The sequence below is a fragment of the Deltaproteobacteria bacterium genome (assembly GCA_016874735.1).
Lineage (GTDB): Bacteria > Bdellovibrionota_B > Oligoflexia > Oligoflexales > CAIYRB01 > CAIYRB01.
The window spans coordinates 1-84,156 of sequence record VGTI01000011.1 but is presented as its reverse complement, the minus strand read 5'-3'; the positions used below and the strand labels follow the sequence as shown (position 1 = coordinate 84,156).

Genomic DNA, 84,156 nt, shown 5'->3' with positions numbered 1-84,156 from the left:
AAATTACATTGGTTTTATCAGCCAATTTGACCTGACCGGGGTATTCCAATTGGCATCAAAAGGCAGCAAAAACCGGTAACCTGTTTGCTGCCCATCCATCCACACAGACCTGATTTCTTGAAAAGCCGTGCCAATGTGCACAAATTCACGACCATACCGGTACTCAATCTTGTCATTCACAATGACTGGGTATTCAATCTTGATGCGATCGCCGTCAGCGATCACGACTTCTTCTACCTTCGGCATCCCGTCGCCATCAGTGTTTCCGCTACTGCGAAAAAATGAGACCTTTGGCAGCCAACCGATGCCATCATCCACTTTAACTACCTCTTCCAAAACTTCAATATCAACAGACTGATCGTTAACGGTACCTTTGGCCTTACCACGGAGTGGCTTAATACTCTCAAGATAGACTGGTAACTCGACGCAGTCAGCCGTGTCCCAGTTGCAGAGATTGTAACGATACGCAGTTGGCTTTCCGTTATTATCAAACCAGCTAAACGCATAATCCGGTAATATAAAGCGATCTGTGATCGGAAGATACGGAGCCCGCTCGATGGTCACGGCAATATCAGCCCCGTCTATCTGGACTACCGTATAGGCATTAACTTGTGTGATCACTCCGTTGTCCGTAATTTTGGTACAAATGCCTTGGCGGTAGTCAGGGCTGGGCGTTTGACACTTACCAGGATCCTCGCTCACAAGAACTGGCGGGACGTTATCCTGGGATGAGTCTTTGAGACGACTACCAAGATTGGACCAGCCACTGGCAAGCGCCGAATCAGCCTCATCGTATTTGAACCAATCCCTTATGTTAGTTGGATCCTTGATCGATAAGCCGTAAGCAGTCGGCAACCGTCCGTCGTCCATACGCCAGACTACAGCTCTACCGATAGCATCCTTGAGCTTTATGGACTTAGCGCCTAAGTCAGCATTGGGACTGAGGTCCCATTTATCGAGTAGATCCCTGAGATCAAAAGAGTTGTAGATCTGCTGCCCCCTAATCAGTCCAGGCTCCTCGCCGAACCGCAGCACTTTGTTTGCACTGGCGAGCATCAACTGCAGCTGCCCGGATTCATTGGCTGCTGATTTAAATAAATCAGCAGCAGCGGCTGCAAGCTCCGCGATATGGCCTAACTCTACGACAGATACCGTTTTTCTGCCGTCGTTCTTTTTGTGTTCGAAGTCCCTGATCTTGGTAAAGTCCTTACTGCTGAACATCACAGATTTGCCGTTCAAATAAGCCTCACCAAACTTTGCGGCGAGATCTTTCACAGGTGCCGTAGGGTTTTGGATGATGCTGCTAATAAAGCTTCGGTAGTCAAAACCCATACCGGGTACTTTTTCCTCTGATGCCAAGAGATAATTACCTGCATCACGAAGGTTATAAGCAACCTCGACCGAGGCCATCAGGCATGCATCGAACGTAATAAGATCCACATGTAGATCTGCTTCGATAAAGGCGTCACGTATTTCTCGCGATTTCAGCAAGGTCCTGCCGTCGGCGCCTGGTCCGTGCGCTTGACCAAATCCTCCATAGCCAGCCCCGTGGTCCCAAAAATTGACGATCGTTCTCTTGTAGCCAACCGATCGTTCCTTAACTTTTTTGAGAAACTGTACCAAGGTCTCTTTTTTCGACATCGACGCTGAGGGCGAGGCATCAACAGCGCAAATGTCGTTACCGAACACTCCGTCCTGGGAGTCTTTAATCAGGCACGGTGCGTCGAGATATTTGATACCCGCCCAAGTGCTCTTTTTAGCTCCGCCCATTGCCATGAGTAGTCCTAGCGACGCCTCTTGCCCACGCGCCATGGCCTCGGATATTTCGAGTAGATCGGCGGTCGCCAGGCCCACATGATCGGGATTAGGTTTATCAGCTTTGCCATCTTCGAGATCGCTCCCGACGAAGTAATTGGCAAAGAAATATCCGAACGGATCAAGTGGCACTGTCGTACCTTGGCCCTGGGGATCACTCTGACCGCCCTTGCCACGCCACCTACCGCAAGCACTTGCCGCTGTGAAGACGACGACCGCCACCACTACCATAGCGCTTCGTTTTAATTGTGCTAGCCGATTGGGATGCATCGCAGCCAAATCCTCCCACCCTACGTCGCACCTGGCTTAGCGGCACGAAGGGGAGAAAAGTTTAGCCGTTTTTAAGAAGTGCCCAAATTGACAAAATTAACTTAACTATATTGGCAAGTAAGCTATGCGGTCTCAGCGCAAAAGCACCCCGACTTTAGGGCGTCCTGAGGTAAAAGCCGCTGCAGCCGAAGGCAGCCTTAAGGGCCAGAGTATCTCCCGCGGCCTCACCATCACGCGGCTTAGTAGCAAAATTGCAAGTTAGTGTGCCGGCTAAAAACATCTTATACAATTGCGCCGCGGTCTTCGTGTCTGGATCCGTTCCCGAGAGACCACTATCGACCGATTCACTTTTGGCAAAGCTGAGCGAACACGTAGACGACGTGACCGTCGTCAAAAACTCATGGCTCTGGCCGTTGATCGACGTCGCATATGATACCCACTGACTTGAGGCACCTTCATGGGAGCGATCATCGATCGTGATCGTTGTTCCCTCCCGTGGAGGCGTATCGTCGGCAATCAAGACGGCGAGACTTCCTGTATTTGCGTCTCGTGGTGATTTACTGTCGAAACTCAAATAGAGGTGTTTACCCTTCAGTTTGGCAGCCTCCTCCGGACTGAGGATCGCCCCAGCTGGAAATCCACCAGCCCTATCGACAAATGCGCAACTCTGGATGGCTAGTTCCTCCAAGTTCAGGCGCTCGATACCTGTAGGATTTTGTAGGTTGGCCTCTGTAAATTTTGCACCTGATTGGAACCAATCAGGTTCTTTGATCACGGGGGGCTTATTAAACCAATCAGGCTCCTTCCCGGCATCATCAGGGCGCGCTTGCCCTGTGGTGGACTCACTTTTTGCTGTAGGACGTGCGTCAAGAAGGCCTGACTTGCAATGCAGTAACAAGACGGAGCCCAGCGCTAGCATCGCATGTTTATAAATGGACACGACTATCCCCCCCCTCAAAGTAGAAAACCACCAACGGCCTGCTTCTTGGTCTGTAGCGTAATGGGTAGCTGCGCTTCTAAAGCAGCTAATGTTTGCACGACGATATTCTCATGCTTACTCAGGAGACCAGAGAGCTTTGGCGGGATCAGAGCCTCACCAACTTGGTAATAGATCTCTATTTCGCGCAGCATCTCCGCCGCTTTGTCGTAGTGTTGATTCTTGATCAGCGTGGTAGCGCTCTGAACCAAGACTTGACGATAAAGTAGATGCTCACCGCGCCCCCTTAGATCAGCGAGCGCCGCATGCAACTGGGCAAAATCATCCTTAGTGTATTTGTCGCCAGAGGAAATTTGCACCAATTGCCGGGCAAGCTCATGCAAATCGGCGCGATCAACCTGACGCGCCAAGTAACTGCTGCGCTGCAAGAACTTGTGACGGCTACCGATATCGCTTGCCTCTATGAGTGCTGCAAAGACCTGCCATTCGAGTCTGTAGAAGTTTGCCGCTGCCCCCAAATTATTTGCTTCGAGCCACGCTATAAAGTCCTCGTAATACGCCTTGGCATCACCAAATGAGGCGTCGGGAATTAAAGCAGAAATCTGCAAGTAGCGCGCCTCAAGCGCCACATCTGACGAAAGATCGGGTATGGCCAGCACCTCTTTGATCGGCCCAGATGCTAACGACTGATAGCCAAGAATCAGGAGAATCCGTGCCTTTAGCAAGAGAAAGGTTTGCCGGAGATGTGGCTTTGCGATTTTGTCGAGCGGGATTTTTTCCGCATGTTCTAGGGCTTGATAGAAGCGTTTTGTACGCAGATAGGTACGCGCTATATTTAGGAGACATAAAGCTTTGCGATCAGGATTGTTTTCATGCAGTAATGCCTCCTGATAGCGTTCAATAGCGTCATCAAATTGCAGATTATCGTGACAAAAATTACCCCAAAGGATGGCGACATCCTTTTTCAAAAAGCTTAGCAAACGATTGGCGCTGCTAAGCCTAGCAAAGATCTCGTAGGCAGGCTTAAGCTTACCTAAGCCGTCGCGGTAGTCTGTATGGAAGCGTTGGCGCACCCAGAGCACTTGGGCGAATGCTAGTTTAAGTTGTTCTGGTGATTCTCTACTCTGTGCCAGAATCACCATTTGGTCTGCAAGCCACTGGCGCTGATCATCACGTGCTAGGCTTTTCAGCTCTGAGATCATGTCATCGCGTAGCTTGACGACCTCGCTGACTTTGCTCATCGGCACGTGTTCCTTGATTAACGGCGGACGTTTTTTTAATGGTTGGGCGGCAATATCCTGAATTCATTGTACAAACAATCCGCGTCTTAAGCCAATAAGCGCCTCCGGCGGGGCGCCTCACATGACGGTCCTGGACGGCAACTAATAGCAATAACTAGACAAACTAAAAGACGTGCAGGGCTTAGCTCCGGCATTCATCGTCCACGACCCTAGATAGCATGACATTACCGCGGGTTAGCCGTGCCAGCGGTCCAAACTGACCCAATCTCTAGACAGCCTGAAAAGTCCCCCAACGAGGCCAGTATCGGGCAGGTCTGGAGTAAATAGTTCCCTGGAGTTGACGCCTTAGCCGCCCCCACTCACGGATCGAGCACGCAGCGGCATGCCGGTTGCAATGGTTAAAGTCAAACAGGCAGTAAGGTACAAAACATAAACCAGATGGCAAACAGGAGTCGTTTATGAAACACAAACTCACCAAAGCGAACATCAACACGAACATCAACCTATCAGCAACAATCCTCATCGCCTTGGTAGCAAGCTTCAGTGTTGGCTGCGACCATAAAGATCCAGCCGCAAATGCGCCAAAGGATCAATCGGAGCAACCACAAGAAGAGATTACACCTATCGCACCTAGCACCCAACCGGCAGTTTCCCACCCCGTCAATGCCACGCCGCCCGTCAACACGACAGGTACTGCAAACGCCACTGGCACCACAAACGCCAGCGGCACCCCCGCCGCACCCAAGATAGTTGCACTTGTAGATGACGGTGGGTTCTTGAAACTTAGCGATCTCGAAGCTCCGGCTGGACATGGCGTGAATATCCTCAGTGACGTCGATCTCGTCGAATCGCTACGGCGGAACACTGGCCTCTACAATGTCTTTCCCTCGATGAATGCCGTACCTGCTGGCGACGTACCTGCTGATCGTGAGTCGGTTACCAACGATTCTTCAGAAGATTGTTTAAAGCCTCAACACTCTGCTAAATGGGTTGCGAATAAGTTATCGGCAAAACTGGCTTACGCTATCGACACCTCTGAGTGTGAAAAGAAGAAAAACACTGACCTCACGTACAACAAGTATACCTCCGTGGTAAGAGCGTACATGTACCTCACCTGCGAAGGTGGTGACCTCTCGGCCATGAACGGGAAGACGCAGGCAGAAATTGCAGATTCCCCGCTCTGTCCGCAGTTACAAAGAAGATTTGAATTCCGCAGTGATGTCGAATCTGATGGGGTTAATGCTGAGGGAATCCAAATCAAAACCAAAGTAAGTAACATTGTGTTTATGGGTAGCAAGGATCTAGGCGGTTGTAAGATTAAGCACGTCGACAACAAGCAAATTTTGAGCGACGACTGTATAGACGTGACAATGACTGCTTTCTCCACGAGCGCTGAGTATGAAGGTGTCGAGGTTTTTAATAGTAAAACATACGATCTTGAAAAACTGTCCTACAAAGGTGTAGTCGACGACATGTCATCACAAGACAACATCTGGCATGAATCGGGCAGTATCGACATCGAAAAAAATAACTGGGCTGGGACGATCACCTACGCTGGTAGTAAAGTGAACCCAACATACGACGCCTGGGCGAACCTGGAAATGATATCTGGCGTCCTGGCCCCTGCTGACGGCGAATAAGAAACAGGCAAAGGCGGATGCTAGGTAGGTTAAAAACGCAACGAGTTTAGCACTCGTTGCGTTTTTGTTGCGATACCACGACTTTTAGCCAACCGACCAACTTTTAGTCACCCACCGCCAGCCCCTGCTTGGCCCATTTCCCCGGCGCTTATTGGCACTTACCGGTCCCCCACCCCCCTGGCAATGCACTTGCTAGATGGAGCTTGACCCGTTTCACGGGCCGTGGCCAAATATTGATAATGACCTGATCACACATGAGTTGCCCTATGTTGCGCTGCACACGACCAATGATTTCAGCCCTAATAACCCTGCATCTGTACGGATGTGTCACGAGCACGCCCGAGGTCGCGACAGGCGATGACGAAACGGCCATCGAAGCGACCGGCAGCGATGGCAAGGCCACCAAAAAAGGCGGCAAGAAAAAGCAACCCGCCGTCACTGATGAATTCCGGATCGACCCGCTCCCAGCTCTGGGCGACGGGGCTGATGATTTCCAAGATCTAGATAAAAGAGCCGAGGCCTACGAGAAAGAGGCTAAGGTCGAAAGTGAAGATGCCCGTATTGAGCGCGAGCTGAGAGAGATCCGCGAGGCCGAAGCAAAATCCAAGATCGTCGAGGAGCAGCTGGAGGCCCAACGACAGGCTGAAGCGCGCCGCAAAGCACGTGAGGAATACGATGCCAGCCTCGAGCACAATCGCAAGGTGCAGCGTGCTGCTGAACAGAAGGCCAAAGCCCTCAAAGGCATCGACAAAGATGAACTCGAGTGGAACGGCCTAAACTAAAAGACCGCACCTCAAACGCCACGACAAGCGCAGCTAGGCTACCAAGACTCTAGCTGCCCGATTGTAATGCCAACGGTCTCAAACAGTGCCACGGAACTCGTATTCCGGTAGTGATGACCAAAGTAGACCTGCTTGACGTTACCAAGGTTGATCAGACGTTTGGCGCAGGCCGGACAGGGCATGTGAGTCACAAAGGCAATCTTCTCGGTCACCCTCGGACTATCGCAGTTGATGACGGCGTTCTCTTCTGAGTGGAGGCAGCCACAGTTGCCCGGCTCGTCACGGTCGCAGCAGTTAGGCAGGCCCGTGGCATTGCCGTTGTAGCCGACGGCTAGGACCTTGCGGAAGTCGAGGCTGGTGATGACCGTCCCGACTTTGAGCCGCTTACAGGTCGATCTTTCCGCCAAGCCAAAAGCGAGCCGCATATAAATCTGCTCAAAACTCGGTCGCGTCGCTTCGGTCATACCTGTACAAGTCCCCTGATCTACGTCCCTAGTCTAAGTCCCCTAAATGTCTAGCTTCCGGGACATACCACCACACTCAACCTTTGGAAAGCGGAGATCACCGGATCCGCACCGCAAGTCAGGTCCAGACTACCGAGATTCTGATGACAGGCCTCTTACCCTGGTGTAACCTACGGCGTCATAGGGGCCCCTTAGCTCAACTGGATAGAGCACCGGATTTCTAATCCGGCGGTTAGACGTTCGAGCCGTCTAGGGGTCGCCATTTCCCCTTCGCCCTTGCCTACATCACCCTAAAGTTTTTGCCCACTAAGCCGATCCCTTCAACAGCCAAGCACATCCCCCAGATTACTTTGCGCGAGAAGGTATAAGTCATGGCCAACGCCGGATGGAGTCACTGCCACATCACGCCTCTTTTACTCACGGTATTTTTGGTCCTTTTCGGCCAAGCGTGCCGCACGACCAAAGGATCTAAACTGGACTCTTGGGCCCTCGATGGTAGCGAGGACAAAGCCGAGCAATTCATCGTCGCCACGGTCTACAACCACTTCCCCAACCTTCCCGAGGACCGCACCGTAGCCAAGAGGTTTGCTCGGGGCCTCATGGATAAACGCGAAGTCCATGCCGAAGAGTCGGAATACGTCCTCTCCGTCAAATCAGCTCAGGGCGCCGAAGCCCTTGAGAGTTACGTCGTCCTCGAGTTCGCTAGCTCCACCAATGTTTTGGAGCTAGCAGGTGTTCCCTCGGACCTAAAGTACTTAGGGCCAGCCCCTGACCAAAGCGATGTGGAGTAAACATTTTTTAACGATCATTGGCGCCATTTGTGATGACTAGTGGAGACTTGTGACATGGCACAAACCTTGAGCTTGCCCCAAAAAGATGCCCATCTTAGCCACCGCACGGAACAGCTGCTTGCGCGCCAAGCTGAGTACCGGCTGGTAGTGCGCCGCGGCCTACCTGTGGGTGAGGCCTTTCATCCGCGCGACAAGCCGGGACCATCCTGGGCCCTCAAGCTACTGGTTGCTTGTTACAAAAACCGCGCCAATACCGAAGAGTATTTGAAGATCTGCGGACGCAAGTTTACTAACGACATACCTAACAAAGCCCCCAAAGAGCTCGCCAAGATGCTCCTCAGCAAAGATTTCTCGGAAATTCTTGGGTACTATATCCCCCGCATGGGTCTTGTCACATCGGGAAGCCCGCGGCCAAACGGACTCGACGATTATCGTAAAGTCTTTCAAAAAGAACCACTCCCGAAGATCGCCGAACACTTTCTCGAAGACTGGGTATTCGCCCGTGGCTTTGTCGCTGGGCCCAACCCCATGGTGCTACGCCGCTTAGATGCTCCAATGGCTAAACTACGGATCACCAATGAAGTCTTCGCAAGGGGACCAGATTTCAGTAACGACTCACTTACTACCGCCATCAGCGACGGCAGAGTTTACATTGCCGACTACGCTATCGCCGCCGGCTTACAGAACGGCGTGCATCCCCAACAACCTAAATTTCTGACCGCCCCGATCGTCATGCTAGCAGTGCCGCGCGGCGGCCGCTCCTTAGTACCCATTGCCATTCAAACCGGACAAGCGGCCGAGGCGCCTATCGTCACCCCCTTTGATGGATGGACCTGGCAGATGGCTAAACACGCCGTGCATGCCGTGGACGGCACCTATCAAGAAGTGGTCAGCCATCTCGGCCTCACGCATTTGATCCTTGAACCTTTTGTGGTCGCGACGCGACGTCATCTGGCGGAGCAGCATCCGCTTTACGCATTACTCTCGCCTCATTTTGAAGGGACGATGCCCATCAATGCTCTGGCGTTTGGCCGTCTCATCAACGAGGGCCAGGACGTCGATACGTTGGTCGGTTGCACGATGCCTAGTGCCTATAAGTTACTGGGCGAATCACGACTTAATTTCAGCTTTAGTGACGGCTACGCTCCACTCGACATCGCCAGCCGTGGCCTCGATGATGTGTCACGTCTGCCGGATCACCCCTACCGCGACGATGCTCTTCTTGTTTGGCAGGCCATCAGGGGATGGGTCAATGACTACATCGAGCACTTCTACAAAACCGACGACGACATCGTACGTGATCATGAGCTTGGCAACTGGACCGCCGAACTCGCCGATCCCGCGAGCGGTGCCATTAAGAATCTGGGCCAAGGTGGCAGGATCAGGACGCGTGAGACGCTCAAAGACGTCGTCACCATGGTGATCTTCACGGCTTCGGCTCAGCATGCTGCGGTCAACTTTGCGCAGAAGACCGATATGGCCTTTCATCCCGGATATCCGCTAGCGAGTTACAAACTCATACCAGACAGCAAGGAGGCATCTGAGCAAGACTACTTAGATATCCTGGCACCAATCGATGTGGCGTTTAGATCACAGCAGTCGCTGATCTTTCTCGGCAGCCTTAGATACGGACGCCTCGGTCACTACGGCAAAAAATACTTTGCCGATCCGGCGCTCAAGGGTCTTATGCTCAAGTTTCAGGCGAAACTAGGCGAAATCGAATCGTCTATCTCAGCTAGAAATGCGCAGATGGCTCTACCATATATCCACCTCTTGCCGTCGCAGGTGCCGCAGAGCACCAACATTTAGTCGTTTACCCGAGCAGTGATTCCGCCTCAGTCACGTCGGGAAGGTCGCCCTCGGTTGGATAACCGGTCCACACGAGCTCCGTGGCACTGCCGTCGTGGTACTCAAGAATATTGGTGCTGACGGCGAACTCTTGCACAAGATAGCGCGCGAGATCGTCCTCGGACGGATTACCCTGACTCCAGAGTGCTTTGATATACTGGGCCGACTCTGTCTGCAAATACCGATCGTCCTGAATCCGCGCGACGAATAACGCAACGGTTCTGCGCGCCGCGTCGGGTAGCTGATAGTTTTCGACTAACTGCTCGATCATCCACGTGGCGCAGTCAGGCGAACGGAAAAAATCCCAGGTGAAAACAACGCCCGGTGCGATGGTAGCGGCTGCAATCCCAGACCTGAGAAATCCTCGTCTCGTTACGCCGTCGGTCATCGTCGTCACCTATCTGCGCATTGTTGCATGATTAGCTGTCTAGTATAGTCATGAGATACTAGTCAGTAGAGTATAGTTGATAGCATACCTAGATGATACTTCAGCAAAGGGTTTGATTTGAAGTCTAAAACAATATTATTTTGTGTTGCTACGCTTACCTTGGCTCCGCTCAGCTGTAAACGGCCGGGGACGAGTTCATCATCAGCACTGCTGACAACTAAATCTCAGCCGGCTGTTGAGGAAGTGCTGCTGACCGAAGGCAGTAATCCCGAGGTCAAAAATCCGCCCAATCAGGCGGCAGAAGATTTAGACCCGAGCCGCCACACGCTTGGAGACACCTTTCCAAGGGCGGAGGTCGGTTCTTTCCAGAAAGCTGGCAGCAATCTCACTGGCACACCTTCTGAGCTGCAAGGCATCTGGTGGATGGACGGCAATCCACTGTCAGACGAAACAGTAAGCTTTGCCACGGTTGATTTCGGCCAGGAGCGCCCCCTGCTCCCCGTGTTCGGTCTCAATGCATTTACATTTCACGCCGGTGACAATGCCGACGCCAGTGAAACTAAGCGTGGCAACATGGCCTTCTCCCTTGCGAGGAAGTTTTCGTTGATCTACGAATTTCAATTTGATGGGACCGCTGCTAAATACGAGAGCGCCAAGATCGTCCCGACCATCGTCATGAAGGTCGGTCCTTTCGCCAAAAGGTTGCGCGTATCCGATAAAATACTTGGCTTCACCATGAGACGTACTGGCCCACATCTATACTCTCGTGACAATACCGTGCGCGGCGAGCCAATTGATAGCTACCTCTTAAAACGCATTCTTGTGCCCAGTGCAGCCGATCCGAATATTCTAGAAAAGACCGAGTGGTGGGACCCCTACGTCAATCAAAAAACGCCGACTCATCTGCGCCTCACCAAACGCGGATGATTACCGCATTGGTCTGAGTCCGAGAGATCAGACGGCCAGAATCAGCGTCACCGGTACAACTTTAACGACGTTTCCTAGCTGCACAGCCCTGAGGTTGACGACGGCGAGCGAGGCCAAGAAGAGATCGTAGGCCTCGTTGAATAACATCCGTCTTGGCGCAAAGATTTGGATCTTAGTGTTGAGACTTGGCTCCATCACAAAGTTGTAGCCCGACCACTTAGACACGTCGCGCAGGACGACGCTCAGAAGCGTGGGGTCAGGGTAGTTCATCTCGATGATGGGGACAGGCGCTGGGCGCAGCGGTACGGCCGAAGTCGCCACCTGCGTCCCAGTCGGTGAGCTACTTGGTTCACCGGCGGGTAGATCATCAAGATTGTCTGTCGATCGTCCAGCCACCCTTTGACCTTTCTCCCCACCCCACGCGAGCTACCGTTTAAGGCATCGCAACAGTCGGGGTCTCGTCTGGTCTTCGGCCGATCTTTGGAAATCTTGAGAAGATTTTTGCTATATTCAATAAATTAGCGTCGTTACGCCCGTATGGGGCGCGGCCAAGCGCTTACCGGTAGCTGCCGCGGCTCGAAGCCACGCCCGGGAACGAATGACCTATTGGAACTCATGCTGCGCCCATAGATGTGCAGCGAGATAGCGCAGTCGCCACCAGCGTGCTCGATCTTATGGACGTCGCGTGCCGGCGGTAGGTTGTGCATGACGGCACCGGGACCGATAATAGCCGAATCCAACGGTTCTGGATTGACCTCACAGTCGGTGTAGTTGGTGACTTTTAGCTGATTTTGCAGCACCAACTCAACACCCCACGTCCCATGGTCGTGGATGGGCGTTGCGTCACCGGGCCCCCACACCAGAGCCATGATGACGAAATCAAAGTCCGGATCTTGGTAGCAAAGGTACCTGCCCGGACGCGGGTTCGGCTTGAAGAGGAGCTCTTCGCTGAGACGAGGGAATGCGGCGCCCACTAGGAGCTCTATCGATTTGATGGTCGGTGCGTCGACCTCGCCAGCCCCTACGACCTTGCGTAGCTGTTGGACCAAATTATGCACAAAAACCTCGCTCAAGTGTCTTTTCGGCAAAATCCAAGATTTGCTTGAGAACGCTACCTGTATGTCGGTTGATTACGGCTATCATAGCAAAAAGATTTGCCTTCATTTAAGGTATTTCGAGGTCGCTGGCTAGCAAAAACGGCATTTGCTGTTTCGCCGCCTGGGCCACCAGTAGTATCTAAGGATAGCAACGGCGGCGGGCCCACTGGCCAGCACAAATTCCACCTGAAGTTGACGAGAAGCGAGCGCAGACGATGGCAGCAAAAACCGCAATCACTCCGACCCGTAGCGATGATTATCCCGAATGGTACCAGCAGGTGATCAAGGCCGCTGACCTGGCTGAGAACAGCCCCGTGCGTGGCTGTATGGTCATCAAGCCTTGGGGCTATGCCGTATGGGAAAACATGCAGCGCGTCCTAGACAAGATGTTTAAAGATACGGGCCACGTGAATGCCTACTTCCCCCTACTCATTCCGCTCAGCTTTTTGGAGAAGGAGGCCGAGCACGTCGAGGGCTTCGCCAAAGAATGCGCCGTCGTGACGCACCACCGCCTGGAAGCTAAGCCGGGAGGGGGCCTCAAACCCGCAGGCGAGCTCGAGGAGCCTCTCATCATCCGCCCCACATCGGAGACTATTATTGGCGCATCCTACGCCAAGTGGGTGCAGTCCTACCGTGACCTACCGATCCTGGTGAACCAATGGGCCAACGTCATGCGCTGGGAGATGCGCACACGGATGTTCCTACGGACGTCGGAGTTTCTCTGGCAGGAGGGCCACACGGTCCATGCCACTGCGCAAGAGGCGATGGAAGAAACCATGCGCATGCTCGACGTCTACGCTGACTTTGCCGAGAATTTCATGGCGATGCCAGTGATCAAGGGCGAGAAGACGCCGGAAGAGCGGTTCCCCGGTGCCGTCAATACGTACACGATTGAGGCGATGATGCAGGACCGTAAGGCGCTGCAGTCCGGGACCTCGCACTTCCTTGGGCAAAATTTCGCCAAGGCCTCTGGTATCAAGTTCCTCAACCAAGAGAGTCGCGAGGAGATCGCTTGGACCACGTCGTGGGGCGTCTCGACCCGGTTAGTCGGTGGGCTACTGATGACGCACTCTGACGACGACGGTCTGATTCTACCGCCGCGCCTGGCACCGCATCACGTGGTGATCATGCCTATCTACCGTAACGACGAGGAGAAGGCGTCGGTGCTTGAGTTCTGCAACGGTCTGAAGGCCGAGCTGCAAGCACAGACTTTTGGTGGCAGCCCCGTCGAGGTCAACCTGGACCTCCGCGATCTCCGCGGTGGCGAAAAATCTTGGCAGCACGTCAAACGTGGCGTGCCGCTTCGGGTTGAAGTGGGACCGCGCGACGTTGCATCGGGCTCTGTTGCAGTGGCGCGCCGCGACCAAGAACCAAAAGCTAAGATGTTTATACCGCGTGCTGAGTTTGTCGCGACCGTCGGCCAGATCCTGACCGATATGCAAGCTAATCTTCTAAACAAAGCTCGCAAATACCGCGACGAGCACACGCGCAATATCGACTCTTGGGATGATTTTGTCTCCTACTTCACACCGAAGAACGAGGACAAACCAGAAATTCACGGGGGCTTTGCCATGTGCCACTGGTCGCCAGGTCCTGAGGCGCAGGACAAGTTAAAAGATCTCAAAGTGACAGCACGCTGTATCCCACTCACGGGCGAAAAGGAGAGCGGCAAGTGTCTCTTTTCCGGTCGTCCGAGTCAGCAACGCGTGGTCTTTGCCAAGAGCTACTGAAACCATCTGAGTACCGATCTTTAGGCTGACTTTAGGGTCTGTCGATCGCTGGGAGCTAGCGGTGCCGTCGCGGCATCGTAGGCTCGCTGGCAGCGATAAAACGGGATCCGTGGGTTTAAATGGTGCACTCCGTGCACGTTGTGGCCCACGAGTATCACGCTTAAAAACCGACTGGGAAAGTTGCGCGTGTTGCTAACCGGACTCGTCTCCTGGTGCGGATGATGGGGAAGCCAATCGAGAAAGAAGGCAGTAAACCCCATACCCAAGAACGACGGCATCATAAAGCCATATAGGGAAACATCAGCCCAGGGCGTGGAGAGTGCCGCCACCGCAGTTATCCAGAGTCCAAGGAGGATTACAATTTCCTTCATAAGCTCGGTGCGCGGACGGTCGATCTTGACCAGGTAACAGTACAGATAGCGAGGGTAAATCGTCGCGCAACGCAGAAGCAGCATAACTGGATTTTTGGTGGCCACCCAGTGATCCGGATCGTTCGCGGGATCATTCGTGTGCTGGTGATGGGTCAAGTGTATGCGGCGCACGGCGGCAAATGGAGCCATAAACATGACGCCCGCAACTGCACCGATAGCCGCGGTTAACCAACCGCCGCGCCCTTTGCCCTCGATATTTTCGTGCGCTGCTTCGTGAAAGACGGTGAAGCTATAAAGGTTACAAACCGTCGCCACCAGAAGTAGCGCCAGAGGCGGCAGTACTCCGACCAAGGTAGCGTAACAGGCGGCACCAAAGACACTCCATGTGCCAACGGCTAGCGCCAAGGTCGGCCAGGCAAAGCCACCAACGTAGCTACGTAGTACGCGGATATTCATCTGGTTCGTCATGTCACCCTCCCTGTTGCCCCGCCCGCCGATGGTCCCAAGGTCTTGAGGCAAAGATTCCCTAAATCCTCATCGGAATCCCTGGGTTAAACTTTAGCCCGGGACTGACCTAGCAAGCCGCGGGCCAACTTGATAAGGTGCGGAGACTTTTGCATTTACCGGAGTCCGGCAGTGAACTTAGAGCCGCCACCCCCCAACCCAGTTACCAACGAGCCAGTGCTCAAACGCCGCCTGGTTCTTTTTCTTGCGACGAGCGTTGGCATCATTGTCGCCAATGCCTATTACGTGCAGCCCATTCTTGCTGAGCTGGGGCGTGAATTTGCGTTATCGCCAGAGAGGGCAGGCCAAATCGTTATGACAACGCAGCTCGGCACCGCTTTGGGTATGCTCACCGTAGTGCCTTTAGGCGATACGCGTGAGCTGCGCTCACTGATCACGGCCTTACTTGGGCTCGCTGCCTGCGCCCTTATTGCCATGGCGACGGCATCCTCAGCGCAGACTTTATTTTTCGCGAGCTTCGCCGTGGGCATGTCGACCTCCATTGTGCATCTGATTGTGCCGTATGCCGCACACCTGGCGCCTGAGAGCATCCGGGGACGGGTGGTAGGTACGGTCCTGAGTGGCCTACTTATGGGCATCCTGTTAGCACGCACGTTCAGTGGACTAACGGCAGGAGTCTTTGGCTGGCGTGGTGTTTACTGGGTCGCTGCAACAATGATGGTGACACTGGCCGTCCTGGTTTATCGCTGGTTACCGCGGCGCCCACCTGTGGTGCATCTCAAGTATTTTGTGCTGCTACGTTCTGTGCTTGATCTAGCCAGGCAACATGCAGCGCTGCGCGAATCTGCCGTGACTAGCGCCCTGCTGTTTGCCGCCTTCAGCGCTCTTTGGACGACGCTTGCCTTTTTACTGGAGGCGCCACCTTTCGGTTACGGACCTGAGGTGGCCGGACTTTTTGGTTTAGTAGGTGCCATCGGTGCAGCAGGTGCTCCCATCTTCGGGCGCCTCACGGATAGTATCGGCGCGAGGGCTGCCTTAGTTTGGGCGCTATTCCTTACTCTCGTTGGCTTTATCATCCTCGGTTTATTTGGGCGAACGATTAGTGGACTCATCATCGGCATCTTGGTGATGGATCTCGGCGTGCAGTCCGGACACGTGGCTAATCAAACACGTATTTATGGTATCGATCCGCAAGCACGTGGACGCCTGAATACAGCCTACATGGTGACATACTTTACCGGTGGAGCAACGGGCTCAGCACTTGGGGCTTTCTTTTGGCAACATGCAGGGTGGCTAGGTGTTAGTACCTTTGCCATTTCTGTGGTGGCGCTCGGGCTCGCGATCATGAAGCGCAACACTACCGTCAGCGTGACGGCTTGACTGCTTGAATGACAAACTCGACACGGCGATTGCGGCCACGGCCGAGATCGGTCTCGTTGCTGCTGACGGGATCATCAGGGCCAAATCCCTTGGCCGTTAGACGCCGCGGGTTAACGCCCTTGGTAATGAGATAGGCCTGCACGGCGTTAGCCCTGGCGAGAGACAGTTTGATGTTCCGATCGCGGGCACCTACGTTATCGGTGTGGCCCTCGATGGCGAGTAATTGTATCGACTCAGTGTCACTCAAGATTTTTGCCAGGCGATCAAGATCTGCATAGGACTGAGTCTTGATCACCGCTTTCTTAGTCTCAAATTGAATCGGCGGCACCTCGAGGCGTACGATGATCGATAGCTCGCCGCGTGACCTGGGTGTCACCTCCACGAGGCTGGTGACGCCCGGGGACACCACGAGTTGCTCACTACGTTTAGAATAACCGCTGGCCTTCACATCGAGCGTATAGATCCCCGGACTCATCGCCTGAAAAAATGGACCGCCCCCCATCACCGTTCCGGACAGAACGGCCCCTGATTTTGTCGTTAGGGCACTGCCACCACGTAAACTAAAGGCCACGTCTTTGCGCTTCGAGTCACGCAGATTAAGACGTAGCGAACCGGGATCGTTGCTGCTCACTTCTGGCGGCGGGATTTCCGATTCGACAAAAGGCTTAGCCGGTGGCGTAACCTTGCTGACAGTGAACTCAATCCCGGCAAACAACCGCGCTACCGGCGCACCATAGCCGTCTCCCAGGCCCCGACCTGCACCAAGAAAAATTCCCATCCGGTCGCCCAGCGGCTTAGCGCTGATGCCGACCTGAGATTCTATCGATGTGCTGAGCGCCGCCCCTGCCTGCCAAGTAACGGAGCGCCGCCCCTGCCACGAGGCGAAGGCGCTGAGTCCCGATAAGGGCTCGATCATGTACGAATAGCCAAGACCAAAGCGCCATTCGGCACCAAGTTTCTGACCGTAAAGTGATTGATCGCTGCGATGCGCATAGTCAAAATTTGCCGCAATATAATTATTGGGTGTTAGATACTGATCATAGAGTAACTTTAAGCCCCCACTAACAGCCCCGTCACTACCCGCGGTGAGCGACGTCCCATCAGTCGGCACGGTGGTTGAGCGCCCTAATTTCATGACGGGTGCCAAGGCGACGCTGCGACCCGTAAATGGCACAGCGCGCGGGATCAAGGTCCAGCGCAGTGCCACTTGCGCATCACCGACCTGCCCCTTGGTCGCGGCATTATTGGTTGCGGTATTCATGCTACCATCGGCACGCTGCGCCGTGACCCAGTTGACCGGAGCCGACGCCAAGATGCCTAAATTTGCTGTAAGACCGCACGACGGGGCGATAGTCAGTGCACTAAGCGCCTTCAGTTTAGCGCCTGCCACCGCTTGATCCTCCTGCTGCAGCGGCTCGCGCGCATGATTAGCATAAATGCCGGCCCAGCATTCCCCCGGTTCTAGTGCTGCTGCACCAAGGACGGACACTAGCGGATTGTTGTCGGCGAATGGTGCGAACGTTTGCAAATCGATGCCGTAGGCCGCGGTCCCTGAGCACGCCCACGTGAGTCCCAACGCCCACAGATAGGCCAAAAGGCCATATTGCAGCGTCAGTAAACTGTTGGCTCGGCGCCCCTGCATCTTGCTCAGTCCTCTTTTAGTGGTAGCAACGGTATCGTCGCATTGAGGACTAAACTTGAGGACTAATACCGGTGACTAGGCCCCTCTAGGGTCTCAAGGAGCGCGACGCGGATCGGATCAGGAAGTGACCACAAAAGATCGCGCAGCCATGGCAGCTGCTCTCTTGGCAGGGTCGCCGCTGGCATACCCACTGTCACAGGCGACCAACCTTGCGGTGCATACGATCTTAACTCCAGTCCTTTATCTTCGGTCCAAGTGTAGATTTGATGGCTATGCTGCAGGATCCACTTGTCTAAACGCTTTGTTGTTGGGCTTTGCCAGGTCCAGAGGTTTAAGTCCTGTTGTCCATGAAACCACCTTTTACCAGCCTCAGATCCAAGGGTGGCTGACGCTTCTACTGGCTCTAGTGATCTCCCCAGAGCCAAGGGCTCAGTTAAAGCACGGATACGCAGCAGAGATTCACCCGTAGTATCGGTAAACACCAGACCGGCCAGGTCACCAAGTTGCCACACCAACTTAGCTTCGGTGCGGAGCAACACTTGTCCCCACTTGAGGTTCATCGTGAGAGGGAACGTGGGCACCTCGATATCGCTGCCGATTTTGACACGCAGCCCGGTCAGACTGATATCGACGACGGGCCAGATGGCATTACCGAGTACCACCATCCTGCCTTGAGGAACCTCGTAGCGCTCGGTGCGTCTACGACTCAGTCGCGGTGACCTTAGACTCGGCCTGCCGCCCCCTGATCGTCGTGTCCCTACTAGTCGTTGCAATAATCCCGATAGCTGCAATGCTCGTCCCCCTTGTCAGCTTCGGGTTCTGCTATTAAAAAAGCTTAATACCTTCAATGAAAAAAGTTTATTCTACAATAAAATCGGACATTTGAGCTTGCAATCCTAAGTAAATCCGGCGACACTCTAAGACACCGCAATCACTAGTGAGGGATCCCAGTCATGGAAACGACGGAACTTTCGGGCGACGCCACCGAGCTCGCTCCCGCGCCTACCGAGGCCCCAGTCAAATCCAATAAGTTACCGGAAATTCCCATCGCACATGTGGCTGTCGTGACTTGCCTCGACGATTTGCAAAAGGTACTCGCCGCTCATCAAAAATGGGCGGAGGCGGTGCTCGACCCCAATACTGAAGTCGCAAGCGGTCGCGCCAACCTTACTAATGCTGACTTGCGCGGCTACGAACTAGCCGGCGTCAATCTAAGCGGCGCTAACCTGAGTGGTGCCAATTTAGCTGGCTGTGATCTTGAAGGTGCCAATCTCAGTGTCGCCAATCTGCAAGGAGCCGTACTGGCCTGCGCCAATCTCCGCGGCGCTAAACTACGGCGCGCGCGACTCGAAGGCGCTGATCTGCGCGGTGCCGACTTGACCAACGCTAACCTTACTGGTGTTGATCTCAGCAAGACTCTGATGAAGACACCAGAGAAGCCCGTAGACAACACGCTAGCCGCTGCGCCGGCCCCGGCCGAGTCTTTAGTTGCTGAGTCAGATGTTGGCGCGTCATTAGTTACTGAGCCATTAACTGATGAGTCAGTAGCTAATGAAGCTCAGGCAGCATCTGAGGACGAAGCTGACACGACTCAGCCTCTTCCCGACGAGCCCTTGGTTTCAGGTAACGTAGTGCTCTGATGCGTATATGGCTTGATAACGACGGCTGCCCTCAAATTGTCCGCGACATTGTCTTTAAGGCATCGCAAAAGCGTAGGATAGCCGTAGCTGTTGTGGCCAATAGGTATATGCACGTTCCGGCCGGCGGCATAATCCAAATGATCGCCGTATCCGGCGCCTTTGACGCGGCGGATAACTATATCGCGGAGAACGCCGTTGCTGATGATTTAGTGATTACGGCCGATATTCCGCTCGCCAGTCGTATCGTCGAAAAAGGCTGCATGGGACTAAACCCCCGCGGCGAAATTTACACCGAGGCCAACATCAGAGAGCGCCTCGCCATGCGCAACCTCATGCAGGAACTGCGCAGCGGCGGCGAGATACAAGGTGGCCCCGCACCTCTCGGCGACCTCGACAAGAAGCGCTTTGCCGATGCCTTTGATCGCGTCGTGACGAGTTTAATCAGCAAAGGAGGTTGACGGTGAGGCCTCTGCTCCCTTTGATCTTAAGTAGTCTGCTGGCCGCTCTTGCCGCATTTGGCTCCGGCAATGAGACGGCGCAAGCCTGCTTCCCGCTTGCCGCAGTCGGCGCTGCTGTGATTTCGCTTATGGCATTTTTTAGCGCGCAAATTCAGGACTCAGCCCTAGGCGGCGGCCTCGCGACGCGCCTAAAGGCGGGGGGGCGTCGTTGGACGCTGCCTGTCGCGTGGTCAACTCTACTGGTGACTTTAAGTTATCTCGCGGTCGGAGGAGAGGTCCGCGTCCTTACGGACGAGAGCACCCTACTCAGCACGGCGCTCCACATTTACCTCACAGGCAAAGCCCAGTTGATCAATATCGGCCTCTACTTTAACGACCAATTTCTGCCCGTTGGACTGCAGACACCACTACGCCCCGTGCTTTATCCCTTGCTGGTGGCACTTGTGCATATGGTCACGGGCTACCGCTTGGCAAATGGCTTTGTGATCAGCTTTCTCGGCATGGTGGTTGGCCTCACAGCTGTGATTGGTTTAACGAGGACGTTAGGCCGCTCCATAGTGGGCTACCTTGCTGCTGCACTCATCGCCACTTTCCCTTTGGTAGCTTTGGCTACCACATCGTGTGGGCTAGAATCACTCAATCTAGGATTAGTGCTGCTCACCCTATATTTCTTGCTTCATTTTGTGCTGACGCCGTCCTGGCAGCGGTTTGAAGCCGCTCTCTATGCCAGTATTTTAGCCGCACAGTGCCGCTACGAGACGGCTTTACTTGTGCCCGTAGTTGTCAGTGCAGCTGTCATGTATCGCGGCACACTGAGGTACGTGCGGCCGTCCTATCGTCTCCTCGTGGCTCCGTGGCTGCTCGTGCCTTCGGTTTGGCAGCGTCTCATCTCAAGCTCAATCAACGGGGGAGACAAGGTCGATGCCCCGTTTGGACTTCAGTACCTTTGGCCTAATCTTCGTCACGCAGTGGAATTCTTCACGCCGTCGTGGCCATCTCTCTATCCCATAAGTAGTACCGTAGTCGTCAGCGGCCTGGTCGGTATCGGCCTGGCTATCGCGCGGATAGAGGCAGGAGAACATGCAGTAAGATGCAAGTACCGTCGTTACTTCACTCTCACCGGGGCCTACATCTGCGCGACGCTGGTCATTCACTGCCTCTATTACGTCGGTGATCTGCGTGAGCCTCAACTGATGCGCATCGGGGTCATTTATGCGGCCATGTTTGCCCTGTTTGCAGCCTATTTACTAGTCATGATTGCCAGACGCCCGGTCCAACAACTGTTGATGGTCGTACTCACGACGGTCATTTGCTCGCGCGGTCTCGCTATAGCCGCCGTTAATGCGCACGGCAAAACGCACGCCGGTTATCTGGAATATAAACGCAATCTCGCCCTCATCGAGAGCTATCCACGTGACGGCACGCTGGTGATCGACCACCATCCTGTCATGTACGTCCCGAGTCGCTACGGAACTGTAAACTTCGAGTATGCCAATTCAGCTACTGCACAGATTCTGAGTCAGCTAAACGCCAAGATTTTACAGCATGTGCTGGTCATCCAGCGGATAAATAATCAAGAGCCATCGGCAGTTACCCGCCTTACCGATGCGTTCCAACTCACTCCGCTTGTCGAATACCGGACGACGGCAGATTACACGGTGCGTATCTCACGCGCGGAGCCGCGGCATTAGCAACCTTCTGAAGTCCGATTTTCCCCTACAGTTTTGGGGGGCTAAGAAAAAATATAAAAAAGGACTCAAGTTTATCCAGTCGCTATCCGATCTTGCACATATCAGTTCGGGAAGGCAATCGATAGATGAGCCCAGATCATAGTGTGAACAAGCCCCGGTCGCAACGTCACTGGTAACAACGTGATGTGACGCTAACCGCCTGGGGATCTCATCTGGGAGGACTATTGGTGACTGACTCTATCATGACCTCTGGTAACTGGAAGACAGTGACTACGGTAACCGAAGCCACAGATTGCATCGACCGCGGGGTATTAATCAACTCGCAGGAAGTCTGCACACTAAGGACTCATCTCAACACAAAATCCGAAACTGAGATCATCCGTCATTATGCTCGCCGTTTGGCCGCACAGGGCGGAGACATCCATCATGCCAAAATCATCGTTGAAAGCGTCATCGTATGGCTTACAGGGGCAGGGACCGAAAAGCTCATGCACACCTTTCTCGAAGAGTTCTGCGCCCAGCGTGGCTCGGACGAGGCAAGTTGGCTACTCGTAGACCTGGCTCTGGGTCATGCACAAGTCGACTCGGATGAAGCAGACGCACTGTTGGAAACCGCGGTGGCAATCATATGCGAACTCGGACTCACGTTCCGCGATTATAACCGTGCTTACCCAGGAGAGTTGCACGAAGTAGACGACTTCTTGGAGCATGTCGCCAACGCCTTGATTACGATTCAGGACACGCAGAACATGAGCATTAAGTTGTGCCTGTTTCATTTTTTTGCGCTTTATGAGCATGGGCATGACCACCACGCGTTTATCAGCCGCTTCATGAGCCGTTTTGGCCGCAGCGTACTTGATCATTTGTTGAATCTTGTTTTTGAACACGAAGACGATACGACAGCGCGCCAGTTTCTGATTGAGAACCTTACCTATGTGCTAGGGTCTGATGCCGCAAGCCAACGTATCGTTGCAGCTAGCTTCGACCATTTCATGATGAAAAATCCGGAGCTATGCGCAGAATTCATGCGTCAACTAGGAGACGCTCTCTCGTCTCTCGACGACCCGAACTTTAACCATGCGGCGCAGTCATTCACCCGACACCTTACGGCGTTGCTCGCTACGATACCCGACGAGGATCAACCACAATCTGCGCGCGATCTGATCAGTACGATTCTGATGTTCCAGCATTGGTCATGTTTTCAAGATTGTGTCGCATCGATGCGCCAAGATAAGTCAATCCCAAGACATTTTGTCATTTTCCTGGAACGGGCATTAATTGAAATGGATAAGACGCAGCAATCCGCGAACGACAAGGTCATACCACTACATCTATCCAAGCGACGCCGCCGTCAATTACTCAATGCACGCTCCACCTGGAGCCAGCACACAGACGAACGCTGCGTCAGGTGTATGCGCTGCTGTGGGTGATTATTAACGAGATCGGAAACCATGTGACGCCTGAGCTTAAACTCAGGCCTAATTCCCCTTGGGACCATCGGCGAACCACCATCACCGGCACCTGGCATTCTATCTGAGAAATATTTTCTGATTTGCGCTTAAAATATGGGCGCTAACCATCACATCTAAACAACTAAAGAGGAATTAAATGGAGCGATTCTTGGTATCTCGTCCGTGATTCAGGTTCGTTTATCCATGATTAGTTCATATGCAGTGCTACGTCCACCGGCAGGCTTTTTTCTAACCAACCCAAATGCAATGAGTTCCGTCACATCGCGCAAGGCCGTGTCAGTCGAACACTTAACAAGTTTGGAATACTTCAATGTAGTAAGATTGCCGTCAAAACCATCCAAAAGTCGGTTTACCACAAGAATCTGCCTAGCATTTAGCGGCACATTACGGAATCGGTGCCAAAATTCACCTTTCAGGAGTACGTGGCTTAATTTAGCTTCCGCACCGGTTATTGCTGTCGCCAGCATCTCAAGAAACCACTCGAGCCAACGAGAAATATCCAGTGTCCCTTTTTGTGCATGCTCGAGCTCGTTGTAGTAATCGTTGCGGAAATTGAGAAATTGATTGGATAGACTATAAAATCGCCGCGAACATTGCTCTGACTGCGCCAAACACATATCTGTGATGGCACGTGCAATGCGCCCGTTGCCATCATCAAAGGGATGAATCGTGACAAACCACAGGTGAGCCATACCTGCCTTAATCACAGGTTCCAAATTGCCACTAGCGTTAAACCAAGCCAAAAACCTTTGCATTTCACTGTCGACACATTTCGCCGGTGGTGCTTCAAAATGCACTTGCTCCTTGCCCACAACACCAGAAATTACCTGCATCGGTCCATTTTTGTCTTCGCGCCAGGCTGCCACTTTGATGCGTCGGGTGCTGGAATAAGGGGCAGGAAAAAGCGCAGCATGCCAGCCGAACAGGCGATCTTGCGTGAGCGGTTTATCATACATCTGCGTGGCATCGAGCGTCATCGCAACCACGCCGTCAACGTACCGACCGGATTCTTTTAATCCTGCAACTTCAACGCCGAGCTGGCGTGCTACCGAAGAACGTACCTGGCTCAAGTCCAAGTGTTCACCTTCGATGGCGCTACTCTTAACAATATTGTCTGACACCATATCTAAGGAAGCTTCGTCCGCGTAGGGGAAACCCAAGGCAAGCATCCGCCCCACAAGCCGCCCCTGTTGTAGGCGGATGGTTGAGACCTTAGTAATTATGCCCTCAATATTCCAAGTGAATTTTGGCCAACCTTGACGCTGATAAATGTACCGTACCGACATGTTAAGACCTTTTTGCGGTGAATAAGATCTATATTTACCGCAAATAACGCGGTGAATAAAGCAGTTATTTACCGCAAAACTATTCTCGTGGCGCACCCATCTCAGCTTAATTGGGCCTAAACAACTAACCATGTGACGCCTGAGTCTAAACTCAGGCGTCCTTCGCCTCAGGGTCTTGTAAATACACGCGTGCTCAAGTACAGCGGACGCGTCACGGGAGTGTTGCCATCATGCATATCCGTGAAGCGTCCAAAGCGAAGCTTATTTCCTTCGACACGAATAATCTGGTAGGTATTGTCATAGTCACAAGCAGATGTGCCGGTTAGCACATAGTCACCGCCGCGACAATAATCGTATACGCGTTTGCTCGGATCCATCAGAGTGAATGTATCCCTCACGTTTACCATATCGAAGGCAAAGACGTTATCTAGACTGGTAATGGCCTCGCCGATGACGAATTTACCCTCAATAATCTGATTCATCAGCGGTACTTTACACGCCGCATCACTAAACTCCTCTTCTAGCCACTTAAACTCATCCCCAACAAAGGTATAAGTCCATTTAGCACTACGAGACTCATCTGGTGGCCACGACGTGCTTGGTTCATAGGACTGACAGCCCAAAATCCAAGTGCCTTGTAAGTCAGTTGTTACTGAATCAGCGTCGGGAGATGCGGCCAAAACAGCACTCGTGGTTAGCGATAATATGATGGCAGTTCCCAGTGAAAATAACGACAACATAGTCACCAAATCGCGTGTAACACTGGCGATGGTTTATGCAAACGAAAATGTTATTAGTGTGCAAAATGAGTCAGATGCTTGAGTGAAAAGAAACACCTGTGTCCCGCAAGGTGGCTAAGTTAGTGCCCATAGCCTGCGTCAAAGTCTAGTAGTCAAACTCACAGATTGTTTTAGGAATATCTCGCCGGTTGCTTAGTCACCAAAATCTATCCGCTCAGATCTCATCTTTTTCGTCCGATCTCCAAGATGATGGGAAACACAAATTTAGTTGCCATCGTTGCTACGGAGTTTTGCCAGTCATGCAGTCCAATTCAATATTGAGGATCACCGCCTGGATTGTGACTGCTCTAGCTCTGCTATCGTGTAACCGTAGCAATCTCGGCAACGGTCTGACAGGCAGTAAACCCTCGGAGCCCTCACCTGCCCCGACACCCGGACCGCCCCCAGCCATTGAGCCCATACCGGTAACTGGTTCCTATCTCACATGCGGCTGGAATGATTACGCGCGAGAGGGCAGTCAGGTCAGTATACTCTGCCAACTTCAGACCCATGACGGTAACATTCTATCCACCGACGACTTCAATAAATCAGGGGTCAAGTGGGACGTCACCGACGAGACTGGCGCAGCAGCACAGGGCACCACGGTCGAAACTTTGGACAGTAAAGCCGAGGTCAAAATCTCGACCGACTATCCACAGACTATGCGCTTAAACGTAGGTTTGGTGCGGACCGCGACGGGAGACGCCGTACCCCCGCCCAAATTATCCATCGTTAGAGGCGTCGATGGCGCCGCTCCCAACAGTGCTTTGGGACGATGCATAGCCAGAGATGGCGTAGCGTCATGCTTCCAATCTCTGAGAATCCCGCTATTCACTCCCGGCCAGCCTATCGTTGAAATCCCACGCCACCGGCAAGTATTTACCCAGAATCTTCTGGATGTTGCTAATAACAACCTCACTTCTACAACCTACACCAACGTATCTAGTGGCTTCACTTACCCCAAGACTTCTGCAACCTCGAAGCTCTTGATAACGGTCAGCTTCGCGAGTTTTAAACTAACAAACTCGGGTGGCATACAGTTCGGCGCAAAGTTCGGGATTAGTGTTAATGGCACTGATTATGAAATGTGTAGCTCTCAGCACGCAAACGTAACCCCCGAGTATCAATTTGCGCCATATTGCCGCATTTTAATCTCTGAGCTCGGGGCTGGAAACTGGGCCATCCAACCACGCGTTGCAAGTGTCGGAACAGCAGCTATGTTTTCCTGGACCGGTGGCCTCGCCACGATTGAAGAGATTTATTAGTCACCGACTCTCTATAAATTTGCCGGCACTACCTTTTTGCCACCATGCGCGCCAAGAAGTTACCCGTATAGCTCTTCTTCACCTTAGCGACATCCTCAGGTGTACCTTGAGCAATAATTTGGCCACCGCGGAAACCACCCTCCGGTCCCATATCGATGATCCAATCAGCCGTCTTGATGACGTCGAGATTGTGCTCAATGACCACGACCGTGTTACCTGCCGCGACTAAACGCTCGAGGACAACAAGTAGTTTACGGATGTCATCAAAGTGGAGTCCGGTGGTCGGTTCATCGAGGATGTAAAGAGTGTGTCCGGTATCAGCGCGGGCTAATTCTTTGGCCAGCTTGATACGCTGTGCCTCGCCACCGGATAGGGTCGTCGCTGGCTGACCTAGCTTGATATAGGAAAGACCGACGTCTATCAGCGTCTTCAGCACCTTGGCAATTTTGGGATGATGCTCGAATAAGCGCTCGGCCTCGGCCACCGACATATCGAGAACATCGGCAATCGAATAGTCCTTGTACTTGATTTGCAGCGTGGATTCGTTGAAGCGTCGGCCCTTACACGTCTCGCAAGGGACTAGGATGTCAGCCAGAAAGTGCATCTCGACCGTCAGATAACCATCACCCTGACAGGCCTCGCAGCGGCCACCTTTGACGTTAAAGGAAAATCGCCCCTTCTGATAGCCGCGGGCTCTGGCTTCTGGCAATAATGCATAAAAGTCGCGGACTAAATCAAATAATTTTGTATAAGTCGCTGGATTGCTGCGCGGCGTCCGCCCAATGGGGCGCTGATCGATATTGATCACCTTATCCAGTTGATCAAGTCCCGTGATGGATTTGTGCGCACCCACCTCAATATCGGCGTCGTGAAGCTGGCGCGACAGCGCGGGATAGAGAATTTGGTTGATCAAACTGGACTTGCCAGCGCCGGAGACTCCGGTGACACAGGTCATCAGCCCTAGTGGAAAGCGTGCCGTCACATCGCGCAGATTGTTCTCCGTAGCACCGACGACCGTCACCCAGCCCTCGTCTTTCCGCCCTGACGGTGGCACACGCCGTTTCGTGGGTACAGCTATCGTCTCTTTGCCACTTAGGTACCGACCAGTCAGCGAGTGGGGATTGCGCCTAATCTCTGCCGGGGTGCCCTGCGCCACGATACGCCCGCCGAGATGACCGGCACCTGGTCCGATGTCGAGGACCCAGTCGGCAGCTTCGATGGTTTCTTGGTCGTGCTCGACGACGATCAGCGTGTTGCCGATATCGCGCAGGTGACAGAGTGTCGCCAGTAGCTTCTGATTATCGCGCTGATGGAGACCGATCGAAGGCTCGTCCAGGATATAGAGAACGCCCGTGAGCTCGGAGCCAATTTGTGACGCGAGGCGGATGCGCTGTGCCTCGCCTCCGGAAAGTGTAGGCCCTTTGCGGTCAAGGGTCAGGTAATCGAGGCCGACGTTGACGAGAAAGCCAAGCCGACTGCGCACTTCCTTAAGTAACTCTTTGGCAATCAGGAGCTGATTGCCTTTTAGCTCCAACTTGGCGAAAAAAGCCGCTGCATCGGCTGTCGTCATAGAGCAAACGTCCATGATGGATTTGCCGCTAATCCTGACAGCCAAGACCTCGGGCTTAAGACGCGCCCCGTCGCAAGTTTCGCAGCGTCTAGTCGACATAAACTTGCCGTACCACTGTTTCATCTCGTCAGACTGAGTCTCTTCAAAGCGCCGCATGAGTCGCGGCAGCAGCCCCTCGAACGTTGTGGAGAACGAGCCTTGGCTACGCTCACCACGCCACTTGACCGTCACCCGCTCCTCGCCCGATCCACGCAGCAAGATATCGCGATGCTTCTTACTTAACTTTTTCCACGGAGTATTTAGATCAATGCCAAACTGTTTAGAGATGGCCTTGAGCTTCTCAGCCCCCCAACCATCACCGGTCTCTCCGTCCTTAAAGTAACCGCGCCAAGGGATGATCGCCCCATCTTTGATGCTAAGGCTGGGGTCTGGGATGATTTTCTGCTCATCCATAATCAGGAGCGAACCAAGCCCACTGCAGGTGGGACACATACCCAGGGGAGCGTTGAACGAAAATAGCGGTGGCGCGAGCTCCGGAAAGGCGAACCCACAGCAACTACGCGCCTCACTCATGCGGATATCTTCGCGGTCTTGGACATGCACAATGATCGCTGATTGACCGCGCTTCAGCGCCGTTTCGACTGAGTCCGTCAACCGCTGCTTAAATTCGCCACTGCGCTTAATAACCAGCCGGTCGATCACGACCTCGATCGTATGCTTTTTGTGCTTGGCCAGTGCTTGCACGTCACTAAGCTCTCGGACAACTCCGTCAATACGGACCCGACTGAAGCCACTTTGCGCTAGTTCACCAAAAAGCTCGCGGTGCTCACCCTTGCGGTTTTCAATGATCGGTGCGAGCAGCAGGATGCGCGTGCCCTCAGGCAGCTCCATAATCTGCTCGACCATGCTGGCGGCATCACCGCGCCCCACCCGCTTGCCACAGATGTGGCAAAACTGCTCACCGATCCTCGCGTAAAGCACCCGCAGGTAGTCGTAGACCTCGGTGATCGTCCCCACGGTAGAGCGCGGGTTCTTACTGGCGGCCTTTTGTTCTATGGCGATAGTTGGGGACAGGCCGCGGATGGTCTCGAATTTGGGCTTTTCCAGCTGGCCTAGAAACTGCCGGGCATAGGCCGACAGTGACTCAACGTAACGCCTTTGTCCCTCAGCAAAAATGGTGTCGAACGCCAAACTCGACTTACCCGATCCCGATACGCCGGTGAAGATCACCAGCTTTTTTTTCGGAATCTCAACGTCGACATTCTTTAAATTATGCTCGCATGCGCCACTTACAAGAATGGCGTCGAGCTCCTGAGTTTTGGCCATGCGAGGTCTCCTGGGCGGTAGTCTAGTACACTATCGCTCGAGGACCTTGAGAGGTATGTGGTTGATCCAGCAAATTACCTTTTGTCCTGGACCAAAGTCATCATCCGAGCGATATGCAGTCGTGAGCGTTTGATCCTTGGCAAAGAGAAGCCACGGTGATGACGCCTGTCCAAAGTCGTAAACTTTTTGGGGCTGCTGCACCCCGCCTGCGGCACCACCCCCTGTTGCTGCCTCCAGCACGAAGGGACGGTCACACTCAAGCTGCCAGCCGACGATATCGTGGCCGGTGGAATTGTGCAATTCGATAGTCCCGTGATGCCCATCGATGCGGGCAAACGTGATCTCAGCCGCCTTTGAGCGGTCGAAGAATGGGACAATAAACTCATGCTCTCCGGGACCTAGCAGCGGCGCCTTGATGTGCACAATAAGCCCCGACTCCGGGCCTTCATGTTCGTGGCCAATGATAGTCAGGCCGTAGTCTAAAACCTCACAACCATGGCTAGGCGGCAACTGCGTATTGTCCCTCGGCGGCACTGGATGTGCGGTCAACCTGTGAGGGATATTGCCACCGTAACGATAGAGTCTATTGCCGAATCGCACCATGATCGATTCGTCGTCGATGGTGAGCAAGGGCTCGGGATTTCGCCCTAAGTCGGTATTGCAAGTTAATTGGGCGCGGACGCTGCTTTGCGTGTTTGATTTATAGAAGGACCCAGACACTGCATCCTTGACCAGTAGCTGTTGCCGCTCAAGATGGTCCGTGGTCAAAGCATTGTGATAGAGGTAGAACGTATGACCGCTGGCAGTAGTCCAAGTACAAGTTGGTGCATCATGGGGAGCCGGGCGCTCATCGGTGGGACTAAATGCATCTATGCTGTTTAGATTTCCATTCAAAGACAATTGATGATCGTTCTGCCAATCGACCGTTTTTTGCTGCAGTTCATCGCGGCAATGGCGCATCACCTCACGCGCCATAACGGCACCCGAGTCCAAAATTTCACGCTCAGTTGGACCTCTCATAGCCGCATCGAGCCAGCTCCGGTAGGCACTAACCTTAGTATAGGTGCCAGGCTGATCGGCCTCGGAACAATCGTGCCCCCAGCTCACCACACCCAAGAGATGCGGCTTGCCGTCAGCGCTTGTGACGTAAAGCGGGCCACCGGAATCCCCATGGCAAGTGTCTGCTTGACCAACGCCGAGATGACCGGCGCATATCATCGTGTCATCTAGGCGATCGTACTCAGCACCAAATGCCTTGCACTTGCTATTGTCAATGATCGGGAATTGCGCACTTTGGAGTTGGTCACTGGGAAGATCCCCGTAATTACTGCGCACACCCCAACCAAGCACAGTGGCTACGTTGGTTGTGTTGTCTAGAAGATCGAGCGAAATAGGCTGCCAAGCGTCAGGCGCAACGTGTTTAGTGTCAAATGTAAGCACGGCGATATCGGCACGACGCGTATCAAAATCATAATCTGGATGTACATCGACCGTTTGCACGCGATGCCGCGTGCTGGCCGTGACGCCGCGGCTGAGATCGTCCGCCGCTACGACCCAGAGAGCTTTACTCCGGTTCTTAACGCAGTGCGCAGAGGTGAGGGCCACCCCTGAGGCTACCAAGCTTGCCCCACACAACGGACGATTACTGCTACCCTCGGTGATCCCTAGCATAAAAGTTACCGGTGCCGCTGGCTCGCCGCCTATTACCTTAGCTGTCGACTGGGTGCTATTCGTCCATGAAACACCGCAGCCAACTAACAGTCCAATTAACTGGCCACACGCCATCCTTAGCATTAGGTGCATTTGCTTACATCCTTTGTGACCTTCACAGGATTTGGACCCGAGCTAGTGGTAACACCCAATGATTAAGAAAAGATTAACATTCCGTGTATTTAGGATGAGTTTCGCGTTTTTCGACTTTAAAAACAGGGTCTTGGAATATTTCACAATAGTTACAAATAGTTATGGATGGCAGACCACTCATTCTCATGATTGACAGCTTTAAAGCCCCTTTGCTAAACAAATGGTCTTTAGTTTGGGTAGAGGCGCCATCAGACCGCAGCCACCCTAAAAGTTCCACTCCACCGAGATTGCATTCATGACACTCAGATGCTTCATTTTAACGCTTGTTTGCTCCTCATCGCTCGCTAGCGCAGAGCCCTTTGCCAGCACCTGCGACGGACCCCACTGCAAGACTCTTGAGTCCATTGCTATCGTCGCCAATACCGCGTATTCCGTGGGCACCGACAACAATCAAATTTGGACATCCTACGCTGATGGCGAGACTCTCAAGGAGTTCTCACCACAATTGATCGGTCCGCGACCTCAAACGCGCTTGCGTGAACTGGACACGAATAATCCGTTTGCTACCGAGGTGAAGGAATGTCTGTTCCCACGTGAAGGTGCCTACGGTGAACATTTGCCTACGTATTCCGCCACACTTGTCCGTTATCCCGACCGACCCAGTGAGACTATCGATCTCCAAAAAATTGGATATCAGGCATTTTGGAGAACTCTTTTCCAGGTCGAGGAGCAGCTAGAAGCGGCGAGCCCAGGCGCAGTGATCGAGTATTCTCTGATCAATGACATCCCGGAATTCTCGCCAATTCCTGCGGGAGACGAAGCAATGGCCTTCAATTGTGCAGTTCTAGTCCGTGTCACGACCAAAACAGCTGGGCAGGAGAGTAAATACTTGGTTCTTCGACCTTGGATGACAGACTGACACTCGATTGGCTCTTGGCAGTGGCTTTACTGTGATTTACGAAACAAAGTATTTCGGTCCCGATGATGAAAAATATCGGGCCGGCCCTTCATAAGTAGCTGCGTATCCTCCTCGTAGGACCACGATTCTGGCGACTCGATCGAGACCTTGAGTTCGTAGCGCACGGTGCGGAATTCCCGGTCGAGGAAGGGATTGGAGCAGATGCCAAACGTCGCAGATCCTAAATCGGCTGCAAGCTGAAACGCCTTGGCACCATCAGCGACCGAGCCACCGGCTAGTACGGTCACCCCGCGCGGTACGATAAAGCAGCGCATGACTTGCTTTGCGGCAGCGTCCCAGAGCCAGTACCCGACTTCCTCGTGAAAAGGGGCGTCTTCACCGAGACGATGGGCGACCGTGCTGTAGCGCAGTCCAGCCAGACTTTGCTCGTGGTTGTTGATCATGCCTATGGGCGTAAAAGTGATACGTTCACGAAACTGATTGATCTCCGTACCACGGTCATCGGCCGGAGCCGTGTCGTGACCTTTGATGCCTTCCCAAACACCGATCAGTGCGGCAAGAGGGCCGTACATGTGAAACTCATTGTGGGCCATGTCTCAATCTCCTTGGCGACTACGCGGCCCAATACATCAAACTGCCTCTCAATAAGCAAGCAAAGACCTAGGCTCGGCGCGCCCGTCGTGCATCTCACTGAAGTGGCTCACCATCGCACCGTCTCATCACTCGCACTGGGCGACTGTGACCGCGGCGTTCTCCGTTTTCGTCACATCAGCCTCTAAGGGCCTGGCGGCGAAATTCATCGTAGCCCCACCGTCGATGGCACGCTGCAGGAATTCTTTAGCGAAGGTAGACTGTAGAGAGACATAGGCAGAAAAACTCTCAGCATTGTTGATGTAAGGCTTAAATTCTGGAGGCGCAATGCCACCGGCTGAAGCCACCGCAGCCACCAACTGCTTGAGCAGCAAGGGGCCACCAGAATCGCCATAACCCACGACTGCCTTTCCATTATTAGTTTCACCGTTAGAGCTGGCGTCCCCAACCACGAAGTAAAAGTCGGGATGAAACTCGGCGCGCATCTCTCTAGCCATTTTGGCTAAGCGGTTGGTTCCCGACCTTTTAACTTCAAGAGGGGACGGTGCTGGCGGGGCTGGCGGCGCTGACGGCCCAGGACTGTAATTAGGGGCGACGGTATCACCGTAGCCGACCAAAGTTAAATCCTGATCTTCGGTAAGCGGCGTTGATAAAATCGAGGCAAATGATTTGAAAGTCCCCGAGGGAAATACCAAAACGGCAATATCCCGCTCGTGATCGTCCAATCCCTTAACTTTTGGTTTATCTTTCGTGAGACTAGGTGCTCCAATAAAAGCTTTTACGGCTGGCACCCCACGACCCAAGGAGGCCTCGATGTTCGCTTGCCCAAGGTCGATTGCATCTCCTGGTATGTAGAGCATCCCACCGTCTGGACTATCGGTCAGACAATGACTGGCTGTGAGCATGGTGGTATCGCTGAGGAACGTACCTGTGCAACCGCTCCTAAAGCGTTTGTCTGTTTGAAATATAAAGCCGACCTGAGGGTGTTCCACCGTCGGGGCGCCGCCGACAACGCCTAAACACTTTTTCTTTTCTGGTTGTTGCTGCTTGTTATTAACACTGGCAACCTTGCTGCCGCTACGGAGGTTCTCTTCGCGGGTATTCGGTACACAAGCTAGAGCACCGCTCATCATGAGAGCCGGTAAAATCCGTGACCCTAACGTTAGCTTCCACTTTGCCGGCACACTACTCATCCGCGGTACCTTCAGCCTGCCATTGGCGACAGCTGCCATAAGTTCCTCGACTTTCAGACCGCCCTTCTTATCGGTCATTGGCAAAAAAACTTTAGCTTCTCAATTAAATCTCGAGGTTATATCCGACGCGGTGGCTACTAAGGACGTTTTGATACCCGGATGAGGCTCTCCTGGGCCGTCGAAGCCACCAAAGTGCCGTCGGCATCGTAAATCTGGCCGTGGTTCATGCCGCGCCCTCCAGCTGCAATAGGGCTGTCGCGCGCGTACAGGCGCCACCCTGTCCAGGGCCGATGATGGTGGAACCACATGGCGTGATCGACACTTGCCAACTTAAGCCCAGGGGTCAGTAGGGTCGCTCCATGCGGCAGTAGCGATACGGTGAGTAGCCCGAAATCCGAAGCGTAGGCCAAAGCACCTTGATGCAGTATCGGATCATCGGGCAGCTGTTCGTGCACACGTTGCCAGGAATGCATATATGGTGGTCTTTTGCTTGGGTTCGCCAGATCAATTTTTTCTACCGACCGGATTTCGACCGGGTAGTCCGCAAGTAGACGGTCACGATCCTTCACCGGCAAAAGATGGGCCACCTTACGTACGATCTCTTTATCGTTAATCAGTGAGTCAGGCCCAATGACCGATGGCATCGACGGACCATGTTCGAAGCCCTCCTCTTGCCTTTGGTAGGAGGCGATCATGCAGAATATGGTCCCGCTACTTTGTACGGCAACCACACGCCGCGTCGCGAAACTGGTGCCATCACGAATCACCTCGACCTCGTAGCGCACCTCCTCCTCTTGGGATCCAGGGCGGAGGAAATAAGCATGCAATGAGTGTATGGGGCGGTCCAAGGATACTGTGCGCGACGAGGCCACGACGGCTTGTCCAAGTACCTGCCCACCAAATAAGGACTGAAAGCCCAAGTGCTCACTCTGGCCGACGTAGACTCGGGGCGCCACCGGCTGCACATCGAGCAAACGGGCCAAGCGTCCAGGCTGCTGCAGTGCGCTCATGAGCCTATCCTCCGTCGGTTAAGGAGTGAACATTTTAACATTAAATACTATGATTGCCTGGAAATTGCTCCTTACTCGCAACCAGGTGGACGCATGACGAGCGACACTGAAATCTCTCGACGCGTTTCGCGTCGTGCCGCATGTATGGCGGTAGTACTGACTTACTTGGGTCTCTTTACCTGGTCGGGATGTGTCACCAAGCCTGACCTTCGTGCCGCTGCAAAAGTTAAAACTGTGGCGATTATTGGGTTCTCGATCGTGCAACCCAAGGGCGGCCCGCAGCTTCGACTCGATCATACTTTCAAATCTGCCGCCAAGTTTTATCGCCAAGTGGCAGGAGACCTGGCTGCTGCTCGTGGCTGGCAAGTCTTGCCGTTAGAGCGCGTGAGCGGACAGAGTATGTACAGCCTACTGGCCGCTAAATTCTCCAATCACCTCCTCAGTAGCGACATTCGCCCTACGGGCATTCTGTCGCAGGAGGAACAAGTCAATCTATCCCCCAAATACCGTGATCAACTCCGCCGAGCATTGGGCGTGGATGGCCTCGTGAGTATCGGCTTTGCACTGTCCCGCAGAAAACCGGAGGGCGCCAAGGCCGACAACACCGCAACCGTTACGGCCAAGGTGAGTTTCGATCTCTATGCTGGCAAGGGAGCTAAAAGTATTTGGCAAGTGTCGTCACTACCGAGTAAACCTTTCGCTACCCCCGATATCCCCCAGGACCTTGGCATCGCCCCAGGCGACGAGACTGTCATGGCGCAGGCCGTTGCCACGAGCGTCAAAACGATGCTCGAGCTGCGACAGCAAGAAGAGGCCCTTGCCAAGAAGAAGTAAGCAATCAGAAGTAAACGAGATTTATTGTACCAACCGACGGGAGATTGGAGTTTATGAGCACCATAGTTTGGTTTCGTCGCGACCTGCGTCTGGACGACCACCCAGCTCTGAGCGCCGCCGTGAAACGCGGCGCGCCAGTTATTCCCGTTTACATCCATAGCCCTGATGCTGACGAAGGTGATGCCGCAGCCGGCAGTGCCACCAAGTGGTGGCTCCATCATTCACTCCAGGCGTTGAGTCGCGATCTAGAGGCACTCGGCTCCCGCCTCATCGTTAGGTCTGGTTCAGCAGAGACGGAATTACTCGATCTCGTCAAAACCACCAAAGCCACTGCCGTTTACTGGCATCGCCGCTATGAGCCGAGCATCATTGCCCGTGATAGTCACATCAAAACCGCGCTCAAAGATCTTGGCTGTGCGGCGGAAAGCCTGAACGGCGCCCTACTCTACGAGCCCTGGACCATTAAAAATAAAAGTGGCGAGCCCTACAAAGTTTACACGCCTTACTGGCGCGCCTGTTTAGCCTCGGGGGCACCTGCGGCACCAGAGGCCCCGGTCAGCCGCCTTCCAGCACCGAGCGCATGGCCCAAGTCGCTCGCCATCAGCAAGCTCGCACTGAAACCACAGATTCCTTGGGATGAAGGCATGGAGGCCACGTGGACTCCAGGCGAGACGGGCGCCCACGCGATCCTACAAAAATTCTTGCCGTCTGCTCCCAAATACATCGCCGAGCGCGACTTTCCAGCTATCGCGGCCACGTCCCAGCTCAGTCCCTATCTTGCGCTGGGCGAGATTAGCCCGCGCCGCATCTGGACGACCATGGCCGGCGCTAAAGCCGCGATCAAACCGGGCGAGGGCACTGGTGGCGAGGCCTTTCTCAGGCAACTTGGGTGGCGTGAATTTGCCCACCACCTACTCTTTCATTTTCCAGCAACCGTCAACGCGCCGCTGCGGCCCGAGTTCGGTCACTTTCCCTGGGAGTCATCCCCAGAGCACCTGAAAGCCTGGCAACGCGGCATGACCGGATACCCCATTGTCGATGCCGGGATGCGTCAACTTTGGCATACGGGTTGGATGCACAACCGCGTGCGGATGATCGTAGGCTCTTTTCTCGTCAAGGACCTGCTGATCACCTGGCAAGAGGGGGCCAAATGGTTTTGGGATACCCTGGTCGATGCTGACCTGGCAAACAACACACTTGGCTGGCAGTGGATCGGCGGATGCGGTGCCGACGCTGCGCCTTACTTCCGTGTCTTTAACCCACTCGGGCAGAGCGAGAAATTTGACGCCAATGGTGTTTACCTGCGGCGCTGGTGCCCTGAGCTTGCCCGCTTACCAGCGAAGTGGATACACCGTCCCTTTGAAGCTCCAAAGGATGTACTGAGTGCAGCCGGTGTCACCATTGGCAAGAATTATCCCCGTCCTCTGGTCGATCACGGGGCTGCTAGGCTCAAGGCACTCAAGGCCTTTGCCTACCTACAACAGGACAAGAAAAAAGCGGCGGGTGATGCACCGCGCCACAAGAGTTAGTGTTCGCTCACTCGCGCGTGGCTGGCACCTTGATGGCTTGCCACTCGCGGTAAGTGGAATCTTTGAGGTCATTCCACGGTACTAAGCTGGTGGGTTCCGGATAAAGACCGGCCTCGATGTTAGCCTTGTGACGATAGTTGGAAATGGCCTCGTAGATAGTTTTGCGCGCGCGGTTGATATTACCAAGAGGTTGATGCTGCGCGATTGCATGCCATGGTTGAAAGGACAAGGCATCGCAGTAGGCGAGCCTTTTATCGGTACGAAAGGTTTGGGGCGGAATTTCAATGGTTGCAAAGTCGACGAACGGGGCTTTGTCCTGCTTCCATTCTTTGGAGGGATCCTCCACTTCCATAACTTGAAGATTGGGATTATTGGGCTGATTGGGGACAAAAAACTGCACGGCAAATCTGTAGCATAGAGATCCTTGGTCCAAACGTTCTTGTAAGTCGTCACGAAGCTCCGTGTCTGTGCCGTTCAGTGGTCGCGAGGTGACTGCTTGGCAGGGCCGCACAGCATATTTCACGGGACTGTTCACCTCTGGCCCACTCAGTAGGTAAGGCGTCTGACTAAAGAAGTCCATGGCCGCAAGGCTCTTACCGTTGTTGGGATTACCCGAGGTCAGAGCAAGAGCATTCTTGAGGACCAAAGCATGGCCAATGGGACTCTCAAACAGGTAGCTAACGATCGCTTTGGGATCCTTCCTAATCTTGATGAGTCCGGCAAAATCATGCGTGGTGGGAGCGGGGAAAATAGGGAAGTTGATCAGCAAGAAATCCTGCGTGGTTGCCTGCGGTTGATCTTCGAGGAGCTTAGTTCCCGGCACGTCGAAAAGCTTGATTGCCATACCCCTGGCATCGGGCTTGTTATCGCCAACTGGACCTAGAGAGCTTGAGAACCGTATGATCGCATCGTAGCTCTGACCGGGTGTCGCAAATACGCCGGTCCGGTATTTGGGGGGTAAGTCAGCGTTCACCGTGAAACGTGCCGCAGTACAGCCAATGCCACGCGGATGGGCATCACGCATGACTCTTTTGCCCTGATCGCGGTATTCTGCCTGAATGAGGCCAATAAGGTCATTGGCGACATCTGCTGCCTCTTGCTCTTCCCCTTGGGTATAAGTCTCCCAATTGGTCATCACGGTGACACCGTAGGCGTCTAGGCTCAGCAGCGCGCACGCTGCCATAGGAAGGACGCAGCGAAGACTAAAACGGAACATAGTCAGTTCCCCTTTGGATCAAGGTAATTGAGCACCGTAGCCCTAACGACAGGATAGGCTGCCTGGCAATCTGAGGTGCCCGCGAGGCGCTCCAGATCAGCCCTAGCCTTGGGCGAGGTTGCTGGGTTTTTTAACTCGAGGTCGCAAGACTGAATCCACTTATGCTCGTCGAGGACATCTGCCACTTCCATGGAGATATCCTTTGGATCACTGCGACCCGTGCTTTTGCAGCCACTGCCTAGGCTAAGCGACGCCACGAGGAAGCTGAAGCATGCTGTGCCACGATATCTCACAAAAGGAACCATGACTTGGCCCTTCAAAGTCTAGAGGTGAATCGGTGGGAGGATGATTCGTTCTAGAGTAGTCAAAGGCCAAGCATTCCGCAAGTTAGCAAACTGAGACTATTTCTGGCCCGGCGTACACCGCTGCATCGTTGCTGTTGTAGGATCCGACTCCTTGGCTATTTCGGCCTTTTGATCGATCGCACTGGCGATGAGTTCCTTGGCGAAGGGACTCGAGAGATCGAGGTAAAACGCCAGGGTTTCCTTGCCCAACACTCCCCTCATGTTCTGTTGGTCATACAGGATATTCATGCCTAGCAGCGTATTACCTTGAACCAAGGCTGAGCCACCATCACCGTGAGCCGGCATACTGTCAGTGGTCGATGTGTTCGTCACATTCACGCGGCGTCCACCAATCACATAACCGGTCTCGGTATTTAGCCAGCTTAACTCCTGCGGCAGTAACGCTTGATCGAGTAACACATTACTACCAACGGCAGGGCCAACAAGTCTCTCCGTATTGTAATCAAGATCGCGACGATCACCGATACCTACAAGATTTACTGACTCACCAGGCTTGCGGCGGTTTTCGCTTACTTTAAAGTAACCGGTGAGACTTGAGGTTGGGGCCTTGAGAATAACGACTTCCTTGATGATATTTTTTAAGGCATCGCTGACTACCGGTCCAACATTCGTGCTGGTTGTCGCGTTGGTAGCTTGCGGCGACCCAGTTGCCTGAGTCTGAATATTCTGCACCTGCTTGACCGAAGGATGAAAAATGACTCGCTCGATTTGCGGGAGAGAAGCTAAATGCTCATCACTAGCATCGGTATCACCACTAAACTGTATTTTGATGGGCTGAGGATTAGGATCTTCGGGAAAGATCCTATTGACGGAGAGTATGGAATTCTTTCCTATGATGATTCCCGTCCAGCCCCACCAGGCTCTCTTGCCAGCTTTAACCTCATCGAGTGAATTGAAGCCATAGTTCCACAATTTCACTAATTGGGGATGCGGTGCGGAATCCTGAGCGTTTAAAATACTGAGACAAGCGTCAGTCTTTTCGGCTCCTTTAGGTGCCTTTTTTTGCGGTGCTGTGGTCGAGGAGCCGTTCATTTTAGACTCGGATTGGCAAGCCAATAGACATGCTACCAAAATGCCTGCAGCGGCCAAAAATCCGGCATAACGCATCGGTCCCTCCAGAGGTGTACGCATTATCTGCAAATCTGGTCTGCGACTTAAGTAAAAAGCACGGGCTAAAGACTACCGGCATAGTTACGGTGTGTTACAATAGGAGCGGCAAGGGTATTTTATGGTGTTATTTTAGAAACTCTAACTGACGACAGTGGCAGGGTATGATGCGTGCAAGAAGCTCTCGATTTTTAATCCGTACGACCTTAGGAATGACACTGATGTCCGTCGCGAGCTGTGCTCACCTGCGCGCACTCCCTCAATCCGAAATCGACCGGCTGACGACATGCACAAACACCTCACTCACCGAGATACGCAAGTCGCTGCTACTGAGCGGCTACGAGATTAAAGATCAATCTGCTACTGAGCTCATAACGGCCTACAAACAGGTTAGCGGCTACGAAGGTAGACAGATCTATCGCCGTATTACGGTGGTGGAGACTGTGCCGAAATCATTCAAGTTTGTCGTTAGACTGAAGTCGGTTCAGCTCCCGTACCAAGACTCTCAGTATTACTACCGTGGGCCATTGAATACGGTCCCTGCACCGGCCAACGCTATTAATATCAACCTTGGTCCGGCAAAGCCGATGGAAAACGAATTTGATCCTGACTACATCGAGGGCAACCTTGATGAGCACCAGCTTATTTTGAGTGAAGTGTGTGGGCGGCGGTGAAGTCGGTAGACTGCAGAAATGGTCACGCAATAAGATCTTATCAGGATCTGACTACATGAATGCATACGCATTAGACAGCACTTACTGTTGCAGGTTCGTGAATAAGTGGAGTGGGACGCGTTGCGAGATCTGCTACAATGAGATCTGGAGAAGGCATCAATGACCGAATTTTCTACAGACAGCTCTCTGCTTAGTCTTGCAGCATTAATTTCTCAGCGGCTTAAGCCTGTGGCTATATATGTTTTTGGCTCTGTCGCGAGTGGACGTGCTAACCCCGAAAGTGATGTCGATCTCGCTATTTTTACCCGGGAGAAAATTACATTTGATCAAAGCGAAGATATAAAAGAGTTAGCACTGGCAAAGTGGGGGATTGCTTTAGATCTGATTGATTTCGTCGAAGCGCCTCCAACTCTTCAAGCAGAAATTATCCGGAATGGCAAGAAGTTGATTGTACAGAATGAAAATGATTTAGCCACATTGATCATGAGAGCACTGCGTAGCTATCAAATGCTGAATGAAGAGAGAGAGCCTATACTAAAAAAAAGGTTAGGAGCAGAAGGATGGAAACGCCTCTTTTGAAAATCGACTCCATCAGACGATGTCTTACTAGAGTCTCTGAAATGGCGTCTTTAAATCCCACTTTCAGTGACCAAAATGCTCTCGATGTGACAATTCTAAATTTACAGCGTGCCTGCGAGCAGGCCCTAGATCTTGCCAATTGGGTATGTGCATACCGAAACCTTAGCGTTCCAAGGACCTCCAGAGAGGTCTTCACCATTCTGGAAAATGCCGGCATTCTGTCGCCATTGTTAGCTACGAACATGAGACGAATGATTGGCTTTAGAAATATAGCAATTCATGAATATCAAAAAAATTGATCCAGCTATTGTAAGAAGCATCCCGTTTTAAGCGCCAATATACGAGGTGATGATCTCGGCAATGATTACCAATTGGAAATATCATCGGGCGAGAGCCAAGTATGCCTGAGGCTAAAAAAGGAAGACGACAAATTACTGCTACCAAAATATTCCATGATGACTTTTCTCCTAGCTACTGAAATTGAAAAAATAAACATCAGATTACTAGCCAAAGAAATTGATCCTGTATCTGATGATATTGGTGAACAAAATTTAAATATCGATACGGCAGCATCAATCATTGATGCACAACAAATCGAAACAAACATCACAATCAATGGGGCCGGACGCGGTGAAAGAAATTTAATAGCCGTGCTGGATGTGAAACTCGCAGTCTCTAAATCACCTGGGACGGCCCAAATTGGGGATGTTGAACCAAACGGATGGGTATTTGCAAAGTTGGCTAGCGGGGCATTAGTACCGCTGGCCTCTGGGACGGCTGTAGAATTAAAATCTATAAAGAACGAAAGAGAGCAATTCGAGATACTTGAGGGAAATTATAAAGGCGTTACAGCTAGCATTACCACTGACAAAAATCGATTCACACATCTCTGCCCGTTGACTGGCCGAAATCCAGCTAGTTCTCTCAAATTATTTCGTGACAGATGGATACTCCAAATTAATTCATTGGGGGAATTTGCAGTATTGCCCCTTGATGCTCGCGACATGATATTTCCAGGGAGCTACAAAATCTCGCTTCCGGATGCACCGCACCAAGGCGGACGACGACTCAGATCTTCGGCAAAACATGCTGAAAGCTGGTTCCGTATCGGGGATGAGGGAGAGCGATATATCCATCCGGGTTCGAGATCAAAAGGCTGCATCACTGTGACAGACTTAACGAAATGGGAGCTGATTTTCCAACACCTCGCCAACAGTCGCCTTGATGAATATCATGTCGGCATTATGGAGGTGATATGAAACAAAACATGATGCGTTTAGCATTCATTTCAACTCTTTTAAGTGTCATAGGCTTACTAGGGATAAATCTTTTACCAGAACGCCTGCAGATTTACGGTCCGCTGCAAGTGGGAAAACCTCTGCCTTTAAGTGCGCGTTCAATTTTCGAACAAGACTCCCAAAATATCTCATCTGGGTCACTCTACTACTACCTACCGCAATCAACGGAAAAAGAATGTGAGTGCTCTCATGCCGAACGCGTTGTCAAAAATGCGGGCAACAAAATGGAGATCATTGATAGCAAAATAAGCAAGTACTTTGGGGTGCCTACGGTTCACAATGGCGTAACCTTCCAACTAGCGGATTCGCTTTTGATCGTGGTTAATAAAAACGGACAAATACAGTCGATATACAGAAATGTTAATCAAATTCACTTAATCATGGGCATCGGCACTGAAGGCCCATTAGTAAAAATACTCGAGAACTTAGTCTACCGGCGGAACCAAGCGATTTCTGCATCAGCGGAAATCGACACCGTACTGGGCCAAATCTTCGCAAAACTTGAGACTAAATTTTAATCCATCAATCCTACTGCAAAATCTGCTCATCAATTAAACGCGAAAAAAAATCTCTCAAGTTTCTCTTAGGTCGTTCCGAGCGTGGCACCCGTCTTTGGCGGCGGTGTGCGCACGTCAATTACCTAGAGGAGTGTGTATGTGCAAAGTTCATTTAGCGTCTCTAAGCCTTGTATGCTCCCTCAGCTGCGGACCCGACTCCAGCTTTACTCCGTCGACTATGCCTGTTACAGAGTCTCCAGCAGGTGAGTCTGCAGACTTGAAGAAAACGCGGAACACCCCGCCAAAAGTCACGCGCCTTGAACCGGTGAATGAGGTGAATGACAATACGACATCGCTCATCGCCGCGGCGCCGAGCCAGCCCTTAGCTCAAGCGGGATCACCGGAACTGAGGACTACGTCGGAAACAGGTGCAAGGCCTGAACCAGCCTCCGCTCCAGCGCCATTGCCGCAGGGAGGCTTACCAGCGCCCATGGTTCCACCTATAGGTGTGACATCACCAGTGACTCCGCAAATCACTCCGCCCAAATGTGAAAGCAGTGCCACGATCGTAGCCGCCAATCAAATGTCAGATTTTAATTGGTCTGGCGACGGCCCCCTTACCTTCGCCATCGACTCTGGCAATCAGCCTGGCGACTTCGGGACGATTGACATCCTAGACGCGGATACGGTGCGTTATCGAGGTCCCAGCAGGATTGCTACGAGCCTTGATATCGCTGTAGTTGCTACCAACACCACCGGCATTAAAGCATCGTGCACGGTGCGCCTTAAAGCTGACGGTGCTCTCGGTGTAGCTGATGATGGACGCACTCCTGGCCTAGTCGGCAATGTTTTTCAAGTGCCCCTGGCAGAGCGTAATAATAGCGCCCGCATTAAATCGTCATGGTTTAGCGGCGCACCACTGTCATCTATCGTCATGCCTCGCATTGATGTACCAAATACACCTTACGAGCAGGGCTTTCCCGGCTATCCTAATCTGACCAGCTGGTTTGCTATCCGGTTTCGCGCCCAGATCCTCATACCGGAATCTGGCTACTACGGCTTCCAAACTCAGTCCGACGACGGCTCACTCCTCTACATTGATGGTCGCGTCATCGTCCGCAACGACACCGTGCATGCAATTTCTACGGTCACAAACGATCAAGTCTATCTAGAGGCAGGACTCCATGACATTCAGCTCGACTACTTTCAGGGACCACCTATTTACATCGCTATGAGTCTACTGTGGCGCAAGCCTGGTGATAGTCAATATATGATCATTCCTGCTACACAGTTCTCGAGACCGAAGATCTAATTTGAGTTAGCGCTAAAGAACCCGCAAATAAGTCTAGGCTATTCTCTCTGAAAGTCCGACTAATTGACGACTTAAAAGATCCAAACGGTTACCTATTTGTTCGTCATGGGCATGCGGATTGGGCGAGTGTAACGGCCAACCACCCTTAGTGGCGTCTTTAGTGCGGTAAAATCCAACCTGACTAAAATACTTACCGCTGTGTGAGGCGACTTCGGTTGCAAGGAGCGCATACAGCGTCGTTTGCGCTCCCTGCGATGGTTCAATCGATCCCCGCGGCTTAGTGCATACAATCTGAGCTTTTGCCCGCTCTCCGTCATCTGGGCGGCGACAGGCTAGCTTTTCTTATGGATCAAAAAAGGCACCACCGCATAGGCACGGATGAAGACATCTAAGCACCCGAAACTAATCCCTAATCAGCACTAATCTTGGATAAGAACAATGTAAAATAACAAGGACTATTAACACCTTAAGTCAAAGCCGCATTCTACCGATATTGGCAATAGGGACGGGGAGGTTACTTATGGTGCAAGTCGATGTGATTTGGTCTTACGCCTACGGCGCTAGTTTCGCGGCCGCAGCGACCAGGGAGCTTGCGCACGAGCGCGAGCCGTTTGGCAATCGCTACTACATGCTCGCCTTGCTCTTCCTCGGTATATTTTTTGCGCCGTCCGGACTGTATCTCCTGACAGCATTTCCGGCCTGGGAGACCATGCAAGTTGCCAGCAAGGCGTCTGATCTCAATCCATTGCTGGTGACATTTTTCGGTATCACTAACGTCACCCAGGGCATAATCGGGTTCTGGGTCGGATGGCGGTTTAGCCGTCGCCACGAATACTACAAAGCACATCTCAACTGGATGATCGCCTGGGTCGTCTTCTGGTTCGTGCTTGTCTCGGGGTGGGATACTACGGGTTACCAGCGTTTCCTCTACGATCCCGTCATGAACAACGGAGTGCCGTGGCAGGTTGGTCAGCACAACGGCTGGCAGTTTTTTACAGGCCCAGTATTCCTCACCTTGGTCACTATGGGCGCCGTGTTCGTACCGATGTTGTCACGGGGTGTATTTCGCATAAACTACGAAATAATGCGCAAAGAGAGCGGCGAACCCTTTCGCCTAGGAGCCGCGCTCAACGTGATGCGACGCTATGTCTACACTTGGTTCGGCGTCACACTGGTCCTGGCCATCGGTGCCGCGATGATTGTGCGCACGATTGCTGAGCTGTCTGGCAATGTACCCGTTGGCTATCTCCTGGGACTGCCACTGAGTGCCACTCTGATTTACGCCGTTGCCATCCCGAAGGGACGGCTCTTTCACTGGATAGTAAGTCCGCTTTACGGTGGTGATCGAAGCCCGACTCAGGACACGGGAGGTAAGCACTGATGGTACAGGTCGATGTCATCTGGTCCTATGCGTTTGGTGCCTCCTTTGCAGCTGCTTCAGCGCGACAATTAAGCGAAGAACCGAAGGCGTTTAACAACCGCCACTTCATTAGACTTCTTGTTTACCTATCGTGCTACTTCGGCCCCTCGGGACTATTCCTACTATGGGCATTCCCACGCTGGGAGACTATGCAGGTTGCGACTTCACTGGATCAAATACCCCCGTGGCTCGTGACGTTATTCGGAGTCACGAACGTAACACAGGGAATCATCGGCTACTGGGTGGGTTACCGCTTGGCGCGGCAAAAAGAATATTACAAAGCGAATCTCAACTGGTTTTTAGCGTGGATCGTCTTTTGGTTTGTGCTTGCCTGCGGCTGGGATACAACAGGTTGGCAGCGGTTCCTGTACGATCCCATGATGAACCATTACGAGCCTTGGGAACCTGGCCGTCACAACGGCATGTGGTTCTTTTTCGGTCCAGTATTTACCTCACTGGTCGTCATGGGAGCCTTCTTCGCGCCAGCACTCCAAAATGGCGTCGTAGACCAGTGCTACAAGAGCCTGCGTCTGGATAGTGACAGCAGAAGCCCTACCGGGCTCGAGTACCTGAGCCTGACCGGCGCAACCTATGGGTCGATGTTTTTTGGTACGTTAATTCTCGCCGTGATTTCATCCTTTATCGTGCGCGGTTGCGTCGCCGCCCTCGGCAACATGCTCTTTGGTTACGTTGCTGGTCTTCTGATAAGTGTTGTCTTGGGATACTTCTTACTAGTGCGACGCGGTATGCCCCTGCATCGGTTTATGCGGCGTTTTTATGATTCCGATAAACACGATCTAGTCGCTATTGGCTCCACAACAAGCAATTCCACAACTAGTAATTCTACTTATTGATAGGTGCCTTATGACAGCTAACGCGCAGGACTCAAGCTCCTCGAATCTAGCTAAGACCGATGAAATCATCGCTGCTCAAGATCTCTTCTTCGCCACCGGAGTGACGCGCTCTGTGGCTTTTAGACGCCAGCAGTTGAAACAGCTTTATCGCGCCATTGTAGAGCACGAACAAGAGATCACAGCGGCGCTCTACGCTGATTTTAAGAAACCTGCATTTGAAACCATGACTTCAGAGCTTAGTGTTGTTTATTTCGACCTAAAAATGGCCATGAGTAAGGTTAAGAAGTGGGCGAAAAAAAGACGCGTAGCCACCTCTTTCTTCGCGCAGCCTGGTCTGAGCTATATAGTTCCCGAACCAAAGGGGCGCGCGCTGGTGATTGGGCCTTGGAACTACCCGTTCCAACTCGTCATGGGACCACTCGTCTCGGCCATTGCTGCTGGCTGTTGCGTGGTAGCTAAACCATCGGAATTCGCCCCTGCTACGGCGGCTGTGATCGCAAAAATTATTAAAGCAACGTTTGCCCCGAACTACGTCACCGTAGTTCATGGTGGCGTACCCGAGACGACCGCACTTTTGAATCATGGCTGGGGCCACATCTTTTTTACCGGCAGTCCCGGTGTTGGCAAAATCGTTATGGCCGCGGCAGCTAAAACACTCACGTCGGTCACGCTCGAGCTGGGTGGTAAAAATCCAGCGATCATCGACGACTCAGCGCCGGTCGCTGAGACCGCACAACGGCTGGTTTGGGGCAAGTTTTTCAATGCCTCGCAGACTTGTATCGCGCCGGATTATCTGCTCGTTCCCGAACGCATGAAGGCCGAGCTGTTGGTCGCGATGTCCAAAGAAATCGAGGCATCTTATGGTAAAGATCCCGAACAGAGCCCAGACTTTGCTCGTATGATCTCTGAGCGTCACTTGGATCGCTTAGTCAACCTGCTCAAGGGTACCAACGTCATCACGGGGGGTCGCCACAATAGAGCGACACGCTATTTTGCGCCGACCATTGTGGACGGCGTGGACCTGGATCACCCCGTGATGCAGGAGGAAATTTTTGGTCCGATCCTACCGATTATGACGTACAGAAATTTGGACGAAGCTCTTGCCGTCGTTAATGCGCGGCCTAAGCCACTTGCACTCTACGTATTTAGCCGTGACAAAGCGGTGACGGACAAGATTATGAACAGCGTGCAGTTCGGTGGTGGCTGCGTGAACACTACACTGATGCATTTTATCAGCCACAATTTGCCCTTTGGCGGCATTGGGTCGTCCGGCATAGGCTCGGGTCACGGCAAATACGGCTTCGATGCCTTCACCCATAATAAAGGCATCGTGGTCAGTACCTTTTGGGCTGATCTACTTCCGAAATATCCACCGTACGGTGCGACCAGCGTCCTGATTCAGCGTCTGACTCGATTACTGATGAAGCTACCAGGCTGAGGAAATCGGGATTACCCAGCAGCACGTTGCCGCGCTCGCCAAAGGTCGTATTCCGCTTGCAAGGAGACCCAAGTTTCTGCGGGTAGGCCCAAGAGTGCTTCGAGTTGGATGGCAAACTCAGGAGTAATCGCACGCTTCTCGTTCAGGATTTCGTTTATCTTCGCAAAGCGACAGTCCAGTTTCCTGGCAAGATCCGACTGGCTCATACCAAGCTTGTCGATGAATTCTTCGCGCAACACACGACCTGGATGCTTCGGTATTGGCTTGGTCGCGCGCTTAACAGGAAATGCTTCACGGTTTGCATCGAGCCAGTTCAGATAATCCAACAAGTTCATCCGGTGAAACCTTCACTTTGCATGAAGTTTACGAATCTGCTCGATAACCGGCCATTGGCCGAACATGTCAGCAAACCTTTGAATCGTCACCCAGTCCAAAGCGTTGTTGTTTGCAATCAGAGCGGCAATATCGGCTTTGTCGCGGAACTCTCTTTTCGGGTCGTTGCAATAAGCTTGGATTTTGAGTCCGATCAGGCCCTCGGCACTGATGACTTTAACATTAAGACGTTGATCTAACCGAGCCTGCTGAAGCAGAGCAAGGCTTACGGGGCGATTGGCACAGAGAACATCGACGGCGATATCTCCGGCAAACTGAATCACTTCGCTTGTCTCCGCGAACAGTGTGAAACCATTGGCCAGCATCAGGTGCTTCAACTGAAGGCGCTGCGTCCCATCGACCAAAAAATCTATGTCGTTGGTAAAGCGCTGCACGCCATGCGCGCCTAAAGCTAGGCCACCGATAATCGCAGCGTCAATACCAGCGGAGTCTAAAAGACCCCGGATTTTATGTAGTTGTTCAAGAATGCGCAACATCACTCACCAGCTTATACGCTTGTATCGAATAGCAGTATAAACAGGAGACAACGCGACAGTCAATCCTCGTAAATACGTATGGGGTGAATTATGTGCCCTCGCCCTCATACTTGTCGCCCGGCTCCACTAGGATGTGAATCCTTTTGGGACTATACCTTGAGGTTGATGGTCCAAACTCCATGTTAATCGCCCTCAAAAAATCTGCGAATCTCTCAACTTCGTCAACTTCAAACGACGAATCATTGATTGGCTCTTGATATACGATTACGCCATCCTCGGTTTCCAGAAACCAACCGTTCTTTGCACGCTTCATTTTCGCCATAGTTTCCCCAGTCCTTCAGCATCGATGGTGGCATTGCCGGTCAGACACCTGACCACGACCGGCCAAAGTCCTCTGCACCATCAGCGCAAAAATCCTCTCGAGCTCTCGCTGGACCCATTCTCCCTCAAGGATGCCGAGGGCCCTGGCGATAGCCTCAATAGTTGCCAGTCCCTGGGCTTTAGTCTCACGCCGGACTAGATACTGCGTCTCTGGCCCAGGCGGCAAAGTGACTGCTTGAATCCCCTGTAGCAGTGGCTCGCGGCGACGCATCTTGGATGTCTGCCGCCAATTACCATCAGGCACGACTAAGGTATAAGGCCCACCCTCGCGCATGGCTGGAGATAGTTCGATGGCGTCATCGGCTGGATAAAGGATCAGAGGACGGCACCCAGCTGGGAGATACTCGGCCAGATCAAGCGGGACATCTCTCGCGCCACGCGTCAGCATGACGCTGTGCGTCAATGCCTGAGCAGCTAGCCGGCCGGTGTTGGTCGGGACCTGTAACTCGCGCCGAGCCGCCAGCAACACTAACCTTGTCTCGGTGCTCAAACGTGGAATATCGCTGCAAATGCAGACTTCTCGCCTCATCTTGCAGCGCTCACAGCGGAGCCAGGGTTTTTTCCTCATAAATTGATCCACTTAATTGTTGGTGCCGTTTTGGAACCTACGGCCATTGCTTCACTATTACTGGAACTGCCCATTAACTTGCGACGATGATCTGCAACAATCTGTAATCATTCATAAAACAAGCATTTCCCAACAGTTAAGTGGATCAGTTTGCTTGAGAACCATACAAATGTATGGTTTAATAGATGCATGAAGCGATTGACCAACAACTTAGACCACTTTAGTCACCTCGATGACCTCGGCGGCAAGCTTTGCCGACGGGGCCCCTCCCCCTCTGCTTCCGGCCGTTTGGCCTCGCACCACCCAGAGCTCGATCGCTTCTTGGTGGGCGGCCTCCCGCTTGGCACGATCGTCGAGATAGGTTCGCCGATTGGCCGGGGGGGCCGCCGTCCCCTGATCGCCTTCATCGCTGCCGCCACTCGGGGGCTCACAACGGCGGTGCCCCACTGGGTCCTTTGGACCTACAGCAAGGGCCAGGTCTATCCGCCAGCCTGGCGGGCGCATGGCGTCGACCTTAGCCGTGTCTGTTTTGTCCGCAGTGGCAGCCCTATGGAGCTGAGACCAGCGTTATTATCACCTCTCTTCAAGATCATCGTCCTCGACGCACCAACACAGCTGTCAGGTGATGACCTGACCTTTTTGGCGCATCATGCACGCCTCCGGGGCAAGCTTTTCATCCTCATACGCAACTATCTCCTAACACCGGACGGTCATAGCATCTGGCCTAAGTTACGCCTCAATATTTGGCGTTCCCCCCGGGAGCCTGGAGCTTATCACCTCGATGTCATCCGCGGACTTTCCCCGCGTCAGGCCGTGATCACAATGGATCCAGCTGGGGGCGAGTATGTCGCTCGCTGACTTTATGGCCATCGAGGGTGATTTTAACGAAGGCGCCACGCCAGCTGTGCTCACGCCGCGCTTTATGCATTGGCACGAGGGGGTCTGGCTGCTCGACTTGAGCGTCTGCCATACCTACTGGCATACCCAGGCGCACCAACACGAGACTTCGGTCGGGGCGCTGGTCGATGAGATCCTGCGGCGCAGTCTTCAGCCTGGGATGCGCGCCGTGATGGCCGATCATCCATGGCGCGCACTACTAGCGGTGCGGCAGATGCGGCTGCGCGATCTACGGGGCCTGCTCGACTTGCGCCAGCACTTTGGCAGCGCTTTTTATCAGCAGGTGAGTTGGGAGGCATGGCAAGAATGTGCGGAGGAGCTGGGTACGCACGCTGCGATCTGTAAGTGGCCGCGCTTTGACCCGGACGCCTTTAAGCGTCAGCTTAAACACATGCAGGCTGTGATTGAGCGCATTGAGCCCCCCCAAGCCCACGCCCGTATTGGCGGTAGCCAGGCTAAGGGAGCTGCTACACCACACAGCTGGCGCAGTGTCGATGCCCTCGCCATGCGGCGACGTTTTGGCACTACGATTGCCCTCCTATGGGAGTGGTCTCGAGCGGACCATGAGCGCGCTAAGGTACGTGCGCATCCTCAGGGATTTCCCTGGGTCTTTTGCACCAGTAGGGAGAAGCCGCAGTTACAGCGTCATCTCGACGTGCCGCTACTGCAGTGGGATGATCTGGCACCACTTTTAGCGGAAGATTGCGACCGCCTATGTCGGCTACCGACCTGGGATGCGCGCGAGCGCGTCACGGCCGTGAGCTGGCATCTCACCTTGGACGACATGAGTGCTCTGACGGTGCCGATCAACTTCCGTCACCCGCACAGTCTGGCTGCCGAGCAAGGGCAGCACAAGACGGCCTTGACGCAGGCTAACTACAGCTTTAGTGCCGCAACCAAACAAAAAGACGTTGATACTTATCCACGTGGCATTGTGGGCTGGCAACTCGTGATCGATGAACGCCTGGTAATCCCACCATTTTTGACGGACCTCTTTGGTGACAGTAACGATACCGACATAAGACATCTACGCACCTTGGAGAATCAGCTACCAGTGCCGCTAGAACGCTACGAGCTACGCGACGACTGGGTACCTGAAGCCGCTTTTAAGCGTAGTTCCCACAACGCGGAGCATCCTGGCGACGGTACTGCAGACGCGTCTTACCTACCGTGGCTAGCAGCGGCGCGCGTGCGACCTTTTTATATCGATACGCCGACCCCTCTTGATACTGAGGATTATGCGGCGGCGCGTATGTTTCTTGAGCGAGTAAATGGCAAGTGGTGGCTAAGTAGCATTGGCAGCAGTCAACGCGATTATTATGCTGTCATTGATCGCCAGCAACGTTGGCTATGGACTTATCGTGACCAGGCCGGCAAGTGGTGGATCCATGGTCGATTTGATTAAACACTACGGTTGGACCGAGTGGCTCTGTCACAGTAATTTTAGCTTTTTGATGGGGGCTTCACACCCTCACGAGCTTATAGAGCGGGCGCAGACACTTGGTCATCACGGGATGGCTCTGACGGATTATGACGGCGTTTATGGCTCAGCCCGCATGCACCATGCTTGGGTGCGACACACTAAAAGCCAAGATGATGCTGAGACACCTATCCGACTCTTCCATGGCGCCGAGTTTCACCTCGCCAAAGACCATGATCTGCCGCTTTTTTTACAGGACACCGTGGCTCTCCTAGCAACTAGTCACCGCGGCTATCACAACCTCGCGGCCCTTGCTAGCTATGCGCACCGCGACGGCAAGCTGGCGGCCAATATTCCTCCGGAGGCTTTACTCAGCGCTGATGTTACAGATCTAGCTGCGATCATACCGATGCGCGGTTTGCTGCGACGCGGCCAGGAGAATCTTTTACGTGAGCGCTTAACTAAACTGCGCGAGCATTTCCGTGGGCGCGTCTACTGCGCTGTCAGTCGTCATCTAACACCGGCCGAGGATCACTGGATCAAGCCCACGATCAAGTTGGCGAAGGATCTCGATCTACCTTGCCTTTTGACGAACGACGTATTTATGCATGAGCGCAGCGCCAAAGAGATGAGCGATCTTTTGCACGCCATACGCCACAACCAAACATTAGATCAGGTGGGTAGTCATTTTTTCCCTAATGGTGAGCGAACGCTACATGACTTGCGCACGCTGGCGGCGCGTTATCAGGAGCTACCTATCTATGAGTCAGCGCTGGCTGCAGGTAGAACCTTAGCCGACAGCTGCAAGTTTGATTTGCGCGCGCTGCGTTATCACTACCCAAAGGAGATGTTACCGCCGGGTGTGACAGCCCAGACCTATCTGGAGGAGATCACGTGGGCGGGAGCCAGATCCCACTATGGTCATGTACCACCGAAAATTGAGCGCCTACTCCATCACGAGCTGCAACTGATAGAGCAGCTGGGGTTTGCCGACTATTTTCTGACGGTTTGGGACATTGTGCGCTGGGCACGGGAGCAGGGGATTCTTTGCCAGGGACGCGGGTCAGCAGCTAACTCCGCCGTCTGTTTTGTGCTGCAAATCACCGCCGTTGATCCCAACTTATTTGATCTGCTCTTTGAACGCTTTATATCGGTAGAGCGCGGTGATCCTCCTGATATCGATGTCGACTTTGAGCACGAGCGACGCGAGGAAGTGATTCAGCACATCTACCAACGCTACGGCCGCAACCATGCCGCTATGATCGCTAATGTCATCACCTTTAGGCGCCGCGGTGCCACACGTGCTGTGAGCAAGGCCTTGGGGATATCGACAGAAACTCTCGATCACACCACTCATACTAACGAGCACCTAGGCCGTTTGACGGAACGGCTGCGAGGATTTCCGCGCCACCTTGGAATTCACTCGGGCGGCTTTATGCTCACCGATCGCCACCTCAACTGGCTCGTGCCACAGGAGCCGGCGACCATGCCTGGGCGTACGGTGATTCAGTGGTGCAAGGAGGATATTGAGGCCTTAGGTTTTTTCAAAATAGATATTCTAGCCCTGGGCATACTAACAGCTATACGCAAGACCTTTAGTTTGGTGAAAGAGCACGAGGGACGCGAGCTCTCGCTGGCCTCCATTCCTGCGGACGACCAAGCTACTTACGACATGATTTGCCGTGCGGATACGGTTGGTACCTTTCAGATAGAGAGTCGGGCACAGATGTCGATGTTGCCTAGACTACAGCCACGTAAGTTTTATGACCTAGTCATTGAGGTGGCGATTATCCGACCAGGCCCCATTCAGGGGGGTATGGTGCATCCTTTTCTTCGGCGCCGTCACGGCGAGGAGCCTGTGACCTTTCCCGATCCACGCCTGGTTCCTATTCTCGAGCGGACGTTAGGTGTGCCTATTTTTCAAGAGCAAGTCATGCGTATTGCTATGGCTGTCGGAGGCTTTTCGCCGGGCGAAGCGGATCAGCTACGCAAGAACATGGGCGCATTCGCCATTAAGGGCGATCTTTTGGGCCTCGGCGAAAAACTACGCGAAGGTATGCGGAAAAACGGCATCGCCGAGCCCTTTGTCGAGCAGATTCTGGGACAAATTCGAGGTTTTGCCGAGTATGGATTCCCCGAGTCACATGCAGCTTCGTTTGCACTCCTAGCCTACGCCTCGTCCTACCTCAAATGCCACGTGCCAGCGGCCTACTTTGCCTCGCTTTTAAACTCGCAGCCGATGGGCTTTTACGCGCCCCATGTGTTGATTCATAGCGCCCGCCAGGACGGTGTTCCCATCCTTCCCATCAGTGTTACTAAATCCTCTTGGGACAGCACCCTAGAGCGCACGGAGACGGGCAAGCTGGCTATACGCCTCGGCATGCACCTAGTGAGATCTCTGCGCCAACAGGCGGCTGAACATCTTTGCCGCGAGCGGCAACGCCGGGGTGGCTGGCCCAATCTCATGACTATGCTGCAATCAAGATCACTGAACCGCCTGGATCTCACAGCCCTAGCCGCAGCTGATGCCTTACGCCCCTTTGGTATCGAGCGACGAGCGGCCTTGTGGCTCGCAGCCGCGGCGCCTTTTTCCGGATTTCTCGAAGATGTCGAAGACACCATACAGTTTGCACCAGAGAGTGCCATGGAGCGTTGTCAGTCTGACTTCTATGCCACAACGACCACGCTCGGCCCTCATCCAGCAGCCATTTTACGTACTTATTGGTGCTACCAGCTCCCCGTAGAGCGATTGCAGCTTGCCAATGCACTGATAAAACTCCGCCCACGTCAGGAAGTAGCCGTATTCGGCATGACCATCGTGCGACAGTCGCCGCCATCAGCTAAAGGCATGGTGTTTATAACTATGGAAGACGACACCGGCATGATCAATATCGCCTTCACCCCACAAGTCTATGAACGCTACCGCCGGCTCGTTGATAACTACGCCTTTCTCTGCATACGCGGGATACTGCAGAGACAGCACGATGCTGTCTCCATCCTCGTAACAGAGGTGCTAAAGCCAGAAATACCGGAGGCTCAAGTGCTCAATCTAGAAGCGATACAAGATGTCGCTACGAACAAACAAAATCTCCTAGCGCTTACAGGTAATCGCTAGTCACTGCGCGGCATGCAGTACATGATCCCAGCCACGCAAGTTTGAGCTGAGTCCCAGCCTCTGCTTCACATCGTCACGGCTATAAACCGTCTGCATATCGTATCTATAGCTATCAAATACGCCTTGATTAGATCCTAAATGTTTCTTGATCCCAATATAAAGCGTGCGACCGCTACCCCATCGGTCACAGCTAGATCCACCGTCAGCTTTGCAGCGGAGATTCCTAAGACCAGTGAGAGCGTTACATTTATAACCGTTAGCAGACTGTTCCGCGGGATTACAATCAAGACCGACTGCCGCGGCGTCCATACGCCGCGACTGCGTCAGTCCACAGGCGGGATCCCAAGAATTACCCCATGCCTCGCAGGATTTATTGACATCCCACGATGACTCCCTCACCGCAGAACCAGCAATAACCAGCACACATTCCTCGTAACTAAGACCAGTCTCTGCAGCACCACGCGGGTCACTACAAGCTTGGGCAATCGCGTCAACTGCAGCCTGCGATAACCGGTCGATACCAAACCAGCCATCCGCTTTAACTGCACTGACGGCATCATGCGGCGCGCCACAACCAACGAGGGCGGCACCAGATACAAACACTAAGGCCAATAGGTTCTTCAATTTCATGGGACTTCCTTTCCTGATGAAATGATTCCTACGTGGTCTATTTGACGCACGAAACAGCAAATCTAAAAAATGAGCTCCCATCTTAGCATCGTGCTACTGACCCGTCAAAACACTTATTTCCATATGTAAACTTATCTAAGTTTATTTACTGGTGATATTGAGGATAATTCCCATATGCCATAGGATCTTCTAAAGTCAACTGACCATCAACGTTCAGAGTCAGTGTCATCACCACATGTTTGCCGCTAAATTGAAAGACAATCGCATTCATCAACACATGTTCAAGCTCACCGTCGTCTTCAAGACGATCATAAATCGCCTTGAGACCAAGCTCGTATTTACCCCTGATCTTGTGCCCATCAAGAAAATCAGTGGCCACAAAACGGCCATCGGCTTTGAGTTTTATACTGCGAAAGCTGAGGGGGCCCTGATCGGATATCTCTTCAGCACGATCTGTCGTCAGAGTTTTCCCAATCACTGGGTTTAAATCTATCGACGGCAGACGTTTTAGGACTTCGCTGCGTCCACTGACTTCGTCTACCAATGTAAAAGTTTGATCATCGGCGGTGCCCCACTGTCCCGCAGTCGCCACAGATGGCACGCCGTCGCGGCTATCGCTAGCCACCTCGGCCTCATAACGACCACCAGGAAGTAGACGAATGAATTCGTAGGATTCCGTGAGCGGAATGTCAGCAACCACATCTGTATCGCTTGATACTAGCGCCGCGCTTAATTCCGGAAAAATAAAGAAGATCCCGCAAAGACCGAGTAAAAAGGAATTACAAATATTCCTGATCATAGATCATCCCCCTAGAAATCACTTCTAGCAAAATAATTTTGGTTTAGTTATTTGACTTGGAACGTGATGGAGTCCGGCTTGGCGACGGCACCCGTGCTGATGCTGACTGCTTGCACGGTCAGAGTGTAGGAGCTGCCACTTTTCAGGTCGGCGAAATCGTACTTGTATCCGTCGGGACAGTTACTAAAGCTCTTTTCGTATTCGCGCTTGCAGAAAAAACGAAATTCATTGATCGTCACCGAAACAGGACCACCCGTGACGGCATAACTGAGCGATAGAGTCTTCTGATCGATGGGCGAGACCACCGCACCTTTGCTGACAATCACGGTAGCCAGAGGAAATTGGCTCGGCGTCGCCTGCGCAGTCACCGGCTGACTGGGGGTCTCAGGTTTGTCGGTATCACTACCCTTGTCGGCATCTGCCGCAGGTGGCGTGGCTTCAGGCGCCGCCTTGGGGCCACCCGCCCATGCGGGTAGCTCGGGTAACTCAGGTAGGTCGGAAATATCGGAGCACCCCCAACTCGCAGCCGCAATGGCCAGAGCCGTAAGCCGCAAACGCGTAGATGAGATCAGTCGGTTTCTCGACGATTTGACCGGCATAGACGATCCTCGGCAAGCTATCGAAAGTTAAAGGGACTCTGGTTTTTAAAATATTCTATAAAATATTTCAATATTTTAATAAAAAAAGCAGTCCACTTAATAACTTAGCTATACCAAGGAATGTCATCTGGGTCATCCGGGTCATCCGGATCAGCTGGGTTAGCCCGCAACCCGAGTAGCAACGTCCCTACTAGCTAGCACGGCCTGTGCGACGTTTGCCGCGCTTCACCTTGCCCGAGGCAGACTTGTCGATGATGCGCTCAACGCGGCCACGCAAGATCCGGGTCTGCTCTTCGATAACAGCAGCCGCAAGGTCACGCACTGGGATCGCGTAGAGCTCGGCGATGACGGGGATCTTGTCGAGAGGCAGCGAAACACGGTTGTTTTCAATACGTGACAAAAAGAAACGGTCGCTGTAGCCGAGAGCTGCTGCAGCCTCTTCCTGACTGAGACCCGCCTCTTTACGTTTGCGGCCTAAAAATGCACCGAAATGCTGACTATTCTTCTGTTTCACCACGATGACAGCCTTATTTCTAGAGTATGAAATAACCCTTAAAATTCCTCGCCACCAAACCCTTGACCAGAGGGTCTCCCGGGCCTTGCAAAAACCATTATGAAAATCTCAGACAAATATTTGGTGACAAACTTTGTCGTACACCTCTCGAGGCAACGAGGCAAGCAAGGAATGATGAGAGGGAGAGTGCAGGGCCAAAATCAGAAACTATCGACAAACACCCGACAAAAACCATCAAGCATGGCAACCGCCACCAAAGCCATGGTGCTTAAGCAACACAAGCATTCTCGCCCAGTTAGACGCACCAAAAAGTGTATAAATATGCTTCTCATTAAAAAATGAAACTGCCATACTCCCCTTACCCCTACCCCCAAACTGTTCGGCGCAAGGCGCAATGAGGATTTTGTGAAAAAGTCTGAGTCCGCTTGTAGCGAAGTTGTGTTATCTAGAGAGGACCCGGTTGCGATTGTTTTAGACGCAGATATTGCGAGTATCAGCGACCTATCACACGCCCTCAGGGCGGAAGACAGGGCCATCTTCCACCGGGAGCCAGGACCTACGCAACTCTGCTGCCTGGTCGAGAGCCACACCCGTGTGGTGCTCGTAGCTGACTTTAGCCACCCGGCGGCACCGGGGTGGCATTTCGACTCTCTTGCCGCACATTTGCCAACGCTATTCCCCATATGTGTCGTGGGCCTCACCGACCACGCACGCGATATCGATCACGTCTTCAACCTGGTCGACACGGTACCGACAAGTGCCACGCCCAGGGAGTTAAACGACAGTCTCAATGGCGCCATGGTGACGGCAAGCGCGCGCCATCGGCAGTGGCGGAGGGCTAGGCAGGCAGTCCGCATAGTCCGTCACACCTACGACCAGAGTCGCCGCGCTCAGGGTAAGGACCCTATTGCAGATCCGGTCTGGGACAGGGCCTGCCTGACCCTATGCCGCGCTTCACTCACCTACGGCGACGACTGGGAGACGGCAGCCCTCGACCTTTTGATCTATATTTTCAAAGATGAAATGTGAGCCAGAGCACAACGGTCAATCGACAGTGGACTGATTGATCAGATGCTGCCTAAGGAGCTCGATCCCCAATTCTGCAGCCGAGCGCTTAGCCTGATCGAGGTTGCTGCGATCGCAGACTAAATCAGCGACATCAACATCCAGGACCGCGGCGATCTTAGCTAGCGATACGATACTGAGATTGCGCGCATTCTGCTCCAGCATCGAAACATAGCGCAGCGATACACCCATGCGCTGCGCCATCGCCTCTTGCGAGTATCCGCGCTCTTGGCGACACCTCTGAATATTGGCTGCAACACGCCGACGTAGTAACAAGGAGTCCACGGGCACCTCCGCTGGTCACTACCAATCCTAAAACTGTGCGCCTAATTTATCCATGAGAATCAAAACTATGAGAGCTGACCACCAACGATTCGCTGCCGCTGACTAGTGGCCAAAAAAGCCACAGGTCTGCCCATTTTGTTAAAGAGAGGTGAAATCACCCCCGGGGCTATATGAAACTGCCTCTGATCAGTACTCATCAGCTCCACGGACTCGTGGTCATCTATAGCCGGACGAAAAGTCTCACGGCGACCATCGAACGCTTTCACAAAGGCCTCACTTCGAATCTGTCCGGAAAACACCTCATCGCGTCCGTAAAGCTTATACCAAGGGTAAAGCGTGATCTCGGCAATACTGTAGGAGATCAGTTTATAGAACTCGAGATTACGAAAAATTTGAATGCCGTCCGTATTATAAATCTCGACAAAATCCGAACCTTTGATTTGATCGAAGCCATCGGCGCACGGCACCATACCGAGACGCGCTATCGCAAACCACGTAAGACGCTTATCACTCGTCAGTTTGACGCCTGAGTTTACGGCATCTTGGAGCAGGGTATTTAACTGGTGGATCTTATTGATCACGTATCTTTGGCAGCGGGGATTCATACCCGCAAAATGGTCTAAGGTAGCTGCAAACACATGGTTGGGCACGAGATTGCTATGTCGCATCAATAACGCTGCATGCGACTCGACGACACTCTGCAGCGATAAAGCCAGTCCGTTCTGGTGATAAGCCAGTGCCACTTTAATCCACCCTCTCATCGATTGTGAGCACAGTCAGCTGAGTGCTTGCACCATGCCGCTTCATACAGCGTCCACTTATATGTATCTGCCTGCCGTCCTTGAGCATAACTTTGACGCGGTCGAGAGTACCTTTACTGATGAGGTCAATCTTCACGAAGCGGCGGATATCTTCTGAGTCTAAAATTCCGTCGGCAATGGCAAAAATATTTTGCTCCGGCAGAATTTTGTCTGTCATTTGTAAGATACGTTGAAAATATGTATTACAATTTTGTAGTCGATAATTGTCATCCAGCAGAACTATCCCAATCGGCAACATATCAGTTACCGCCGCACTAAAGCCTTCGACATCCTGAAGCGAATTGATCAGGCGCTTTTGGACATCGATGTTGTCGAAAACTAAAACAGCACCGGTGACCTGTTTACTGGCTGTCACATAAGGATTGACCCTAAGCTCATACCAAGTCCCTTGTCCATCTTGCAGATCGAGTTCTCTGGGCCTTAGCGTCGAAATAACCTCGCGTACCAAATATTCCACGTCGAAGGGTTGGAATTTGCCGAGCACCTCCGCCAACGTATACTTATGATGACGCGCATGCACTCCTAAGAGTCGTTCGGCGGCGGCAGTGATCATCCTACAAGTTAGATGATCATCGACAACGATGAGTGCGACTTGTCCACTCGCCAAAGTGTTTGCCAGGTCATCGCATACTTGGCTTAGCTCACTATGGCGATTACGGAGTTCTTCGTTCACAGTCTGGAGTTCTAAATTGGCAGCTTGCGCTTCGTCTTTTGCGGTCTGGAGTTCCTGATTGGTGCTCTGCAATTCTTCGTTACTAGACAGTAGCTCCTCACTCGCGGATTTGAGCTGCTCGTTGGCCGCAAGTTCCTTATCGAGGAGATTGTTGAGGTAGGCCTTGGTCTCTGCCAGTTCGTTGACTATAGCTGCAACACGGACATCAGACTGTTCCTCATCCGTTCCTTCAAGCTCCTTAACAACTTCTTTCGCGATGGGGCGAAAGATCACAATAAAACACCTCTGCCGTAGCGCGGTACTATCGAATGGCACCACCTCAACCGTGATGTTTTGCAACTCACCTGAGTCAATACGCATACTAAAATTATCACGACGCACCATCAAATTCGTGGCATCCGCCTCATGAATGAGTAAGCGCAGATCCACCAGCCACTCCCGTGGTGCCATCTTGAACAGATTGCAGGACGCAATTTCGCCTGGTTTATGCGTGAGATAATCCGCAGTTTGGCCCAAAAACTGTAAAATCTCCATATCGTTGTTAATAACGACGCCGCGTAATCCAATCTTGTCGACGAGAGCGGCCCCGACCTCGCTATTAATACCGTCATCGCCCGCTGTGGTTGTCGCGGGAGTGACCGTTGCCCGTGGGCTACGCCGCTCGGTCACGTATTCGCCTGCAAAATCGGGGGCCACACTGCGCGTGAGGCGTCGCGCAAAAATCTTGCCGGTTTTGCCGTAGGGCTCGAAAAGATCGGACGAGATCCCTACAGTTTCTGCCGCTCCCATGAGCAGGAGACCAGTGGGATTTAGTGCAAAATGAAATGTCGCTAATACACGGCGTTGTGTCTCTCTCGTAAAATACATCACTAAATTGCGACAGCTAATCAAATCAAGGCGCGAGAAAGGTGGATCTTTGGTTACATCATGATAGGCAAAGACGCACATATCGCGGATGATCTTGCGCACCTGATATTGGCCCTCAGGTAGACAAGTGAAATAATCCGCGAGGATCTGCGGACTGAGTTGCTCTGCAACATTTGCCGCATAGATGCCACTGCGCGCCTTGGTGATGACATTAGCACTCAAATCCGTGGCGAATATCCGCACCTGAGCCGTCAGGTTTCGGCTACGCAGGGCTTCTGCAAATATAATCGCAAGGGAGTAAACCTCCTCCCCCGTCGCACAACCCGCAACCCAGACGCGGACGGGATCGTCGGCGCGCTTATGCTCGAGAATGAAGGGAACAACTTCGGCACGCAGAGCGGCAAAGGCATCGGTGTCGCGGAAAAACGACGTCACCTTGATCAGGATATCCTCAAAAAGGCTGTCGACCTCCTCAGGATGTGCCGTTAAGTGAAAAATATACTCTTCAGGTCGGACAATTTTTAGAAACCCCATGCGACGCCTAATACGGCGCTCCACCGTCGGACGCTTGTAGCGAGAAAAATCGGTACCTCGCGTCTTATGCAGCCAACTCACGACAGGATCGACGGAGTTTTCGCCTGCAAGTAGGCCACCGCCACCAGAACCAAGTAGTCCCCAGTCGTCTGGCTGACGTACCAAGCGAGCGATCTCGGGCCCAATCTGCTCAGGAGCTAAAATATAATCCACGCCGAGTTCAATGGCAGCGTTAGGCATCTCGGGGAACGCTGCCGTCTCCGGCTTCTGTACAAGCGTGATACCACCAGCTGTTTTGATCGCCGCAAGACCAAGGCGCCCGTCCTGTCCCGCACCGGAGAGGACGACACCTATGGCCTCGTCCTGCAACTCGTTAGCCAATGACACCATAAGGGTATCGATTGGTGAAAAGGCAGACGGATGCCGATCGGCCAGGGGCAAGAGCCGGAGTTGGCCGAAAATCACCTCAACCAGTGTTCTAGGCGGATTCAGGTACACATGATTGGGCTCAAGTTTTAAACCATCGGTCGCGTGCACCAGGGGCATCGACGTCAATTTTGTGAGAAGCTCAGCCAAATAATGCGGCTGGTTCGGGTCTAGGTGCTGGACGATGATGAAGCTGAGCCCAGTATCGGTAGGCAAAAAGCGCAGCATTTTGCTGATGGCATCGAGTCCACCGGATGACGCACCAATAGCTACGACCCGCTGCCTCTTGGTGTACTTTTCTGACGTAGCCCCTTCCATCGGCACTGACTCCTGCTTCTTGAGCATCGCTATTATTCACATAAGTTACAGATTTAACGTTTTTTGAAAACAATAATTTGACGATTCTTCGCTTGCAGCAATGACACCTATTCCAACTTTGAAATTTTCTCCCATGTCTCTGAGTCGCTAGCATCAAAAGAACATCGGAGGATCAAATCATGAAAAACGCACTTGTTAAGCTAGCTCTCGTCTCCTCAGTCCTTATGACATCTGGCCACGTGGTCGCCGCCCCAGCCTATGACCGCGGCACATGGACCAACTGGCGCAGCAAATGGACGGGTGACTTCTGGACACCTGGTAACTTTGGTGATTCCCAGTACATGACCTGTGTCGCCAACGACGGATCGGACGGTGCCCCTGAATTCTGGGCCGCCGGCAACGGTGAACATGCCGCCCGTCAAGCCTACCAACAGTGTCTGGATTACGTGAATGTCGCCGATCGCAATCCTGCGTATATCGAGGTGGAATGCGGGTACTGAGACCACAGCCTCAGACTCAGAGGCCTCAGACCTCCAGTTGCTGCGCTTGGACTTCAGCACGCATCTTAGCCTTGTAGGCGTCTAGTCTGACCGCCAAACTCTTGGCGTACTGACTGTCGCCGCTAGCTAAGATTTGCGCTGCCAGTATCCCTGCATTGTGCGCCCCGCCGATGGCAACCGTAGCGACTGGAACCCCCTTGGGCATCTGCACTATAGAATACAAGGCGTCCATGCCACTGAGCTGCGTAATGGGAACCGGTACACCAATCACGGGAAGCGACGTGTGGGCCGCCACCATACCGGGCAGATGCGCAGCACCGCCGGCACCCGCTATAATCACGCGGTAGCCCTTGGCGCGTGCACTCGCCGCGAATTCGCCCATCTCGACAGGCGTCCTGTGCGCTGACACCACTTTGGCATCAAACGCCACACCGAGTTCACGAAGCATGGCGATCGCCCCTTCCATCACCGGTAGGTCCGACTTGCTCCCCATGATTACTGCAACTCTGGGGTCCTGCGATGGTTCCGTCATGCCTGCTCCCTCGTTAGTCTAGATTGCCACGCGCCAATCTCGACCTTAACAAGTTCGATGCGACGGCGCAGCTCCGAAGCTGAATCAGCCACCAGATTCACATGCCCCACCTTACGCCCAGGGCGCACCTCAGCTTTGCCGTACCAGTAGCTGCTCACTTTTGGCTCCTGCGGGCTAAAACCCTCCGGGACCTGGCCGACAAAACCAGGCCATCCGATAAGATTGATCATCCCAAAGTAGGGGTGTGTTTCTGTGCTACCAAGGGGCAGCCCAAGGACACCGCGCCAATGATTTTCAAACTGGGACGTAACAGCGCCATTGAGCGTGAAATGACCTGAATTATGGACGCGCGGCGCAATTTCATTTACGACTACGGAACCGTCAGCTTGGACAAAAAATTCGACCGCGAACGTACCTGCAATCTTTAGACTCTCACCGATCCGGCGCGCAAATGTCAGAGCGTCTGCGATAGCTCCAGGGGAAAGTCCCAACGCTGCAGCAGGCCCGACGACCTCGGTACAGATGCCGTTAGTCTGGGTTGTGAGTACCGGCGGGTACTGCACTAACTCACCCGTCGTAGAGCGGCTTGTCACGACAGCGAGCTCCGCCGTAAACGGCACAAAACTCTCTGCGTACACCGACGATCCGCGGGCTGTTGCCTGCAGGACAAACTCCAGAGCCGCGGCTAGTTCTTCAGGGCTGCCACGGTAAACCAAAGTACCGCGCCCATCGTAGCCACCACGAGCCCATTTGAGCACAGAGCCCCCAGCAAAGCGCTGCGTTAGCCCTTCCAACCAGGTAATCACGTAATGGTCACTCGATTGGTCACGCGGCAAGGCCTCAAACCTAGCCGTGGGTACGGCAAGCCTAGTCAGAAGCTCCTTCTGCCTCAGCTTGTCACCACAGACCGCCATCACGTCGGGACTCGGTTCGATTGCTACTGAAGTCCCGTCGACGCGCCGGTAGGCTGCTGCCGCTGCTATCACTGGAGGCGGCGTCAGCTCGCTCTCAAACGTCACCAAGGCACACGGTGCCAGAAGCTCGGCTAAGGCATGCTGGTCACCGATATCGCCGCGGATCACCCGCGCACCTCGCACTTGAGCGGCCGGCTCACCCGGATCCTTGGCCAGCACATGGGGCATGTATCCTAGATGGACTGCCGCCTCAGCCAGCATCCGGCCGAGTTGTCCGGCGCCAATGATGGCTACGGCGCCTTGAGCTGTGGTTGCATTTGCAGGGTGTGATTTCATAGCGTCTCGAATCTGAGTGACGCCACTTATAAGTCCGAAAGGATCTGACATCAAGTCCAAAACCGGGACCTAAAGGGCCGATCCTTTTCTGTATTTCGCGGTTTGTACCCTACGCAACGACCTTACTTTAGTAGCGATTGTTACAGCCACTGTCTGAGTAATAATTGGAGGCGTTGGGGCTCCAAGCACCCCAGGTGCCGGCCACCGTGTTGCTACTTACTGAGCAACTCCTTGAGGCCGTGCCGTTTGAAGAACAAATGATAAGAATTCTTTGGTAGATATTCATGGTCTGACTAGTCGCATTTTGAGTGCAGGAAGCGGCAGCGTAAGTCCCACTCCACGCACCCCAGGTGCCGGCGGTGGTGTTACTACTGACGGTGCAGCTGCGCGATTGTGATTGTGCGGCACATGCGGTCGGGCAGGTGGTGCTCGCTGCCGCATACATCGTCCGCGATTGACTGGTCGTATTCTGCGTGCACGAAGTTACCGTATAAGTTCCACTCCATGCGGCGCAGGTGCCTGCCGTGCAGCTTCTCGATTGGTTTTCCGATGTGCAGGCCGTGGGACAGGTGGTCGAACTGCTAGCGAATCTGACTCGTGTATTCATGCAGGTCGAGACTGTGTAGGACCCAGTAAAGGCACCGCAACTACCAGCCGTACAGGTCGATGTTTGGGCCTCAGAGACGCAGTTGGTGGGATCGGCAGCGGTGCTGGCCTGGTAGCGCACCCGACTCACCTGACAACTGCTGTTAGTGTATGTGCCTGACCAGGTCGAAAAAGTGCCGGCCGTGCAGGTGCGCTGCTGCACTTCAGAGGTGCAACTACCCGGGTCGTTTACTGTGGCGCTTTGATAGTAAACGCGTGATTGCACGTCACCGTTGGCAAATTCAGTGCCTGTGGTCTCATCGGTGCATTTAACTTGGTGTCCCATGATTACTGGCGTGAAGCCCACGTGGCCAGCTCGGGCCTGAGTGGTACTCATAGCGATCAGGGTGACCAAGCTTAGGCATAGTCTAGTCACGACAGCTGGTCTCCTGTGAGCGCGTTACCGAGTAGACTTTGGGGTAGCAGGGAAAACACATGGCGGTTTAGATGATCGTACCATGCACGCAAAGGCCTCACAATTCTCCGTAAGAGGTCTCGGGCCGCACTAATCCCAGTTGCTGGCGGCTTCGGCCCGAAGTTGGGTCGACCGGAGGCTCCGCTAACGGGTTTGCTGGATAACATCAATTGAGTAAGCTACCGATTCTTTTGTCATTTTGAGCGGTTTGTATGTATGCACCGCGGCGCTACCGTGGCGCTTCGGTGCGATCTTTTTTTTACAATATCTTTGGGCAGTTAGGACTCAATTCAAGTCCGGTACAGGACATGCCGAAGAGTAGCTAGGCTAATGCGTACACGCCCTCCCCCCGCTTTAGAGCAGATAGGACCTTAGCCCGAGGGTTCTGTATGTCACCAAATTCACATTTAAGTAGGTTGCAGCGCGCCACGATGGAGCATGGGCGTCGTGCTACGTTGGTTTGTTGTCTGTCGATCGGGCTGGTGTCTGCAGGTACCGCCGCTGCGAGTGGCTATCGGTTGCAGTATTCCGGTCGGCTGACGAGTGCTCAAGGAGCACCTCTTGGCGATAGCGCTCAGGTGGCTTTGAAATTCTGGGATTCTCTTTCAGGAGGTACGCAGCGCTATACGGACATCGATTTGGGTACGCTGCCCCTGAATCAGGGAATCTTTACGGCCCCGTTCGAACTGAGCGGTGAGGCGGTTCAAGCTGTGTTCGGAGACGGTAGCGCGGCTGTTTACGCGGAAATCTCTGCTAATGGTGCAACTTACCCAAGGCAGATTTTTTCTTTCGTACCTTATGCTCTGCGCACCCCCGTTGACGAAAGGGTCTTACAATACGGTAGCGATGGCAAACTTGGACTAGCTCCGGCTGGCACTTCGGGACCGAACAAATTTCTAACGCTAGACGGTACAGGTAAACTGAAACTTGATAGCCCCGTGTTTCCTGAAACCGCTACGAGTCTTCAGGGACGCCAGTTGTCCACGACCGCTCCATCAGCGGGTCAGGTATTAACGTATGCGGGTGGAGTCTGGACCCCGACAACGTTACCAACAGCAGCAACCGCTCTTGATTCTTTAACGGTCACGACGCCCTTAGCGAAAACCACTTCAGGAGGCGTCACCACCCTGTCGTTGCCACAGGCCTCCAGTGTGTCGACAGGATACCTGGGGCAGTCGGACTGGCTAGAGTTCAAAAATAAACTCGGCCTGGCCGGAGGAACTCTATCGGGCCCTCTCGCGCTTGCCGGTAATAACCTAGATGGTGTCGGCAATATCAGCATGGTGTCCGACGCCACGCTAATGCTAGGGACGCGTAGCCAGGACCCAACTGGGCTCTCGACCGTCGATCGCGGCAAAGTTTGGTTTGACAGCGCGACAAACAGTATTCGGTTTTTCAATGGTGCGGAGACAAAGACGCTAGGAACCGCAGGGGCAGTTTACAGCTTGAACGGAGTAAGTGGCGAGTCGCAAACATTTTCAACGGGCTCTGCGGGCACAAGTCCTACCATCGTTTCTGCGAACGGCGCGCATACTTTCAACATCCCGCTAGCCGCCTCAACCGGAGTCATAGCTGGACTCTTGTCAAACACCGACTTTCAGACATTTAACACAAAAGTCGGCCAGGTTGATGCGGGAGCCGGTATTGCTGTCGCCACGTCAGGTACAACTAAAACGGTAAGTTTAGCTAGCGTATCGGCTGGCGGAACTTACAGCAGAGTTGCAACTGATCAATACGGCCGTGTCACAAGTGGCTCGACGCTAACGGTAGCTGACATTCCAGAACTACCCGCTACGATCATTACGAGCGGAACCTTATCTGTAGCTCGCGGCGGTACGGGTATCGGCAGCGTTCCAACCGATGGTCAGATGTTAATCGGAGGTAGCGGAGGATACCGGCTTGGTACGCTGAATCCGGGAAACTCTGCGAGTATTGTCATAACGAACGGCAGTGGCTCGATTAGTTTAGACACCGCTCAAGACATCCGCCTGACAGCGTCGCCGCAATTTGCTGGGCTTACTCTGTCGTCAACACCTGGTTCGGTACTAAAGACAAGTGCTAACGGAACGATTCAGAGCGCATCGGCCACCGATGTCATTGCTGTTCTCGGTTATACCCCAATGAATAGGGCGGGGGACACAGTTGCGGGCACGGTTAGTTTTACCGGTAACGATTTACTGAATACCGGCAACATCCTGATGGCCGCATCCAAAACACTGGCGCTGAGCGCGCATACGAGCGATCCCGCTGGCCTCACCGCGGGTGATAAAGGTAAAACTTGGTTTAATACCACCACCAATCAAATCAAATACTGGGACGGCTCCACGGCCATCGCCCTCGGAGCCGCAGGATCGGGTCTCAGCAGCCTCAACGGACAGGTGGGTAATACCCAAACCTTCGGCACTCCCGGCACCACTGGCACAGCACCAGCTTGGGCGTCAGCCAGCAACGTACACACACTCAGTATCCCACTAGCAGCGACTGCGGGCGTCACCGCAGGTCTTCTATCTAATGCCGATTACACAGCGTTTAACGGCAAACTAGGGGCTGTCGCCGCAGGCACTGGCATCGGCGTCGCCACGGCTAGCGGTACGGCGACCGTTACCCTCGCTACTACGGGCACTGCCGGGACTTACACTAAGGTGACGACTGATGCGTATGGGCGCGTCACAGCCGCCACTAGCTTGAGCGCGGGAGATCTGCCGCCCCACAGTGCAGCGCTAATCACTTCAGGAACTCTAGCTGTAGCTAACGGTGGCACCGGTGCAACTTCCCTAGCAGCAAACAACGTCATTTTAGGCAACGGAACCAGTCCAGTCCAAGTGGTAGCACCTGGTGCCAGTGGTAACGTCCTCACATCGAACGGTACGACTTGGCAAAGTACGGCAATGCCCGCTAGTGTCACCAGCGTCACTGGAACGGCACCAATTTCCGTGGCCTCAGGCACGTCTACTCCGGTGATCTCCATTGCCCAAGCCAGCGGGACTACCAGTGGTTTCCTCTCGGCGGCCGACTGGGTGAGCTTCAACACTAAACAAGCGGCCGGTAATTACATCACCGCTCTGACAGGTGACGTGACCGCCACCGGAGCAGGATCAGCGGCAGCATCCCTGGCCAACGTCGCCTTGCCTGGTACATCGACCAAAGTCACTTATGATGCCAAAGGTCGAGTGACGACTGGAACCACCTTAAGCACCGCCGATCTGCCGCCACTCAGTGCAGCGCTCATCACCGCGGGTACGCTTACTGTAGCTAACGGTGGTACCGGCGCTAATCTCACGAGCACAGGTGGTACCGGACAGTACCTAAAACAAGTCACCGCTGGTGGAGCCGTCACCGTAGGCACGATGGCATCGAGTGATATCACCACGGCTCTTGGTTATACGCCTCTACGTAAGACCGGCGACACGATGTCCGGTGCTTTAAACATGGGGAGCTTCGATCTCACAAGCGCCGGCAACATCCTGATGGCCGCATCCAAAACACTGGCGCTGAGCGCGCATACGAGCGATCCCGCTGGCCTCACCGCGGGTGATAAAGGTAAAACTTGGTTTAATACCACCACCAATCAAATCAAATACTGGGACGGCTCCACGGCCATCGCCCTCGGAGCCGCAGGATCGGGTCTCAGCAGCCTCAACGGACAGGTGGGTAATACCCAAACCTTCGGCACTCCCGGCACCACTGGCACAGCACCAGCTTGGGCGTCAGCCAGCAACGTACACACACTCAGTATCCCACTAGCAGCGACTGCGGGCGTCACCGCAGGTCTTCTATCTAATGCCGATTACACAGCGTTTAACGGCAAACTAGGGGCTGTCGCCGCAGGCACTGGCATCGGCGTCGCCACGGCTAGCGGTACGGCGACCGTTACCCTCGCTACTACGGGCACTGCCGGGACTTACACTAAGGTGACGACTGATGCGTATGGGCGCGTCACAGCCGCCACTAGCTTGAGCGCGGGAGATCTGCCGCCCCACAGTGCAGCGCTAATCACTTCAGGAACTCTAGCTGTAGCTAACGGTGGCACCGGTGCAACTTCCCTAGCAGCAAACAACGTCATTTTAGGCAACGGAACCAGTCCAGTCCAAGTAGTAGCACCTGGTGCCAGTGGTAATGTCCTCACATCAAACGGCACAACCTGGAGCAGCTCTCCGGCACCTAGCGTTAGCTGGGCAGCACCTGGTGCGATCGGTGCGACGACGCCAAACACAGGTGCGTTTACCAGTTTAACGAGTAACTCCCAGTCTGGCTTTGAGGCCAAACCGTTCGGCACTACAACAGGTAACACAGGCGAAATACGCTTTACCGAGTTAGCTGCTAACGGTGCGAATCACGTGGGTTTCAAGGCTCCCGACGCCATTGCCGCGAACAAGATTTGGGTGCTACCAACCGCTGACGGTAGCTCCGGTCAAGTGCTGAAGACGGACGGCTCTGGTAACCTCGGTTGGGTATCAGCAGCTACTGGAAGTGTAACTAGCGTGGGCATCACAGCCCCTGCCTCTGGCATCAGCGTCGCTGGTGGCCCCATAACCGCATCTGGGAACTTGACGCTTGCGTTAAATAACGACTTGGCTGCCGTCGAAGGCCTCTCAACTACTGGTGGCGTTGAGCGTACGGGCGCAGATACCTGGGCTACCTACACACTGACGGCCGCCGGTAAGGCTTTGCTCGATGACGCCGATGCTACCGCACAGCGAGCTACTCTTGGTCTGACCGCTTTGGCCACAGCATCTGCTGTGTCAGGGGGTGTGGGTGGAACGATCACAGACAGTAGTATAGTCAACGCTGATATTGCCGCCGATGCGGCAGTTGCAACGTCAAAGTTATCTGGCGCTGTGACTTCAATCAGCGGCCACGGTTTGGGCTCACTTGCTACGGCTTCGGCAGTGTCTGGGGGAACCGGTGGCACAATTACCGACGGTTCGATCACCAATGCCGATATCTCTGCCACGGCCGGAATCGTCGACTCTAAACTGGCTACCATCTCTACGGCTGGCAAAGTTTCTGGTGCCGCCATCAACTCGGGTACTATCGGTGGCTCGACTGCGATCAGTACGTCCGGTCTGATCACAACGACCGGCAACATAGGTATCGGCACCACAGCGCCGACGACCAAATTGCAAATCGTGGGTGGCCAAGCCGCTAGCGGGTTTGCCACCAATACCACGAGAACGATCAATTGGAATAGCGGTAACATCCAGACTACTAGTGTGGCCGCAGGTACCTTAACTATGTCCAACATGGTCGATGGCGCTGGCTACACCTTGGTGATAAACAATGCGACGGGCGGTAACTACACGTTGGCCGGTACCGGACTTACCTTTAAGTGCAACCCTAGTTGCCCCATCGTGGTCACAGCAGGCGCTGACACCGTCATCGGTATGGTGAAGGGCGGAAGCACCGTGTGGGTAGCTTGGAATAAGGGTTTCCAGTGAGGCTTTGGGCGTGAGCGAGGCACCTCCTAGCAACATCAAGACTGTTTGCTACGCCTAGCTTGGAGCGGTACGCCAAAAACCAAAATCTAAGGATTCCACAAGTATCTGTTTTTTGTAGTTTGTGCTACACCTTGGTAGACACCACCCGCTTGATCCCTCGATGTTGGAGGTCTGCCTATGAGCGTGCCATCCTCCCCCAAAGTTCTGACGACTGGGCTCAGTCTACTATGCTGTGTGACCGTCGTCACTGCCTGCACGGCCGAGAGCGGAGGTCGCGGCGGTCGACCAAGCACCGACGCAACTAAGGGTCCAGTTAGCGTCCGCGTCGTCGAAGCTGCCCTGCAAACAGCACCCAAGCAAGTGACGGTCGATGCGCCGCTATTTGGCATCCATCAGGCCGAGGTTTACTCCAAGGTGACAGGACGCGTCGCCTCCATCGGCCCCCAAGAGGGAGCTGCCGTTAAGGCTGGCGATCTGCTGTTTCGTATCGATCGCAACGATGCGGGGGAGTCTTTTCTGAATATGCCGACAAATAGCCCCATTACCGGTTGGGTCGGTCGCTGGCATGTGACCACTGTCGGCGAACAAGTGACCCCAAGCGACGCTGTGGTGACGATTGTCGACGACCGCACCCTGCGCGTCATAGCGCACATGCCGGCTGACGACTGGACCCAAGTGACGCCCAGCACCAAAGTTACCGCCACCCTACTCGGCCAGAGTCGGAGTGCTAAGGTCGTTTCCATCGCCAGGTCGGCTGATCCAGGATCCGGTCGTGGGCGCGTCACTGTCGAGATCGCTAACCCTGAGAGAGATTGGCGCGCTGGTATGTATGCCCGCCTCACCTTTGAACTTGCCCCCCGACCGAGGATGCTCCTTAGCGCCGGAGCGCTCATCATCACGGATCAAGGCGCCTACGTTTACGAGGCCGATGGCAGTGAGGCCAAGAGAACTGCCGTCCAGTTTCGTATTGTCAATCCAGACACTGTCGAAATTACCGAAGGCGTTACACCCAACGCCAAGATCGTCATCGCCGGCGCCAACCTGCTTAGTGATAAAAGCCGCGTTCAAATTGTCGACTAATCTTACTGCTTAGTTTACGAGTACCAACTATGAATCTGATCCAGACTGCCATCGCGCGTCCCAAATTTATCAGTATGGTGACGCTGTTCCTGCTCGTGATCGGACTCCTGGCGCTCCGCAAGCTGTCAGTTGACCTGTATCCAAATGTCTCCTACCCCGTCCTTGTCGTGGTCTCCAGTCTTGATGGCGCTGCACCGGAAGAGATTGAGCAGTTGATCACCAAAAAAGTCGAAGACACCCTGAGCACCGTCGCCGGTATCAACCTTATGCGCAGTGTCAGTCGCGAGGGACGCTCCATCGTTGTTATGGAGTTTGATGCGGCGATCGACATTCGCTTTCAAGAAATTCAGGTGCGGGGCAAAATTGCAAATCTGCGCGAAAGTCTGCCCGAGGCCATGCGCGAGCCCGAGATATTCCGCCAAGATCCCGACGATACGCCCATTATTGAAGTGGCTGTAACTGGCGAGAGATCCGCCGCCGAGCTGACCAAACTTGCTAATGATGTTTTGTTGCCTCGTTTGCGCCAAATCACGGGTGTGGGATCTGTGGATCTAAGCGGCGAGCGTCAGCCCGAGATCCAAGTAGCACTGCAGCCCACGGCCCTCGACCAGTGGCGCCTCAATCCTAGCGACATCGTCAGCGCCATCAGGGCCAGTAACCGCAATGACCCAGTAGGTCAGATCCGCGGTCAAGAGCGCACGTGGCTCGTGCGCTCGGTGGCCAGGGGTCAGTCCGTCTCGGATATCAGTTCGATTCCCATCGGCCGTACACCTACCGGTAGTCCACTTTATCTTAGGGACGTTGCTACGGTGACTGCGGGCTTTCAAGACATCACTAGAGTCACAAGATTTGGCGATCGCCAGGGGTTTAGGCCAGCGGTTGTCCTAAACATCCTTAAGCAGTCGGGTGAGAATACTGTCGCCGTCTCTGACCGTGTAAAGGCGTCACTCGGGGATCTCTCGCGTCTACTTCCTCCCGACGTCAAGCTTACTGTGACCCGAGATAACGCTGATCTAGTGCGGACCAATGTAGCTGATGTTTACGAGAGCTTGATCATCGGTGCCATCCTTACTATTGCCGTGGTGCTCCTATTTCTCCGCAGTCTACGCTCCACCGTCACGACCGGGCTGTCGCTCCCCAGCAGTGTCGTCACGACCTTCGCCGTGATGTACGCCGCCGGGTTCACCATCAACGTCATGAGCTTACTAGCCCTGTCGTTGGCCGTGGGTTTGCTCGTCGATGATGCTATCGTAGTTCGCGAGAATATATTCAGACACCTTGGTAGTGGAAATCCCAAAGATGCCGCCGCCCGCGGCGCCAAAGAAGTGCAACTCGCCGTCGTCGCCACGACGCTGACCATCGTTGCCGTATTCTTGCCGGTAGGTTTTATGGGCGGGGTCTCGGGTCAGTTCTTCAAGCAATTCGCCCTGACTGTGGTGTTCGCTGTCCTCGTGTCACTTTACGATGCGATGACGATGGCACCCATGCTTTCTGCCTATTTTGCCCATATCGCCAATCCCACGGATGAGTGGCGCCCGCTCGGCCGCCTCGGCCTGTGGATCGACGCCCGCCTCCTTGCGTTTGAGCATAGTTTTGAGCGCCTGAGCCGGCGTTATGCCGGGCTGCTCGATCGGCTGCTTGCCAAACCGGTCCTACCCATGGCAATCGGCCTGACTGCCATTGCCGCCGCTATCTGGGGATTCGTAATTGTTAAAAAGAGTTTTATTCCCACCCAGTTTGGCTACGTATTCGCCGCTAGTTTACAAGGTCCGCTCGCGACGCCAGTGGACCAAGTCAAGAAAGTCGCCGATCTCGCCGAATCAAAGATTCGTGACATGCCTCAGTTGCTAAACTGGACGGTCAGCGCCGGCAATAACTACGCAGGCTACGCTAATGTCGACATGACGGTGCAGGTTGACCCCAAGGCGGCCGGCACACAGACAGAGCTCGGCGCCATCAGGACCGAGATACGCAAACTACTCGCCGGCGTACCAGGATATAGTGTCCGCATCTCGGAACCCGCCGACCCCCTGGCGGGAAGCTCGGGACGCTTTCAACCATTAGCGGTCATCATCAGCGGCGACAATATAGGGAAGCTCACCGTGGTCGGTCGCGAAATTCGCGCGATTATGGGCAAAATTCCGGGGATTGCCGATGTCGCGCAGGTGCAGGCGGAAGGGCTCCCCGAAATTCAGATCAAAACTGACCCTACCAGAGCCGGCCTCTTTGGCGTCAGCGCCGCCCAAGTTAGCAGTGCTCTTGCCACGGCGATTCAAGGCGATGCGACTAATAGCATCGTCATCGCTGATCAAGAAGTTCCAATCCGCGTTCGTTTGAACACTGGCCGCTTTAGCTCGCCATCGGATCTCCTGTCCCGCAGCATCTACGTCAAGTCGAGTAACGGCAAGTCGCAGCCGGGTGTCCCCGTCGGGGCTGTTACCGAAATGAAAACCGATTCTGGCGCAGCCATCATCACCCGGGAAAATCGTCAGCGCACCCTGCGCATCGGCGCCAATATTGCTCCAGGGGCTGCACTTGGCGACACCGTAGCGATGCTACAGGCTAAACTGGACGCGCTACCATTGCCACAAAACTACGCCGCCAGAATCACTGGGCAGAACCAGCAGATGGACGAGCTCTATCAAAACGTCATCGCAGCCATCAGCATCGGCATGCTCTTTGTCTACATGATCTTGGTCAGCCTCTTTGAGTCATTTGTGATACCCATCAGCGTGCTCGCTGCCATTCCACTCGCTGCGACGGGTGCCGTCTGGGCTCTCATCGCCTGGCAAATCCCCCTTGACCTCTATGGCGGGGTGGCGATGATCCTTCTGGCTGGTATTGTCGCTAAAAACAGTATCCTCCTGGTCGATTTCGCCGCCGCCAGAGTCCGCGAGGGCTCACACTCCCCTCGCGATGCCATGCTATTGGCTGCATCCTTGCGTCTACGGCCGATTATTATGACATCCGTTGCCATGATTGCCGGCATGATTCCCGTGGCAGCTGCCTTGGGCGCTGGCGGTGAAGCACGGCGTAGTCTAGGTATCGCAACCATTGGCGGCGTCATCAGCTCGACGCTACTGACGCTCCTCATCGTGCCTAGCATCTACGTCGCTACCGAAGCAGTGATGGCATGGCTCAAGCGGAAACGTGCCACCGTGAAGCACGAGGCCTCAATGGTAAACTATTAGTGAGCGATATCGGCGGGGACTACAGAAAGGCGCACCAAGTCGTTGGCGACGTGGCCGCTAAAGTCGACCAATGCCTGACGCATTTCCCCAAGTACGTCTTCAGATGGCCAAACAAACTTCTGTACCACGCGCATCCCAAAGTTGACGAAGAAGTTATCCACCAACATCGTACCCATATCGACTGTCACTTTGGTGGCTTTGGGATCACGCGTATCGACCGTTTGGCGCAAGTAGGTACCCTTGCCGTTAGCACCTTTTAAGATACCCTGCGTGATCATCGTCGCATATTCGTCAATCGACCCGGGAATACTCAGGTCAATCGCCCAGGTCGGAAAGATTCCTAGTGCGCGTCCAGTCACCTTAGGTGGCGGCAGACTTACAATTCGGCCCCCAGAGTGCATGACTGGGCCCTCTTTAAAGTCAAAACTTGAATGGAGGTCGTGCAGATCAAATTCCAGCCCCAAAGCACCACCGCGCGCGTTGATGACCATCAAGCCAGAATGACTTTGGAGTTCTGCCAAATGCAAGGCGGCCTCAGCGTGGGGCTGTCCTTTGTCGTCGACGGGGATCACAGCCCCATCGGCGGTAACTAATTCTAGGTTTATTTCGCTGGTTTCAGAGTTGAAAGTGAAGTTGAATAAACTGAGGCCATTTGGCAACTGGTAACGACCACCGATGTTGAGGTCAAAACTTGTGATGAGCCTATCGAGATAATGCGCTAAGTCCGGGTAGTCGCGTTCGACCGCCGGGATATCGATAGCCATACTCAGATGAACGCGGGTGAACTCCTTACCGGTTGCCTTATGCTGCTCGATTTTTGGCTCAAAATTTATCTTCTGATAACGCTCCAAATATTTGATCGTATCGGGCAGCGTCTGGAGCACCTCGCCCCGTGCCTTGCGAGCCAATAACGTGAGGTTCTGACCGCCGGCTTCGACAGGGAGTCGCGCGACATTTTGTGGCTCAAGCACCTGCATGATGCCATCTAGACTGCGCAGCATCGTCCGGTGGCTCAGCTCACCAGCGTTAGCTGCAACCTGTGCGCCGATGACAAAGCCGCGTTTCACCTGCGGGATAGGCTTAGCATCTGCACGGACAGATATCTCGGCTGCGAAATCAAAGGGCCGCGCAGGGACATAAGATCCAAGCCGTGCCTTTTCGTAATCAACCGTAAGCGCATCGCTGGCCGTAGCTCCCTTCAGGAGAAATACACGCGCACCGTCCGGTGTCACCAGAGCTAAATGCGACGTCAGAAACGCTTGAAAATCAACGGTCTGAATAATGTCATTCACCATTTCGTATGCTTTTTTGGCACTGTCGGTGAACCGTAAGTTCTTGGCGTACTGATGCACCGATTGCCAGTAGGCACCAAGGACCTCAATGCCACGGCCGCCATCGTGCGCCTGACGCGCCACGTCGATGTAGCGGTACACAGCGGTTGCTGCACCGGCGGGATCGGGGCCTAAGATAGCCAAGGTGAGAGCTAGCAATCCGGCTAACTTTGAGCCTAAGCAGCTCCTGTCCTTTGTCATCATGCACCTCCAGATCACGGTCGACGCAATCAATGTTGGTGTTTTCGGCAAAAAACCGGGAATACTTGAGATCTTGTTTGTTACAAATAAGCTTCTGTTTATATTAAAAAAATAATGCTTCACATGGAACTGTCGCTAGTAGGACGCGCCCTTGTATACGCTTGTATACACTTATTGTTCTCAATCGCTCACCGGGCTCGCGGGATAAACCGAAAAGGTAGGTATCAAGTGGTGCTTCACTGGCACTAACGCAGCCACCTTCAAAGTCTTGAGAAAACAAACAACACGAGGATTCGACATGAACCAGAGTCTAAACAACCTAGGACGTAGCGTGACAACTCTCGCCATGGCATTGAGTCTTAGCGCCTGTGGCAAAGTTCCATCAATTACAGATAGCAAGAAGACCGTCCAAACATTGGTTGGTACGAGTTGGGGTCAACCAGGTGCCGCTGGAGGTTTTACCATATCTGAGAGATCGCTTCGCGGATTCGATGGCTGCAACAGTTTCGGGCATAGTCCAGACGCATACTTCACCTTCGCTCCTGGCGGAACGATCGATGCCAATGCCGATTGGCTTGCTACCGCCAGGGCTTGCCCACCCTTAAAGACGCTGTCCTCGTTTCCATGGATGGATTGGAAGACTTATGAACTACGCAATGGCCAACTCATCATTAAGACCGGTACCGGGGAAACGCATACGTTTACGGCCTCAGATCCGATTCCCTAAGCAGGACGTAATGTGGGATGGATAAAGTCTCTTTTTCTCGTGAAATTGGAGCCAATTGAGTAAGGCGGACAGCGACGATCCGCGCCCCGATTGCGCTCCAATTTTTTGGCTTCCAGACACCGCCAACATCCGGCTAGGGCTCGAATATTACGAGTCAATTCCGTAGGTGCGAGCACCCCTTAAGTTATCCCCCGAAAATGTCGAAAAAGGTGATTAGCGAAGGACTAGTAAGGCACACAACCCCAAGGGGGTGCTGCTCGATGGGCAGTGGCACCGACAATCTAGCGACACCCGTGCGGCAACATTGCCAGCAGATAGGAGCTTTTGTCCTTTTAATTCTGTCGCTCTTGTTGCCAGCAAATATTGCCTTCGGTGTGCAGTATCTCAGCTACTCGGGGCGGTTAACCAGTGCGAACGGTGCTCCGCTTGCTGGGACTGTAGACATCAGTATTAGCTTTTACAGGACGGCGACGGATGGGGAGCCGCTAGGTCCGACATTACAGCTCAGCCAGATCGAGCTTGTGCAAGGTGTATTCAAAGTCGATCTCAAACTGACACCTACTGAAATCGACGTCATCTTCGCCAACGGTGCAGAAGCAGCCTACGTGCAAGTAACCGCAAATGGGAAGACTTATCCGCGGCAACGATTGTTACCAATCCCGCTAGCGCTGCGGGTGCCAGTAGATAACAAAACAATGCAATTTAGCGATCAGGGTCAGCTTGCAGTCAAGTCGATCCCAATTGACAAGGTCGAGGGCCTTAGCGACATCCTCGGGACATCAGCGGCTCTCAAAGGTGCTGCTGGCAGCACGGCTGACGGTTACCTAAGTAAAGACGACTGGCAGCGTTTTGACGGAAAACAAGAAAAGATAATTTCGAGCACCAGCCTTAGCGCAGCGACGTTGACAACATCAGCGCAGGCAGGATTGTCGCTAAATGCCTTTGGCAACAATGCGGGAAACACGAGCGAGATCCGCTTTGGAGAGCTAGCTTCAAACGGACAGGAATATGTAGGGTTCAAAGCTCCAGACGCTGTGATGTCAAATGCCGTGTGGACTCTTCCAGCAACTTTGGGAACCACTGGCCAAGTGCTGGGCAACAGTGGCGGGGGCGCACTGAACTGGATCACCCCCAAAGCCGGTACGGTAACCCAGATTGGCACCGGTCCTGGACTTACCGGTGGTCCGATCACGCTGGCGGGACAGATAAGCTTATCCAACACGACCGTGGTGCCAGGTTACTACCCTCGAGCTAACATTTCAGTCGATGCACAGGGACGCATCACCGCGGCAAGTCAGGGTTCGGATATTGATTTGACTTCAGAGGTGTTTGGCTTGCTGCCAATCACGCGCGGTGGCACGGGCACAGGAAGCATGCCGAGCAACGGGCAACTGCTCATCGGTAACGGTACAGGTTACTCCTTAGCAACGCTAAGTGCTGGCACAGGCATACAGGTGAACAACGGACCAGGTTCTATAGTCATAGCGGCCACTGTAGATCCTGCCACGAAAGTCAGTAAGTCCGGCGACACCATGACGGGAACACTGAGCGTCGGTGGCAACTTGGGGATCGGCACGGCGTCACCAAGTTCGAAATTGCAAATAAACGGTCCAGTAGCCACTGCCGTTATCACAACAAACGCTGATTATAACTTAACCGATCAGGATAGCGTTGTGTTGGCCAGTGCCGATTCTGGCCCCTTAACGATGTCTCTGCCATCGGCAGTGGGTATCCCAGGGCGTCAGTACCTCATTAAGAAGAAGGACTCATCGCCCAACATAGTCAGCGTCGAAGCCTCGGGCAGCGAAACTATCGAAGGTGCCGCTAGCTTCCAGCTAATCTCGCAGTGGATGTACGTAGCCCTGATCAGTGACGGTGCCAATTGGATCGTTGGTTCAACCAACGCTGGGCTCATACCGTCTGGTAGTGTCGCCTACTTCAATACTAGTAATTGCCCAGCGGGTTGGTCCGAGCTTACGGCCGCACGCGGTCGCACCATCATGGGCCTACCGGCTGGCGGTACTCTTGCCGGTACGGTTGGCACTTCGCTTACGAACCTCTCTAACCGCACAATTACAGACGTCCCGGCTCACACGCACAGTGTGGCTCCACCGTCAACTGTGTCCACAGACGCTGGTGCGCACACGCACACGGCTGATCCCCCTCCCACCGCGACATCAGCCACGGAGGGTGCTCACACGCACTCCGTCGATCCACCATCAACTCTCACGGATTCCCAAGGTAACCATTCACACACCATTGGGGTGAGTGGAGCCGACGATAACAATCATACGGGTAACTTTGATGGCGTGGCGGATTCGGACGCAGGATACAAGGGCAATCGAAACACGCACGCTGCAGGTGCTCACCAGCACTGGCTGGATATCGCCGCATTCAACTCAAGTTCTGCGGGAGCACACGGGCACACATTCGACATTGCATCCTTCAGTACAGGAAGTTCTGGTACGCACAATCACACCATTGCGATACCAAGTTTCACCTCAGGGTCCACAGGTACCGCGACTGTGGATGTCACTATGCCGTATGTGCAGTTACTTGTGTGTCAAAAAAATTGATCGCCGAGTAATTGCCCCCCCGAGCTCAGCCACAACCTCTTATACTGAGAGTGGCCTGGCATTAAATGTAGCTAATAATGATCGACGTCATCGACGAGATTGAGTAGAAATTTCCGCGCATCCGATGCCAGCAGAAATTTCTCACCCAACTCGAAATCCATGAGCACTGTGCGCGAATTTGGAAATCTGGTTTTGAATTCTGACAAACCTGAAGACCCTTTCCGTCGCCCAGACTTGACCTCAATGGCTATAATTTGTTTATCAATGACGACAACGAAATCCACTTCAGCATTCCCGTCACGCCAGTAGCTAACGTCGGTCAGGCCTTTACATAAATGCGCCCCAACTGCATTCTCAAACACTCTACCAAACCATTCGCCATCCTCGTCCATCAGCGCAGGTAGAATCTCGCAACACCGACAAGCCCCGGAAAGGACGACAAAACACATGCACCTTGGTTTTAACCATGCGAATCTAATGGGTTTTTCAAAAAAAGTAATGTGGCATTGAATTGGGCCTGACTGAGGGCACAGAAAGTGGGCTCGCTGCTCCTGCAGCCACACGGTCCACCCTGCTGTAATCATGACCTTTTGGCACCTTGATTGATGCACCTTGAAATAAACCTAAAGAATGCCCCCCGTCGGACCGAAGGCGGTTACTGAGATAAGGAGATGCAACCTGTCTCAGGAGGCTTACCTTGAGCAGCCGGGGTTTAAATACCTTAGCAACGTTTGGCGCACAGCGCGTGCTGTCAGCATTGCTGGCCATTTGCCTCGCGACTGCAGCCCAGGCGCAGAGCGCCGGCAGTCTACCGATGACTTATTCAGGCCGACTTACGGAATCGACGGGTGCTCCGAAAGATGGGTCGGTTGGGATGGTAGCCACCTTTTGGACGGCTGAATTTGAGGGAACTCAACTTGGCCAGACATTTGAATTCGCGAGCGTGATCTTGAGTCAGGGCGTCTTCTCCCTATACTTCCCGTTCATGGCGACGCAGGTCCAGGACATTTTCCGCGACGGCACGGAGCCTGTATTTATCGAGATCTCGACTTCAAGTAAGACCTATCCCCGGCAGAAGTTTAACTACGTACCCCTCGCTATGCGTATCCCAGTCGACAGTAAAAGTCTCGGGTTTGACATCAACACGGGCAAGCTCGGCATCACTGGGGTTAAGGAAGCCGCCTCAGGTAGCGTACTAGTGAGTAACGGTGCTGGTGGCGTGAAGTGGGATAACTTGAGTTCGAGTAACTTAACGGCCAAGACCCAAGCGGGCAGTGATCCGAGCGCTGATCAAGTACTCACCTTCAAAAATGGGAAGTGGGTGGCGGCAAACTTGCCACCTTCTAGTCCCACCGGAAACTACCTCACCGGGCTAGTGGGAGACGTCATTGCAGCTGGCCCAGGCAGTGGCTCTGCCTCACTGGCGACCGTGGCCATTCCAGGGACCGCCACGAAAGTGACGTTTGACGCCAAGGGCCGTATCACCGCTGGCACCTCACTGACTGCTACGGATATCCCACCGCTCAGCGCATCAGCGATTACAGCAGGCACTTTGCCCGCAACTAACGGTGGTACAGGCGTGAGCTCCACGGCCACGTTCCCCACAATAGGTTTCATTGTGACGCGTGATGCAACGGAGACTTTAAGCAATAAAACACTCTCTGGCGCGACAATCGACGGCGCTTCGAGTATCGGTGGTTCCACAACAATCAACACGACCGGTGCTGCAACTACCGGTACCCTAACAGCCTCCACCGTGACATCTCAAGGAAGCGTCACGATCCAAGGCAACGGGACAACCGCCAACAAGCTCGTACTCAAAACCAAGGACAACACTAATTACGTCAGCTTCAAAGCCCCCGACACACTTGCAACTCCGCTCACATGGGAGCTACCCGGTAGTAGTGGTACCGCAGGCCAGGTGCTGTCCACGAACGGCAGTGGCACCCTGAGCTGGGTATCAGGACTTGCGCCAACGGGAGCAGCCAGCGGTGATCTCTCTGGTAACTTCCCTAACCCAACGCTTGCCACCGTGGGTACAGCTGGCATGTACACGAAAGTTACGACTGACGCAAAAGGTCGGGTAATGAGTGGCGCAACTCTGACTGTCAGCGACCTACCACCGATTAGTGCGACGAGTCTTAACACCGGTATCTTGGCAGTGGCCAACGGTGGTACAGGCGTGGGGACTTTCACCAACAACGGCGTCGTCATTGGTTCGAGTTCCGCATTATCATCAACTGCGGCCGGCACTCAGTACAATATCCTCACCGTGAATGCGAGCAACCAGCCTACGTTCGGTACCGTTAATTTGGCCTCAGGAAACGCAGTTAACGGGACTCTTCCGATTACCAACGGCGGTACCGGCGCAACGACAAAATCAGGAGCCTTTGATGCCCTGTCGCCAATGACCGCGGTGGGTGACTTGATCTACGGCGGCACTTCGGGATCCGGCACCAGGCTGACAGGTAACACTACCGCTACTAAACATTTTTTATCCAGCACCGGCACAGGCAGCATAGCTAATGCGCCGATTTGGACGCCTTTTACCGCTAGCGATATCCCAGCACATAGCGCAGCACTGATCACCTCCGGGACGTTAAGCGTGGCCAATGGTGGCACAGGAACCGCTACTTTAGCTGCGAATAGCGTGCTACTCGGTAACGGCACCAGCGCGCCCCTTACCGTAGCACCGGGAGCCAGCGGCAACATACTCACTTCAAATGGTACGACTTGGGTAAGCTCTGTACCTGCCGCTGGGAGTTGGACAGAATCTGGCGCTGATGTTTATCGGAGTGGTGGGAATGTTGGTATAGGCACAACCTCACCCATGAGTAAGTTTGAAGTCCAGTTTGGTAACCAGCCAGTCGATAATGGTGGTGGTGGTGGCGCAGCGTATTTTGGCACGACTGACAATGGTGCAGCAGACGTTGGTGGCTCAGTTTACCTTGGCGGATCCGCGCTAACGGCAGCGCCGTCTAAAATTGCCTTCGGGAGTATCTCAGGACGGAAAGAAAACGGCACCAATGCTAACTATGCAGGGTATTTGCAATTCGCAACTAATTCTGCAGCCGGTACAATTACTGAGAGAATGCGCATAACTTCGTCTGGCAACGTCGGAATAGGAACGACAGCACCAGCGTCCATACTAAGCATCGGCAGCAGTTCTCAATTTCAAGTCAACTCTGCGGGCGACTTAGCCAGCATCCGTGGCATCGCGTATTCTTGGCCTGCAACTCAGGGCACTTCAAATCAGGTACTCACTAATAACGGTAGTGGATCGCTGTCTTGGACTTCAGCTGCAGGCGGTAGCTCGCAGTGGACGACCTCGGGCAGCAATATTTCATACAGCACCGGTAGTGTGGGGATTGGTACCAACTCTCCTGCAGTGGCACTCGATGTGACAGGTCAAATTCGCAGTAATGTTTACAACGCCGCAGCGGGGACGTCTTTCGATTGGAACAACGGGAACATTCAATACACAACTGCGACCTGTGGCAACTTCGCTTTTACAAATATGCAGGAAGGCGCCAGCTACACACTGATCGTGAAATCAACCACACAGGGTACCTGCG

At 53.5% G+C, this 84,156-nt stretch carries 71 protein-coding genes and 1 tRNA gene; 36 read left to right on the top strand and 36 right to left on the bottom strand.

Features of this window, described 5'->3' with window-relative positions; all coding sequences use genetic code 11:
- Nucleotides 1–3 precede the first annotated feature (3 nt).
- The 3 genes from FJ146_07695 to FJ146_07685 form a co-directional block, all read right to left on the bottom strand.
- Nucleotides 4–2,085: a hypothetical protein gene (locus FJ146_07695; GenBank protein ID MBM4251839.1), complete on the bottom strand. Its 2,082-nt coding sequence runs from the start codon at nt 2,083–2,085 to the stop codon at nt 4–6.
- Between the two features lie 154 nt (nt 2,086–2,239).
- Nucleotides 2,240–3,025 (bottom strand): hypothetical protein, encoded by a 786-nt coding sequence (locus FJ146_07690; protein ID MBM4251838.1) that lies wholly within the window; start codon nt 3,023–3,025, stop codon nt 2,240–2,242.
- Nucleotides 3,026–3,039: 14 nt separating this feature from the next.
- Nucleotides 3,040–4,263 carry a hypothetical protein gene (locus FJ146_07685; GenBank protein ID MBM4251837.1) on the bottom strand — a complete coding sequence of 408 codons (1,224 nt, stop codon included), beginning with the start codon at nt 4,261–4,263 and terminating at the stop codon, nt 3,040–3,042.
- 458 nt (nt 4,264–4,721) lie between these two features.
- On the opposite strand from FJ146_07685, the gene FJ146_07680 reads away from it, so the two are divergent.
- Both FJ146_07680 and FJ146_07675 read left to right on the top strand, forming a co-directional pair.
- Entirely contained in the window at nt 4,722–5,903 is a 1,182-nt protein-coding gene (locus FJ146_07680; protein ID MBM4251836.1) for a hypothetical protein, read from the top strand.
- A 266-nt stretch (nt 5,904–6,169) separates the two neighbouring features.
- Entirely contained in the window at nt 6,170–6,685 is a 516-nt protein-coding gene (locus FJ146_07675; GenBank protein ID MBM4251835.1) for a hypothetical protein, read from the top strand.
- 38 nt (nt 6,686–6,723) lie between these two features.
- Here FJ146_07675 and FJ146_07670 read toward each other — a convergent pair whose 3' ends face one another.
- Complete coding sequence (locus tag FJ146_07670) at nt 6,724–7,149, bottom strand: hypothetical protein (protein MBM4251834.1); 426 nt, start codon at nt 7,147–7,149, stop codon at nt 6,724–6,726.
- Nucleotides 7,150–7,334: 185 nt separating this feature from the next.
- On the opposite strand from FJ146_07670, the gene FJ146_07665 reads away from it, so the two are divergent.
- The 3 genes from FJ146_07665 (at nt 7,335) to FJ146_07655 (ending at nt 9,749) form a co-directional block, all read left to right on the top strand.
- Nucleotides 7,335–7,411 (top strand) — tRNA-Arg (locus FJ146_07665).
- 109 nt (nt 7,412–7,520) lie between these two features.
- Nucleotides 7,521–7,940: a hypothetical protein gene (locus FJ146_07660; GenBank protein MBM4251833.1), complete on the top strand. Its 420-nt coding sequence runs from the start codon at nt 7,521–7,523 to the stop codon at nt 7,938–7,940.
- 54 nt (nt 7,941–7,994) lie between these two features.
- A complete protein-coding gene (locus FJ146_07655; GenBank protein MBM4251832.1) occupies nt 7,995–9,749 on the top strand; it encodes a lipoxygenase in 1,755 nt (584 codons plus the stop codon).
- Nucleotides 9,750–9,753: 4 nt separating this feature from the next.
- Here the strand turns inward: FJ146_07655 and FJ146_07650 are convergent, their stop codons facing one another.
- Entirely contained in the window at nt 9,754–10,176 is a 423-nt protein-coding gene (locus tag FJ146_07650) for a hypothetical protein (GenBank protein MBM4251831.1), read from the bottom strand.
- 117 nt (nt 10,177–10,293) lie between these two features.
- Between FJ146_07650 and FJ146_07645 the strand changes: the two genes are divergently transcribed.
- Entirely contained in the window at nt 10,294–11,103 is an 810-nt protein-coding gene (locus FJ146_07645) for a hypothetical protein (protein MBM4251830.1), read from the top strand.
- 27 nt (nt 11,104–11,130) lie between these two features.
- On the opposite strand, the gene FJ146_07640 is transcribed toward FJ146_07645, so the two are convergent.
- Both FJ146_07640 and FJ146_07635 read right to left on the bottom strand, forming a co-directional pair.
- Nucleotides 11,131–11,499, bottom strand: a complete 369-nt coding sequence (locus FJ146_07640; GenBank protein MBM4251829.1) for a hypothetical protein — start codon at nt 11,497–11,499, stop codon at nt 11,131–11,133.
- Nucleotides 11,500–11,630: 131 nt separating this feature from the next.
- Nucleotides 11,631–12,161, bottom strand: coding sequence for a hypothetical protein (locus FJ146_07635; GenBank protein MBM4251828.1), 531 nt, complete (start codon nt 12,159–12,161; stop codon nt 11,631–11,633).
- A 254-nt stretch (nt 12,162–12,415) separates the two neighbouring features.
- On the opposite strand from FJ146_07635, the gene FJ146_07630 reads away from it, so the two are divergent.
- A complete protein-coding gene (locus FJ146_07630) occupies nt 12,416–13,930 on the top strand; it encodes a proline--tRNA ligase (GenBank protein ID MBM4251827.1) in 1,515 nt (504 codons plus the stop codon).
- A 20-nt stretch (nt 13,931–13,950) separates the two neighbouring features.
- Here the strand turns inward: FJ146_07630 and FJ146_07625 are convergent, their stop codons facing one another.
- Complete coding sequence (locus FJ146_07625) at nt 13,951–14,769, bottom strand: hypothetical protein (protein MBM4251826.1); 819 nt, start codon at nt 14,767–14,769, stop codon at nt 13,951–13,953.
- Between the two features lie 126 nt (nt 14,770–14,895).
- Between FJ146_07625 and FJ146_07620 the strand changes: the two genes are divergently transcribed.
- Nucleotides 14,896–16,146: an MFS transporter gene (locus tag FJ146_07620; GenBank protein MBM4251825.1), complete on the top strand. Its 1,251-nt coding sequence runs from the start codon at nt 14,896–14,898 to the stop codon at nt 16,144–16,146.
- On the opposite strand, the gene FJ146_07615 is transcribed toward FJ146_07620, so the two are convergent.
- The gene (locus FJ146_07615) at nt 16,130–17,788 is read right to left on the bottom strand and encodes an OmpA family protein (GenBank protein ID MBM4251824.1); all 1,659 of its coding nucleotides are present in this window, start codon (nt 17,786–17,788) and stop codon (nt 16,130–16,132) included. The genes FJ146_07620 and FJ146_07615 overlap by 17 nt on opposite strands.
- Nucleotides 17,789–17,850: 62 nt before the next feature.
- Nucleotides 17,851–18,453, bottom strand: a complete 603-nt coding sequence (locus FJ146_07610) for a PilZ domain-containing protein (GenBank protein MBM4251823.1) — start codon at nt 18,451–18,453, stop codon at nt 17,851–17,853.
- A 288-nt stretch (nt 18,454–18,741) separates the two neighbouring features.
- On the opposite strand from FJ146_07610, the gene FJ146_07605 reads away from it, so the two are divergent.
- The 4 genes from FJ146_07605 (at nt 18,742) to FJ146_07590 (ending at nt 23,007) form a co-directional block, all read left to right on the top strand.
- Nucleotides 18,742–19,428, top strand: a complete 687-nt coding sequence (locus tag FJ146_07605) for a pentapeptide repeat-containing protein (GenBank protein ID MBM4251822.1) — start codon at nt 18,742–18,744, stop codon at nt 19,426–19,428.
- Nucleotides 19,428–19,886, top strand: a complete 459-nt coding sequence (locus FJ146_07600; GenBank protein MBM4251821.1) for a YaiI/YqxD family protein — start codon at nt 19,428–19,430, stop codon at nt 19,884–19,886. Before FJ146_07605 ends, FJ146_07600 begins: the two co-directional genes overlap by 1 nt.
- Before the next feature lie 2 nt (nt 19,887–19,888).
- Complete coding sequence (locus FJ146_07595) at nt 19,889–21,577, top strand: hypothetical protein (GenBank protein ID MBM4251820.1); 1,689 nt, start codon at nt 19,889–19,891, stop codon at nt 21,575–21,577.
- A 227-nt stretch (nt 21,578–21,804) separates the two neighbouring features.
- Nucleotides 21,805–23,007: a hypothetical protein gene (locus FJ146_07590; protein ID MBM4251819.1), complete on the top strand. Its 1,203-nt coding sequence runs from the start codon at nt 21,805–21,807 to the stop codon at nt 23,005–23,007.
- A 209-nt stretch (nt 23,008–23,216) separates the two neighbouring features.
- On the opposite strand, the gene FJ146_07585 is transcribed toward FJ146_07590, so the two are convergent.
- Together FJ146_07585 and FJ146_07580 are read right to left on the bottom strand one after the other, a co-directional pair.
- Nucleotides 23,217–24,335: a Fic family protein gene (locus FJ146_07585; GenBank protein ID MBM4251818.1), complete on the bottom strand. Its 1,119-nt coding sequence runs from the start codon at nt 24,333–24,335 to the stop codon at nt 23,217–23,219.
- A gap of 167 nt (nt 24,336–24,502) precedes the next feature.
- Nucleotides 24,503–25,075, bottom strand: a complete 573-nt coding sequence (locus tag FJ146_07580) for a hypothetical protein (protein ID MBM4251817.1) — start codon at nt 25,073–25,075, stop codon at nt 24,503–24,505.
- Between the two features lie 299 nt (nt 25,076–25,374).
- On the opposite strand from FJ146_07580, the gene FJ146_07575 reads away from it, so the two are divergent.
- Nucleotides 25,375–26,379, top strand: a complete 1,005-nt coding sequence (locus tag FJ146_07575; GenBank protein MBM4251816.1) for a hypothetical protein — start codon at nt 25,375–25,377, stop codon at nt 26,377–26,379.
- A 28-nt stretch (nt 26,380–26,407) separates the two neighbouring features.
- On the opposite strand, the gene uvrA is transcribed toward FJ146_07575, so the two are convergent.
- Nucleotides 26,408–29,275: an excinuclease ABC subunit UvrA gene (gene uvrA / locus FJ146_07570; protein MBM4251815.1), complete on the bottom strand. Its 2,868-nt coding sequence runs from the start codon at nt 29,273–29,275 to the stop codon at nt 26,408–26,410.
- A gap of 30 nt (nt 29,276–29,305) precedes the next feature.
- A complete protein-coding gene (locus FJ146_07565) occupies nt 29,306–31,078 on the bottom strand; it encodes a serine protease (GenBank protein ID MBM4251814.1) in 1,773 nt (590 codons plus the stop codon).
- Nucleotides 31,079–31,373: 295 nt separating this feature from the next.
- On the opposite strand from FJ146_07565, the gene FJ146_07560 reads away from it, so the two are divergent.
- Nucleotides 31,374–31,997, top strand: a complete 624-nt coding sequence (locus tag FJ146_07560; protein MBM4251813.1) for a hypothetical protein — start codon at nt 31,374–31,376, stop codon at nt 31,995–31,997.
- Between the two features lie 26 nt (nt 31,998–32,023).
- Here FJ146_07560 and FJ146_07555 read toward each other — a convergent pair whose 3' ends face one another.
- The 3 genes from FJ146_07555 to FJ146_07545 form a co-directional block, all read right to left on the bottom strand.
- The gene (locus tag FJ146_07555; protein ID MBM4251812.1) at nt 32,024–32,590 is read right to left on the bottom strand and encodes a DUF1794 domain-containing protein; all 567 of its coding nucleotides are present in this window, start codon (nt 32,588–32,590) and stop codon (nt 32,024–32,026) included.
- Nucleotides 32,591–32,716: 126 nt separating this feature from the next.
- Entirely contained in the window at nt 32,717–33,859 is a 1,143-nt protein-coding gene (locus FJ146_07550; GenBank protein MBM4251811.1) for a S1 family peptidase, read from the bottom strand.
- 59 nt (nt 33,860–33,918) lie between these two features.
- Nucleotides 33,919–34,791: an acyl-CoA thioesterase II gene (locus tag FJ146_07545; protein MBM4251810.1), complete on the bottom strand. Its 873-nt coding sequence runs from the start codon at nt 34,789–34,791 to the stop codon at nt 33,919–33,921.
- 93 nt (nt 34,792–34,884) lie between these two features.
- Between FJ146_07545 and FJ146_07540 the strand changes: the two genes are divergently transcribed.
- Both FJ146_07540 and FJ146_07535 read left to right on the top strand, forming a co-directional pair.
- Nucleotides 34,885–35,625, top strand: a complete 741-nt coding sequence (locus FJ146_07540; GenBank protein MBM4251809.1) for a hypothetical protein — start codon at nt 34,885–34,887, stop codon at nt 35,623–35,625.
- A 53-nt stretch (nt 35,626–35,678) separates the two neighbouring features.
- Nucleotides 35,679–37,154, top strand: a complete 1,476-nt coding sequence (locus FJ146_07535; protein MBM4251808.1) for a deoxyribodipyrimidine photo-lyase — start codon at nt 35,679–35,681, stop codon at nt 37,152–37,154.
- Nucleotides 37,155–37,161: 7 nt separating this feature from the next.
- Here FJ146_07535 and FJ146_07530 read toward each other — a convergent pair whose 3' ends face one another.
- The 3 genes from FJ146_07530 to FJ146_07520 form a co-directional block, all read right to left on the bottom strand.
- On the bottom strand, nt 37,162–38,370 hold the full coding sequence (locus tag FJ146_07530) for a catalase family protein (GenBank protein MBM4251807.1): 1,209 nt from the start codon (nt 38,368–38,370) through the stop codon (nt 37,162–37,164).
- Between the two features lie 2 nt (nt 38,371–38,372).
- Complete coding sequence (locus FJ146_07525) at nt 38,373–38,675, bottom strand: hypothetical protein (GenBank protein ID MBM4251806.1); 303 nt, start codon at nt 38,673–38,675, stop codon at nt 38,373–38,375.
- 96 nt (nt 38,676–38,771) lie between these two features.
- The gene (locus FJ146_07520; protein MBM4251805.1) at nt 38,772–39,842 is read right to left on the bottom strand and encodes a hypothetical protein; all 1,071 of its coding nucleotides are present in this window, start codon (nt 39,840–39,842) and stop codon (nt 38,772–38,774) included.
- Nucleotides 39,843–40,063: 221 nt separating this feature from the next.
- Here FJ146_07520 and FJ146_07515 point away from each other — a divergent pair, with 221 nt between their 5' ends.
- The 9 genes from FJ146_07515 to FJ146_07475 all read left to right on the top strand — a co-directional run bounded on the left by FJ146_07515 (nt 40,064) and on the right by FJ146_07475 (nt 47,914).
- Nucleotides 40,064–40,516 (top strand): hypothetical protein, encoded by a 453-nt coding sequence (locus tag FJ146_07515; protein ID MBM4251804.1) that lies wholly within the window; start codon nt 40,064–40,066, stop codon nt 40,514–40,516.
- Nucleotides 40,517–40,675: 159 nt separating this feature from the next.
- Nucleotides 40,676–41,095, top strand: a complete 420-nt coding sequence (locus FJ146_07510) for a nucleotidyltransferase domain-containing protein (protein MBM4251803.1) — start codon at nt 40,676–40,678, stop codon at nt 41,093–41,095.
- Entirely contained in the window at nt 41,077–41,394 is a 318-nt protein-coding gene (locus FJ146_07505) for a DUF86 domain-containing protein (protein MBM4251802.1), read from the top strand. Before FJ146_07510 ends, FJ146_07505 begins: the two co-directional genes overlap by 19 nt.
- A 72-nt stretch (nt 41,395–41,466) precedes the next feature.
- Complete coding sequence (locus FJ146_07500) at nt 41,467–42,354, top strand: DUF2778 domain-containing protein (GenBank protein ID MBM4251801.1); 888 nt, start codon at nt 41,467–41,469, stop codon at nt 42,352–42,354.
- Nucleotides 42,351–42,911, top strand: a complete 561-nt coding sequence (locus tag FJ146_07495) for a hypothetical protein (protein ID MBM4251800.1) — start codon at nt 42,351–42,353, stop codon at nt 42,909–42,911. The genes FJ146_07500 and FJ146_07495 overlap by 4 nt, the downstream gene beginning before the upstream one ends.
- 136 nt (nt 42,912–43,047) lie before the next feature.
- Complete coding sequence (locus FJ146_07490; GenBank protein MBM4251799.1) at nt 43,048–44,202, top strand: hypothetical protein; 1,155 nt, start codon at nt 43,048–43,050, stop codon at nt 44,200–44,202.
- Between the two features lie 520 nt (nt 44,203–44,722).
- Nucleotides 44,723–45,583, top strand: a complete 861-nt coding sequence (locus FJ146_07485) for a hypothetical protein (protein ID MBM4251798.1) — start codon at nt 44,723–44,725, stop codon at nt 45,581–45,583.
- Nucleotides 45,583–46,476 (top strand): hypothetical protein, encoded by an 894-nt coding sequence (locus FJ146_07480; GenBank protein ID MBM4251797.1) that lies wholly within the window; start codon nt 45,583–45,585, stop codon nt 46,474–46,476. The genes FJ146_07485 and FJ146_07480 overlap by 1 nt, the downstream gene beginning before the upstream one ends.
- Nucleotides 46,477–46,486: 10 nt before the next feature.
- The gene (locus FJ146_07475) at nt 46,487–47,914 is read left to right on the top strand and encodes an aldehyde dehydrogenase family protein (protein MBM4251796.1); all 1,428 of its coding nucleotides are present in this window, start codon (nt 46,487–46,489) and stop codon (nt 47,912–47,914) included.
- A gap of 11 nt (nt 47,915–47,925) precedes the next feature.
- On the opposite strand, the gene FJ146_07470 is transcribed toward FJ146_07475, so the two are convergent.
- From FJ146_07470 to FJ146_07455, 4 genes are all read right to left on the bottom strand, one after another.
- Nucleotides 47,926–48,249, bottom strand: coding sequence for a HigA family addiction module antidote protein (locus FJ146_07470; protein MBM4251795.1), 324 nt, complete (start codon nt 48,247–48,249; stop codon nt 47,926–47,928).
- A gap of 12 nt (nt 48,250–48,261) precedes the next feature.
- Entirely contained in the window at nt 48,262–48,783 is a 522-nt protein-coding gene (locus FJ146_07465) for a nucleotidyltransferase family protein (protein MBM4251794.1), read from the bottom strand.
- 88 nt (nt 48,784–48,871) lie between these two features.
- Nucleotides 48,872–49,105 carry a hypothetical protein gene (locus FJ146_07460; GenBank protein ID MBM4251793.1) on the bottom strand — a complete coding sequence of 78 codons (234 nt, stop codon included), beginning with the start codon at nt 49,103–49,105 and terminating at the stop codon, nt 48,872–48,874.
- 15 nt (nt 49,106–49,120) lie between these two features.
- A complete protein-coding gene (locus tag FJ146_07455; protein ID MBM4251792.1) occupies nt 49,121–49,732 on the bottom strand; it encodes a DTW domain-containing protein in 612 nt (203 codons plus the stop codon).
- A gap of 189 nt (nt 49,733–49,921) precedes the next feature.
- Between FJ146_07455 and FJ146_07450 the strand changes: the two genes are divergently transcribed.
- From FJ146_07450 to FJ146_07440, 3 genes are read left to right on the top strand one after another with little or no spacing between them, the layout of a single operon-like run.
- A complete protein-coding gene (locus tag FJ146_07450; protein MBM4251791.1) occupies nt 49,922–50,590 on the top strand; it encodes a hypothetical protein in 669 nt (222 codons plus the stop codon).
- The gene (locus FJ146_07445; GenBank protein ID MBM4251790.1) at nt 50,577–52,034 is read left to right on the top strand and encodes a hypothetical protein; all 1,458 of its coding nucleotides are present in this window, start codon (nt 50,577–50,579) and stop codon (nt 52,032–52,034) included. Before FJ146_07450 ends, FJ146_07445 begins: the two co-directional genes overlap by 14 nt.
- Entirely contained in the window at nt 51,949–55,164 is a 3,216-nt protein-coding gene (locus tag FJ146_07440; GenBank protein MBM4251789.1) for an error-prone DNA polymerase, read from the top strand. The genes FJ146_07445 and FJ146_07440 overlap by 86 nt, the downstream gene beginning before the upstream one ends.
- Here the strand turns inward: FJ146_07440 and FJ146_07435 are convergent, their stop codons facing one another.
- From FJ146_07435 to FJ146_07420, 4 genes are all read right to left on the bottom strand, one after another.
- Entirely contained in the window at nt 55,165–55,794 is a 630-nt protein-coding gene (locus tag FJ146_07435) for a hypothetical protein (GenBank protein MBM4251788.1), read from the bottom strand.
- Nucleotides 55,795–55,939: 145 nt separating this feature from the next.
- On the bottom strand, nt 55,940–56,593 hold the full coding sequence (locus tag FJ146_07430) for a hypothetical protein (GenBank protein MBM4251787.1): 654 nt from the start codon (nt 56,591–56,593) through the stop codon (nt 55,940–55,942).
- A 47-nt stretch (nt 56,594–56,640) separates the two neighbouring features.
- Entirely contained in the window at nt 56,641–57,192 is a 552-nt protein-coding gene (locus FJ146_07425; GenBank protein ID MBM4251786.1) for a hypothetical protein, read from the bottom strand.
- A gap of 190 nt (nt 57,193–57,382) precedes the next feature.
- Nucleotides 57,383–57,751 carry a helix-turn-helix domain-containing protein gene (locus FJ146_07420; GenBank protein ID MBM4251785.1) on the bottom strand — a complete coding sequence of 123 codons (369 nt, stop codon included), beginning with the start codon at nt 57,749–57,751 and terminating at the stop codon, nt 57,383–57,385.
- A gap of 360 nt (nt 57,752–58,111) precedes the next feature.
- Between FJ146_07420 and FJ146_07415 the strand changes: the two genes are divergently transcribed.
- On the top strand, nt 58,112–58,735 hold the full coding sequence (locus FJ146_07415; protein ID MBM4251784.1) for a hypothetical protein: 624 nt from the start codon (nt 58,112–58,114) through the stop codon (nt 58,733–58,735).
- 15 nt (nt 58,736–58,750) lie between these two features.
- On the opposite strand, the gene FJ146_07410 is transcribed toward FJ146_07415, so the two are convergent.
- From FJ146_07410 to FJ146_07400, 3 genes are read right to left on the bottom strand one after another with little or no spacing between them, the layout of a single operon-like run.
- Nucleotides 58,751–59,062: a helix-turn-helix transcriptional regulator gene (locus FJ146_07410; protein ID MBM4251783.1), complete on the bottom strand. Its 312-nt coding sequence runs from the start codon at nt 59,060–59,062 to the stop codon at nt 58,751–58,753.
- A gap of 59 nt (nt 59,063–59,121) precedes the next feature.
- Nucleotides 59,122–59,799, bottom strand: a complete 678-nt coding sequence (locus FJ146_07405; GenBank protein MBM4251782.1) for a hypothetical protein — start codon at nt 59,797–59,799, stop codon at nt 59,122–59,124.
- A gap of 1 nt (nt 59,800) precedes the next feature.
- Nucleotides 59,801–62,722 carry a hypothetical protein gene (locus FJ146_07400; GenBank protein ID MBM4251781.1) on the bottom strand — a complete coding sequence of 974 codons (2,922 nt, stop codon included), beginning with the start codon at nt 62,720–62,722 and terminating at the stop codon, nt 59,801–59,803.
- A 152-nt stretch (nt 62,723–62,874) separates the two neighbouring features.
- Here FJ146_07400 and FJ146_07395 point away from each other — a divergent pair, with 152 nt between their 5' ends.
- Nucleotides 62,875–63,195 carry a hypothetical protein gene (locus FJ146_07395; GenBank protein ID MBM4251780.1) on the top strand — a complete coding sequence of 107 codons (321 nt, stop codon included), beginning with the start codon at nt 62,875–62,877 and terminating at the stop codon, nt 63,193–63,195.
- Between the two features lie 25 nt (nt 63,196–63,220).
- On the opposite strand, the gene purE is transcribed toward FJ146_07395, so the two are convergent.
- From purE to FJ146_07380, 3 genes are all read right to left on the bottom strand, one after another.
- Entirely contained in the window at nt 63,221–63,727 is a 507-nt protein-coding gene (gene purE, locus FJ146_07390) for a 5-(carboxyamino)imidazole ribonucleotide mutase (protein MBM4251779.1), read from the bottom strand.
- Nucleotides 63,724–65,028 (bottom strand): ATP-grasp domain-containing protein, encoded by a 1,305-nt coding sequence (locus tag FJ146_07385; GenBank protein ID MBM4251778.1) that lies wholly within the window; start codon nt 65,026–65,028, stop codon nt 63,724–63,726. The genes purE and FJ146_07385 overlap by 4 nt, the downstream gene beginning before the upstream one ends.
- A 76-nt stretch (nt 65,029–65,104) precedes the next feature.
- The gene (locus FJ146_07380) at nt 65,105–65,998 is read right to left on the bottom strand and encodes a hypothetical protein (protein MBM4251777.1); all 894 of its coding nucleotides are present in this window, start codon (nt 65,996–65,998) and stop codon (nt 65,105–65,107) included.
- Between the two features lie 428 nt (nt 65,999–66,426).
- On the opposite strand from FJ146_07380, the gene FJ146_07375 reads away from it, so the two are divergent.
- The 3 genes from FJ146_07375 to FJ146_07365 all read left to right on the top strand — a co-directional run bounded on the left by FJ146_07375 (nt 66,427) and on the right by FJ146_07365 (nt 75,746).
- Nucleotides 66,427–71,475 (top strand): hypothetical protein, encoded by a 5,049-nt coding sequence (locus tag FJ146_07375; protein ID MBM4251776.1) that lies wholly within the window; start codon nt 66,427–66,429, stop codon nt 71,473–71,475.
- A 177-nt stretch (nt 71,476–71,652) separates the two neighbouring features.
- Nucleotides 71,653–72,555, top strand: a complete 903-nt coding sequence (locus FJ146_07370; GenBank protein ID MBM4251775.1) for an HlyD family efflux transporter periplasmic adaptor subunit — start codon at nt 71,653–71,655, stop codon at nt 72,553–72,555.
- A 29-nt stretch (nt 72,556–72,584) separates the two neighbouring features.
- Nucleotides 72,585–75,746, top strand: coding sequence for an efflux RND transporter permease subunit (locus FJ146_07365; GenBank protein ID MBM4251774.1), 3,162 nt, complete (start codon nt 72,585–72,587; stop codon nt 75,744–75,746).
- On the opposite strand, the gene FJ146_07360 is transcribed toward FJ146_07365, so the two are convergent.
- Nucleotides 75,743–77,278 carry a hypothetical protein gene (locus FJ146_07360; protein ID MBM4251773.1) on the bottom strand — a complete coding sequence of 512 codons (1,536 nt, stop codon included), beginning with the start codon at nt 77,276–77,278 and terminating at the stop codon, nt 75,743–75,745. The two genes, FJ146_07365 and FJ146_07360, sit on opposite strands and share 4 nt — an antisense overlap.
- Nucleotides 77,279–77,576: 298 nt before the next feature.
- On the opposite strand from FJ146_07360, the gene FJ146_07355 reads away from it, so the two are divergent.
- Together FJ146_07355 and FJ146_07350 are read left to right on the top strand one after the other, a co-directional pair.
- Nucleotides 77,577–78,005: a hypothetical protein gene (locus FJ146_07355; GenBank protein ID MBM4251772.1), complete on the top strand. Its 429-nt coding sequence runs from the start codon at nt 77,577–77,579 to the stop codon at nt 78,003–78,005.
- Between the two features lie 260 nt (nt 78,006–78,265).
- A complete protein-coding gene (locus tag FJ146_07350; protein MBM4251771.1) occupies nt 78,266–80,581 on the top strand; it encodes a hypothetical protein in 2,316 nt (771 codons plus the stop codon).
- Between the two features lie 71 nt (nt 80,582–80,652).
- Here FJ146_07350 and FJ146_07345 read toward each other — a convergent pair whose 3' ends face one another.
- Nucleotides 80,653–81,165, bottom strand: a complete 513-nt coding sequence (locus FJ146_07345) for a DUF4143 domain-containing protein (protein MBM4251770.1) — start codon at nt 81,163–81,165, stop codon at nt 80,653–80,655.
- Between the two features lie 113 nt (nt 81,166–81,278).
- On the opposite strand from FJ146_07345, the gene FJ146_07340 reads away from it, so the two are divergent.
- The coding region (locus FJ146_07340) for a hypothetical protein (GenBank protein ID MBM4251769.1) at nt 81,279–84,156 on the top strand (2,878 nt) is incomplete at its 3' end.

Excerpts from the sequence above, each read along its gene's own strand:
- FJ146_07695 (MBM4251839.1), bottom strand. The coding sequence starts at position 2,085 with ATGCATCCCAATCGGCTAGCACAATTAAAACGAAGCGCTATGGTAGTG.
- FJ146_07685 (MBM4251837.1), bottom strand. The coding sequence starts at position 4,263 with ATGAGCAAAGTCAGCGAGGTCGTCAAGCTACGCGATGACATGATCTCA.
- FJ146_07680 (MBM4251836.1), top strand. The coding sequence starts at position 4,722 with ATGAAACACAAACTCACCAAAGCGAACATCAACACGAACATCAACCTA.
- FJ146_07675 (MBM4251835.1), top strand. The coding sequence starts at position 6,170 with ATGTTGCGCTGCACACGACCAATGATTTCAGCCCTAATAACCCTGCAT.
- FJ146_07670 (MBM4251834.1), bottom strand. The coding sequence starts at position 7,149 with ATGACCGAAGCGACGCGACCGAGTTTTGAGCAGATTTATATGCGGCTC.
- FJ146_07660 (MBM4251833.1), top strand. The coding sequence starts at position 7,521 with ATGGCCAACGCCGGATGGAGTCACTGCCACATCACGCCTCTTTTACTC.
- FJ146_07655 (MBM4251832.1), top strand. The coding sequence starts at position 7,995 with ATGGCACAAACCTTGAGCTTGCCCCAAAAAGATGCCCATCTTAGCCAC.
- FJ146_07650 (MBM4251831.1), bottom strand. The coding sequence starts at position 10,176 with ATGACCGACGGCGTAACGAGACGAGGATTTCTCAGGTCTGGGATTGCA.
- FJ146_07630 (MBM4251827.1), top strand. The coding sequence starts at position 12,416 with ATGGCAGCAAAAACCGCAATCACTCCGACCCGTAGCGATGATTATCCC.
- FJ146_07625 (MBM4251826.1), bottom strand. The coding sequence starts at position 14,769 with ATGACGAACCAGATGAATATCCGCGTACTACGTAGCTACGTTGGTGGC.
- FJ146_07615 (MBM4251824.1), bottom strand. The coding sequence starts at position 17,788 with ATGCAGGGGCGCCGAGCCAACAGTTTACTGACGCTGCAATATGGCCTT.
- FJ146_07610 (MBM4251823.1), bottom strand. The coding sequence starts at position 18,453 with ATGGTGGTACTCGGTAATGCCATCTGGCCCGTCGTCGATATCAGTCTG.
- FJ146_07605 (MBM4251822.1), top strand. The coding sequence starts at position 18,742 with ATGGAAACGACGGAACTTTCGGGCGACGCCACCGAGCTCGCTCCCGCG.
- FJ146_07600 (MBM4251821.1), top strand. The coding sequence starts at position 19,428 with ATGCGTATATGGCTTGATAACGACGGCTGCCCTCAAATTGTCCGCGAC.
- FJ146_07585 (MBM4251818.1), bottom strand. The coding sequence starts at position 24,335 with ATGTCGGTACGGTACATTTATCAGCGTCAAGGTTGGCCAAAATTCACT.
- FJ146_07580 (MBM4251817.1), bottom strand. The coding sequence starts at position 25,075 with ATGTTGTCGTTATTTTCACTGGGAACTGCCATCATATTATCGCTAACC.
- FJ146_07575 (MBM4251816.1), top strand. The coding sequence starts at position 25,375 with ATGCAGTCCAATTCAATATTGAGGATCACCGCCTGGATTGTGACTGCT.
- uvrA (MBM4251815.1), bottom strand. The coding sequence starts at position 29,275 with ATGGCCAAAACTCAGGAGCTCGACGCCATTCTTGTAAGTGGCGCATGC.
- FJ146_07565 (MBM4251814.1), bottom strand. The coding sequence starts at position 31,078 with ATGCACCTAATGCTAAGGATGGCGTGTGGCCAGTTAATTGGACTGTTA.
- FJ146_07560 (MBM4251813.1), top strand. The coding sequence starts at position 31,374 with ATGACACTCAGATGCTTCATTTTAACGCTTGTTTGCTCCTCATCGCTC.
- FJ146_07555 (MBM4251812.1), bottom strand. The coding sequence starts at position 32,590 with ATGGCCCACAATGAGTTTCACATGTACGGCCCTCTTGCCGCACTGATC.
- FJ146_07550 (MBM4251811.1), bottom strand. The coding sequence starts at position 33,859 with ATGACCGATAAGAAGGGCGGTCTGAAAGTCGAGGAACTTATGGCAGCT.
- FJ146_07545 (MBM4251810.1), bottom strand. The coding sequence starts at position 34,791 with ATGAGCGCACTGCAGCAGCCTGGACGCTTGGCCCGTTTGCTCGATGTG.
- FJ146_07540 (MBM4251809.1), top strand. The coding sequence starts at position 34,885 with ATGACGAGCGACACTGAAATCTCTCGACGCGTTTCGCGTCGTGCCGCA.
- FJ146_07535 (MBM4251808.1), top strand. The coding sequence starts at position 35,679 with ATGAGCACCATAGTTTGGTTTCGTCGCGACCTGCGTCTGGACGACCAC.
- FJ146_07530 (MBM4251807.1), bottom strand. The coding sequence starts at position 38,370 with ATGTTCCGTTTTAGTCTTCGCTGCGTCCTTCCTATGGCAGCGTGCGCG.
- FJ146_07525 (MBM4251806.1), bottom strand. The coding sequence starts at position 38,675 with ATGGTTCCTTTTGTGAGATATCGTGGCACAGCATGCTTCAGCTTCCTC.
- FJ146_07520 (MBM4251805.1), bottom strand. The coding sequence starts at position 39,842 with ATGCGTTATGCCGGATTTTTGGCCGCTGCAGGCATTTTGGTAGCATGT.
- FJ146_07515 (MBM4251804.1), top strand. The coding sequence starts at position 40,064 with ATGTCCGTCGCGAGCTGTGCTCACCTGCGCGCACTCCCTCAATCCGAA.
- FJ146_07510 (MBM4251803.1), top strand. The coding sequence starts at position 40,676 with ATGACCGAATTTTCTACAGACAGCTCTCTGCTTAGTCTTGCAGCATTA.
- FJ146_07505 (MBM4251802.1), top strand. The coding sequence starts at position 41,077 with ATGGAAACGCCTCTTTTGAAAATCGACTCCATCAGACGATGTCTTACT.
- FJ146_07495 (MBM4251800.1), top strand. The coding sequence starts at position 42,351 with ATGAAACAAAACATGATGCGTTTAGCATTCATTTCAACTCTTTTAAGT.
- FJ146_07490 (MBM4251799.1), top strand. The coding sequence starts at position 43,048 with ATGTGCAAAGTTCATTTAGCGTCTCTAAGCCTTGTATGCTCCCTCAGC.
- FJ146_07485 (MBM4251798.1), top strand. The coding sequence starts at position 44,723 with ATGGTGCAAGTCGATGTGATTTGGTCTTACGCCTACGGCGCTAGTTTC.
- FJ146_07480 (MBM4251797.1), top strand. The coding sequence starts at position 45,583 with ATGGTACAGGTCGATGTCATCTGGTCCTATGCGTTTGGTGCCTCCTTT.
- FJ146_07475 (MBM4251796.1), top strand. The coding sequence starts at position 46,487 with ATGACAGCTAACGCGCAGGACTCAAGCTCCTCGAATCTAGCTAAGACC.
- FJ146_07470 (MBM4251795.1), bottom strand. The coding sequence starts at position 48,249 with ATGAACTTGTTGGATTATCTGAACTGGCTCGATGCAAACCGTGAAGCA.
- FJ146_07465 (MBM4251794.1), bottom strand. The coding sequence starts at position 48,783 with ATGTTGCGCATTCTTGAACAACTACATAAAATCCGGGGTCTTTTAGAC.
- FJ146_07460 (MBM4251793.1), bottom strand. The coding sequence starts at position 49,105 with ATGGCGAAAATGAAGCGTGCAAAGAACGGTTGGTTTCTGGAAACCGAG.
- FJ146_07455 (MBM4251792.1), bottom strand. The coding sequence starts at position 49,732 with ATGAGGAAAAAACCCTGGCTCCGCTGTGAGCGCTGCAAGATGAGGCGA.
- FJ146_07450 (MBM4251791.1), top strand. The coding sequence starts at position 49,922 with ATGAAGCGATTGACCAACAACTTAGACCACTTTAGTCACCTCGATGAC.
- FJ146_07445 (MBM4251790.1), top strand. The coding sequence starts at position 50,577 with ATGTCGCTCGCTGACTTTATGGCCATCGAGGGTGATTTTAACGAAGGC.
- FJ146_07440 (MBM4251789.1), top strand. The coding sequence starts at position 51,949 with ATGCTGTCATTGATCGCCAGCAACGTTGGCTATGGACTTATCGTGACC.
- FJ146_07435 (MBM4251788.1), bottom strand. The coding sequence starts at position 55,794 with ATGAAATTGAAGAACCTATTGGCCTTAGTGTTTGTATCTGGTGCCGCC.
- FJ146_07430 (MBM4251787.1), bottom strand. The coding sequence starts at position 56,593 with ATGATCAGGAATATTTGTAATTCCTTTTTACTCGGTCTTTGCGGGATC.
- FJ146_07425 (MBM4251786.1), bottom strand. The coding sequence starts at position 57,192 with ATGCCGGTCAAATCGTCGAGAAACCGACTGATCTCATCTACGCGTTTG.
- FJ146_07400 (MBM4251781.1), bottom strand. The coding sequence starts at position 62,722 with ATGCTCAAGAAGCAGGAGTCAGTGCCGATGGAAGGGGCTACGTCAGAA.
- FJ146_07395 (MBM4251780.1), top strand. The coding sequence starts at position 62,875 with ATGAAAAACGCACTTGTTAAGCTAGCTCTCGTCTCCTCAGTCCTTATG.
- purE (MBM4251779.1), bottom strand. The coding sequence starts at position 63,727 with ATGACGGAACCATCGCAGGACCCCAGAGTTGCAGTAATCATGGGGAGC.
- FJ146_07385 (MBM4251778.1), bottom strand. The coding sequence starts at position 65,028 with ATGTCAGATCCTTTCGGACTTATAAGTGGCGTCACTCAGATTCGAGAC.
- FJ146_07375 (MBM4251776.1), top strand. The coding sequence starts at position 66,427 with ATGTCACCAAATTCACATTTAAGTAGGTTGCAGCGCGCCACGATGGAG.
- FJ146_07370 (MBM4251775.1), top strand. The coding sequence starts at position 71,653 with ATGAGCGTGCCATCCTCCCCCAAAGTTCTGACGACTGGGCTCAGTCTA.
- FJ146_07365 (MBM4251774.1), top strand. The coding sequence starts at position 72,585 with ATGAATCTGATCCAGACTGCCATCGCGCGTCCCAAATTTATCAGTATG.
- FJ146_07360 (MBM4251773.1), bottom strand. The coding sequence starts at position 77,278 with ATGACAAAGGACAGGAGCTGCTTAGGCTCAAAGTTAGCCGGATTGCTA.
- FJ146_07355 (MBM4251772.1), top strand. The coding sequence starts at position 77,577 with ATGAACCAGAGTCTAAACAACCTAGGACGTAGCGTGACAACTCTCGCC.
- FJ146_07350 (MBM4251771.1), top strand. The coding sequence starts at position 78,266 with ATGGGCAGTGGCACCGACAATCTAGCGACACCCGTGCGGCAACATTGC.
- FJ146_07345 (MBM4251770.1), bottom strand. The coding sequence starts at position 81,165 with ATGATTACAGCAGGGTGGACCGTGTGGCTGCAGGAGCAGCGAGCCCAC.